The organism is Trichococcus sp. TS_SC_9, assembly GCF_056156325.1.
Map to the genome: position 1 here is coordinate 1945496 of NZ_CM149591.1, position 115343 is coordinate 2060838.

Below are 115343 nucleotides of genomic sequence, written 5' to 3' on the forward strand. Positions count from 1 at the left end.
CCGGACAATATAAGAATAATAACCAATAAGCAGAAAGAGAACAGTTCCGTAAGGCTCCATATGCGTTCTTGGCTGAGGTTATCCGATAACCAAGAAGAATCGGACAAGCAGAGCGCGATCGCATCGCTATAATCACAAAAGCCCCTGATCGAGGTCATCGATCAGGGGCTTTTCCATTAAATGCTGCTCAACACAGCATCTTTCTGAACAGACATTTTCGCTTTATTTTCTTTGATCGCTACTTGCGCGGAAGCCAAGCGTGCGATCGGCACGCGGTAAGGCGAGCAGGAAACGTAATCCAAGCCAATGCTTGAGAAGAAGGCGATGGATTCAGGGTCGCCACCGTGTTCGCCGCAGACGCCCAGCACCAAGCCTGGATTGGTTTCGCGGCCCAATTTGGCGGACAATTTGACGAGTTTGCCGATGCCCTTGACGTCCAATGAGTGGAACGGATTCGGCTTCAGTAAGCCTTTTTCTTCGTACTCCTGCAGGAACTTGCCGGCATCGTCGCGGGAGAAGCCGAAGCCCATCTGCGTCATGTCGTTCGTGCCGAAGCTGAAGAAGTCGGCCTCCATTGCGATTTCGTCGGAAGTGACGGCCGCGCGCGGGATTTCAATCATCGTTCCGATCAGGTAAGGGATGGTCACATCCTTTTCAGCGAAGACTTCCTGGATCTCCGCCACGATTTCCGCTTTGACGTAGCGCAGTTCGTCGACGTCGCAGACCAAGGGAATCATGATTTCCGGAGTAATCGTGCTGCCGCTCTCTGTGGAAGCGGCGATGGCGCCTTCGATGATGGCGCGCACCTGCATCCGGTAGATTTCCGGGTAAGTGACGGCCAAACGGCAGCCACGGTGCCCGAGCATCGGATTGACTTCATGCAAGGAATCGATGTGCGCCTCCAAGTTTGAAAGGCTGCTTCCCATCGCTTCCGCCAGGGCAACTTTGTCCGCATGCGCTGTCGGCAGGAATTCATGCAACGGAGGGTCCAACAGGCGGACGTTCATCGGGCGATCCTGCAGCAAAGCGAACATTTCCTGGAAATCCTGGCGCTGCATTTCTAATAGTTCAACCAAGTACTTTTTGCGTTCATCCAACGTGCGGGAAAGGATCATCTGACGGACAACCGGAATACGGTGCTTATGGAAGAACATGTGCTCGGTACGGCAAAGGCCGACGCCTTCCGCGCCCAAGGATAATGCCTGTTTGACATCAGTGGGGGAGTCCGCATTGGCTTTGACTTGCAGTACTTTCATTTCATTGACCCATTCCATGAAGGTGCTGAATTTGCCGCCCAAAGTCGGGTTCTGCTTGGCGATGGTGCCGGCGTAGACTCTACCGGTTGCGCCGTCGATCGAAAGCAGGTCGCCTTGATGCAGGGTCAAATCATCGATCACGACGGTTTTGTTTTCTTCATCGATGACCGCTGCCGTGCAACCGGCCACACAACATTTGCCCAAACCGCGGGCTACGACTGCCGCGTGCGAAGTCATGCCGCCGCGCGCTGTCAGGATGCCTTCCGAACTCATCATGCCGGCCAAATCTTCCGGGGATGTTTCGCGGCGGACTAGGATGACCGGCAGGCCGTCCTTTTGTGCCGCTTCGGCATCAGCAGTGGAGAAGTAGATATGGCCGGATGCCGCTCCTGGCGAAGCGCCAAGTCCGGTCGCCAATATCGTAGCTTCCTCAAGTGCTTTCGTGTCGAAAGTCGGGTGGAGCAATTTGTCCAACTGGCCGGTTTCGATGCGCATAATGGCTTCTTCTCTAGTGATCAGACCTTCGTCCGCCAAATCAACGGCCACTGCGACGGCTGCGGCTGCTGTGCGTTTCCCGTTGCGGGTCTGCAGCAGGTACAATTTGCCTTTTTCGATCGTGAACTCGATGTCCTGCATATCGGCGTAGTGGTCTTCCAGTTTTTCAGCGATGGCCTTGAATTCGTTGTAGACGGCAGGCATCACTTCTTCCAGTGTGTCGATGTTCAATGGCGTGCGGATACCGGCCACGACATCTTCGCCTTGCGCATTCATCAGGAATTCGCCGAAGAGTTTTTTCTCGCCGGTCGCCGGGTTGCGCGTGAAGGCCACACCGGTACCCGAATCGTTGCCGCGGTTTCCGAACACCATGCTTTGGACGGTGACGGCTGTGCCGAGGTTATGCGAAATATTGTGGATATCGCGGTAAAGGATAGCCCTTTCATTGTTCCATGAAGAGAAAACGGCTTGGACGGCTTGGTGCAATTGATCCAACGGTTCCTGCGGGAAAGTTTCGCCTGTTTCGCGTTGGTAGACGGCTTTGTATTGCGCGACCAGGTCGGTCAGCTCTTCCAAAGTCAGTTGGTTGTCGAACTGGTAACCGTTCTCATTTTTGACTGTGTCCAGAATCGATTCGAAATGGATGCGCGGAACGGATTTCACGACATCGGCGAACATCTGTATGAAACGACGGTAGCTGTCGAAAGCGAAGGTCGGGTTCTGAGTTTGTTCTGCTAGACCGGCGACTGAAGCATCATTCAGGCCCAAATTCAGGATCGTGTCCATCATGCCGGGCATCGAGAAGGCGGCACCGGAACGGACCGACACCAGCAACGGGTTGGCGGGGTCATGGAACGATTTCCCGACCGCGTTTTCCAGGTCGATGAGGGCGGAATCAATCTGCTGTTGGATCGCAGTCCAAAGTGTCCGTCCTTCATCGAAATAATGGATGCAGGATTCCGTCGTGATCGTGAATCCTGGAGGGATGGGCAGGCCGAGATTGGTCATCTCGGCGAGGTTGGCGCCTTTTCCTCCCAATAACATCTTTTGTTCTTTTTTGCCTTCTGAAAAACGGTAAACCCATTGCTTCGTCAAAGTCATATACATTTCCTCCTTGTGAGTGGTCTATAGTTGCTTGCGGCTGATATTCATAACATCCATGTAGTGCAGGATGTGGTCTGCGGTTTCTTCGATCGCTTTGTTCGAAACATCGATGATTTCGCAGCCAATCTGTTTCATGATCTGGTCAGCGTATTCGAGTTCCTCCAGGATGCGTTCCATGCCGGCGTAGCTGGCGGAGGGCGGCAGTCCCAGTGTTTTCAAGCGCTCTTTGCGGACTTCGTTGAGCTTTTTCGGCGAATTCACCAGGCCGATGATCCGCTCCGGGGCAATCGTGAAGATTTCTTTTGGCGGCTTCGATTCCGGAAAAAGCGGGATGTTCGCGACTTTCACGTTCTTGTTCGCCAGATAGATCGACAGCGGCGTTTTGGATGTGCGGGACACGCCGAGCAGCACGATATCTGCCTTTTCGATGCCGCGCGGATCGCGTCCGTCGTCGTATTTGACGGAAAACTCGATGGCTTCGACGCGGTTGAAATAGTCCTTGTCCAGTTTGCGGTTGATGCCCGGCTTTTCCTTGGCCGGAAGCTGGAACAGTTGCCCCAAACCGGTAAGGATCGGGCTGTAAATGTCGACTCCAATCAGGCTGGATTGTTCGATCCGCTCCTTCATGTAGTCTGCCATTTCCTTTTTCACGAAGGTGTAGAAGATCATTGCCTTCTCATCTTCGGCCGCTTTTACGCAGATTTCGTCGATTTCCTCGGTCGTCTGCACGTAGGAATATTTCTTCAGTTGGTAATTTTCCGTCTCGAATTGGAAGAGGGCGGATCGGATCACCACATCGGCTGTCTCTCCGACGGAATCGGATACTAAGTAAATCGCATTAAGGTCCATTTGCACACTTTCCTCCTAAAGGTCTTTGTTGAATATATCAAGCAACAATCTGCTGGCGGTCGATTTCGAAAATTTTCCGATGACTTCTTTTTTTCCAGTCTCTTCATACACGGAACGGGAAAGGACTGGTAAACTGTCGACGCGATGGGTAACGAGCAATTTCGTGGCATCGACAACGAACGTATCGCTGAAGACGGTATACAGATTCGGCATCTTCGTCATGACCATTCCGACCGGGATGGCATTCAGATCGGAATCGCCCAACGCGCTCTTAAGCAAGTCCTTGCGGGAAACAATCCCCAGTATTTCCCGGTTGTCTGTGACATAAAGGGAACCGCAATCCTCTAGGAAAAGCTGGATGATGGCGTCCTGGATGCTCGTTTCTTTGGTGAGGTTGACCGAGATGGCCATCACCTTTTCGACTTTTTGTTTGGCGATCTGTTCGACCAGCACGGAGTTGGTATGCTCCTCGTTGATTAGATAACCGACTTTCGGTTTGGCCTGAAGGATGCCGCTCATCGTCAGCAGCGAAAAGTCAGGGCGCAGCGTCGCCCGCGCAAATCCCAGTAGGGAGGCAATCTTTTCACCGGAAATCGGCTGTTGTTTCTTGACGATTTCGATGATTTGCTTTTGCCTATCGGTAAGTTCCATTTTTCCACCTCAATTCTTAATGTGATGTGCTAATGAGTATATAGTATGTCACATTTAAGACGTTGTCAACATAAAGTGACATCTTTTTTAGGGAATGTTTCGGGGGAGGACGATATTCTTGAATGCGAAAGGAGCATTCGATAATTTGGCCTTGGCGGTGAATAAAATACTCGAATGCCAGTGGCCTATTCGATAAATTGGCCCTGGTCCCCGAACCTACCTGCCAGTGGCTTTTGGACATTCTATCGCATCTGACAATTCGGGCGCTTTTTTTGTAACCAGATCAACACGGGTCTATGGTAAACTTATAAAGACTAAGCGAGTAAGGGTGGGGGCCGAGAATGTTTTCAGTGGGATACAACACGCAAGATATTAAGGATATTACATACAGCAAAACGACGTTCGAGAAAGGGCTGCAATTGTTTGAGAGCAGGGCAATCCGGAAATTCACATCGGAAGAGGGTGGGCGTTCCTTCTATGCAGACATCAAAGGGACGAAAATCTATGAGGTAGAGGTTTATCTTGATGAATATGGGGAAATCGAGGATTATTACTGTCCGTGTCCAGCCTTCGAAGGTTATCCTGGACCCTGTAAACATGTGGTTGCCTTCCTGCTGGAGTTACTTAATTCTTCCTCGGACTACAGAGATGAACGGAAATCCTCGAGCACAAAAGAATCGACAGGAAACGTGGCCAGCAGTGCTTCGACGAAGCTATATGATAGCGAACAGACGAGACGCTTGCTGAACGTGCTTCAATTCGAATTGCTTCAAGAAAACGATGTATTCGATAGGGTACCCATCCAGGTGGAATTTACACTGATCATGTCTAACCTTCGTTATGGGCAACGTTTCAGTCTGCAGATGCGGGTAGGGTGCGGGCAACTTTATATTGTGAAAGATTGCGAACACGTCGTCAACAGCATTTTGACGGGACAACAGGTTCCCTTTGGCAAGAAATTCACTTTTTCAGCTGACAAACATGAGTTGTCCGCTGAGGACCGTGCCGTTTTTCTTCTTTTGAAGCAAGTCAACGATTCTGCTGCAGCTTCAGGCCGTGATCGTCGGTCGAACGAGGACCGCAAAGAGATCACTTTGCCCGGGAGTATGCTGAAAGAACTATTGGAGAAGTTGTCGATGACACCTCTAGCCAGCTTCAAAACCAATCCTTATCAGACCTATGGGAAACGCATATTGCCGGAAAATTTGGTGATGGGTTCTGAAAAACTGCCGATCCATTTTGACTTGAGTGAATTAACGGATGGTGGCCTGCTTTTCGAAGAGACGACAGAGGCTGCACCCGAGAACATTTTTTTCCACGAGGCGGATATCTTTCTTATAGGCGGACGTTTTTATTATTTGACCACAAGCATAAAGGACCGCTTGAACAGCATATATGCAGCCATTTCGCAGTCCGGACATGAGGGATTGCATATCCCACCGGAAGCCGCTGGTGACTTCTTGGCGATCGCTGTTCCAGCGATGCAGAAATTTGCGAACATCTCGCTAACGGAATCCGTGCAGGCGAGCTACCAACGTTATCCTTTGCAGGCTGAACTCTATCTGGACTGGAAAATGGAAAGACTGATTTTGGAATTGTTTTTCCGCTATGGTGAAACCAAAATTGATGTCACAAAAGAAATAAAAACTGAAAAATTACTGTCGCCTGAAACAATTGTCAGGGACAGGATCGCTGAGGAAGTCTTATTGCAAAAATTCATCGAGTCAGGAAATGATGGGTTTCAATTTGAGGATTCCCTCTATTTGGAGGTCTTGGATGATATCATGTCGTTCCTGTACGAAGGTCTTGAGAAACTCGCTCCGCATTGCGAAATATTCACGACGGCGGCTGTCGAGAGCCTGCTTTACCAACCGGTCAGGCTGCCGAAAGTCGCCATCGAAGTCAACAATCAGTCTCGGTTGTTGGATGTGACCTTCAGCACCGACGAAATTAGTATGGATGACCTGAAACAGATGGTCAGGCAAATTGCGGCGAATAAGTCGTATCACCGCCTGTCCAACGGCAAGATCGTCAACTTGCACCAAAAGGAAATTAAGGAACTTACCGATGCGGTCGTGCAGTTGGATGTGCCTTTGAAGGATCTGAAAAAAGAGATGTCCTTGCCGCTCTATAAGGCTTTCGGGGTCGATTCCAATGCGGGGGTCGTTCACCAGGATGAGGATTTCATGACGCTCATCAATCGGATGGAGAAACCCGAAAAGATTGATTTCGACTTGCCTCAGGATTTGAATGCTACCTTACGTCCTTATCAGGAAACAGGCTTCAAATGGCTGAAAGGGCTTGATCATTACGGCTTCGGTGGGATTCTAGCGGACGACATGGGACTCGGAAAGACACTGCAGGTCATCAGCTTCATCGCAGGTTCTCTGGGTGAAGGAGACGGCAAACCTTATTTGGTCATCTGTCCTTCCAGCGTGCTCTATAATTGGCAAAAGGAGTTCCAGCAGTTTGCGCCCGGCATCCGGACGCAACTCATCACCGGTATGAAGAGCGAAAGAAGCGACTGCGTAACGACCGCGATCGCCGAACATATTCCGGTTTGGATCACGTCCTATCCGCTGCTGCAACGCGATGAGGATCTTTATGACGGGCTGGCATTCCGGACCGTCATCCTGGATGAAGCCCAAAGCGTCAAGAACGCCACTGCGAAAACGACGAAAGCCGCTTCCGCGCTCCAAGCCAACAACAAAATCGCGTTGAGCGGGACGCCGGTCGAAAATGCGTTGTCCGAATTGTACACCATTTTCAGCATCGCGCAGCCCGGACTTTTCGGAACGAGAGCGGATTTCAAAAAAATGGAACCGGCGCAGATAGCAAAAAAAGTCAAACCATTCATCTTGCGCAGGCTGAAGGCGGATGTACTGAAGGATCTGCCGCCGAAGATCGAATCGATTTCCTACATCGAAATGACCGAAAAACAAAAGACCGCCTATTTATCGCAGCTGCAGTTGATGCGCCAAGAAACAAAAGAAATGTTGGACGCGGATACGCTGAACGAAAACCGGATCAAAATCTTGGCAGGTATTACGCGCCTGCGCCAGATCTGTTGCGATCCGGCCTTGGTCATGCCCGATTACAAAGGCGGTTCCGGCAAATTGGACAGGCTGATGGAGTATTTGGCGGAAGCCAAGGAGAACGGTAGACGCGTCGTCTTGTTCTCCCAGTTCACGCAAATGCTGGCCATCATCCGCGAGAAACTGGATGCGGCCGGCGAGGCCTATTTCTATCTCGATGGGCAGACGCCGAATCAGGATCGACTCACCCTGACGACCCGCTTCAATGAAGGGGAGAAGAATCTCTTCCTGATTTCCCTGAAGGCCGGCGGGACGGGCTTGAACTTGACGGGCGGGGATACCGTTATTCTCTATGACTCTTGGTGGAACCCGGCCGTCGAAAGTCAGGCAACTGACCGCGTGCACCGTTTCGGACAGAAGAAGGTCGTCCAGGTCGTCCGCATGATTGCGACCGGCACGATCGAGGAACGGATCAACGAATTGCAGGAACAGAAACGCGAAATGATCGATTCAGTAATCCAGGCAGGCGGCCAATCGGTCACCTCCTTGACGAAGGAAGAATTGATGCAGCTGCTGGAAATGTAGGGCTTGCTGTAATGATTGGGCGCGGCTGCTCGCAAGCTGCGCACAAGTCAATAATATTTTGAGAAGGAAGGGGGATTTGGATGACAGTTACACCTAATCCGGAAATGGATTTTGAATTATACATGGATACAGCGGTCCTGGCTGGGCAAATCATGCTGGAAAGCAACGCGGAAACTTACCGTGTCGAGGATACGGTGACGCGCATCCTGAAGAAGACCGGGCTGCAGATGACCGAAGCGTTGGCTTTGACCACCGGACTCGTCGCCACGCTCGACAGTCCGAATATGCACGCGATTACAGTCGTCAAACGGATCACGGAACGCACGACGAACTTGAACCGAGTGTCCCGCGTCAATGCCGTTTCGCGGAATTTCGTCGAAGACAGATTGACGATTCAAGAGGCTTACGATGCGCTGCAGAACATCGACGAAATCCAATACAGCAGGCGTCAGAAAAGCTTTGCGCTGATCGGCTTTATCCAATTGTTCATCTTTTTGATGGGCGGGACTTTCTATGACTTTTTGGCGATGATTCCGGTCAGCGCCGCAGTTTCTTTTGTTTTGCACATCGCGGTCAAATGGAAGATCCGCCCGTTCATCCAGAACATGGTCTCCAGTTTTGTGATCGCCGTGTTGACGGCCATTTTGTCCGAACTATTAACCTTTCCGATACAGCCGGATACAATCATCATCAGTGCCATCATGCCCTTGTTGCCGGGTACTGTACTGACGAACGGCATCCGTGACACTTTCCGGGGGGATTACATGTCGGGAGCGGCCAAAATATTGGAGGCCTTTGTGATCGCTGTATTCATCGCAATCGGCATCGGTGCCGGTTTGATCGTCGGCGGGGAGGTGATCCGATGACCCTGTTCAATATCGTTTTGGAAATGATCGTCGCTTTCGTGGCCGTCTATTTTATCGCCATCACCTTGGAAGCTCCGAAACGGACTTTGTGCTATGGAGCATCGGGCGGGGCTTTGGGATGGGGCGTCTACCTTGTAGGACTGTCGTTTTTGGACATCGTCGGGGCCACTTTTCTGGCTAGCCTGTTCATCGCTTGGATTGCGCACCTGTTCGCGCGTCATCTGAAGACGCCGGTGACGATCTATTTCATCCCTGCCTTCATCGCTTTGGTTCCCGGAGCCGGAGTTTATCAATCGGTCTATTCCTTCATCAACAAAGAGTATGCAGTCGCGCAGCAGCATTTGGTCCTGACGCTGCAGATATCGGGTGCTATCGCGCTTGCGATCTTCATTGTGGACAGCCTTTTCGGGCTCATGGCCAGAATTAAGGCTTCAAAGCAAAAGAAAAGCCAGGCTAAATAGCCGCCTGTGACACAGAGATGTAAACTGAATTTAACGCAGCCGTATCGCAAATATGCTAAACTTGTATCATTCAGAAGGGGGCTACTACATGTCCGAGAACAATCAAAAACCGACCAGACAAGATTTACACCGAAATCATAAACGCAATAACCTGCTCGTTATATTGGGCATCATCGCCGCCGCATTTTTGGGGCTCGTGCTCCTTTATAATATTTTTTACGGGAATGACGAAGAACCATCCGTCGCGGCAGGTAATCAAACAAACTCACAAAGCATGATCATCACCGAATCGGATGATGCCAGCGAAACGTCCGATTCAGCCGAAGAATCCTCGAGTGAAGATGAAGAGGAAGACAGCGCTGATAAGGAGTCAGAAAAGGACACTGATGCGGATACGGAGGAAGTTCCATCCACCGATGACAATGTCAGCACGGCTTACACCGGCGACTGGGAACCGATTGGCACAACCCAAGCCGGGGAACATGTCACGGATTACAGCGACGGCTCCGCCGACCGCAATGAAATCAAGCAAGCAATTGCTGCAGTGACTGGCATCAGCGCCGACAACATGATCGAATGGTGGATCGGCAACGCCGGCGATCAGCAAGTGACCGCCACAGTCTCTAATACACAGAAAGAGACGATCGCACGCGTCCAGCTAAACTGGATCGACGGCGAAGGTTGGCAAGTCACGCTTGTGGAAGAACTGAACGAGATACCGAACAACTGATCAACACAGCAAGGCGCTCTTTGATAGGGCGCTTTTTTTGCGTTGCTTATTTGGAAATGTTTCTGTACGGAATACTCGTTTTGGGGTAAACTATTTCTGAATAGGAAACAGTTGAGGGGTGTCAAAAATGGAAGAAGAGAAAAAACCTTATGGAACGGTCCTGCTGAAAGCCGCAAAAATCATCGATCATTTATCCAACAGCAAGGAAGCCCAGAGTCTGGCCGCCGTCGCAGCCAGCACCGGTCTGTCCAGCCCGACAGCACTGAAGATCCTGGACACGCTGCTTTTGATCGGATATGTCGAAAAAGACGAGCAGACCAAGCGTTTTACCTTGGGCAGCGCGCTGATCCGCTACGCGAACAACCGGCTGGCGAATCTGGACATCATCAAAATCACCGATCCGTACTTGCGCAATCTGCAGGCTGGCTTGGACGAAACGGTCCATTTGGGTATTCTGGATAAGGATGAGGTCCTCTACGTCAACAAGTTGGAGACCCAGAAAGCGATAGCCAACATCAATTCCCGGATTGGCAATACCAACCATCTCTACAGTTCCGCGATGGGCAAGGCGATGCTGGCTGCCTTCAGCGACGAAGAGTTGGCAGCGTATCTGGATCGGGTCGAACTGGTTGCGGACACACCGAACACCATAACGAATCGGGATGATCTGAAGGAAGAAGTGAAAAAAGTCAAAGAAACCGGTTTTGCCACCGATGACGAAGAAAACGACCTGGATGTCATCTGCATCGGGGCAGCGCTTGTCGTCGACAACAAAATCTATGGCGCATTCAGCGTCAGCACGCCGAAGTACCGTTTCGAGCGCGAGAAGACCATCGAAAAGGTGCTGGAAACGAAAAAGAATCTGTTGGCTGAATTGAGCAGGACGAACACGTTTGGCTGACAGTTAACCAAGGACGGGCGGAATCGATAGTGATTCTGCCCGTTTTCTGTTTTGTCAGATGAAATGTGCGGAATTTCAAAATGTCAGGTGACAATTTCTTGGATAAACGTCACTAAAACAGAAATTCGCCCACATAGGTGTTGAAATAACCAAAAAGAAACCGTATAATGAAACCAAAGCATTTCCTAAAAGAAAACGATATTTCCTATTTGGAAATAACTTAAGTTTTATATCATGCATTTCAGGTCGGTTGCGTCATACCAGAAAGAATAATGTAACCGCGTTCAGTAAAAATCTATTAATATAATCGGGAGCGTGCGAGAAGATGAGTAAAATTTTGACGTTGGGCGAAATCATGTTGCGCCTGTCTACAGATCCAGGAACATTGATGACCTATTCCACAAATTTCACCGGGCATTACGGTGGCGGGGAAGCGAACGTCGGCATCAGTCTGGCGAATTTTGGCCATGAAGTGGCTTTCGCAAGCAAAGTGCCAGCCAATCCGTTGGGGGTTGCGGTCCGCAAACATCTGAAGAGTTACGGGATTTGCACGGCCTTGCTGAGGAAGGGCGGCGAACGCCTGGGCACTTACTATTTGGAAAGCGGCGTTGGGGAACGTGCGGCTTCCGTTGTCTATGACCGTGCCCATTCAAGCTTTTCAAGCATGGAAATGCTGGAATGGGATTTCGACGAATTGTTCGAGGATGTGAACCTGTTCCATATTTCCGGTGTCACTGCCGCGCTCACCAAAGATTGGGCCGCATGGTCGGTCGAGTTGGTGCGGGAAGCGAAAAGACGCGGAATAAAAGTCAGCTTCGACATCAACTACCGCGCCAAACTTTGGACGCAGGCCGAATGCGGGGCTTTCCTCCAGCAAGTATTGCCGTTGACCGACTATCTTTCTGCGGGCAAATTGGATGCCTTGTATCTGATGGGGATCCCGGAAAACACAAGCGAGCAGGAAGACGTGACCTTTTATTACGAAAAGATGGCGGGAAAATATCCGAACATCGAAGTCTTCTATTCCACAATCCGTCAGGTGCATTCCGCCAGCCATAATGTGCTGCAAGGGACGATGTGGCGCAAAGGCGAGACGACCTTCTCGAACGTGCATACGATCACACCGATTGTTGACCGGGTCGGCGGCGGGGATGCCTATGCAGCGGGGATTTTGCACGGTATCCTGTCCGGGTACACAGCTGAGCATACCGTCGATTTCGCGATCGCCGCATCCAGCATGAAGCACACAATCCATGGCGACTGCAACCAATTTTCCGCAGAAGAAGTGGAAGACTTCATGAATTCCGAGTCAGGCGCAATCAAACGATAAGAAAATGCATATCAAAAAGGCAAGCGTTCGGTCAATAAACCGAATGCTTGCCTTTTTTGTCGGCTGGGCCGTGGTGTAACTTTAATAATCAGATGAATTCGCTGTCGTATTGCTTCTCCAACTGTTTCATTTCAGTTTGACTTGCTTGGTCGAGCGTCATGAAAGCCAACAACAAGTTGAAGTCGTCGCGGGCTTCCGAATCGGTGGCATCCCAGATGAGCGTGTGCGCAGCCTCGTCCTCATCGAGGTCCTCCGATAAATCGACCATGTTGTTGCGCCATTTGATGTATGCTTCGTATTGTCCAGGTTTCATATTGTTTCCTCACTTTTCTTTATTTCATAATGTAGATCATTTCGATTTCGCGCTTTTCAAGATCGGTGCCGCGCTTCATGAAGCCGGCATTTTCGAGCGTTTCCCGTCCCCATTGGTTGCCGATCTGGATCGATGCCTGCAGCAGTGTGCAGGCAAATTGCGTATCAATCCATTTCGCAATTTCCCTTACGCTTTCGGAACCGAAACCTTTGGATTGGAAGGGCTGGCCGATCATGAACTGTGCGAGCGTCATTATCGCTGTCTTCGACTCTTTTTTGACGAACGCCAAGCCCACCAGTTCTTCTCCTGCATAGAGGGCGATTGGGAATAATTCTTGCGGTTGGACATAAGCCAATGCAAACATTTCCGCATTTGGGCGGATGTATTTGCGCTGCCAATCATCGACGCTCAGCGCAAGCGCGGCTTCCATATTATCTTGTGAAAGGTTACGTATAGTAATCATTTTTTACCCCTAGTCCATTTCGTTATTTTTGGTTTCCGTATCGAAGGTGATGAGATAAGCCTCAAGCCAATTACCGCTGCTCTTCAAGGCGAAGTAGCCCAAGGTAGCGACAATCGCAGCGGCGGTGCAGTTCACGATTAGGTCACCCATCGTATCCAATAAGGCTGACTGCCCAATCAGTGGGACACCCCCGATTGTAGCTGTCCTTTGCGTATTCTGGCCCATGACGCTGTCGGCGAAAAATTCATAAAATTCCCAAAGCACACCGATTGTAGTTGCCAAGCAGAAAGAAAAAAGCGAAGATAAAACCGGTGTGAGGTTCAATCTTTGGACGCCTCCCTCCTGCAGATTGGCGATGACGGAGAATCCGAGCACCCCAAATAAAGCAGAACTCAAGGCATGTTGGAGGGTATCCCATTCGGCAACCGTGTCATAGAACCCGCCAAGACTGCCCAACAAGAGAGCCAAATAGAGAAACACAGCATAGATAAAGGTGATTCTTTGAGGCAAGAGGATACGCGTATGTTTCCGCAGGAGCGAAGGGAAGAGCAAAGCAACAAGGCCGAAGCCGACTTGAACAAGCCGCAGGAAATGCTCTGCTTGCTTCTCAGTGCCTCTCGTTTGGATGAACCGCACAAATTCATACCCGGTGATCAGGATGAAGCTCGCAAAGATGAACAGGATAACAGCGTAACTGAATTTTTTCAGCGTTTCACGCATGGTTCTTCAGCCTTCTTTCATTTATTCAGCGCATATATCATCTACTCTCATTTTAGTCGACTTCGGCGGGATTCGCAACTTGTCAAGCCTCCCAAAGCCGCAAAAAAAGAATGCCGCGATGGCATCCTTTTTTTGTCATTCATAAATAAAACATGCGCTTATCTGTCAAATTTTTCCCGACGCTTGGTCGATTTGATGAAAAGTTGTTTAAGGGCTACGCTGTCGTCGTTCTTGAGGGCCGCCTTGATCAGGTCGAGCTGATCCTCGAACGTCTGGATGCTCTTCAGCAAATACTCTTTGTTCTCCAGGAATAGTTCGCTCCACAGCTCTTCGTTGATTTTGGCAATCCTGGTCAACTCGCGATAACTGTCGCCTGTGAATTTCTCCGTTTCCCGGTCTTCGACATCGCTGTTGACCAAAGCGACGGCGATCGCATGCGGCAACTGGCTGGTGAAAGCGATCATTTCGTCATGGTAATCGGCAGAAATACGCGTGATCCGTCCGAATCCCATTTCCATGATTAAAGCTTCCATGAAAGCAAGATTCTCCGCTTTGTTCGACGGGAGCGGCGTCAGTATATAATTCGCATTTTTGTAGACGGAACTGCTGGCGAAATCGATGCCTTTTTTCTCGCGTCCGGCCATCGGATGACCGAAGACAAAGTCGATCGAGGCAGGCAAAACCGATAGGATGTCCTCGATGAAGAATTTTTTGACGCCAGTCGCATCCGTCAGAATAGATCCCGGTTTGAAATGATCCTTATGGGTGACGATGAAATCGTGCACCAGACGGGGATAGAGCGAAAAAATCACCAAATCAGAATGCGGCAGGATCTCTTTCCCATCCTGATAGCCCTCCTTGATGATGTGCTGCGCTTTGGCTTTGTCCAGCGTCGCCTGATCGATGTCGATCCCGTAAAGATTGCGGTACCCGGCATCGTAAAGGGCCATCGCGAAGGACCCGCCGATTACGCCCAGGCCGACGATTGTGATATTCAGCTCCTTATTCAGGCGTGTCATGGGCGTTGCCTTCCTTTCTTGATCCAGAGTGGAGCGCGATGATTTCCGCAGCGAGCTCTTCCAACGGTTTATCGTTCTTGACGACGAAATCTGCAGCGTCTTGGTAAAGGCTCTCGCGTTCGGCCTTCAGCGCATAGATCCGTTCGAATCCGTCTTTCAGCAGGGGACGATGGGAAACTTCGATGTCATGCGTGATGTCTTCGACGGCGCGGTCGATGTAGTAGACTGTGCCATTCTTTTTTAAGGCCACGATATTTTCGTTGCGCTTGACGACACCACCGCCCGTGCTCACGACTGTATCCTCGAAATCGGCAATTTCTTTATAGGCAGCAGACTCGATGCTGCGGAAATAGTCCTCCCCGATTTGGAAGAGGGCGGTGATGCTTTTGCCGGTCTTCTCCTCAATGAAGGCATCCGTATCGATGAAACGGTAACCGATTATATTGCTCAATAATTTACCTAAAGTCGTCTTGCCTGCGCCAGGCAGCCCAATCAGGATGATATTTTTTCCCAAATCCTTCACCTATTCCCGTTATGATGTTATTTTTTCATAGATTTCTTGGTTCAATGTCAGTTCGAAAGGCCGTTCCAGCCAGATTTCCTGGGATTTGATGCCTTGATGCACCAACATTTCCAATCCGTTGCAGGTTTTCAGACCGGCTGTTTTTGCCAAACGGAGGAATTCTGTTTCCTGCGGGTTGTAGATCAGATCCACGGCTGCGTTGAATTGACGGATCACTTCAACTGGCACAGCGCTGAGGCCGATGTTGTCGGGGAACATGCCGAGCGGCGTCGTGTTGATGATCAGATCGCCTGAAATGTCGGCTATCTCATCATAACTCATCAATGAGATCCGAGGATCCACCGGAATATCAGTCAGGGAGCCTTTTTTCCGTGAAACGATGATAATCTTATTGATGCCGTTATCAAGCAAATACAAAACGACTGCCTTTGCGGAACCGCCGAAACCCAAAACCATGGCTATGTTGTTTTCGATTGTGATATCGTGCGAAGCCAACATGGTTCCGAATCCGTAATAATCGGTGTTAGCGCCGTACAGTTTACCGTCTTTTACCTTGATTGTGTTGACTGCACCGATGCGCGTCGCTTCCGGTGTGATTTCGTCCAAGTAAGGCATCACCGTCTGTTTGTAGGGGATTGTCACGTTGACGCCTACAAACTGAAGCACGCGGATCCCTTCAATCGCTTCTTCCAACTCTTCAGGGGGCAATTCAATATGTTTATAACCGGCATTCATACCGATCAGATCGAAAAAAGTCGAATGGATTCTTTCTGAATAACTGTGGCTCAGATGTTCGCCGAATAATCCGAAAAATTGCATCAAGTTTCACTCCTTTTAGGAAAGTGTAGATTATTGCCATGTAAATTTCAATACCCAGTTTAAATTAAAAAAAAATTAAAAAAACTATTGCAATGATTAGAACGTTTGTTATAATGATGGAAATCAGACGTTTTCATTATGAGTTCAGCTGATTAAATGATACACAAGAGAAGAGGTCATCCGATGGGTTCCACGCATACTATCAATCTTTTACAAACAAACTTTTACTTTACATACTTTACATTCTGGGGCTTCTATTTTAGCGCTGGATATTTTGTTTGGAAAAAATTGCATAGAGCGAATATGAGAAACATCAGAGGATGCGAGAAATAGATTGCAGGACGGATCGTCAGGCAACAGCATTTTTGGATAACGAAGCTTAACGCGGTGCTCATATAACATGGGCACCGCTTTTTATTTTTTTAAAAGCAAACACACACTAGGAGGAACAAGACATGATCATCATTTTGAAGAAAACGGCCAAAAAAGAGGAAATCGACGAACTGACTAAACGCTTAACGGATAAAGGGGTCATCGTGAGCCCAGTAATCGGCGAAACAATGACTATTTTGGGCTTGGTAGGGGACACTTCAAAAGTATCGATGGACACTATTCAGCAACATCATATCGTTGAACGCGTATTGAAAGTTCAGGAGCCTTACAAAAAGGCGAACCGCAAATTCCATCCCGATGATACGGTTGTCGAAATCGACGGCCAGCGCATTGGTAACGGCTACTTCGGCGTGATTGCAGGTCCTTGTTCCGTTGAAGGCGAAGAACAGATCATCAGCATCGCGCAACGCGCAAAAGCGGCAGGCGCAAACTTCCTCCGTGGTGGAGCTTTCAAACCGCGTACATCCCCATACAGTTTCCAAGGTTTGGAATTGGAAGGTTTGCGTTTGTTGAAATTGGCAAAGGAAGCGACTGGCTTGCCGATCGTAACCGAATTGATGTCCACGAAATTCGTTGACGAATTCGAGGCGGATGTAGATATGATCCAAATCGGTGCCCGTAATATGCAGAATTTTGATCTGTTGAAGGAAGTCGGCAAAACCAAGACGCCGGTTCTTTTGAAGCGTGGCTTGTCTGCAACTTACGAAGAATGGTTGATGTCGGCTGAATACATCATGTCCGAAGGGAACGAAAACGTCATACTTTGCGAACGCGGCATCCGTACATTTGAAACGGAAACACGCAACACCTTGGATATCCAGGCTGTTCCGGTAATCCATAAATTATCCCACTTGCCGATCGTCATCGATCCAAGTCACGCCGGCGGTTCTGCATACCTGGTGCCATCCATGTCCAAATCAGCAGTCATGTCCGGCGCGAACGGTCTGATGATCGAGATCCATCATGATCCCGAGAACGCATGGAGCGATGGCCAACAGTGCCTGAACCCGAATGAGTTCGATGAATTGATGGCTGTCGTAAAACAGTTGATTGCCATTGAAGGAAAGCATTTGGATGCGGTAAAATAAAGGAAGAACTTTCCTTGATAAAAAACGAAATCTGAATGAGATCTGAAAAAGGAGTGAAACAATGGCTGAATTACATGTAGGACTCGGCAAAAACAGTTATACGATCCTGATCGAAAATGGCTTGCGCCACCGTCTTCCGGAAGAAATCAAAAAAATCTACAGCGGCAAGAAGATTGCCATCATTACGGACCATAACGTCAATGCTCATTATGGGTCCCAGTTGGATGAAGGGCTGCAGGCTGCGGGGTACGAGACGCTTGTGGTGGCCTTGCCTGCCGGCGAGCAGACGAAAGATTTTCAGATGCTGCCGCAGATTTATGACCAATTGTTGGATTTCCAACTGACCCGCAGTGAATTGATCATCGCCTTGGGTGGCGGCGTCATCGGGGACCTCGCAGGCTTTGCGGCTGCCAGCTTCCTGCGCGGCGTCCCATTCATCCAGATTCCGACTTCCTTGTTGGCCCAAGTGGACAGCAGCATCGGAGGCAAGGTCGGGGTCGATCTGGCAAGAGGGAAGAATCTGGTAGGGGCTTTCTATCAACCGAAGAAAGTATTCATCGATCCGGAAATGCTGAACACGTTGTCGGACCACTTTTTCCGCGACGGTCTCGGGGAAGTCATCAAATACGGTTGCATCAAGGACGCCGCTTTCTTCAGCTTCCTGCAGACGCTGCATAGCCGCGAAGAGATGATGGCGCACATCGAAAAGATCCTCTACACCTGTTGCGACATCAAGCGCAGAGTCGTGGAGGAGGACGAAAAGGACACCGGAGAGCGGATGCTGCTGAACTTTGGACACACAATCGCCCACGCTTTGGAGACCTACACCAATTATGCGAAATATTCGCATGGTGAAGCAGTGGCAATCGGGATGGTCGCGATCACACGCCTTTCCGAGAGTAAAGGCTTCACGCAACCCGGCACGGCCGCCGCAATCGAAGCACTGGCGAAACAAGTTGGCTTGCCTACGGAACTGCATATGGAAGAAGTTGATTTGGATAGCTTGTTGGCGATCATGACGTTGGATAAAAAGAACTTGGACGATCATCTGAAAGTCATCCTGTTGAAGGAAATCGGCATCAGCTATGTTCAGGATGGAACCATCGCCTTCTTTGATGAACTGGAGAACATGTAGAGCTATACTATAGAAGAAACAAAAGAAATAAAATCGAAGAAACAAAATAGATGAAACAAACAGGAGGATTACAATGGATTTGACGATACAGCCACATAAGCTATCGGGAACAGTGACTGTCCCGCCTTCAAAAAGTTTGGCGCACCGTGCGGTCATCTGTGCAGCGCTTTCCAACGGCACCTGCAAAATCGATAATATCGCGCTTTCGGATGACATCATCGCAACTACGGAGGCCATGAAGGCATTCGGAGCAATCATCGAACAGCATGGCAGCACTTTGACGATCACCGGCGCGGGCCAATACGTTACAGAAGCAAATGCCGCTGAGAGCGCAACGACCACTGAGCACCTGATCGACTGCAATGAATCGGGGTCGACCTTGCGTTTTGTCGTTCCGATTTCGACGCTTTTCCCAGGCGCGAGCCGTTTCATCGGCAGAGGGAATCTGGGCAAACGTCCATTGACCATCTTCTACGATATTTTCGAGGAACAAGGCATCTCGTACCAACCGACTGAAGACGAACTTGATTTGGTCGTGGACGGGAACCTGAAACCGGGGCAGTTCTCATTTCCTGGGAACGTCAGCTCACAATTCATCACAGGCCTCTTGTTCACTTTGCCGTTGTTGGGCGGAGACTCACTCATCACAATCACGACGCCGCTTGAATCGATTGGCTATATCGATTTGACGTTGGATGTCATGAGCGCTTTCGGTGTCACCATCGAAAATGAAGGCCATCAACTCTTCCGAATCAAGGGCGGACAATCCTACCAAGCGACGGATTACCGCGTCGAAGGGGATTATTCCCAAGCGGCCTTCTTTCTTTGTGCAGACGCATTGGGGAATGACCTGTTGGTAGATGATCTGTCGATGGATTCCCTCCAAGGTGACCGCGCTGTCGTCTCAATTCTGGAAGCGATGGGCGTCTCCTTCGAGCAAGAGGGCAACGGCTTGATCGGCACGGCAAAAGCCGGACTGCACGGCACACTGATCGACGCGGCGCAATGCCCGGACATCATTCCGGTGGTCGCGTTGACGGCTTGCCTGAGCGAAGGCAAAACCGAAATCATCAACGCCGGCAGATTGCGCATCAAAGAATGCGATCGTCTGCAAGCTACGGCAAGCGAATTGAAGAAACTGGGCGCTGACATCGAAGAATTGCCGGAAGGTCTGTTGATCCATGGCGTCAAATCATTGAAGGGCGGAGAGACGGTATGGAGCTACAAGGACCACCGCATCGCCATGATGTTGGCGATCGCTGCGACGGTCTGCGAACAGCCGATCACGGTAACGGATGCCGAGTGCGTTTCAAAATCATATCCCAATTTTTGGGAAGACTATAAAGCAATAGGGGGCAAGATACTATGAGCGGTGTATTTGGGAATAAATTAAAGGTATCCATCTTCGGAGAATCACATGGTTCCGCAATCGGCGTCACCATCGACGGTCTGCCACCAGGCCATGAAATAGATATGGATAAGGTTCTGTTGGAAATGAAACGGAGAGCGCCGGGCCAAGGGGCTTTGACGACGCCAAGGAAAGAAAAAGATCAGCCTGAAATCTTGAGCGGCTACTTCAACGACATGACGACAGGCAGCCCGCTTGCGGCGATCATCCGCAACAGCGACACACGTTCGAAAGACTACGGTCAGATGAAGAAATTGATGCGTCCCGGCCAGGCCGATTACCCAGGCTATGTCCGTTACGACGGCTTCAACGATTACCGCGGCAGCGGCCATTTCTCCGGCCGAATCACGGCACCATTAGTGTTTGCGGGTGCAATCGCGAAGCAATTGCTTGAAAAACAAGGCATCACAATCGGCGGACACGTGAAGAGCGTAGCCACGATTCAGGATGACAGCTTCCTGAACACGGAAATCACTGCCGAAATGCTGAAAGGCTTTGCAGGAAAAGAACTGCCATTGTTGAACGAGTCGCTTGAAGAGGAAATGCGCAATCTGATCCGCGAAGCGAAAGCCAGCGGCGATTCCGTTGGTGGAACCGCAGAAATCTGCGTATTGGGTATCCCGGCAGGAGTCGGTAACCCGTTCTTTGATTCGGTTGAGTCCGTTCTGGCGCATATTCTTTTCTCCGTGCCTGCCATCAAAGGTTTGGAGTTCGGAAGTGGCTTCGGCATCGCCGAAATGCTCGGCTCGGAAGCGAATGATTCTTATTACTATGACGGCGACCAGATCAAGACCCGCACGAACCATAACGGCGGTATTTTGGGAGGCATCACGGACGGCATGCCGATCATCTATAAAGTGGCTATCAAGCCGCCAGCTTCCATCACCAAACTGCAGCAAACCATCAATATCGAGGACAAGATCGATGCGGAATTGTCGGTTGAAGGCAGACACGATCCGATCATCGTGCCGCGCGCTATTCCTGTACTGGAAGCCGTGACGGCGATCGCGATCCTGGACCTGCTGTTGGATTCCAAATTCTATAAATACGACTAGGACGGAGTGGAAGGCGAGTATGACGGATTTAGAAGACTATCGCAAAGAGTTGGATGCCCTTGATCAAGAGTTAGTGGCTCTGTTCGAAAAACGGATGCACATTTCCCAAGCCATCGGAAATTATAAGCTAGCGAACGACTTGCCCATTTTTGATGAAGGCCGTGAACAGCGTGTCGTGGAAAAGAATCTTACCCATCTGAAGAGTGAGGAGTTTGCGGTGCAGACCCATCATTTTTTGGATACGATCATGGATCTTTCGAAGGAAGTCCAAAAAGATGTCCGGGCAGCTTCGAACGATTATGAGCAGATTTTTGCGATCCACGACCCAAAACTGCCCGCGCAGATCGGTTATTTCGGGGAAACGGGTTCGTTCTGCGAAGAAGCGATGTTGGCCTATTTTAAGGAAGCGCCCCGCGATCCAAAAAACTACCATACCTTCGAATCGCTGTTCATTGGTATCCAGAATGGGGAAATCGATTACGGCGTGCTGCCAGTGGAAAATTCCTCCACTGGTGCGATTTCACAAGTGCTTGATCTGTTGTACAAATACGGCCTTTCCATCGTGGGCGAGCAATACATCAAAATCGAGCAGCATCTGATCGGCCTGGAAGGGACCTGTCTGGATCAGATCGAGGAAGTCTATTCGCATCCGCAAGGTTTCCAGCAATCCACCGATTATTTCAAGGACCACGAGCAGTGGCGTCAGATTCCGTTCCACAGCACATCCGACAGCGCGAAAATGGTGAAGGACTCCGGTGATGCGCATAAAGGGGCCATCGCCAGCAGAAGGGCCGCACAGATCCATGGACTCTCCATCTTGGCGGAGAGCATCCAGAATCAGAGCGAAAACACGACCCGTTTTATCATCGTCGGCAAGGATCTTGAGTCGAATCCGCGCTGCAACAAAGTCAGTGTGGTGTTCTCTTTGGATAATCAAGCCGGAACCTTGTTCAAGCTGCTGCGTCATTTCGCTAGGTACCATATCAACCTGATCAAAATCGAATCCCGTCCCGTCGAAGGGGAGAAATGGGAATACCTGCTGTACCTGGATTTCGAAGGCAACATCGTCGACAAAAATGTCCATGAAGCCTTGCGCTTCATCCACCGGAGCAGCGTCTATTTCCGACTGTTGGGCTGCTATAAGGCCGCAACCGAAAATAAATGAGAAAAGCCAGCAATGACCGTTTCGTGCGGTGCGTTGCTGGCTTTTGTTTTTACGATTCTTGCAGTCCGGAGCAAAAATGAGTACTATTAGGGAGAGAAAGCGTTACGGAAGGGTGAAATTTGTGAAAGCAGCAGAGAGACGAAATGAAATCATCAAATTATTGGAGGCTACGGACCAACCGGTGAACGCCACCCAACTGGCTGAACTGTTATCGGTCAGCCGTCAGGTCATCGTGGGCGATATCGCGTTGATCCGGGCCAAAGGGATTGAAATTCTGGCAACGCCGCGGGGCTATCTGTCCGCAAATGCATTCAAGAGCGACGAGAGCCTGTTCACAGGTAAAATTGCCTGTCAACATACGCAAGCCGAGACTGTGACGGAACTGAACATCATCGTGGACAATGGCGGCGAGGTTGTGGATGTCCAAGTCGAGCATCCCGTCTATGGCACGTTGACCGGTGAACTACATATCCGTTCACGCCATGATGTAATCGACTTTATGTCGAAAATCGCATCAAACGAAGCGGCGATGCTGTCTTCGCTGACAGGCGGCGTGCATCTGCATACACTTGCTTGCAAGGATGAAGAAACATTCCTGCGCATCAAAAAGGAACTGCAGGAAGTAGGCATTCTGTATTCCGGATGAAAACGCATGAAAATATGCTTGACAACTCCTGAAAAGATTATATAATATATTTACAACTGTCAAGACAGTTGTAAATATATTTGGAGGGATTGGCGAAATGAATACACGTACACAAACGAAACATATAACGATAGCTGCTCTACTTATTGCGATAGGGATTCTGATACCGATGATCTCCCCTTTGAAAATAATTCTGGAACCGGCATCCTTTACATTGGCAAGCCACGTGGCGACGATGATCGCCATGTTCCTTTCACCCGGCATCGCTGTTGCGGTTGCCTTTGGTACAGCAGTCGGCTTTATGCTTGGCGGCTTTCCGTTGGTCGTAGTCCTGCGTGCGGCGACACACATGATCTTTTCGTTTTTCGGCGCGAAATACATCCAAAAGCACCCGGATATGGCGCATGATTTCAAAAAATCATTACTTTTCAGCCTGGTCCTTGGCGTATTGCACGCGGGCTGCGAAGTCATCGTCGTGAGCCTGTTCTACTTTGCAGGAAACCTTACGGAAGCCTATTACGATAAAGGCTTGATTTCCTCCGTCATGCTGCTTGTCGGCATTGGAACAGTCATCCATAGCATGGTCGACTATTGGTTGGCCCAAATCGTCTGGAAATCGGTCGGCAAAAAAGCTTTTCCTGTACGCTCTGTATAGAACGGGACAGTAATCAAAATGAAAAGGACGCATCCCAAAATTGCGGGGTGCGTCCTTTTTCTGAGTGCGGAACAGTCGTGCTTCGATTTTTATCAACCGTTAGCCAGTAAAAATTCGCCTTTATCGCGGTCGTAGATGAAAACTTCACCGGTTTCGATGATGTAGTGCCAACCGCTGATCTTCAGCTTGCCTTCCCTCATTTTTTGGGCTATGTAAGGGAAAGTTATCAAATGCTTCAGTTGCTCCACGATGTTGCCTTGCTCCATCATCCAAGCCCGTGCTTCGGGTTCGGATTCCGGGATTTCCTTCAGGACGCGATCACGGACAGGGTGGATCAGTTCCAGCCATTTGCGGGTGTGCGGCAACTCCTCCAGTTTGCCTTCTGGATGCAGGCAAGCAGCACAGCCTCCGCAGTTGGAATGGCCACAGATGATGATGTTCTCTACGCCTAACGCGAGTACGGCATACTCGATGGCAGATGTCGTTGCCACATATTCGGTAGTCATGCGATAAGGCGGCACGATATTGGCGATGTTACGGACGATGAATAATTCGCCTGGTAACGTTCCGGTGATCATATTTGGATCGATACGCGAATCGGAACAGGAAATAAAGAGGGTATGAGGTTTCTGGGAAGCTTTCAAACCCTTGAACAGCTCACGATGAGATTCAAAATCCCCTCTTCTGAAATTGACGATTCCTTCTAATAACTTTTCCATGCGCATACCTTCTTTCTGAAATGATTATCCAAACAATAGCTGTGCAAATTGCACAAGGATCGGGATGGTGAATAAGGACAATAATGTGGTCAGGACCACGAGCCGCGCACCGTATTCGTAGTCGCCGCCGAACAGACGGCCAAGGATAGCTGTGTTCGTTGCCGCCGGCGCAACCGAAGCGATGGTCAGGACGATTTCGACCATATAGTCATCGATAGGCAACAAATAAATGATCCCAATCGATACGAGGGCAGTCACGACCAATCGGAGAAATGTGGTCCAATAAGCTTTCGGGAAAGCCAATAATTCCGAAAAATTGCTGTTGGCGATGTAGCTGCCGAGTATGATCATGGCCAGCGGCGTATTCAATGCGGCCAAGCTATCGACCGATTTCCAGAGAAAAGCAGGGACCGGCAAGCGGCTGACGTAGATGGACAAACCGATGGCAGCCCCGATCATTCCCGGATTGAGTATGGTTTGTCGCAGCGTCATCGCTTTTTTGTCGCCTGATATCAAATATTGGCCATAGGTCCACTGGGTGACGTTATTTGCCATGATGTAACCGGACATGAAAAAGACGCCCTCATAGCCCACAGTCGCAAGGACTAAGGGGATGCCAACAAAACCGGCATTCGGGAAAATCGTGGCATATTTATCGATGCGATCCTCTTTTTTCAGCAGGAAATGGACGATGAACGCCCGGATGGAAATCGTCAGAAAAGCCGCCAACGTCGCCCATAACAACAACTTCAAACGCTGCGCATCAAAATCCGCATTGAACGAGGTGATCATGGTTGCGGGCATCACGAACAAGGAGAGGATCGTCGATATTTGACGCGTCCCTTCGCTGGTGAGGACCTTCGACCGGATCAAAAAAAACCAAAGAACATGATGCTGAACATCGTCAGCAACTGTTGAAAAACGATACTAATCAAAGTGGCGCGCCACTCCTTTCATGTGCGGAAGCAAATTTTAAGTTTTTTTACTGTTCCTACATGATAACACACCACGTGATATAATTTTAAGGAAAATCTCATAAATGTCTAGTATAATGTACTGGTATGCATCATAAAAAAACAACAGCACTTGAGCTGAAGGATGGAGAATATAGATGGCTAGAGTAGAAAGTTTTGAATTGGATCATGATTTGGTGAAGGCTCCGTATATCCGCCAAGCAGGCTATGAAGTGCACGAAGCGGGGGCTATCGTCACAAAATTCGATTTGCGTTTTGTGCAACCCAACCAGGATGCGTTGCCGACGGGGGCTATGCACACGTTGGAACACCTTTTGGCGATCAATATCCGCGATTTTGTGGATGGGGTCATCGATTTGTCGCCGATGGGTTGCCGTACCGGTTTTTACATGATTTGCTGGGGTGAACATACTCCGGAAGAAATCGCTGTTGCTTTGGAAAAAGTGTTGCAGATTGTATTGGAAACGACCGTAGTTCCGGCAACGACCGCGAAGGAATGCGGAAATTACCGCGATCATTCCTTGTTCGGTGCACAAGAATACGCTAAGCAAGTGTTGGCGGCGGGCATCAGCCGTGATCCATTCACGCGTACGGTCTAGAAATTCAGGGAGGAATGACGTTATATGACGAAAGAATTGATTGTTAGGACTGGTCCGCAAGAATACGAATGCAGGGAAGAGGTCCTGTCAACTTTGCCGAAACGTTTGGAAGAACGCTTCGTAAAAAATATTTTGATCGTGCACGGAACCGTATCCTGGCAAAAAGCCCGTCCTTACCTTGAAGACCTCTACCAAGCCGGTTTTTCGATCAGCGAAGTGGCTTTTTCGGGCGAATGCAGCTATGAAGAAGTCGACCGCATCGTCGGGTTGGCCGCACAGCATAAAAGTGATGCGATCATCGGCGTCGGTGGGGGGAAAATCATGGATGCAGTGAAATATGCTGCAGCTAAAGCGGAGGGGATATTGAACGTAATGGTGCCGACATTGGCGAGCAATTGCGCGCCATGGACGCCGTTAAGCGTCATGTATACTGAGGATGGCGTGTTCATCCGCTACGATTTCCTGCAGCAACAAGCTTCGCTTTTGTTGTTGGAACCAAAATTGATCATCGATTCGCCGAAGGATTTCTTTGTGGCCGGATTGGCGGATACGCTGGCCAAATGGTACGAATCGGATGAAATCCTTTCGCTGCCTGAGCATGCCCAACAACCGATGCTGATGATGGCGCGCCAAGCTGCATACATCTGCAGACAAAGCATCCTGGACCACGCCGAGTTGGCGATCGCAAGTCTGGAAGCCGGTGAAGTGACGGAAGCTTTTGTGAAGCTGACGGAAGTCATCACTTCCATCAGCGGCATGGTCGGCGGGATGGGGGACGCTTTTGCGCGGACGACCATCGCCCATGAAATCCATGATGCCATCACCAACTTCCCGGAATCGCATCATTTCCTGCATGGGCATAAAGTTGCCTATGGAATCATGGTCCAATTGGCCTATGAAAAGAAATGGGCGGAGATCGATAATCTGATTCCGTTCTACGAACATTTGGACATTCCGAAGAGCCTCCACGATCTGCATCTGGACAGGCTAGACGCGGAAGGCATCATGGAAATCGCCCGTCTGTCGACCAAGCCGGAAGCACCGGCGCACGGACTGCCTTACGAAGTCACTGCCGAGTTGATGGCGGAAACGATCCAGGCACTCGAGGATTACATGGCGAATTTGCCGGAACTCTGATCCGAACGATTAGAGCTTGAGCAGGAACTATGCAACACTGATCGATGACCTTTCCGGTTTGGCAAAATCTGGAATAATCGGTATACTGTAAACACGAACATTTACCGATCAGAAAAAATACCCATTCTTGATAAGCGAGGGATCATCGATGAACAGTGAAGAATTAGTCTCCAGAGCAAGAGCGGCCATGCATCATGCATACAGCCCGTATTCCCATTTTCCGGTAGGAGCGGCAATCCTCTATAAGGACGGCGAAGTGATCGAAGGCGTGAACGTGGAAAATGTTTCCTTCGGCGCGACAAACTGCGCTGAGCGAACCGCCTTGTTCACCGGAGTTACGAGAGGCTACCGCAAAGAGGACGTCGCAGCCATAGCCATCGCCGGCGACACGGAAACGTTCCTCCCGCCTTGCAGCATCTGCCGCCAGGTGATGGTGGAATTGTGCGGATACGAAACGCCTGTCTACCTTTCCGATAAGCACGGAAAAATCATGGAGCTGACGATCAAAGAGTTGGTTCCCTACGCCTTTACCGATTTGGATATGTAAGAAATGCTGAACGGGTTCGTTCAGCCCTGACAGAAATTTAGGAAATCTGGCCCTGAATGAGCATCGAAGAGCGCAATGGGTCAGATTTATCTAATTTCCGAAGGGCTAACCCGTGAAGCTGGACAACTTTTTGGATGCATGAAATATTTTGCAAATATGTGAATCACCTATGGTGATGCGCTTTTTTGTTTGAATAATTCCAGAATTTTTGTAAGTAAAAAAACAATTGCGGCCCACCAATCAGAGGTGGGCCGCAGTTGTTTTTTTTGGGTTCGGAGCGGAGGCGCTCCTCTTGATGCTACATTTTCAGGAATAATACATAGGCCAATGTCATCATCAACAGCAAATGTGCGCTGATGCCGCCGAGGCAAAGGTAAAGCGTATCCCGTTTCGTTTCGTTGATCGTCTGGTAAAGGCTGGCGATGAATGTCACCAGATAGCTGGACAGATGGACCAAGAACAACAGCAGCACCGGGACCGCCATCAGGATCGGGGCGATGAGGCTGGTCACAAAGGCGGCACCCAACAGCAACAGGCCGAAAGCGTTCATTCCCGCATACTGCGTCATCCAGTTATGGAAGGCATGGCGTCTGTGCAGAAAGAATGTTTTGATGAGGTACGCCAAGAATGGGTACAGATAATAGAACGCCAGGAACAAAAGGAAACTCTTCATGAACCAAACAACTGGTTCGACCTGGAAAGTGACGGTCGGCAACAATGAAATCTGCGACAGCAGATCATATTGATTAGTCAATGCGACCGCAATCCGCGTCACCAATCCGGCTGAAAGCAGCGCCGAAAGGACGAAGGTAAAATAGCCGTAAAGGTTGTGGCTTTCTCTGCGCGATTTTCTGGTCTCTGCGGGGTCTTTCATTTTTTTCCACAAAAAACGCACGTAGCGGATGAATTTATTCTTTGCTTCATTGAAAGAGAAGGCCTGCTTTTCAGCACGCGAAGCCGCTTCAGCCGCTTCTTCCTCCTCATCAGCTGTCAGATCGACAAAATTTTCCGTATTATCTTCGAATAAAGTGGATTGATAAAATTCATCTTGTTGGATTGCGTCTGAATCGGAAACATCCGACCCGCACATCGGGCAGATCAAAGCCTCTTTCGGGATGCGATTATGGCAATAAATACATATCTTCATTGAGTTTTCTCCTTCTCACTGGTAACTAACTTCTAGAATAAGTCAGTTTGTGGGATATAGCAAGGTTATTTTTGCGACAATTTTTTTGTAAAGGAACCGATAATTCGGTATGATAAAGATAGCATAAATGAGAGGAATGATGACTTAATGAAAATGTTACACACTTGCATCCGCGTTCAGCACCTGGATAAATCGATCGCATTCTACAAAGAGGCTTTTGATTTCCAAGAAAAAAAGAAGCTGGATTACCCTGAGCACAAGTTTTCAATCGTCTATTTAGGTTTGGAAGGCGATGATTATGAGTTGGAGTTGACTTACAATTATGATCATGAACCGTATAACATCGGTGACGGTTATGGCCACATCGCTATTGGAGTTGATGAATTTGAAGCCCTTCATGACAAACAGGTGGCTGCCGGATTTAACGTGACCGACTATAAAGGTTTGCCTGATTCTTCCGTTAGATACTACTTCATCACCGATCCGGATGGCTACAAGGTTGAAGTCATCCAGAATAGATAGGGCGGACCTATGGAGAAAACGTCCAAGTACAAATTACTTTTCATCGGAGACAGCATCACGGATGTCGGCCGCAACCGCAACAATCCGGATTCACTGGGAAAAGGCTATGTGGCCATGATAGCGAAGGCTCTTGCGGAAAGAGGTGATGCCGAACACTATCAGCTGATCAATCGCGGCATCAGTGGAAACAGAATCCATGACATAGCAGAAAGATGGCACGGCGATTGTGTTTCGCTCGAACCTGATGTCGTCACTATGCTGATCGGCATCAACGATACGTGGCATAACGTCGGCGACGAGAATGTGTTCGCGACCGAAGAGGGGGCTGAGCAGTTCGAAATGCATTACCGACATTTGTTGGCTTCCTTGCGGAAAAAATCGAATGCACGGCTTATTCTGATGGAGCCGTTCGTCTTTCCGTATCCGGAAGACCGCAAAACCTGGCGGGTCGATTTGGATCCGAAACAGGAAATCGTCAAACGCCTGGCCGAGGAGTTCCATGCCGATTGGATTGGGCTGGATGCTTATCTGAATGCAATCGGTGCTGTCGAGGGATATGAAACATTATCGAATGACGGCGTCCATCCGACCAAAAAAGGGCACCGTCTTATCGCTGATGCTTGGCTGAAGCAATTTGATGAGAGCGGCCAAGAATAAGGTTTATTCAGCAGACTGTCGGCAACTGAAATAAAAGTCTTGCTTTTTCGGTTTTTGCATGATAACATGTTTTACATGCGATGAGGCGACGAGCAATCAGGTGGGTTCGCCCATTCCGCGCAAGCGGCATAGTGATTGCAAAATCAAACGGGACATACGTGCTTGCACAACCACAGGATGTGGATGTTTGATGGTGACTGCTGTGAACAGTCCCATCCATGGGTTTACCCATGCCGTATCAGAAAAAAGGGTCGGAAAGTTGAACACTTAGGTGTTTACCTTTCCGGCCCTTTCTTTTTATTTTGGGATTAATTGGGCCGTCAGCTCCGGCGAGGGGTGGTTAACAGGAGCTGATGGCCGCTGAAGACACCTCAACTCCTGCGAGGAGCGCTTCGCCGGAGCAGAGAGCACCAAAGCCGTGCCAGCTCGGGCCATAGCCGGAGCTTCGCCACAACCTGCAATTATGTAAGGGCTTTATTAGGCGCAGCGGCCGCCATGCGGTATAATCTAAGTAGGAAACTTAGGAAAGATTGGAGGCGCCTCAATTGAAAAAATTGAAATTATTGATCCTTTCCCTGCTGTCATTCTCGCTAGTGGGTTGTTCATTTTTAACGACGGAAGAAACGAGTGTTTCACAACAGGACGCTGCTGGAGTAGACAACGTGACGACGGAAATATCCAAATCGGATGGGGCAGAAGGCACGGGATTGTTGATTGGTGAAAAGGTAGTGACCACCGTCCACCTTTCCTATGAAACGTTGAAATATGATGATTCTATCGCTTACCTGAAAGAGATTGTCGGTAAATATGGAGCCTATGTAGAATACTCCTATGAATCAAGCGGAGGCGACACGATCTACACGCCTTCCTCATTGGGCCAGAATTACCGCCAAGGCAGCTACACAATCCGGATTCCGAAAGATTCCGTAACAGCCTTCCTGGATGATCTGGAAGGCGGGCTGGGAACGAAAACCAGCGAGCAGCAGGGGAATGAGGATGTAACCCAATATTATGAAGACACGGCCACCCGCATCAGCGTCCTGCAAAGCAAGGAAGCGCGCTTGTTGACGCTGCTTGAGCAAGCAGAGACGGTCGAGGAGATCCTTGCCATCGAAGACAGTCTTAGCGCGGCCATAGCAGAAAGGGAAGTACTGCAGTCGGAATTGGACAACATTGATGATCTGATCGACTATACAGCTTTGTATCTGACAGTGTCTGAGCGTTCACGCATCTCGAATAATCAAGGTGGATCGACGCCGTTCTGGGATCGCGTGAAGGAAGCGTTCATCGATTCGCTTTATGCCTTTTACTATTGGTTACAGGATGCTGCAATCTGGTTCATCTATGCACTTCCGTTCTTCGTAGCAGTCTTGTTATTGTTGCTCCTGTTGTGGGCAATCAAAAAACTGTTCGGCAAAACAATCTGGGGCAAACAAAGGGCAGAGAAGCAACTTCAGGAAAGAAAACAGATTGAAGAGCGTCGGAAAGAACGCTTTGAACGGACCCATCCAAGAAAACCCGGAGGAACGACCATCGCTTCCAAGCCGACCGTGGAACCGTCTATGAAAACAACAGGCACACCACAAACGCCGGGCCCGCCGGCAGAAAAGGCCGACCAGCCAGAATTGAAACCGAAAGATAATGAAGGGGATCCGCTCGAACCATAAGTGAAGAGTGGACGAAATCCAACGAAATAAAGACTGCATCCGGATAGCCCGAAAATCCGGATGCATCTTTTTGTGTTTTCTGCACAAAAAGATGGCTGAAATAAGTGCGTCTAAGTCGACTGGATGACTGGATTATATGGTAAAATAACAGAATAGGAGGGTAATATTATGGTAAAAAGAAAACTGTATATCATTTCATTAGATGCATTTGGTGCCAGTGACTTAGAATTTGCCAAGACGCTGCCCCATTTCCAGGAAATATTGGATAGAAGCGCACTTGTCAAAGAGGTAGAGTCGATCTATCCGTCTTTGACATATGTAGCCCATACTTCAATCGCAACAGGGATGTATCCGAACCGCCACGGCATCATCCACAATACACACCGGCAACCGGAAAGACTGTCACCAGATTGGTATTGGTATGCCAAAGAAATAAAGAAGGCCACGTTGTTTGATGTCGCCAAGAAGGCTGGTTACACAACTTGTGCTTTGCTTTGGCCGGTGACAGGGAAAAGTCCTTCCATTGACTATAACCTTGCAGAAATTTTTCCAAATCGGCCATGGCAAACTCTGGTGATGGTTTCCGCTTTTGCCTCCAGCACGAAATATGCGCTGGAGATGAACAAAAAATACAGCTCATTGCGAAACGGCATTGACCAACCGGAGTTGGATGAGTTTGTGACAGCGATTGCGGTCGACACGATCAAGACAAAACAACCGGATCTGATGGCTGTGCATCTGGTTGATCTGGACAGCATGCGTCATCATTATGGCGTCTTGAGCGACCAAGCGAAAGAAGCCATCATCCGGATGGATCGCCACCTCGGTCAGATCATCGAAGCGATGAAAGAAATGGACATCTATGAGAATACTGTGTTGGCCGTGTTGGGCGATCATTATCAGATTGATACGCATACAGTCATCCGCCCGAACCACCTGTTTTTGGATAAAGGGTGGCAGACTTTGGATCGCAAGAGGAATATCAAGGACTGGAAAGTGCTGGCAAAAGCGGCGGACGGAGCTTGCTATATTTACCGGAAAGATGTCACCATCACCAATAAAATGATCTTGGATGCGTTGAAAGGGATCGAAGGCAGGATCGAAACCATCCATTCGGCCGCAGAGGCCAGAAAAATGGGAGCGGATGAGAATTGCCTCTTCATTCTGGAAGCGAAGGCGGGTTATTATTTTGAGAGCGACGTGCTCTATCCTTTCATGGAGAGCACCGCAAAAAACCTTCCCGACCGAAGATTGCATAGCGCAACGCACGGTTTCAGTCCGAAAAAGAAAAAATATGCCACGATGCTGATGGTTTCCGGACCCGGAATCGACAGAGACGCTGTTGTCGAAAAGGGCCGGTTGATAGACGAAGGACCGACTTTCCTGCATGCAATTGGACTGAAATTTCCGGAAGCCACGGATGGAAGGGTCATTAACAAAATATTCTTGTAATCAGGAGGATTTAATCGCCGCATGATCAAAGTAGTGGGAGCTGTAATAGAAAAAGAGGGCAGCATTTTTTGTGCCAAAAGAGGTCCGGGTAAAGCGTTGGCCGGCCTATGGGAATTCCCTGGAGGTAAGCTTGAGGGAAATGAAACGGCAGAAGAAGCACTTGTCCGGGAGATGGAGGAAGAGTTTTCCTGCCGGATACGGGTCAAAGACAAACTTCTTACAATCAAGCATCCATATGATTTTGGAACCGTGGAATTGACGACGTTGCTCTGTGAATTACACGAGGGCGAACCGCGATTGTCGGAGCATACTGAAATGCGTTGGGTGAACATCTCCGAATTGCCTGAGTTGGACTGGGCGCCGGCAGATGTGCCCACAGTGGAACTGTTGGTTGGACGTTTGTAAATAACAAGTAAAAATAATCCTGAATTGTAAAAATTATGCCACAATCTTTGCAAATCGGGATTTTCTTACTATATAAATGTAAGCGTCAACATTAATTGTCGGGACAAATATTCAAATTGTGAAATGAATAACAATATATATCTGTGTATTTTCATATTCCTATTTGTAAGTGGACACTGAAAAAGTATTGTAACAGTGGGCTTAATTGAAACGGATCTCACCACAATCTAATTAAATATTCATTTTTATGAATTAAGTGGATTCTATATAGTGATATTCGTGTCTTGGTTTTGCGTAGCGTTTACAATGTTGCTTTTATGTAAAAAATCTGTTAAGGGTGAAAGATTATTACTATCAAAAAGGAAATTACGTTTCAATATATTTATCATGATTTATGGCAAAATCATCTTTAAAATGGTATTATGGATATATATTAATGAAAGGGCCTGGCATGATTAAATAAATTATTATCAGATCGTTTTGTTGCGGCAATATAATTGTGAGGGAAGTGTCTGGATGAGTGCAAAAATGAACATACTTAAAGAGTTGGAAAAAGAGATGTATTTGTTCAACATCGGGGAACATCTTGAAAGCTACCGCTTTTTAGGAAGTAAACAACGGACCGAAGATGGGGTTGAAGGCTGGCGGTTCACCGTTTGGGCGCCTAATGCAAAAAACGTTTCGTTGGTCGGAGATTTTACTGAGTGGAAACCCGTAGAAATGCAAAAAATCGGCAAAACCGGTGGCTGGTCGCTCTTTACGGAGGATGCAGCCCAAGGCGACTGTTACAAGTATTATATCGAGGATAAGAACGGCAAAAAGAAATATAAAATCGATCCTTATTCTTTTGCTTATGAAGTTCCGCCAAAAGACGCCTCTGTCGTGTTCGACATGCCCGAAAAAAAATGGAAAGACGGCAGATGGTCCGCAAACAAAAAAAGAAAATCCATCTATCAAAAACCGCTTAACATTTATGAAGTGCATTTCAGTTCTTGGAAAAAACATGATGATGGCAGCTGGTATTCCTTCAAGGATCTTGCTGAGTCGTTGATTCCATATGTGAAGGAAATGGGTTACACGCACATTGAATTCATGCCATTGATGGAACATCCGCTGGAAGCTTCTTGGGGCTATCAAATCACCGGGTACTTTGCGGTGGCTGCCCGTTACGGTAACTTGCTAGAATTAAGGGATTTCGTGGAAGAAGCGCATAAAGAAGGGGTCGGGGTCATCATGGACTGGGTTCCCGGACATTTCTGCAAAAATGACTATGCGTTAGCTAATTTCGATGGCACACCGACTTTTGAATATGCCGATCCGAATCGCGCCATCAACAACCGCTGGGGAACATTGAATTTTGACTTGGGTAAAGCGCAAGTTCACAGTTTCCTGATTTCGAATGCCATTTTCTGGCTACAAGAGTTCCATTTTGACGGAATCCGTGTCGATGCCGTTTCGAATATGCTTTATCTTGATTATGATGAAGGTCCTTGGACACCGAATGAAGACGGTGGCAATGATAACCGCCAAGGGATTGAATTCCTGAAGAAGATGAATACAAAAGTCTTCGAGCGCCAGCCGGATACTTACATGATTGCGGAAGAAAGCACTGCTTGGGCCAATGTCACGAAGCCTATCGAGATGGGCGGCTTGGGCTTCAACTATAAATGGAATATGGGCTGGATGAATGATACTTTGCGCTTCTTCGAAATGGATCCATTGTTCCGAAAAGACAATTTCAATCTGATTACCTTCTCATTCATGTATGCATTCAATGAAAACTTTATTTTGCCAATTTCCCACGATGAAGTAGTCCACGGTAAACAATCTCTGCTGGCTAAAATGCCAGGTGACCGCTATAAACAATTTGCAGGCTTACGCACGCTGCAAGCCTATATGATGGCTCACCCAGGGAAGAAATTGAACTTCATGGGTAATGAAATCGGACAATTCCTGGAATGGCGTTTCTACGACCAAATCGAATGGGGTGTCCTGAACAATGAGTTCAATCCGGAGTTCCAGCATTACATCAAAACGTTGAATCATCTATACAAAGATTCGAAAGCTTTGCATGAAGTCGATGATGCCAATACTGGTTTAGAAATTCTCGACGCTGACAACAGCTTGGAATCGGTCCTTTCCTTCATAAGAACGGGTGAAAAACCGCGCGATTTCTTGATTGTCGTGTGCAACTTCACACCTGTAGAACGTCGCAATTTCCGAGTGGGTGTTCCATATGAGGGACACTATGAAGTATTGCTGAATACGGAAATGCAGGAATTCGGTGGTACTTGGACCGAAAATCTGCCTGAAATGATCACCAGCCTCGATGGCATGAATCGCCAACCGTTCTCGGTCGAATTTACGTTACCCGCATTAGGAGTTTTGTTCATCAAACCAAAACGCGTTTTTGGTGTTAATAAATAGATCTACAGATAGTTATGATGAGAAGGAGGGGAAAGGAAGAGGCATTCTTCCTGATACTATGAAAAATCAAATGGTAGCAATGATATTAGCCGGAGGGCAAGGGACTCGGCTTGGAAAATTAACGCGCGAAACAGCCAAACCGGCCGTCCCGTTCGGCGGAAAATATCGCATAATCGATTTTGCTTTAAGTAACTGCGCTAACTCAGGCATCAATAAAGTTGGGGTAGTGACACAATATCAACCTTTAGAATTGAACGAACACATCGGCAACGGTGAGTCATGGGGACTGAACGGTGGAGATGGTGGAGCGACTATCTTGCAGCCTTATTCGAGCGCAGATGGCGAAAAGTGGTTCAAGGGTACCGCACATGCCATCTACCAAAATATGGCCTATATCGACAGATACAATCCCGAATACGTTTTGGTATTGTCCGGTGACCATATATACAAGATGGACTATTCCCACATGTTGGAATTCCATATCGCGAACAACGCCAGTTTGACCGTCGGCGTTATCCCAGTTCCAATGGAAGAAGCACCGCGCTTCGGGATCATGAATACGGATCAGACCAACCGCATCATCGAATTCGATGAAAAACCGAAAGAACCGAAAAGCAATCTGGCATCCATGGGGATCTACATCTTCAATTGGCAAGTGCTGCGTAAATATTTGGTTGAGGATCAAGCGAAGCAACGCGAAATGGAAGATTTTGGTAAAAACGTTATCCCAACCTATCTGGAAAACGGCGAAAACTGTTTTGCTTATGCATTTGATGGGTATTGGAAAGATGTCGGTACTATCGAAAGCCTTTGGGAAGCGAACATGGAATTCCTTGATCCTGATCACACGCTGAACATCAGGGATGAAGAATGGCGCATTTATTCCAAAAATCCGGTATCCCCTCCGCAATTCTTGACAGAGACATCCAATGTGACGGATTCCATGATCGTTGACGGATGCTATGTGGCCGGTGAAATCACCCATTCGATTCTTTCCCAGAATGTTCGGGTCGGCAATGGGTCAGTCGTACGTGATAGTTTGATCATGGCGAATGTAACAATCGGAGAGAATGTTACAATCGAGCATGCCATCATCGGAGAATATGCAAAAATTGCCGACAATGCGAATGTCATCGGCAAGAACGGTGAAATTGAAGTTGTAGGATATGCAGAAGTTATAGGGGGACTTAAAGATGAAGATGAATAGTATTAGTGCCATTTTAAATTTGACCGAGGACGAAACGGCGTTGAAACCATTGACGCATGTCCGCCCAATTGCTTCCTTGCCATTTGCGAGTCGTTATCGCTTGATTGACTTCAATCTTTCAAGCATCAGCCATGCTGGAATCAAATCAGTCGGCATGTTCATCGCCGGAAGCGGCCGTTCGATTTATGACCATATCCGCAGTGGTTCCGTCTGGAATCTTGAATCCGGCCTTACTGGCGGAATCTTTACCTACTCCCAACAGTTGTTGAAAGCGGTCCAGGAGAAAAATGGGGATGCTCCGGACTTTTACATGAACCACAAAGAGTTCATCACCCGTTCCAAGGGCGAATATGTCATCGTCATGGGCAGCAAAATTTTGGCTAATGTCGACATCAAAGCCATTATGCAACACCATTTGGCGAAGGAAGGCGACATCACTGTCGTGTACAAGAGCCTTCCTAAAGGCGCTTTAGAAAACAGACCGCATGAAAAAGTCTTGAAAATCGATCGTGATGAATATTTGCTGCATCTGACCGACTTACAGGATGCGCCTTCAGATATTGAACGCATTGCGATCAGCATGAACATGTATTTCATGAGAGCGGACAAGATGTTGGAATTGATCCAGCGTGCTGAATTGGAAGGCGTGCAACTTGATTCGGACAAACTGATCGAACACTACTTGCCGGAATACCAAGTCAATACGTATGAATACACAGGCTATATGGCGAATATCGACTCTATCCCGGCCTACTTCGCTGCAAACATGGAAATGTTGGAAAAGAATAAATTCTCAGCTTTGTTCCACGGCAGCCAAAGCGTTATCACGAAGGTGAAGAACGGGGCACCGACCTATTATGCTAAAGGGGCTCATGTGAAAAATGCCCAGTTCGCTACCGGGTGCTTTGTTGAAGGGACAGTCGAGGACTCCTTGATTTTCCGTAAAGTCAACATCGCTAAGGATGCCGAAGTACGCAACTCCATCATCATGCAGGGCGCACAGATCGGTGAAGGCGCAATCCTCGAATATTGTATCCTGGATAAAAATGTGACTGTCGGGGCTGGCGTGACTTTGAAAGGCACGAAAGATAATCTTGTTGTGATCGAAAAAAATAAAACACTCACTGTTTAGAAAGAAGGCTGCGCACGATGAAAATTTTATTTGCCGCAAGTGAGGCTGCTCCCTTCTTTAAAACAGGTGGTCTCGGTGATGTCGCGTACGCATTACCGAAGGAGTTAGTAAAACAAGGCGTGGATATCCGGGTAGTGCTTCCGTATTACTCGACCATGCCTGCAAAATACAAAGAAGATATCAAAGAATTGCTGCACTTCCGCGTACAAGTCGGTTGGAAAAGCATGTATTGTGGCGTGAAAACATTGGAATTGGAAGGCGTAACCTATTATTTCATCGATAATCAAGCCTATTTCAATCGTCCATCCCTCTACGGTCAAATGGATGATGCCGAAAGATTCGGGTTCTTCTCCTTGGCGATCTGTGAAATGATGGAAAAAATTGATTTCATCCCGGATGTCGTCCATGTGAATGATTGGCATACAGCCATGGTTCCGGTTCTGCTTGTGGATAAATACCATTGGGTTGAAGCGTATCAAGGCATCCGCAAAGTCATCACAATCCACAACATCCGTTTCCAAGGCGTGTACGACCCATCCATTCTGACCAGCATTTTCGGTACCGGCCTGAACATCTATCATGAAGCTGGCGTGAAGTATTATGATAACGTCAACTTCATGAAAGGCGGCATCAATTTTTCAGATGTCGTCACGACGGTAAGCCCATCTTACGCGAACGAAATCCAGACACAAGAATTCGGTGAAGGATTGGAAGGTACTCTGGGTTACAACAGTTGGAAAATCAGAGGCATCATCAACGGAATCGATTACGATGTCAATGATCCCGAAACCGATCCGAAACTGGAATTCCATTTTTCAGCCGACGATTTGACGGGTAAAGCAGACAACAAAGCGGCCCTTCAGGAGCGTTTGGGATTGGAAGTGAATCCTGACATCCCATTGATCACGAGCGTCGGACGCTTGACTGACCAAAAAGGATACCAACTTGTGCAGGAAAAGACCGAAGAATTATTGAATGCCCGAGATGTGCAGATTGCCATCCTTGGGACCGGCGAATCAGAATACGAAAACTCCTTCCGTTACTTTGCCGCCAAATACCCTGATCGCTTTGCTGCGGTCATCGATTTTGACATCACTTTGGCTCAGCAGATGTACGCAGGCGCAGATCTGTTCTTGATGCCTTCTGCATTCGAACCATGCGGCTTGTCGCAAATGATTTCCTTGCGCTACGGCACTTTGCCGATTGTGCATGAAACGGGCGGCTTGAAAGATACCGTAGTCCCTTACAATTCCTACACAGGCGAAGGCACCGGGTTCACATTCATTGATTTCAGTGGATATGCACTGCTCGGAACCATCTATCGTGCGCTCGATGTTTATGAAAATCAACCGAAAGCTTGGGCAGAAATGGTGCGCGAAGCAATGAGCAGCGATTTCAGCTGGAAAGAACCGGCCAAGGATTATCTGGACGTCTATCAGTCATTAGTCAACGAATAAGAGGAGTTGGAAACATATATGGCATTTGACGTTCAAGAGTTCAAAAAAGAATACCAAAAGAAATTCGAGGAATTATTCGCTTACGGTTATGAGGCTGGTTCGAAAACAGAGCAGTACATTGCTCTTGGTGACTTGGTCCGCGGGCTCTACTCCGAGGATTGGATCCAAACAATCATGGAGTACAACAAGAAAAAGGAAAAGCAAATCTATTACTTTTCGATGGAGTTCCTGCCCGGAAGGATGCTGAAAAGCAATCTCCTGAATATGGGTATATTGGACTGCGTCAAACAAGGCATGGATGAGCTCGGACTGGACTTGGATGAAGTAGCGCGTGCTGAAGTCGATCCGGCTTTAGGGAATGGCGGACTCGGAAGACTTGCTTCCTGCTTTATGGATTCAATCGCGTCGACCGGTCTTGCCGGAAACGGCAACGGAATCCGCTACCGTTATGGTCTTTTCAAACAAAAATTCATCAATGGCTATCAGATTGAATTGCCTGAGAATTGGCTCCGCAACCGGAACGTATGGGAAGTCAGGAAAGAGAACAAAGCCGTCATCGTCCGTTTCGGCGGAGATGTCAGCTTTACGCAGGAGGATGGGGACGGCAAATTGCGTGTGCGGCACGAAAATACCCGTGATATCCTAGCGGTTCCTTACGATACGGCCCAAGTCGGCTACAATAACGGCGTCGTCAATAACCTGCGCCTTTGGTCGGCAGAAATTCCTTACGGGGATGAGGCACGGTTTTCGACAGAAGAACAACGCGAAGAAGTCAAGCGTATCACCGAAGTACTGTATCCGGATGATTCCAACTACGAAGGACGTCTCTTGCGTGTCCAGCAGGAATACTTTTTCTCCTCTGCCGGCATCCAAAGCATCGTCCGCTATTTCAAACGACTGAAACTGGACTGGAGCCGCTTCCCGGATAAAATCGCCATCCACATCAACGATACGCACCCAACTTTGGCGATCCCTGAATTGATGCGGATCCTGTTGGATGAGGAAGGTTTGACTTGGGACCAGGCGTGGGAAATCACGAAGAAAACAGTCAGCTATACCAACCATACCATTCTTCAGGAAGCGATGGAGCGTTGGCCGGAAACGATGATTTCGGATCTATTGCCGCGTATCTACCAGATCATTCAGGAAATCAACCGTCGCCATATTGATAAAAAAACACCTTTATATGGGGAAGAATTATCCCAGCGCACTGCCATCATAGCAAATGGCCAGATCAAGATGGCCAATCTTGCCATCATCGGCAGCCATAGCGTCAATGGTGTCGCTAGGTTGCATACGGACATCCTGATGGCTGATACGCTAAATGACTTTTACGTGATGTATCCGCAAAAATTTAACAACAAAACGAACGGGATCACGCAGCGACGTTGGGTCCAGATAGCAAACGAAGGTCTGACCGCGATGCTTGATGAAACGATCGGTACGGAGTGGAAAAGCAATCCGGAAGAAATAAAAATCCTGAAGGCGCACCGTGACAATAAATTTGTCTTGGACCAGCTGGAGCAAGTCAAATTGTCAAACAAAAAACGTTTTGCGGCGTATGCGCAGCAAGAGATGGGCATCGAAATCGATCCGACTGCATTGTTCGACGTGCAGATTAAACGATTGCATGCTTATAAACGCCAATTGTTGAACGTTCTGCACATCTTGGACAGATATCTGCAACTGAAGGATAATCCCAATGCTAACCTGCAGAAACGTGTCTTCATTTTCGGTGCGAAGGCTGCACCTAGCTATTATTACGCAAAACAAATCATCAAACTGATCAATTCGATTGCTTATCTCATCAACAATGACCTGTCCATCAATGATAAGATCAAGATTGTTTTCGTTGAAAACTATGGTGTATCGTTGGCAGAGCTGATCATCCCGGCAGCCGATATCAGCGAACAGATTTCCCTTGCCGGCAAGGAAGCTTCCGGTACCAGCAACATGAAGCTGATGTCGAATGGTGCCATCACGATGGCAACATTGGACGGTGCCAATGTTGAGATCAGGGATAATGTCGGTGATGACAATATCTTCATCTTTGGCCTGAAGAGTGATGAAGTGCAAGAGTACTATCGCAATGGCATATACAATTCAAGAGACATCTATGAAAAGAATCCGCGTTTGAAACGCATCCTGAATCTGCTTATTGACGGCACAATCCCAGGTGTCGAGACTGAAGGCCGGGATATCTTCGATTCGTTGGTTATGTACAACGATGAGTATTTCCTGCTGAAGGACTTTGACGGATACTTGCACGCGCAATATGAGGCGGATGTGGCCTTTTCTGACAGAGACAGATGGAACCGCATGGCACTGATGAATATTGCAAGCTCGGGGCCGTTTTCATCGGATTACACGATTCTGCGTTACGCGGATGAAATCTGGAAGATTAAACCACAGACCTAATCGAAAGTTAACTAAATGCAAGCAAGGGCTGCCTCAAAAAAATGAGGCAACCCTTGCTTTTTTCATGAATATGAATAATCGAAATATATTCCTATTCATGTGATACTTCTGTTCACAGTCGCCCCTTTTCAAAAAAAAAAGCCCTGATTAGGGGCGACGATGTTATATGAGCGATTCGCTATTTATCGGTTTCACGTTTGAAGTAGAATTCCTGTTCTTCCGCCTCATCGTAGATGGTCAGCGTAGGGGACGTATCTTTCTTCAGAATCAGATAATAACCGAAGTGGTCGCGGAAGACCAGTTCGTTGGGTTTGGCTTCTTCAAGGGTTGCTTTTAATTTTTTGTTGTTCAGGAGAATCTCCAGATTATCAGTAATTTCGACCTTCAAGGACTGTGCGTCGTTTTTCCATGTGCCGATGTAAGGGGTGTACGATGTTGATTGGCTCTTGCCGGCATTGCGATTTGACTTGAACAAAGCAGAGCTGATGCTTGCGATTACGGATAATCCGACTACGATCCTCCAAGGATTATTTTTTTTCACTGAATTGAAACCTCCTACATTAAGTTAACTCATAGTATATTCCTTTTTTTGCAAATGGCCATAGCATTAACAATACAAATATGTTACAAATGATGTAAAGTTTGAAAAGGTAATTGCCATAGCCATGATATGATGATATTCTAAAGCATAAATGAAAATACAATTACAAAATTAAAAAAAGATTAAAGAAATCAAGTGAGGAAGTGTTCGGTTTGAAGGTTATCAAATTTGGCGGGAGTTCTCTGGCGAATGGGACTCAATTGAAAAAAGTATTGCAGATTGTGAAAGATGACGCAGACAGAAGAATCGTGGTCGTTTCAGCACCCGGAAAACGCAATGACTCGGATGAAAAAGTTACGGATCTGCTGATCAAGCTGGCCGATGAGGTACAAAATAAAGAAGATCACAAAAAAACCCTGAAGACAATCCTGAAAAGATATCAAGATATCGTCGAAGAATTGGAGATCGATCCGAGTGTCATGGACACCATTTCCAAAAACTATGAGAAACTGATCCAGTCGAAATTCTACAATGAATTGTATGCACTGGATGCGTACAAAGCAAGCGGTGAAGACAACAGCGCCATCCTCGTGGCTGCATTTTTCAATAAAGAGGGAGTCCCGGCCAGGTACGTCAACCCGAAGGATGCCGGGCTTTTGGTCTCCGATAACCCGGGAAACGCGCGCGTATTGTCGGAATCCTTCAAGAATCTGTATGCATTGCGTGACTCGAAAGAAGTCATCGTGTTCCCGGGCTTCTTCGGTTACACGAAAGATGGACAATTGCTTACCTTCTCAAGGGGAGGCTCGGACATCTCCGGCGCAATCGTCGCCAACGGTGTCAAAGCCAGCCTGTATGAAAACTTTACGGACGTTGACGCCATTTATGTGGCAAACCCTAAAATGGTCAAACATCCGAAAAAAATCAAGCAATTAACTTATCGCGAAATGCGTGAATTATCCTACAGCGGATTTTCGGTCTTCCATGATGAAGCCTTGCAGCCGGCTTTTAGCGCCGGAATTCCGGTGGTCGTCAAAAATACCAACAACCCGTCTGCTCCAGGTACGAGCATCACAAGAACAAAGCCTGAAAACAAGCAGATCGTCTCCGGTATCGCAAGTTCGACCGGTTTCATGAGCATCTACATCGGCAAATACCTGATGAACCGAGAAGTCGGTTTTGGTCGCAGAGTGTTGCAGATCTTCGAAGATTTCAACCTGAACTTCGAACATATGCCATCCGGTATCGACGATTTGTCGATCATCCTGCGTGCCAATCAGATGACGATGCAGCAGGAACAAGAGTTGTTGTACCGCTTAAAGAATGAATTGGAAGCGGACGATGTAAATGTCAAAGGCGGCATCTGCTTATTGATGATCGTCGGCGAAGGCATGGTCAATTCCGTCGGGACAGTAGCGAAAGCCTGTACCGCACTGGCTGAAGCGGACATCAACCTGGAAATGATCAACCAAGGATCGTCAGAAGTCAGCATCATGTTCGGAATCGATGAAAAGGACGAAGCTAGAGCAGTCAAAGTGCTGTACGATGCATTCTTCCCAGCAAAAAAAGACTAGATTAAATCAGAAACGGGGCTGTCTCTTAAATTAGAGGCAGCCCCGTTTTGCGCGTGGACATGGATAATTGGTCGATATTCATCTTTTTCGTCCGCCAGATACTCAAGAAGATGAATATTTTTCCGATATCCATCTTTTTGAGTACCCCAGCATCCGAAAACATGAATACATGGCCTTTATTCATGTTTTTATTCATGTTCCATCCATCACATATATATATCCGACCCAATCTAGGGTGCTTCCGTACAGCGCATGCTGAAGAATGCGAACGCATATAAATAGATAAAGCCGCCTCATAATAAAATGAGACGGCTCCGTTTTTATGTGTTCAGCTACCACCAGCATTTGGCTGATTATTTTTCGTGCGCGAGTCCGGTGCTTGAAGTTTTTCCGGTAGATTTAGTAGTGCCCTGAAAGTGGTGGGTAGGGATTTTGGCCAGCAGTCTCAGACTGTTCATGATCACCAGTATCGTGCTGCCTTCGTGTCCAACTACACCAAGCGGAAGATTGATGAGTTGAAACAGGTTGGAGATGATCAAAATGAGGATGACGCAAATCGAAAAGATGATATTTTGCATGGTAATTTTTTTCAGCTTCTTCGATAACCCATAGCAATATTCCAGTTTGTCGAGTTCGCTCTTCATCAGTACAACGTCAGCTGTTTCCATGGCGATGTCCGTTCCTTCTCCCATAGCGATGCCGATGTCGGCGTTTGCCAGGGCAGGGGCGTCGTTCACGCCGTCTCCGACCATGCCGACCAATTTGTATTTCGCCTGAAGATCTTTCAGGATGGTGGTCTTATCTTCAGGAAGACAATTCGCGCGAATTTCATCCACACCCAATTGATTGCCGATTGTCTGTCCCGTTGCTTCATTGTCGCCTGTGATCATGATTGTATGGACACCATTGGCTTTGAAAAAGGCGATCATGTCTTTTGCCTCTGATTTAGGTGTATCCAATAAAGCATAATAGGCCACGACTTTGTCATCTTGTGAAACGTAGATGACGGTCTTTCCTTCGTTCTGGAGCGCGAAAGCCTCCTTCACGAACGGCGGCTCGTTCAGTTCATCGGATACGACGAAGGTCTTTTTGCCGATTTTCCATTGGCTTCCGAATGCTTCACCGGCCAACCCGTAACCCGTAAGGTCCTGGATTGAATCCATCTGGGACTTCTCATATTCCTTCGTATCAAGATGTTGGACCAACGCGGAAGCGATCGGGTGGGTCGAAGAGTGCTCCAGCGCATAGACGACGGACATGATATGTTTTTCATCCGTACCTCTCAAGTAGATGGCTTCCGTCACTACAGGTTTGCCTTCCGTCAGCGTGCCTGTTTTGTCGAATGCGATGCAATCCATAGCTGAAAAGTTTTCAATCGCGATACCGCCTTTGAACAGGATACCGCGCTTAGCTGCATTGGAAATGGCGGAAAGGACAGCGGGAGTGGCCGAAGCCACCAATGCGCAAGGAGAGGCGACCGTCAACAGCACCATGCCGCGATAGAATGATTCATTCCAACCCCAATCCAGGAGGAAATAAAAAACGGCAATCATGACCGGCACAAAAATGAGAACGATTTTGACATAGGTGTTTTCGATGCGGTTGATGAAGCTTGCCGTCTTCGAAGGGGTCTTTTGCGCTTCTTCTACCATGCGGATGATCTTGGCGAACAGGGTATCCTTCGATTCTTTCGAGACAGTCATGGTCAGTGCTTCGCTCAAGTTGATCGTGCTCCCGAAGATATCATCGCCAACAGTCTTTTCAACAGGGACGGATTCGCCGGAAATAGCGGCTTCATCAATCAGACCTTGACCCGATGCAATCGTGCCGTCGATAGGGATGCTGGCGCCTTTAGGGACCATTAATATATCGCCGACTTTCAGATCCTTGACTGCAACGTCTTCGATTGAGCCATCCGGGTTGATGCGTTTTGCGATTTCAGGGACAATGTTCATCAATGCTGTAATCGCTTGGGTACTTTTTTCGGTCGCGTATTCCTCAAGCGAACCGGAGAGCGAGAAGATGAAGATGAGCAGCGCCCCTTCCATCCAGTAACCAATCAACGAGGCACCCACTGCGGCAAGCACCATCAGGATATCGACGTTCAAGTGTTTATTTTGAACTGTATCGATGAATCCTTCTTTTGCTTGTTTATAGCCGCCTATGATGAACGATAGGACGAAAATGATGGCTGCAGCTATATCAAAGTTTTGCCATTGCAACAAAATGCCAATAATGATGAGAATGCCACTGATCGTGGTTGCGATCATCGCTTTATTTTTGAATAAGTCTTTCATGATTTGACACTCCTTCCTTATATGCCTTCATGATAGCACTAAAGAAGTCTAGATTATAATCATTACAATCAAACGGAAATGAATCTCATTCTCAATATCCACATATCAGACACAATTTGAAGAAGCCAAAAATTGCACACAGCAATAAAATCAGAAGGGTAACGAATGATGGTAGATTATAATGATTATCAATAAGGGTTCCAGGTGTTCTGGGGGACAAAACAAAAAGCCATCCCAGAAGGATGGCCAAACTTATTTTTTAGACAAACAGGAAATAGATCAGAACGATTGCTCCAAGTACGATCCGATACCAACCGAAAGCTTTGAAGTCGTTACGTTTCAAATATCCGATCAAAAACTTGATGGCGACGATTGAAACGAGGAAAGCGGTAATCATGCCTGACAAGAGAACCGCGAATTCAAGTCCGGTAAAGCTGAAGCCGAACTTGATGATCTTCAAAAAGCTGATCCCGAACATGATCGGAATGCTCATGAAGAAGGAGAATTCAGTTGCGATGAAGCGGGAAGTGCCCAATACGATGCTCCCCAAGATGGAAGAACCGGAGCGCGATGTTCCCGGAATAATCGAGAGCGCTTGGAATAAACCGATTTGGAAAGCCTTCATATAGGTCAATTGGCTGAATTCGGTGATGCTTGGTTCGCGATCTTTATGCTTGTTTTCGATCACGATGAACAAGATCCCGTAGATGATCAGCGCCAAAGCTACAACTGTCGCGTTCAGGAGGTTTTCGTCCGCCCAATCGTTCAAGGGCAAGCCGATGACTGCTGCCGGAATACACCCGATGACTACTTTTTTCCAGATATCCCAAGTCTGTGTCTTCTCTTCCTTCGTTTTGCTTGGAGAGAAGGGATTCAGTTTGTGAAAATAAATCACGATGACTGCGAGGATGGCACCCAGCTGAATGACATAAAAGAACATCTCTTTGAATGCCTGCGAAAGATCCAATTGGATGAACTCTTCAACCAAGATCATGTGGCCCGTGCTGCTGATGGGCAACCATTCAGTGATACCCTCTACAATGCCGAGGATAATTGCTTTCAGTATTTCCATAAATTCCATATAATATCCTTTCTGTTGTGCATTTTTTTGATACTCCATCATCTAGTATAGCGAAATGAAAAAGATTAGCCAATCCTTTTCAAGGATTTTTAAGGAATGGAAGAGCGTTTTTGAATGTAAGCGGTGCAAAAAAAATTCACAATACTTGTCTGTTTATGTTAAAATGAAGTATACCAATTTTCACATAAGCGCACTTAAATAAGGAAGAGGCGATAGCATGTTTGGCTTTTTTAAGAAGGATGAAAAAAAAGGGAAATTACCGGTTGAGAAGGAAATTTTATATGCACCTGCCAATGGGATAGTGGTACCTGTTTCTGATGTTGCAGACCCAGTGTTTTCTCAAAAAATGATGGGTGACGGTTTCGCAGTCATTCCTGCAGACGGAAACATCTATTCACCAGCAAAAGGTAAAGTACTGAGCGTATTTCCGACAAAGCATGCTGTAGGCATTTTGTTAGACAGCGGCTTGGAGCTTTTGTTGCACATGGGATTGGATACGGTTGAATTAAACGGAAAACCATTCGAAATCTTCGTGAAGGAAGGCCAAGCTGTGACAGCGGACACTCTGATCGCTAAAGTCGATTTGGCGCAACTGCAAGAAGCCGGAAAAGATTCCGCGATGGTCGTCGTCATCACAAATATGGACAAAGTTAAAAACTTCAGCCTGGATGTCACCGGTGAAGCCGCTGTCAAAGCAGAAATCGGAAGCGTATTGCCGAAGGAATAATTTTATTTATCCAAAAAAGCTTCATCCGGAGATTGCCGGATGAAGCTTTTTCGTTAGGCGGAAAAGATGACTGCGAGTCGACTTTTTCAAACCGAAAATCCGTTAAGGACGTTCCAGCGAAAAAATCTCCCCTAGCTTTGTATAGTCGTTGCCGGCCAGCCTTGCGACCGGCTCCAATTTGTCGGCCAAAACATACTGTTTTTCCTGATCGAACACCGATTCATCGAAAAAGAAATCTACGACGCGCAGAATGAAAAGATCTGTAAGCACGTTGCCTTCCGTATCCGTGAGAGGAACATATTGGTGTACAGTTGTCTCCATCCGTATTTTCGCCTCTTTGATGGCAGGTACAGTGACAGTGTTGCTGGCAGTCAATGTCAAATCCGTCAGATCGATTTCGCTCTCGGTGTCAGGCAATTGAGCAGCCGTTCTATTCATCTCCTCAACCAGTTCTTCGCTGACGATATGGACGACCCCTTGTCCGGAAGCCAGCAGGTTTTTGGCAGAATCCTTACTTTTTCCGTCATTCCTTAGAATAGCTACGCTTATCAGCGGCAGCACATTCGAGGCGACGCTAAAAAAACTGAAAGGCGCAGCATTTACGATCTGTGTTTCCGGATTCTGAGTGGTAATCCAAGCAATCGGGCGGGGAATGATGCTCCCGGTCAAAAATTTGTACATCTGTTTTGTGTTGAGCTCTTCGCTATTGAAATGTTGCATGAGATCACTTCTTTCTGTTCAGGATAGTGGATTCGATCGCTTTTCGTTGTGAATGCAGGAAATCTGGGAGGGCAAATGTTTCCCCGAGTTTCTCCAAGGGTTCATCCAATGTGAAGCCCGGTTTGTCGGTTGCAAACTCGATGCGCAATCCGCTCGGCTCGCGCAGATAAAGGCTTTGGAAGTAACCGCGATCGATGAATTTTTCTACGGTAATGTTATTTCCTTTTGCCTTTTCAAGGATCTGATCGAGATCTTTGCGGTCCGGCACGCTGTAAGCAATATGGTCGATGGCTCCTCTGCCGAGGCGGGAAGGCTTCAGGCTGGCGGATTGGATCAACCAACTTTTCTCATCCGGGGAAGACCTCGGATGGGCAATATGATCTGTCAGCAGCATCCCCAGCACATCGTGGAAAAAGGCCTTGGTTTTTTCCACATCTGACACGGTATATTGAATGCCTTGGATTCCGATGATCTGGTATTCGGCGGGCACCGCGCTGTGGTTCGTCGCCTGATTGGGTGCAATCATTTCGGCTACTTCGACCAAACTGATCTGCATATCGTCAGGGTCCAGGAAGGTACATCCGGCTTCAACATGTTCAATCATACGAATGGCCCCCGTGTTAAGGCGTTTTTTCCAGAACGGCAGACTGCCTTGAGGAATCTTCAATAGCACTTCGTGGATAAAACTGTCTTCTTCGTGACGATGGCCGACTCTCGGCAACTCGAAAAAGGTCAAAATCGTACCAGGAGTTCCTTTGTAGTCCCCATAAAAAAGATGGGGATCGGTCAAGTTATCCTGATTGACCGTCTGTTTTACGAGACGCAACCCTAGGATATCTGTATAGAATGTCTTGTTCTTCTCCGCATCTTTGGTGATGGCAGTGAGATGGTGAAAACCGGTAATCATGTAAGCTCCAACCTCCGTTCAAATAATCCATAAGTCGAGTATACAGGAGAGTGACTCAGCGAGGTTACTATTCTGCTCAGCTGGTAGCTTCAGCGATTTGTGCGTTGATTGCGACGGGATACACAAAGTGAAAATAAAAATCCTCCACGTTCATCAGAACGTGAAGGGAAATTTGTTTATTTTAGTGGAACACGCATACGCACTCTGGCGCGTAGACGTCTTTTTGTAGCAATGTCAATTTGCCTGTTTCTGCATCGCGTTCGAATAAAGTCAAGTTATCGGAATCCTGATGAGCCACGATCACGAATTGGTCGCTTGGATCCAAGTTGAAGTCACGCGGGATATTTCCTTCAGTCGGTACATATTCCACCAATGACAATGTTTTACCGTCTTCGGATACCGCATAGACAACCAATGAGTCATGACCACGATTGGAAGCATAAACGAATTTGCCGTCAGCGGAAATGCGGATAGCCGCGCCGCCGTTGAAGCCGGTATGCTCTTCAGGGATAGTCGTGATGACTTGCAATAATGAGAACGTGCCTGCTGCTGCATCATAAGCCAACACTTCGACATCGCTGCTCAATTCGCCGAACAAGTAAGCCACTTTGCCGTTCGGATGGAAAACCAAGTGACGCGGGCCAGTGCCGGGAGTCGCTTTATAGCGGGCAACTTCCGTCAGTTTGCCTTCATCGGAAACTGTGTAGGTGTAGACTTCATCGGTTCCCAAATCGCATGACAGCAAGTATTTTTTGTCCGGGGAAAGCGCGCTGTAATGCACATGCGGAATGTTTTGGTTTTCATGGATGCTTGAACCTTCATGTTGCGCACGGTCAGTCATCGTGAAGGAGCCGTCAGCGTTCTCTTTGTAGACTGTCAAGTATCCGCCGTGGTAATTGGCAGTGAAAATCAATTTTTTGTCTTCGTCGAAGTAGATGTAGCAAGGCGCAGATCCTTCGGCAGAAATTTCGGCTACCTTATCATAGGTTCCGTTTTCATTTTTCTTGAAAGAAGTGATGCCGCCGCCTTCGTCCGTTTTGGAAATCGCGTACAGTGTTTCTTTGTCTGCAGATAGATCCAGGTAAGTAGGGCTGTCGACTTCCGCAATCAAGCGATAATCACGCAATTCTTTTTTATCGGTGTCCAAAATGATTTGATGAACCCCTTTGCTTTCTCTTTTCGTGTAAGAGCCAAGATATAAAACTTGTTCCATCCAAAGACCTCCTATATATTATGATAATTCCATTATAACAAATGACCTTCACAATTACAGGGGAAAAAGCTTGTAAAGCAAATAAAGTTGGTTTCAATGGCATAATCAATGGTTTGCCAAATAAACTGTGATAGAATAGAAGTTGTAAAAAGTGTCTGAAAAGGGGATATGTCAATGCAAAGCAAAGTAATTCAAATTGGAGAAAAAGCAATAGATATAAAGGAACCGATGATCATCCTGTTCGATGACAGCGCAACGGCAACATTGCAGGAGGTTTCCGTCATCCATCGTTTTTTGGAGCCGCAGGAATGGTTCGAACTGGCAGATGGGGACCAGATATTGTTTGACGACCAGGAATACCGCATATCCTATATCGGTACGCATGTCCTGAAAAATCTGCAGTCGCTCGGCCACACAACCATGATTTTCAAAAATTGGGATGACGAACGCCTGGAAACAAGCATTTATTTGACTCCTTACATTTTGCCCACAATAACGGACGGTACCACCATTACTTATAAGAAGAAAGATTGAAGGTGAGTCCAATGGAAAGAACTCCACGTAGAGGAACGAAATCCGGGAATCGATTGTCGTGGTTCGAAAAATGGTTTCTGAACAATAAGTTCGTGACTGTTCTTCTGATTACCTTATTGATTCTCCTGATCGTTTTGGTATTTTCAAAAATTTCCCATCTTTTGGGACCGGTAGGCAGCTTCTTCAGTGTCATCGGCTTTCCGCTGATAATGGCGGGCATTTTTTATTACATGTTGAATCCGTTGGTTACGCTGATGGAGAAGCGGGGCATCAAGCGATTTGCCGGGACTTGGATCGCCTTTGTGCTGGTTTTGCTGATGATGATATGGGGATTTGCGATTCTGATCCCGATCATCCGCGATCAGACAATAGGCATTGTCCGCGAATTTCCGGCTTACTGGCAGGCGCTCGAGACCATGACGATTGAATTGGTCAATTATGATTGGTTTACTTCCCTTCAGGATCAGATCAACCAAATCAATGCTGACATCTTCAACAGTGTTTCAACGAAATTGAACGAGGTCCTGTCGAATACGGTAAGTGGCTTGGGAAGCGTGGTAGGGATTTTGACGAATGCGTTTGTGGGAATCGTCACGATGCCTATAATCTTGTATTATTTGCTGAAGGAAGGGGATAAGTTGCCTCTGACTTTTCTGCAATTCTTCCCGACAAATCTGCGGGAATCAATTGGTGAACTTCTGAAGAAAATCAATACGCAGATCAGCCAATATGTCCGCGGTCAGATAACGGTCGCCTTCTTTGTCGGGCTCATGTTTGTCATAGGCTATGCCCTTATCGGAATGAAATTCGGCATCGTCTTGGGGATACTCGCAGGCTTCTTGAATATTATCCCATATATGGGTTCCTTCATTGCGATGGTGCCCGCTGTGATTGTTGCGATAGTGGATTCTCCGCTAATGTTGGCAAAAGTGCTGTTGGTTTTCTCGATTGAACAATTCATCGAGGGGCGCGTCATTTCACCGCAAGTATTAGGCAGCAATCTCGAGGTCCATCCCGTCACAATCATCTTCGTGTTGCTTACGGCAGGAAAACTGTTCGGTCTGACCGGTTTCATCTTAGGCATTCCCGGTTATGCTGTCCTTAAAGTGCTGTTCATGCATATTTTTGATTGGTACAAGGAAATTTCCGGATTGTATTTGGATGAACCAGAAATTGAAGAAGAACCGGAAGAGGATTATGTTCAAGAATAATCGAAACGAAAAGGGGTAATGTTTGATGAATAAAAAGAGATGGATTGCGGTGGCAATCGCGCTTGTGCTTTTCGTGGCATCAATCGGCTCGCAAGCTCTTTCTACCCAGTTGGCTGACCAAACGGAAGATTCGCTCGGCCAACTCACCGGTAACTTGATTCCAGGGACGGGCCTGCAGGAAAATGTTATGGAAAGTGGCGATGCCAGCAACCGGATCGCGGTTCTGCATATCGAAGGCACGATCCAATCAGGTACAGGAAGTATGCTGACGGACGGCTCCAGCTATGATCACGACCTTTTCCTGGAGCAATTGAAAGCCATCGAAGAGGATGACACGATCAAAGGGATTTTCCTGATAGTGGACAGCCCGGGTGGTGGGGTATATGAAAGTGCGGAAGCACACGATAAATTGTACCGCATTGCTGCTGAAAAGGAACTTCCGGTCTATGCTTCGATGCAAGGAACGGCCGCAAGCGGGGGCTACTACATTTCCGCTGGTGCGGACAAAATTTATGCTACTGCTGAAACGACTACCGGTTCGATCGGCGTCATCATGCAAGCAATCGAATATTCTGGCCTTCTTGAAAAATTGGGTATCGAATACAATACGATCAAGTCAGGCAGCCTCAAGGACATCGGGTCGCCGGATCGGGATATGACGGAAGAAGAGCGTGCGTTGCTTCAGGCATACGTCGATGAGGCTTATCAGCGTTTCGTCACCGTTGTATCAACGGGAAGGGATATGCCGGAAGAAGAAGTCCGCGCAGTAGCGAACGGCATGATTTATTCGGGAACCCAAGCGCAAGCGCTAGGGTTGGTGGATGAGATAGCCTACACGGATGATGCGTTGCAAGCGATGAAAGTAGCTTATGACCTCGAGGATGCAGAAGTGTTCGACTATACTTCGACACCTAGCCTGTTTTCCGATTTTTCTTGGTTGTTCGCCCAGGCGACTGCCAAACTGACTGGCCAGAACAACCAGACACTTACCGAACTGCAATTGCTACGTGACACTTTCGGGACAACCGCCGCTCCGAGATTGCTTTATCTCTACGGGGGTGAGTGATGATGGAAGAGCAAACCACTACGCATGAAGAACGCTTGGAAGAAATCCGGAAAAAGAAAGTAGCTTGGGAGGAAGCCGAGCGCTTTTCCGACCAGCAGGAACGCCCGTTTCACCGCTATCCGGATTACGTTTTCGCCGGTTTTTGGATCAGGTTCTTTGCCTACCTCGTCGATTTGCTGATTGTGCAGGCTTTGGTGGGGATTTTAATCAAGCCGATTTTCGCTTTGGCCAGCATCAGTATGCTAGGAAACGATCCCTTGACCTTGTACGGATTTCTTCAGTTGCTGATCCTTGTCGGGTATTTCATCCTGATGACGAAATATACGAACGGCCAAACAATCGGGAAAATGATTTTCGGCATCCGGGTCGTCTGCTTCAAAGAAGAAAAACTCAGTTGGCAGACCCTCTTGATCCGGGAAGGCGTCGGCCGCTATATCGGCAAAATCGTGGCTGCGATCTATCTGGTCGCTGCCTTCCAAAACAAGAAACAGCATCCGATCGATATGCTTTGCGATACCTCGGTCGTGACGGAAAACAGCATCAGGGCTTTGCAGGAGAGTTACTAGTAGCGAGAACAAATGTTGGAAAACGGTATGCGACCGGTGGTTATCGGTCGCATGCCGTTTTTGTGTTGTGCTGGGTTCGGGTGTGTTGGCCGGAGGAGAACGGGGATAATAAGTAGGATAGTGTGGAGCTCCGGTGACGCCGTCGTTTTCCGGAGAAGAGCGGAAAACTACAGCAGGTCCTCCGGCGAGCTCCTGCTCATAGGAGGACACCTATCAATCTTACCCTCTCCTCCGGGGAAGCCTGTTTTAACCGGAGGAGACGGCAGTCCGTCTATTCGTACTTGCAAATTCCACCGCTAGTGTTATACTTGTTATATAACGAACAGGAGGGTTGAATATGTTCATCGAAATTCTTCCGAACAGTGATACGCCGATCTACACGCAACTGATGTATCAGATTAAAATTGGAATCCTCAAACGGCAATGGTCATATGGGGAGGGGTTGCCGAGCGTCCGGAGCCTGGCCAGTGAATTGGGCATCAACATGCATACCGTGAATAAAGCGTATAATCTGTTGGTCGACGAAGGCGTGCTGGTAAAAAACCAGAAAGGCTATTTCGTCAGCGAACGGGCAATGATGGCTTCCAATGAGCATACGAAAGCGGCGATGCAGGATAAGCTCAAGGAAATCCTGATCGACAAACAGATTTTTGAGGTCAATGAAGAAACGTTCAACGGATGGTTGAACGAAATCAAGAAAGAGCTGGAAGGCGAGGAAAAAGCAGATGCTGATATTTAGTTGGTTCATGGTGATACTATTTTTGATTATTGGGGTCGTCAACGGCATTACGCCATATTACAGCCGGTTAAGTACACCGTTTGGAGTGACGGTTCCGACATCCCATCAGAAGGACCCCTATGTTTTGAAGCTGAAAAAAGCCTACCTATACCAAAATGTGGTCGGGAGCATTCTGCTCGCTGCGCCCATCTTTTTCTTTCTTCGCTGGGATGATCAAGAGAAAGTGGAGATGGTCTCCAGCATCTATGTGACGGTTGCGATGTTCGTTTTCATCTTCCTGTCCTTCCTTCTCTATCTGCAGAAACGGAAACAGCTCCGCAGTTGGAAAGCAACGAACGACATCAGAATTGAAACGAAAAAAGCCAAAATCGTAATCGATACCGGCTATCAAAAAGATCTGAAGGTGGTCTCCCATTCGGTCTTCGTTTCGGCGCAACTGTTCATCCTGTTGGTGACTGTGGCGGTAACGCTTTATTTTTATGACCTGATACCCGAAAGGTTCCCAGTTCACTGGAATAGCTCAAATGAGCCGGATCGGATCGTCGATAAAACGTACGTGAATGTATTCATGCTGCCGGCGATACAATTGTTGATGGTTCCGATGATGTTTTTCAGCCACTATTCCTTCATCAAATCGAAACAGAAGATTTCGCCCTATCTTTCCGACCTCTCCAGCAAGCAGAGCAAGCTGTTCCGCCAAGCCTGGTCTTATTACTTCTTAGTCGTGACGGTGCTGACGCAACTCTTGATGAGCGGCATCCATTTCTTTTCCCTGTTCTTCGCTGACAGCGGGGCCGGTTGGATCATCGGCATGACGATTCCGTTCGTGGTCGTCATAGTTGGGTACAGCGTTTATCTGACCTGGAAATACGGCCAAGGCGGCGAAAAACTGTTCCTGAACGAAGCGGGGGAACTGCCGGATGAAGTGACGGAAGCGGACGAAGAACGTTACTGGAAGTGGGGAGTATGGTATTACAACCCAGAAGATCCGTCGATATTTGTAGAAAAACGCTTCGGTATCGGAAGCACACTGAATATGGCGAGATGGCAAGCATGGGCGTTCGTCGCCGGACTGTTGGCATTTGTAGTGCTGACGATTGTGCTTTCATTCGCGATGGAATAACGATGAGCACACATCAAAACAGAGGCCAGGACATTTTGTCCTGGCCTCTGTTTTTCACTTTATTTTTCGATCTTTTTGTTGTGTTGGGCAATGGCCATATCGACGATGCGGTTTGCCAAGTGGATGTTGCGGACCAACAGAGGCCCATGGAAATAAGAACAGAAGACATTCTTATAGCGGGCGCCTTCGGTCTTATCTTCACCGTTATTACCCATGCCTTTTTCGACTTTTCCGAGCGGGCGCATGTTTTCGCCAAGGAAGGTCCGTCCATTATGGTTTTCGAATCCCTCGTAGGTCTCATTGAATTCCTCGCTGCGGATCGTGATATCGCCGATGAACCGGTTGTTGTCCTGGCTCAAAGTATAATGATCCAAGGCGCTGATGCCGGAGATTTTATTGCCGGATGCATCCATGTAATAGTGGCCCAATAATTGGTAACCACCACAGATGGCTAATACCACGCCATCGTTTTCGATATATTCCTTGATTCCTGCTGCTTTGTCCTGAATGTCTTTGGAAACGATGAACTGTTCGTAATCCTGGCCTCCTCCAAAAAAGACGAGGTCATATTTTTCGGGATCGAAAGGCTGGTCCAAACTGATGATCTCTGTTTCGAAATCGATGCCTTTTTCACGGGCACAATACTGGAGCATCAACAGATTTCCGTTGTCACCGTATGTGTTCAGTAGGTTGCCGTACAAATGGCAAATACGTAGTTGCATTTATTTCATCCTTTCCGCTATATAGCCTTGGTTCGCCAGCTCTTTACGGAGTTGCAGCACAGCGGTGTAAGTTGCCATCACATAGATTTTTTTCGTAGGAGCCTTTTTGAAAGCTTTGATGACATCGGTGATTTCCGGCAACACTTCCAGCTTTTCTTCCGGAATGCCGGCCACCTTCATGCGTAAGGTCAGCTCTTTTTGGCGGATGCCGCTGACGGTAACTTTCGGGATATCAAAATCCAAAAATTTCTCGTAGTTTCCGTCCCAGATCCAGCTGACATCGGTTCCGTCTGCCGGGCGATCATTCAGGATCGAGACGACGCTGAATGGCTCCTCTTCGTAATGCAGAAGGTCGATGACTTGATTCAGACCGACCGGATTTTTGATCAGATTCAGGATGATTTCCTTGTCGTCGACGGTGATCGTTTCTTGACGACCGAATTTTTGCTGGGCAGCCGAGAAGCCAGCTTGGATTTCTTCAGGAGTCAAGCCGAAATGCTTGCCGACGGAATAGGCAGCCAATGCATTATAGACGTTGTAGAGACCGGCAACATTCGTGTGGAACGGCTGGCCATCGATTTCAAAGGAAGAACTCTTGTGCGTTAATTTGTCCACTTTGGTGACCGCATAAGCCAATTCCGGACGTTTGAAATCACAATGGGCACAGTAGTATTTCCCAAGGTTGCTGTATGTATTGAATTTATAGCGCAAAATGTGCTGGCATTTCGGACACAGCACACCGTCCGTATTGTAATGCGCCAAGGTGTCGCCATCCGGCTCGTGATTGAAACCGAAATAGATCTGTTTGTTGACCAACTCTTTGGAGTTGAAGATGGGGCTGTCTCCATTCGCCAGGATAACCGCATCCGGTGCGAGTGCAGCGCCATCGACCATTTTTTGGTAGATTGTATAGATTTCGCCGAATCGATCCATTTGATCGCGGAAAACATTCGTGTTTACGATGACCTTTGGCTTAATGAATTTCGTCACTTTGACGAGGCTGGCTTCATCGACCTCAAGAACAGCAAAGGCTCTTTCCTTTTTTACTTTTCGTGAATAGCCTTCCAGGAATGAAGAGATGATGCCTTGCTCCATGTTGGCGCCGGTCGGATTCGTCAAAATATGCGGGAATTTTTGTTGCAGGACATGATAAGTCAACGATGTCGTCAGCGTCTTGCCATTTGTGCCGGTGATGATGACGACATCAAAATTTTCAGAAAGATGTTGCAATACGTCGGGATCCAATTTCACGGCCAGTTTGCCGGGCAGACTGGTTCCGCCTTTGGTAAATGTTTGAAGACCCCACTGGGCGATTTTGCCGATATTGATTGCTAGTGAACCGCGGATAGTCAAATAAATTCGCTCCTTACTTATGTATCTCTTGCCATCATAGCATATAACAAGGCTTTTTTCGATAGCGTTAGTATAGCAGAAATTGCCCGGATTTAATATTTTAAGATGCCTTATCGTGTCAGGAAAGGGTGTTCCGATTGCCGGATAACAGCTGATGATCGTGAATTTTATTGACTTTGGAGCCATTTCCTACTATCATTATACGGGATGTTATTCAGTTTTTTTATCATTCGCCAACCTTACGGGAGCGGGATGATGAAGGTGAGATAATAGCGGGTCGGAAGCAGGATGACACAAGGGCATCCTTTCTTTTTGCAGGAAATTCCGACCGATTTATGAAAAATAGGCAAGACGCTGTTGGAAAGGTGGACATAATGGCACAGTTATTTTTTAAATATGGGGCGATGAACAGCGGGAAATCGATTGAGATCCTGAAGGTTGCCTACAATTATGAAGAGCAGAACAAATCAGTGATGATCTTTACTAGCGCGATCGATGACCGGGATGGTGTAGGCTATGTTTCGAGTCGGATCGGATTGAAGCGCGAAGCCACTCCGATTGCGGATGATACGGATATATTTTTGGAAGTCAGCAAAAATCCGAAAAAGCCGGCCTGCATTTTGATAGATGAATCTCAATTCCTATCCAAAGCGCATGTTATCCAACTGGCACGCATCGTGGACGAATTGTCTATCCCCGTGATGGCGTTCGGATTGAAGAATGATTTCCAGAACGAATTGTTCGAAGGCTCAAAATATCTGTTGCTTTATGCGGATAAGATAGAAGAAATCAAAACCATCTGCTGGTACTGTCATAAAAAAGCGATCATGAACATGCGTGTCGTGGACGGAAAACCAGTATATGCCGGCGAACAGATCCAGATCGGCGGAAACGAATCCTATCTTCCCGTCTGCCGTAACCATTACCACCACCCGCCATTGGCCTAGAACAGATAATCAGAAACAAAAAAAGAGGAGTTTAAAATAGTTATGTATGATCAATTAGATGCATTCATTATCCGTTATGAAGAGCTTTCCGAATTATTAAGTGATCCGGAAGTCCAGGCTGACACAAAACGGTTCTTGGGATTGACCAAGGAAGAAGCAGGGCTGCGCGAGAAAGTCGCGACCTTCAATCGCTATAAAGAGGTCGAAGGAGAAATCGCCGACACAGAAGAAATGTTGTCAGAAAATTTAGATGATGACATGGCTGTTATGGCTAAAGAGGAATTGAGCGACTTAAAGAAAGAGAAGACCGATCTTGAAGAGCGCATCAGAGTTTTGTTGCTCCCTACCGATCCGAACGATGACAAAAACATCATCATGGAGATCCGCGGGGCTGCCGGCGGAGATGAGGCAGCTTTATTCGCCGGAAAGCTGTTTGGCATGTACAGCAAATTCGCTGAAAACCAAGGCTGGCGTGTTGAGGTCATGGATGCGAACATTACCGGCATCGGCGGCTACAAAGAGATCATCCTTATGATCAGCGGAAACGGTGCCTACTCCAAACTGAAATATGAGAGCGGCGCACACCGTGTCCAACGTGTCCCGGAAACAGAATCACAAGGGCGTGTGCACACCTCCACAGCCACCGTTGTCGTCTTGCCTGAAGCGGAAGATGTCGAATTGAACATCGAAGACAAAGACATCCGCACAGACATCTATCATGCCAGCGGAGCCGGCGGACAGCACGTCAACAAGACGGCATCAGCGGTCCGATTGACCCACTTACCGACCGGAATCGCCGTTGCCATGCAGGATGAACGTTCCCAGATCAAAAATCGCGAGAAAGCGATGAAAATTTTGCGCACGCGTGTGTACGACAAAATCTCTTCAGATGCACAATCAGAATACGATGCTACGCGTAAATCAGCAATCGGTACAGGCGATCGTTCCGAACGGATCCGCACCTACAACTTCCCGCAAAACCGTGTCACGGATCACCGTATCGGTTTGACCTTGCAAAAGTTGGATACGATTTTAAGCGGAAAATTGGATGAAGTCATCGATGCGTTGATCATGGCAGATCAGACGCAAAAATTGGAGTCCTTGAACAATGGGTCAATCTAAGGAGCTCACTTACCAGCAAGCATTGCAGAATGGCGCGCTTTTTTTGGAACAGAACGAAAAAAGTCCGTTGGCTGCTGAAAGGCTGCTTTTGGATCGTTTGGGTTGGACGAAAACGGATTTGTTGATGCGTTTTGCCGATCCGATAACGGATCCAGAATACAAGCAGTATTTCAGCGACATAAATGAGTACGTCGCGGGCAAACCGATCCAGTACATCGTAGGCGTCGAATGGTTCTATGGCTATCCCTTAAAAGTCACGGAAGCTACGTTGATTCCGCGTCCGGAAACCGAGGAACTTGTGCAACGGGCTTTAAAATGCCTGGAAGGGAAAGGGCCTCAGAAAGTCCTCGACATCGGGACAGGGTCCGGCGCTATAGCCATTGCGATGAAAAAGGAACGCCCGCAGGATGAAGTTACAGCCACTGATCTGTCTGAAGAAGCATTGGCCGTCGCGAAAGAGAATGCTGAGCATCTGAATGTGGACATCCGTTTTCTGCAAGGGGATCTGCTTGAACCCGTGCAGTTGGAGACCTTCGACTGCATCCTCAGCAATCCGCCTTACATCAGCGAAGATGAAATCGGCTTGATGGATCGCTCCGTTTTGGATTACGAACCGCATTCGGCCTTATTCGCTGACCACGACGGATTGGACCTATACCAAAAGATGGCGTTCACGCTTCCGTTTCATTTGAAAACAGACGGATGCCTGTTCATGGAAATCGGGTTCAGCCAAGGCGAAAAATTATTGGAACTCTACAAAAAAGCTTTCCCGGATAAAACGGTCACGATCGAAAAAGATCTGTCCGGCCTCGATCGCATGCTAATAGTCAAATAAGAAAAGCTGAACGGGTTCGTTCAGCCCTGAATGAAATTTAGGAAATTGGGCCATGCAACGTTCCCTACGGTCACCTTGTACTGGGACTCTAAGGGATGAATCCCTAAAAGTCCCATGCAACTGAGCATCGTAGAGCGCAATTGCTGGGAGACTTCCTGCGTCAGCAGGTTAGTCGAACAGTATGTCTTGGCTCGTAGAGACAAGAGGTTCCTTCATCCGTTTTCCGAAGGGCTAACCCGTGAAGCTAGCCAACTAGCTTATTAAGCATATTATGATGAGACGAGTCGCCTGTAATCCATGGGCAAAAAATGGCTGTGGGCAATTGCCCCGGCTATTTTTTTAACCTGAACAGCGCTGCTGTGTGGTCAAACATTCAGAAAGGAGCATTTATTTATTATGGAAACAAAAATATATGCCGCCTCAACGATCGATGAGGCGGCCGAACTGCTGAAAGCTGGAGAATTGATTGCCTTTCCGACAGAGACAGTTTACGGTCTGGGTGCTATCGCATCAAATGATGAAGCCGTCAAAAATGTATATAAAGTAAAAGGAAGACCCAGCGACAATCCATTGATTGTTCATGTATCCGATCGGGAGATTGCGCAATATGTAGCCCTTGTGCCGCCCACAGCAGAAGCCTTGATGAAGGCTTTTTGGCCAGGACCTTTGACTTTGATTTTCCCGATGAAAGAAGGAGTTTTTGCGCCGACCGTAACAGCAGGCCACAATACCGTTGCGCTGCGGATGCCTGCCCAAGAACAAACACTGGAATTGATCAGAAAAACCGGCTTTCCTTTGGTGGGACCGAGCGCGAACACTTCAGGCAAACCGAGCCCGACGACCGCCCAACACGTGATGCATGACCTTTCAGGGAAAATTGCAGGCATCCTTGATGGAGGAGAAACGCAGATCGGTTTGGAATCAACCGTTCTGGACTTGACCAATGCCGAAGGACCCGTCATTTTGCGCCCGGGCGCCATCACGGAAGTGCAGTTGGAGCCGATCATCGGCAAACTGGCAGGAAGTGCGCTAACTACAGATGAAGCAGAGGCTCCGAAAGCCCCAGGGATGAAATATCAACATTATGCCCCCGCGCAACCGGTCATCCTGATTGATGGAACGGCCGCTGATTGGGAAGCCATCATTGAAGTGTATCGCGGTGAAGGCAAGAAAATCGGCATTTTGGCATCTGAAGAACAACTGGCTGTGCATAAGGGTGCAGCGCTAGCTACCTATTCATTGGGATTGAAGGATGATGTGGCAGCTGCATCGCAGCGTCTCTATGCTGGATTACGGTATCTCGATGAACAGCCGGTCGATGTGATTTTGGCGGAAGCTTATGACCTTGCCGGCCTCGGGAAGGCATTCATGAATCGTCTGGAAAAAGCGGCTTCTTCAAAATATCCGAAAAAACAGGCGGAATAATCGTCTAATATCCGTCTTTAGCTTACTTTTTATATAAAATATTCAAATCCAGGAGCTTATATGTTTTATTTCTGAAAAATTATGCTATACTCAACTTACATTTTTTTATGTTTAAAATTTTGGAATAATGTGATGGAAGGGTGCAAACATGGATAAAGAATTATTTGCAGCAATTGAAAAAGAACGCGAAAGACAAGAGAACGGAATCGAGCTGATTGCTTCCGAAAACTTTGTATCTGAAGATGTTATGAGAGCGCAAGGCAGCATCTTGACCAACAAATATGCTGAAGGCTACCCAGGTCGTCGTTATTACGGTGGTTGCGAATTTATCGATATCATCGAAAACTTGGCGATCGATCGCATTAAAGCAATATTCGGTGCAGAATATGCCAACGTACAACCGCATTCCGGTTCGCAAGCAAATATGGCAGCTTACCGTGCATTAGTTCAACCCGGCGACAAAATATTGGGTATGGACCTTAGCCACGGCGGCCACTTGACGCATGGCGCATCCGTGAATTTCAGCGGTCAGACTTATGACTTCGTTGCTTACGGTGTGGAAAAAGAATCAGAAACAATCAATTATGACACCGTCAGAGAGATTGCCCTGAAAGAACAACCAAAATTGATCGTTGGCGGCGCCAGTGCTTACTCGCGCGCAATCGATTTCAAACGTTTGAGAGAAATCGCTGATGAAGTCGGCGCTTACTTCATGGTGGATATGGCTCATATCGCAGGACTTTGCGCAACAGGACATCACCAAAATCCGGTTGAATATGCCCACATTGTAACCACTACAACACATAAAACACTTCGCGGCCCGCGTGGCGGAGTCATCTTAGCCAAAGAAGAATTCGGCAAAAAGTTGAACAGCGCTGTCTTCCCAGGCATCCAAGGCGGTCCTTTAGAGCACGTCATCGCTGCTAAAGCTGTATCATTCTTTGAAGCTGCAACACCAGAGTACACGGAATATATCGGCCAGGTCATCAAAAATGCCCAAGCAATGGCTGACGTCTTCAATGCATCCGACCTGCGCGTCATCAGTGGCGGGACAGACAACCACTTATTGTTGTTGGATGTTACAAGCAGCGGCTTGAACGGAAAACAAGTAGAAAAATTGTTGGATACCGTTGAGATCACTGTCAACAAAAATACGATCCCTTTTGAAACGCTTGGCGCCAACAAAGCCAGTGGCATCCGTATCGGCACACCTGCCATCACAACAAGAGGCTTGAAGGAAGCAGAAGCACGCAAGATTGCTGAATTGATCGTGGAAACTATTCATAACCACACAGATGAAGCGAAATTGGCTGAAGTCCGTGCGGCTGTCAAAGCCATCACGCAAGCTTTCCCATTGCACAAAAAACTAGCTGCTACTGAAGCATAAATAGACCACTTAAGAGCTGCCTCCATGAGGCGGCTCTTTTCTTCACCCGGAGTAGTCCGCAACGTAGCTGATAGTAGAGTCGAGAATGGCGAACAGCCGACGACCACATTCCTCATCCCTAAAACAGGCACGACCGGGTCCGTATCACCCTTTGACAGATCTTTTGCTGTTTTCTCATTGTTTTATTTCTGGTATTTGTAGCGGTTTTCAATTACAATAGGTTGAGCAAAAATAGGAAAGTGGGGCAAAAGTATATGGGAGAATTCCATGTAATGAATCACCCGTTGATTCAACACAAATTAACAATCATCCGCGAGAAAGAGTGTGGAACAAAAGTATTCCGTGAAGTAGTAAGCGAAATCGCCATGTTGATGGCTTATGAAGTAACAAGGGACATGCCTTTGGAAGACATCGAGATCGAAACGCCATTGGTTAAAACGACTCAAAAAACGTTATCCGGTAAAAAAGTTGCCATCATTCCGATCTTGCGTGCAGGTTTGGGGATGGTCGATGGTTTCTTGGCGATGTTGCCTGCTGCAAAAGTTGGCCATATCGGCATGTACCGTGACCATGATACACTGGAACCAGTAGAATATTTTGTGAAATTACCGACGGACATCCAAGAACGTCAATTGTTCATCGTTGACCCAATGTTGGCGACAGGCGGATCAGCTATTGCAGCTATCGAAGCGTTGGAAAAGAGAGGCGCATCACCATCCTCCATGAAATTCATCTGCCTTGTGGCAGCACCTGAAGGAGTCGAAGCATTGCACGCGGCTTATCCGGATGTGGATATCTATGCAGCTTCTTTGGATGAAAGATTGGACGATAACAGCTACATCCTACCTGGATTAGGAGACGCTGGCGACCGACTATTCGGCACAAAATAAGCGTTCAAAATGGCATTGAGGCAATTGTGTCCATAATTGTCGAACAGTCAATATTATCATGAGAACGATCATCCGATTTACATAATCTTGAAAAGTGAAAATAATGGACTGAGCCAGAAAACCGATGGGTATTTCTGGCTCATTTTTTTTTGTGCAAGTTAAGTTAATTATACTTCAATCGCTTAAGGTTACAGTGCCGACGGGTTTGGAGGGTAGCATGAAAGACAATAAATTTGCTTTTATTTCCCCAGTTCGAAACACTTTTTAGTCAACCTTCGAATTTTCATAATCCTATAAGTATATTTATGTATTGAGTATCATTGATTATGAAGGCGGTATCTTTTCATCATTTTCATGAAAAGGCCGAAAATATCCTTATAATCCGTATATTTGCTTTGAATTTCGATAAAGTTGGTGTTATGATTAGCGATGTTGAACAGATGTGCAAAGAAACTTATGAAATAGCCACTTATTGTGACTAGAGTATGGGAGGTCCAGCTGAATTAGTTGTCTACTTTTACGATTGTCTTTTAATAATAATGTAGCGTGGACTAGGTTTGGCATAGCTGTTTTTTTATTTGTATTGAAAAGAGGTGAAATTATTGGAAGCTGAATCTAAAGTCATCCATTTTATGGGATTGGGTTTCAGTTTGAATATCATCATTAGCGTATTGGCGACCTGCATCATCGTTTTTTTATTTTGTTTTATTGCTACCCGGAAACTGGCGATAAGGCCAACATCCAAAAGCCAATCGGCAATTGAATATTTGGTTGATTTTATCCGGAACATGATTTCCAGCTCTCTTCACTGGAAAGTCGGGCAACAATTCCACTTGTTGGGATTCACTTTGTTCCTATTTGTATGGGTAGCCAATATGTTAGGGCTTGTGTTCATCTTGAACATCGATGGCTATTCCTATTGGAAGAGTCCTACAGCCAGTCCAGTCGTCACATTAGGCTTGGCCTTGATGGTGATTTTGCTGACGCATTACTTTGGTATTAAGGAAAATGGGTTCAAGGAATATTTCATGAACAGCTATGTTCGCCCAGTCGCACCTCTCATGCCGATCAAAATTTTGGAGGAATTCACGAACACATTGACATTGGCGTTACGTCTTTACGGAAATATTTACGCCGGTGAAATTTTGTTGGGGTTGATTGCTTCATTAGCGAATTCTTACGGCTTGTTGACTTGGGTGGTTGGGATTCCACTCCAAATGGTTTGGCAAGGATTTTCCATCTTTATCGGTTCCATCCAAGCTTTCGTCTTCACTACGTTGACTATGGTTTACCTCGCCCATAAGATCGAAGCGGAATAAACTGCTGATCCATGAGCTTAATAAGTGTGCATTATTATATATGAGAAAAAGGAGATTATTATTATGAACTTTATAGGAGCTGCTATTGCGGTTGCCGGTGCGGCCATCGGAGCATCATTAGGAAACGGAAAGGTTATTTCTACTACAATCGAAGCTATCGCAAGACAACCAGAATTGCAAAGCAAATTACAAACTTTGATGTTTATCGGTGTCGGCTTAATTGAAGCTGTTCCCATCATGGCGGTAGTTATAGCTTTCTTACTGATTTTCCAATAATAGGGACCAGAAAGACAGATAACTACAGGAGGGATGATAATGACAGCCAATCTCGTATTGGGAGAGATCACCGCTTTAGGTGATACGATTGTCACGCTGCTGTCATTTCTGATATTGATGGCTCTTATCAAAAAATTCGCATGGCAGCCTTTGATGAAGATCTTAACGGATCGGGAAGAAATGATACATGCAAATATTGATAAAGCTGCAGCAGCGCGCGAGAATGCCGAGAAGAAACAATCGGAAGTCAATGCGCAGCTGATAGAAGTCAGAACAACGGCGAGCGATATTTTGAACCGGGCTCAGGCGGAAGGCAATGAAATACAAAAGAACATCATCAAAGAAGCAAAAGAAGATGCACTACGGATTAAACAAGTGACCCAAAAAGAGCTCGAGCTCGAAAGAAAACAAGCTCTTGAAGGATTGCGCGCCGAAATCGGGGTCATATCATTGGAAATCGCTGAAAAGATCCTCGGCAAGGAAATCAATCAAGCAGACCAACAAACTTTGATCGAAGCGTTCATTGAAGGGCTGGATGATTGATATGGATAAGGACGGTAAAGCAATCGCTACTGTAGAAGCCTATGTGCAAGCCTACTATAACCGCCTGACAGACTCGAAGATTGCGGATAGACTTTATCTCGATCTATCGCAGTTGAAGGATGCCTTCAATCATGCTGACGCCACTGCGGGCGAGAAGCCAAATCTTGATTTGGCAGTGAAGTATCTCGCTCCGGAGACGCTTTTGTTTCTCGAGGGACTCCAAGATAATCTTGATAACGAAGGTATCTTGGCTTCCATCAATGCGTTCAATGCGCTGTATGAGAATAAAAAAGAGTTCGTGAATATGAAGTTGATTTCTGCGGTACCTTTAACTGCAGATCAAAAAACGCGCATCATGGACAAAATGAATAAAAGAATCGGGGAAGCGACCTTCTTTGTGACTGAAGTGGTCGATTCCACCGTGATGGGTGGCGTCCGGTTAGAGTCGGAAAACCATTATTTCGACAATACCGTCGCTACAAAGTTGAAAGAAATGAAGAGACATATCCTGAAAGATTAATAGGGTTGAAGAGGTGAATAATGTGGCTACTGAAAACGAAGATTTAAGTTCATTGATCAAAAATAGGATCAACACTTTTCAATCTGTATCAGAGTTTGAAGAAATTGGAAAAGTTACCTACATCGGTGATGGAATCGCGCGCGCGAAAGGTTTGGAGAACGTTATGTCCGGTGAATTGTTGGAGTTCTCCAACGGCTCCATCGGTATGGCCCAAAACCTGGAGATGACTGATGTCGGTATCATCATTTTTGGAGCTTATGAAAATATCCATGAGGGCGATATCGTCAAACGTACAGGCAAAATCATGGAAGTTCCGGTCGGAGATGCTTTGATCGGGCGTGTTGTGGATGCTTTAGGCAGCCCAGTGGACGGTTTAGGCAGCATCGAAACGACGGGCACAAGACCGGTTGAAAACGCAGCGCCAGGCGTCATGGATCGTCAATCCGTCAGACAACCTCTTCAGACCGGCCTTAAAGCATTGGATGCTTTGGTGCCTATCGGTCGAGGCCAACGTGAGCTGATCATCGGCGACCGCAAAACCGGTAAAACAAGCATCGCAATCGATGCTATCATCAACCAACGCGGCAAAGATGTTATCTGCATCTACGTCGCAATCGGACAAAAGGAATCTACAGTCCGTAATATGACGGAAACGTTGAAAAAATATCATGCAATGGATTATACGATTGTCGTGACTGCAAGTGCTTCGCAATCCGCGCCGATGCTTTATATCGCGCCTTATGCTGCTACAGCGATGGCAGAAGAGTTTATGCACAAAGGCAAACACGTCCTTATCGTGTACGATGATCTTTCCAAACAGGCGGCTGCTTACCGTGAAATGTCCTTGCTGTTGCGCCGTCCGCCAGGTCGCGAGGCGTATCCAGGGGATGTCTTCTACTTGCATTCCCGTCTGTTGGAACGCTCAGCAAAATTGAATGATGAATTGGGCGGCGGTTCCATCACCTCCCTGCCGATCGTTGAAACGCAAGCGGGAGATATCTCAGCTTATATTCCGACGAACGTCATCTCCATCACGGATGGTCAGATCTTCTTGGAAAGCGATTTGTTCTTCTCGGGAATCCGTCCGGCACTATCTGCCGGTCTGTCGGTTTCCCGTGTCGGCGGTTCTGCTCAAATCAAAGCTATGAAAAAAGTATCCGGCACGCTGCGTATCGATTTGGCAAGTTATCGCGAACTGGAGGCATTCACTCAGTTCGGTTCGGACTTGGATGTTTCCACACAGAAACGTCTTAGCCGCGGCCGCAGAACCGTGGAAATACTGAAGCAGGACTTGCACAAGACCTTGGATGTCGAAAAACAAGTTCTCATTCTCTATGCATTGACGCACGGATTTATCGATTCCATTCCGGTGCAGGACATCGAGCGATATGAATCTGAGCTGTTCAAATTCGTCAAAATGTCCTATCCTGAACTGTTCTCCATCATTGTGGAGACAAAAGACTTACCACCTGCGGAAGACCTGGATGAAGCGCTTAGTGCATTCGCGGGCATCTTTATTCCGCACGTCGAGTAGATTGGATAGCATGTACAGATAATATTGAGGTGATAATATGGCAGAGTCTTTAATAGACATCCGGAAACGCATTGCTTCCACAAAGAAGACAAGTCAAATAACAAGCGCCATGCAAATGGTATCTGCCTCCAAACTGATCCGCGCCGAACAAAAGGTGCGGGGATATCAGCTTTATGCAGCAAAAATACGCGAAATCGTAACACACATAGCCAGCACGCAATTATCTTTGCTTGAAGAGCATGGTCATGTGTCAGCGAACGATCAAGTTCTGGTCGATTTTCACGATATGTTGATTGAACGCCCGATCCGCAAAACAGGCTATCTGATTATTTCTTCCGATAAAGGTTTAGCCGGAGGATACAACAGTTCGATCCTGAAAGCGACAAAAGATATGCTTGCGATCGACCACGCTTCGAATGATGAATTTGTTGTGCTGTCGGTCGGTGGAGCGGTCGCTGATGATCTCAGAAAGAGCGGCATCGAAGTTGCATTCGAAATCCGGGATCTGAACGACCAGCCCAGCTTCACGGAAGTCAGTGATATCGTAGTGAAAGCCATCCAGCTTTATCGTGATGGAGCTTTTGATGAATTGTATGTTTGTTACAAACATCATATCAACGCTTTGATTTCTGAGTATCGGGCTGAAAAAATGCTGCCGTTGACGGACTTGGATTCCCATGAAGCAGTCGGTTACGAAGTCGATTATCTTTTTGAACCAAACAAAGAGGAAATTTTGGAAATTTTACTTCCGCAATATGCGGAAAGTTTGATTTACGGCGCCATTATCGACGCTAAATCATCTGAGCATGCTTCACGCATGACGGCCATGAAGAGTGCTACCGATAATGCGACCAATATGATCAACGATATGACGATTAAATACAATCGAGTGAGACAGACTGCAATCACGCAAGAAATCACCGAAATCGTCGGTGGAGCTTCTGCTCTGGAAGATTAGAAAATGGGAGGAAAAGGCATGAAAAAAGGTCATATTGTACAAGTAATCGGGCCGGTAGTCGACGTTGGCTTCCCATTGGAAGAAGGTGTCCCGGACATCCGCAATGCGCTCATTGTACACAAGGCACCCAAAGCTGGGAGTAATGAAGAAGGGGAAACCATCGTTTTGGAGGTTTCGCTTGAACTAGGGAATGGTGTTGTTCGCGCAATCGCAATGGAATCGACCGATGGCCTGCAAAGAGGCTTGACTGTCGTCGATACTGGCGCACCCATCAAGGTGCCGGTTGGGTTAGGCACGTTAGGCCGGGTGTTCAACGTGTTGGGTGAGGCAATTGATTTGAAGGGCGCTATCCCTGATGACTTCCGTCGTGAATCTATTCACAGAAAAGCACCGACTTTTGATCAGTTGAGCAGTAACTTTGAAATCCTGGAAACAGGCATCAAAGTTATCGACTTGCTGGCGCCGTACCTTAAAGGCGGAAAAATCGGTCTCTTCGGTGGAGCGGGTGTCGGTAAGACGGTACTGATCCAAGAATTGATCCATAATGTAGCTGAACAGCATGGCGGCATCTCGGTATTCACGGGTGTCGGTGAGCGTACGCGTGAAGGAAATGACCTTTACCACGAAATGCAGGAGTCAGGCGTCGGTGAAAAGACGGCCATGGTGTTCGGTCAAATGAATGAGCCACCTGGTGCACGTATGCGTGTCGCTTTGTCCGGTTTGACGATGGCGGAACATTTCCGTGATGAAGAAAAACAAGATGTCCTGTTGTTCATCGATAATATTTACCGGTTCACGCAGGCTGGTTCCGAAGTTTCCGCGCTATTGGGCCGGATGCCTTCAGCAGTAGGGTATCAACCGACATTGGCGACAGAAATGGGTCAACTTCAGGAACGTATCAGTTCCACAAAAGATGGTTCGATTACTTCTATTCAAGCAATCTATGTTCCAGCGGATGATTACACCGATCCGGCACCGGCGACAACCTTTGCCCATCTGGATGCAACGACCAACTTGGAGCGTAAATTGACTGAGCAAGGGATTTATCCCGCTGTAGATCCATTAGCTTCCTCTTCAAGTGCGTTATCTCCGGATATTGTCGGGGATGAACATTATGACGTTGCTACGAAAGTGCAACGCATACTGCAACGTTATCGTGAACTGCAGGATATCATCGCTATCCTGGGTATGGACGAATTGTCCGATTCTGAAAAAATCACTGTTAACCGCGCTAGAAGAATCCAATTCTTCCTGTCCCAAAACTTCCATGTGGCAGAAGCCTTTACAGGTGTTCCTGGATCGTATGTTCCTGTATCCGAAACCGTACGCGGCTTCAAAGGGATCGTGGAAGGTAAATACGACGGTGTTCCGGAAGAAGCTTTCCGCAACGTCGGTACGATTGAAGAAGTTCTGAATAAAGCGAAAGAATTAGGCTACCAAGGAGGGGAATGAGATGGCATATCTGCAAGTCAATGTGGTGACGCCGGATGGTATCGCCTTTCAGCATCGTGCTAAAGCGGTGACCGCCAAAACAACGGACGGCGGCATTACCATCATGCCAAACCATACCCCGATCATTGTGCCTTTGGCGATTTCCGACCTGATCGTAACGCGTGTGACCGATGAGTTGGCACAAAACCATATTGCCGTCAACGGCGGCATCATGGAAGTGCGCGACAATGTTGTCAACATCATTGCGAACAGTGCGGAACGTGAAAAGGATATCGATATCGACCGTGCCGAAGTCGCAAAAGAACGCGCCGAAAGACGAATGGTGGAGGCGCGTGACATCAAAAATGAAAAAGAATTCCAACGCGCGAAGATCTCGCTATCGAAAGCCATCAACCGTATCGGCGTTTCGAAGAACAGATCCAACTGAGAAAAAAGAGGCCAGAGATGGCCTCTTTTTTTTGAGCCAATTATTCTCTGACAATTAATTTAGTGGAGTAGATAATATGCACAAATCATTTGCGTAAATAGCCCACAATTTCATTTTGATGTGTTGTAACATATTATTATACCTTAACAGGAAAACAAATGTAAACGATTTTCTTAGTAAATTCTTTGCAGATGGTCGGACAAAAACGAGCTTCCTTGTTTTTTTTTCACAATATTTATGTTAGTATAGTTTGAGAATATGGGAGGAGTGCGTCGCTTGGACATAACGATGTTTAACGGTATAATAGTATTGCTATCCCATATGATATTCATTTTCATTTCTTTCTGGTCGATGAAAGCCATCAGATTGGAGAAATGGATAAGGAAGGGGCACATACGCGAAGCACGGGTGCTCTATTTCTTTCTGTCGATTGCTTTAGGCTACATAGTAAGTACGTTTCTGCTTGAGTTGGTGGCGACCTCGCGGAACATCAGCTACTTATTGTTCTCATGAGCTGCTGGTGGTTGCGCAACAGATTGTTGCTGTACGGGCAGTTCGGAGTTCCAGGTTTATCAAACTAGTTGCATACAAACATACAAATGAGATCACAATTGACTTTCGGAGGGATTTTTTTATGGAAAAAATAATTGTTCGCGGCGGTAACCGTCTTGAAGGAACAGTTAAAGTTGAAGGCGCAAAAAACGCAGTTTTGCCGATTTTAGCTGCTACACTATTGGCAAGCGAAGGGCAATCTGTATTGACGAACGTTCCGATACTTTCTGATGTTTTCACAATGAATAACGTTCTGAAACATCTGAATGTCGGCGTTGAATTTCAAGAAAACAACAACACCATCTTAGCGGATGCATCAAACGACATTAATTTTGAAGCACCATTTGCTTATGTCAGCAAAATGCGTGCATCGATCGTCGTAATGGGTCCGCTTTTGGCACGTCTGGGGCATGCACGCATCGCCTTGCCGGGTGGCTGTGCCATCGGAACAAGGCCTATCGACCTTCACCTGAAAGGGTTTGAAGCGATGGGTGCTGACATCAAAATCGAAAATGGTTTTGTTGAAGCAAAAGTCGACAGATTAGTCGGCGCACGCATTTACTTGGACTTCCCAAGTGTCGGTGCTACCCAGAACATCATGATGGGCGCTACTTTAGCCGAAGGAACCACTATTATCGAAAACGTCGCACGGGAACCTGAAATCGTTGATTTGGCGAATTTCTTGAACCGCATGGGCGCGAAAGTTGTCGGAGCCGGAACAGAAACAATTCGTATCGAAGGTGTTTCATCCATGAAAGCAACAGAACATTCGATCATCCCGGACCGTATCGAGGCAGGGACATTCATGATCGCGGCTGCAGTCACGAACGGAAATGTGTTCATTGAAGATGCGATTGCCGAACACAACAAACCGCTGATTTCAAAACTGAAGGAAATGCACGTTGCCTTTCAGGAAGAAGAAAATGGACTGCGCGTAATCGGACCGCGTACTTTGAAGGCGACTGACGTCAAAACGATGCCGCATCCAGGGTTCCCTACCGATATGCAAGCGCAAATGACGATTGCGCAATTGGTATCCCAAGGTACCAGCACAATGACTGAAACGGTATTCGAAAACCGCTTCATGCACTTGGAAGAGATGCGCCGTATGAACGCTGATTTTAAAGTCGAAGGGCAGACGGTCCTGATTCATGGCAATACAGACTTGCAAGGGGCAGAAGTAGCCGCAACGGATTTACGTGCGGCAGCGGCTTTGATCATCGCTGGTCTAGTTTCCAAAGGCTATACGCGCGTCACAAACCTATCGCATTTGGATCGCGGTTATTATGAATTCGATAAAAAGCTACAGGCATTAGGCGCTGACGTCGAACGTGTAACGGAAGATGAACAGAAGGCCTTCAGTGATTCAGATGTGGAAGCACTTTTTGCAAAATAAGTCGGACAACTGTCGTCCGCAAGATAGCTATCGCTAAATGATGAATGTTTGAGAGGGGAACAACGTGGCCAGAGATATAGGAATCGATTTAGGTACAGCGAACGTGCTGATTCACGTTAAAGGGAAAGGTATCGTTTTGAATGAGCCTTCCGTCGTAGCAGTAGACACAAAAACCGGAAAAGTTTTAGCAGTTGGGGAAGAAGCCTATATGATGGTCGGGCGTACGCCGGCAAACATCAGAGTGATCCGTCCGTTGAAAGGCGGCGTTATCGCAGACTTTGACATCACAGAAGCAATGTTGACCCACTTTATTGATCGCTTGAATGTAAAGGGCTTTTTGACCAAGCCGAATATTTTGATCTGTTGTCCGACGAACATCACAACAATCGAACAAAAAGCAATTATCCAAGCCGCAGAAAAGAGTGGCGGCAAGAATGTGTATCTGGAGGAAGAACCGAAAGTTGCGGCTGTCGGTGCTGGCCTTGATATTTTTCAGCCGAACGGAAATATGGTCATCGATATGGGTGGCGGAACGAGTGATATTGCAGTCTTGTCATTGGGCGGCATCGTAACGAGCAGCTCAATTAAAACGGCCGGCGATAAACTGGATGCCGACATCATGAACTTTGTAAAAAGAGAACACAAATTATTGATCGGCGAGCGGACAGCTGAAAAGATCAAAATTACAATCGGAACCGCTTTGGAGCCTGAAAAGGAAGAAAAAATGGAAATCCGTGGACGTGATATGGTGACAGGCCTTCCGCGCACCATCTACATCACTTCCAAAGAAATCTACGAAGCGATGCACGAAACCTTGGTGCTTGTCGTGGAACAAGCGAAGGAAGTATTGGAAATGACGCCTCCTGAATTGGCTGCGGACATCATCAATACCGGAATCGTACTGACAGGCGGGGGCGCATTGATCAGTGGAATCGAGAAACTCTTCTCGAGCGAGTTGAAGGTTCCTGTTTTCGCTGCGGAAAAACCTTTGGATGCTGTAGCTTTGGGAACGGGTATTCTCTTGAATAACATTGATCAAAAGAATCGCCCATCCAGTGGGATTTTCGGATTGTTGGCACGATTGATCCAAAAAACCAAAATCAAAAAAGGAAGATAGGTGATCGCTGTGAAATTTGATTTCAAACCTGTACTGTCAACGGTGATGTGGGTTTTGATTTTCATGTTGATGGCCTTCATTCTGTTCGGAGCCGGTCTGATGGTCGGGTTTGGCGTCCTCGGTGACGGCAATCCGATGCTTGTCTTCAGTAAACAGACCTGGGAACATATCTTCAATTATATCCGTTAAGGAAACAAGAAAGGCAGATCGGAACGCTTGCGTTTCCGTCTGCCTTTCTTGTTGAATTTTAGCTGCGCAGGTGCGCTGACGGTTTTTTTTATTCTTCGGCTGTCCTCCGGTGGGCGAAGCCTTCGCCGGAGGACAGGGGCAACTTGGTGAGCGAACTCCCGCGAGGATGGCCTCACAGGAGTACAATCCAGTTTTCACCGGTCTCCTCCGGCGAGCGTATGCCTCGCCTGAGCTACGAACTTGCTTCCGCTGTGGCTGAGCCCCGATTAAAGACGGTCACAGCCTGGCTACCATACTAATGCAATACACAAAAGCGAAGACAATCAGCATCATTCTGCTGATCGTCTTCGCTTTTTTCGCATAATTTTATTTCAATGATTTTGAGTTGACCATGACTTCGTCGATCAAACCGTATTCTTTGGCTTGTTGGGCTGTCATGTAGTTATCGCGGTCGGTATCGCGTTCGATGACTTCCATCGGTTGTCCTGTGCGTTCAGCCAAAATTTTATTCAGGCGTTCGCGGGTTTGCAGGATGTGACGGGCTGCGATTTCGATTTCTGTTGCTTGACCTTGTGCGCCGCCAAGCGGTTGGTGGATCATAATCTCAGCATTCGGCAATGCGAAACGTTTGCCTTTTTCACCGGCAGTCAGCAAGAAGCTGCCCATGGATGCTGCCATACCCATTGCGATGGTCTGAACGTCTGCTTTGATGAAGTTCATCGTATCGAAGATGGCCAAACCAGCAGAGACGCTACCTCCTGGAGAGTTGATGTAGATATAGATATCTTTTTCTGAATCTTGTGCATCCAGGAATAGTAATTGCGCGATGACAGAGTTCGCCGTATAATCGTCGATTGGGCCGCTCAACATGATGATGCGATCCTTCAGAAGGCGAGAGTAGATATCATACGCACGTTCACCACGGGATGATTGTTCGATTACTGTAGGGATTAAATTCATATATGTTTCCTCCTCGTTCGTTTGAATGAACAGTTTTTCTTTACATGGTTTATTTTAACTCATTGGTCAGAAAAGGTCAATTGTAATGTTTGGCCTTTAGCCTCGCGTTTTCTGATGAAATATACCTTAGTCAATCATATCGTTTCAGTCAGCAAATGTCCAAAAATAGATTTTGAAAATATGGATTGGATTCAGGGTGAAGCAAGAAGCAAATAAAAAAATCTCCGCTTCCGCTTGGGAAAGGAGATTTTTTTATTTGTTTTGAATTCAAAGTCCGCAACGTTGATGCATCAATAAAATAGTACGTCTCCTGAGGGAATCGAACCCCCATCTCAAGAACCGGAATCTTACGTGATATCCATTACACCAAGGAGACAAGCAACATCAAAAATTATAACCTATAGCGTGAAAGATAGCAAGCAGGAAATTTATATCAAATCGCACGACAGTTCTGAGGCAGACCCGGATCTACGGGACGCCCATTGATCTCCAGAATCAGCAGCCCCATTGCACTTGAAATTAGCTGCTATACATTGAAAACGATTTCAATAAAAGCTTGTGTGTGATAAAATGATTGTGAAAAGGTAAGGAGGGGTTAATGTGTCAGTTATATCAAGTATGCATATGAATAAGGAAAGCTTGGAGGAATCACTGAGACTCGTTGGATACGATAATGAAGAATTGTTCGCTTACCTTCAACAAAAAGCATTAGGTAATCCTTTAATCGAAGTGAAAATCAATAAAGAATTCGATGAACGCGCTGTAATAGAAAAATCGGTCGTGTATAAGCCAGATAAAGACGATCCGATGGACACTGTTTCCGCTATGGATCAAGTCTATGAAGAAGTGCCTGCGTTGGATACATTCTTATTGGAACAAATCTATGCAAATATGCGGGACACGCCCTTGCGCGAGTTGGTTTTATTTCTCGTGGCATTCATCAATCCAGAAGGATACGTCACCATCGACCTGAAAGAGGCCGCGGAACAGAAGGGTGTGGAACCGATCGTGATGTTGGACGCATTGACGCTGCTGCATCAATTGGATCCTCCGGGTGTCGGAGCCCGAAATCTGCAGGAATGTCTGATGCTACAGACGGAGCGTGATGAATATGCACCGGAAATTGCCTATTATATATTTGAGAATTATTTTATGGCCTTCAGTGACAAAAACTGGCAAGCCATAGCGGACGAGATGGGTGTGGACCTGTCCGACGTGAAGGCGGTATTCGAGTATGCCCAAACTTTAGATCCTACCCCGGGATCAGCATTCGGCGATGACAGTCTCTCTTTGCCCAGACCGGATCTTTATCTGCATCTCGTGGATGGGCATCTGACTGTAAAATACAATGAATTGGCTTCTCCTGTTGTTGTTTTCCAAAAAGAATATTATGAAGAGATGATGCAGCACGAAGATGAGGATGTGCAACAATTTCTGGCAGCGAAGAAAACGGAATGGGAGCAGTTGCGTTCAGCAGTTGCATTCAGAAGAGAGTTGTTGCTTGCGGTGGGAGAATTGATCTGCAGTTTGCAGAAAGGCTTTTTCCTGGATGGCAGGGAATTGGAACTAATTGATGTGACTCGATTGGCTGGGGATTTAGCGATCCCGGTCACTGTCATGCGCGAACAAATATTAGAGAAAACAATCGAAACGGACCGTGGGACATTTTTGTTGCACCAGTTATGCGGTGAATAGGCCGTGAATCGATGATAATAAATGAAAAAGATGCGAAACGCTAAACAATAACGGGACGAATATCGACCATCATCAAAAAGTTGCTGTATCAAGGTTTTCTGAAAGCGTACGACTAAAAGGCAATCGGATTATAGCTTAATCGTGATATATTGAACGAATCTATTTTGAAGGAAATCGAATTTATTTGCCAAAATGCTTGAAACGTCTAGTGTTTACTGTTAAAATAAGCAAGTAAAGACGAGGGAGATTAGACGGATGCAAAAAGTATTTGCAGCCTTATTCCATCTCTCCTGATATGAAATAAACGAGGACCGCCTAAGATTGCAGCGGGGCGAAAAGCGTCCACGTGCAAATGAAGAGGGTTGTTATGGAAGAGTCTATTTCAGTCTTGCAGCAAATAGTCCCGGACATTATGTCAGTCCTTCAAAATCGTTACCATATCATGCGTAATATCCAAATGTATGCGCCAGTCGGGAGACGCGTCCTGGCCGATAAAGTTTCCTTGTCAGAAAGGACTTTAAGGACTGAGACAGATTTTTTGCGGAAACAAGGTCTTCTTTCCAGTTCAAAGAACGGGATGGAATTGACTGAGGAAGGCGAAGACATCTTTCGTCAACTGGAAAGATTCATGCGGTTATTGCTGAATATGAATGCGAAAGAAAAGGCGTTAGCGGATTATTTGAACATTCAGTTTTGTAGGATTGTTCGTGGTGATAGTGATGAAGATGCATCCGTTCTGGATGAAATCGGAAAAACTGCCGCCAAAGAATTGCATGCGTTATTGCCGGCAGGCGAATTTATCGTTGCTGTTGCTGGCGGAAGTACAATGGCACAGGCTGCCGAACATTTTTCACCTGAATTGTCACAGAACCGGGAGTTCATTTTTGTCCCGACACGAGGCGGTTTAGGCGAATCCATGTCGATCCAAGCCAACAGTGTCAGCGATCGTATGGCGCAATTGGTCGGCGGTGAGAACATGGCACTTTTCGTTCCCGATAATTTGAGCGAAAAAGCTTATGCATCAATGAAATCCGAGCCATCGATCAAACATACTTTATCCGTCATGAAAAAGGCAAACTGCTTGTTATATAGCATCGGTAATGCTAAAGTAATGATGGAAAGACGCAGGATGTCGCATGGGTTGATTTCGTCCCTAGAAGCGCATAACGCGGTAGGTGAAGCCTTTGGTTGTTACTTCAATGAGAATGGAGAAATCGTCTATCGATTGTCCCGATTCGGGCTTCAGATTGAAGAAATCGAAAAGATCCCGTACGCAATGGCCATTGCAGGGGGAAGCACGAAAGCCAAGGCTATTAAAGCGTTCATGAAATATGCCCCGCATCAAACATGGCTGATTACGGATGAGGGCGCAGCTAATCTGATTTTAAAAGGGGTAACCCTTTAAAATAAAAATTTTGACTTATCCTAAGGAGGAAATCTCAGTATGACAGTAAAAGTTGGTATTAACGGTTTTGGACGTATTGGACGTTTAGCATTCCGCCGTATTCAAGAAGTAGAAGGAATCGAAGTTGTAGCAATCAATGACTTGACTGACGCTAAAATGTTAGCTCACTTATTGAAATATGATACAACTCAAGGCAGATTCAATGGTGATGTAGAAGTTAAAGACGGATTCTTCACTGTAAACGGAAAAGACATCAAAGTGTTATCACAACGTAACCCAGCAGATCTTCCATGGGCAGAACTTGGCGTAGAGTTCGTATTGGAATGTACTGGTTTCTTCATGAGCAAAGCAGGAGCTCAAGCTCACGTTGATGCAGGCGCTAAACGTGTTCTTTTATCTGCTCCAGCAGGCAGCGACGTTAAAACAATCGTTTATAACGTTAACCATAACGAATTAAATGCTGAAGATGTTATCGTTTCAGGCGCATCTTGCACAACTAACTGCTTGGCTCCAATGGCTAAAGTATTGAACGACGAATACGGAATCATTGAAGGCTTAATGACTACAATCCACGCTTACACTGGCGACCAAAACACTTTGGATGCTCCACATCCTAAAGGTGACTTCCGTCGTGCACGTGCTGCTGCAGCAAACATCGTTCCTAACACAACTGGTGCTGCTAAAGCTATCGGCGATGTATTGCCTGAATTGAAAGGCAAATTAGATGGAGCTGCTCAACGTGTTCCAGTTCCTACCGGTTCATTGACTGAATTAGTTACTGTATTGGAAAAAACTGTAACTGTTGAAGAAATCAATGCTGCTATGAAAGCTGCTTCTAACGAATCTTACGGCTACACTGAAGACGAAATCGTTTCAAGCGACATCGTAGGCATCAACTTCGGTTCTTTATTCGATGCTACACAAACTAAAGTAATGACAGTTGGAGACAAGCAATTAGTTAAAACTGTTTCTTGGTATGACAATGAAATGTCTTACGCTTCACAATTAGTACGTACTTTAGTAGAATTTGCTAGCTTATAAGATCAAGTCTTTCATATAATGAAAGCTGAATCGTAGAAGATAACAAAAGCGGGGAGGCAACGCGCTTCCTCGCTTTTCTTATGTAGATACACATATCAGGAGGCGACGTAATGACAAAGAAAGTTGTAACAGATTTAGATGTAGCTGGAAAAAAAGTATTGGTTCGTGCTGATTTCAATGTTCCGATGAAAGATGGAGCAATCACTAACGACAACCGTATCGTTCAAGCTCTTCCTACAATCAACTACTTGATCGAAAATAACGCAAAAGTCATCCTTTTCTCTCACTTAGGAAAAGTAAAAACTGAAGAAGACAAAGCGAAGTTGAGCTTGAAACCTGTCGCTGACCGTTTGGCTGAATTATTGGGCAAAGAAGTCACTTTCGTTCCTGAAACACGCGGCGAAGCCTTGGAAGCAGCAGTTGCAGCTTTGAAAGACGGAGATGTTTTGGTATTCGAAAACACTCGTTTCGAAGATGTTGACGGCAAAAAAGAAAGCAAAAATGATGCTGAATTGGGCAAATACTGGGCTAGCCTAGGCGACCTGTTCGTTAACGATGCATTCGGTACGGCTCACCGTGCACATGCTTCCAACGTCGGAATCGCTTCTAACCTTGAAAGCGCAGCTGGATTCTTGATGGAGAAAGAAATCAAGTTCATCGGCGGAGCTGTTGACGAGCCTGTTCGTCCATTCGTAGCTATCTTAGGCGGAGCGAAAGTAAGCGACAAAATCGGTGTTATCAAACACTTATTGAACAAAGCCGACAAAGTACTTATCGGTGGCGGTATGGCTTACACATTCATGAAAGCACAAGGCTTGGAAATCGGTAAATCCTTATTGGAAGCTGATAAAGTTGAATTGGCTAAAGAATTGTTGGAGAGCGCTGGCGACAAATTGATCTTGCCTATCGATGCTAAAATGGCTCATGAGTTCGGCAACGATGGAGAAATCACAATCGCTAAAAACGAAGCATTCCCTGCTGACCAAATGGCATTGGATATCGGACCTGCTTCCATTGAGTTGTTCACTAAAGAGCTTGAAGGCGCGAAAACTGTCGTATGGAACGGACCTATGGGTGTGTTCGAATTATCTAACTTTGCTCAAGGAACAATCGGTGTCTGCGAAGCAATCGCTAAATTAGACGATGCTGTAACAATCATCGGCGGCGGAGACTCAGCTGCAGCTGCTATGCAGTTAGGCTTTGCTGATGACTTCACGCACATCTCAACTGGTGGCGGAGCATCTTTGGAATACCTTGAAGGCAAAGAATTACCAGGTGTAGCATCAATTTCTGACAAATAAGCAACCTATCTTAAGGAGTGATTATATTGCGTAAACCGATTATTGCCGGTAACTGGAAAATGAACAAAACAGCTAAGGAAGCACAAGCATTTATCGAGGCTGTAAAAACTAAGGTTCCTGCTTTTGATAAAGTAGAAGCTGTTATTGGATCACCGGCTTTATTTTTAGAAAAAATGGTAGAAGCTACAGAGGGAACTGATTTGAAAGTTGCCGCGCAAAACTGTTACTTTGAAGAAGAGGGTGCCTTCACTGGTGAAATCAGCCCGAAAGCTTTAGGGGACTTAGGCGTCGACTACGTCATTATTGGACACTCTGAAAGACGTGAGTACTTCCACGAAACAGATGAAGATATCAATAAAAAAGCACATGCTATTCTGCGTAATGGTATGACTCCTATCGTTTGCTGTGGCGAAACGTTGGAACAACGTGAATCAGGCGTAACAAACGAGTGGGTATCAGGACAAATCACGGCTGCTTTGAAAGATTTGACTGCAGACCAAGTGGCTAACCTTGTTCTCGCTTATGAGCCAATCTGGGCAATCGGTACTGGCAAATCTTCTACTGCAAAAGATGCGAACGACACTTGCGGCGTAGTGCGCGCAACTGTTGCTACAATCTTCGGACAAGAAGTGGCTGACAAAGTCCGCGTTCAATACGGCGGCAGCGTTAAACCTGAAAACATTGCAGAATACATGGCTGAAGAACATATTGATGGCGCGTTGGTAGGTGGTGCTAGTTTAGTTCCTGATTCATTCTTAGCATTATTGGAGGCTATTAAATAATGAGTAAAACACCGGTAGCAATAATTATTTTAGACGGTTTCGGCTGGAGAAACGAAATGATGGGCAATGCGGTTAAGCTAGCAAAAAAACCGAACTTTGACCGTTATTGGAACAATTTTCCGCATGCAACGATGCTAGCTTCCGGATTTGCTGTTGGACTGCCTGAAGGTCAAATGGGTAATTCCGAAGTAGGACATACAAACATTGGTGCCGGACGAGTTGTCTACCAAAGTTTGACGAGAATCGACAAAGCCATCATCGATGGCGAATTCTTGACGAACGAAGCGCTTGTCGGTGCTTACGATCACGCCAACGATAATGATTCTGCTTTGCACCTTTTCGGTCTGCTTTCTGACGGTGGTGTGCACAGTCATATCAACCATATCATTGCTTTGATCAAGAGCGCAAAAGAAAAAGGCGTCAAAAAACTTTATCTGCATGCTTTCCTTGATGGCCGCGACGTGGATCCACACGCCGCACCAGGCTACATCGAAACAGTGGAAAAAGCGATGGAAGAAATCGGACTTGGCGAAATCGCGACTGTTTCAGGTCGTTACTACGCTATGGACCGTGACAACCGTTGGGAACGTGTGGAATTGGCGTACAATGCCATCGCACACGGCGAAGGGGAAAAATTTGAATCTGCACAGGATGTTGTTAAAGCAAGCTATGCAGATAATAAAACAGATGAATTTGTATTGCCGTCCGTCATCGTCAAAGACGGCGAACCGATCGGAACTTTGAAGGATAATGATTCCATCATCTTCTTCAACTTCCGTCCGGACCGCGCAATCCAACTCTCAAATGCCTTCACTAACGAAGAGTGGACACTATTCGACCGCAAAGAGCGCGCAACAAACGTGAAATTTGTGACGATGACTTCTTACCAAGACACTGTAATCGCGGATATCGCCTTCAAGCCTATCCCGATGACAAACGTTTTGGGTGAAGTTCTGGCGCAACACAAACTTTCGCAATTGCGTATCGCGGAAACTGAAAAATATCCACATGTAACTTTCTTCATGAATGGCGGACGTCACGAGCCTTTTGAAGGCGAAGGACGCATCCTGATCCCTTCACCGAAAGTTGCAACCTATGATTTGAAACCTGAAATGAGCGCTTATGAAGTGGCCGAAGCATTAGTGAAAGAGATCAATGACGACAAATACGACGCCATCATCCTTAACTTTGCGAACCCTGACATGGTAGGACATTCAGGTATGTTAGAACCTACAATCAAAGCAATCGAAGCAGTTGACGAAAACCTGGGAGCAGTCGTGGACGCAATCCTTGCAAAAGATGGTTATGCCATCATTTTTGCTGACCATGGTAATGCGGATACTATGTCCACTGAAGACGGACAACCGCATACTGCGCACACAACTGTACCAGTTCCAGTGATTGTAACGAAAAAAGGCGTTACGTTGCGCACAGATGGCAAACTTGCCGATGTTGCTCCAACTATGCTTGATTTATTGAACGTAGAAAAACCAGCAGAAATGACTGGCGAATCGCTGATCGTTAAAGCGTAAGCAAAACGTTTCAGCTATTGCATAAAGTACGAAAATTGTCTAAAATGATACTTGGTAAGACAAGTAATTCAGCCAACTCAAAGGAGAGAAAACCATGCCATACATTACAGATATTTTAGCTAGAGAAGTATTAGATTCACGCGGAAATCCAACTATCGAAGTTGAAGTTTACACAGAGAGCGGCGCTTTCGGACGCGGAATGGTTCCATCAGGAGCTTCTACTGGCGAACACGAAGCAATCGAATTACGTGATGGCGACAAAGCTCGTTACCTTGGAAAAGGTGTTTTGAAAGCTGTTGAAAACGTAAACGACATCATTGCTGATGCTATCTTAGGTTTCGACGTACGTGACCAATTAGCTATCGACAAAACTATGATCGACTTAGATGGCACTCCTAACAAAGAAAAATTGGGCGCAAATGCAATCTTGGCAGTATCTATCGCAGTAGCTCGCGCTGCAGCAGATTACCTGGATATTCCATTATACCAATACTTAGGCGGATTCAACGCTAAAACATTGCCAACTCCAATGATGAACATCATCAACGGCGGATCACATGCTGACAACAGCATCGACTTCCAAGAATTCATGATCATGCCAGTAGGCGCGCCTACTTTCAAAGAAGCTCTACGTATGGGTGCTGAAGTATTCCACGCGTTGGCTGCAATCTTGAAATCTAAAGGTTACTCTACTGCAGTAGGTGACGAGGGTGGATTCGCTCCTAACTTGGGTTCAAACGAAGAAGGTTTCGAAGTAATCATCGAAGCAATCGAAAAAGCTGGATATGTACCTGGTAAAGACGTTGTTCTTGCTATGGATGCTGCTTCTTCAGAATTCTACAACAAAGAAAAAGGTGTTTACGACTTAGCTGATTCAGGCGAAGGCGAAAAGACTGTCGATGAAATGATCGAATTCTACGCTGACCTATGCAAAAAATACCCAATCATCTCCATCGAAGATGGCTTAGATGAAAATGACTGGGAAGGTACTAAAAAATTAACTGAAGTTTTAGGCGACAAAGTTCAAATCGTTGGTGACGACTTGTTCGTTACAAACACTGAAAAACTTTCTAAAGCTATCGAATTAGGCGTTGCTAACTCAATCCTGATCAAAGTTAACCAAATCGGTTCATTGACTGAAACTTTTGAAGCTATCGAAATGGCTAAAAAAGCTGGGTACACTGCAGTTGTTTCTCACCGTTCAGGCGAAACAGAAGATGCTACAATCGCTGACATCGCTGTTGCAACAAACGCTGGACAAATCAAAACTGGTTCATTGAGCCGTACTGACCGTATCGCTAAATACAACCAATTGTTACGCATCGAAGATCAATTAGGCGAATTGGCTGTATACGATGGCTTGAAATCTTTCTACAACCTAAAAAACAAATAATTTTAATTGTTTAACAGAAAGGCAGCTGCTTGGAACACTGTCTTCACATAATTAACGTCTGGCAAGACCAGACGCGAGAGAAAGTCCGGCGCTTGGAACGCCGGACTTTTTTTGTGCCTTAAAGCCACAATGTTCGGTTTTGAGCCAAAAAAATTGAGTTGAGTTCCGATATATTCTTATTTTATAGGTTTGTTCCTAACATCCGCATGTAATTATTTTTGGAAAATGGGCATTTTCGCTTTCATTCGTCGCGGAATCTGCTATAATAAGATTAAATTATTATTAATAATTAATGAGGACAATTGATAAGGGGGAGACAAAAGGATGAAAAGAGCAAGAAATTTTTCCGCTGGTCCAGCAATACTACCAGAATCAGTCTTAGAGAAAGTACAGAGTGAAATGCTATCCTACAGAGATAGTGGCATGTCAGTTATGGAGATGAGTCACCGCTCCTCCTTGTTCGAAGAGATTATTTCAGACGCAGAGCAATTATTAAGGGAATTGATGAATATCCCTGAAGGCTATAAAGTCTTGTTCTTACAAGGTGGCGCAAGCCTGCAGTTCTCCATGATTCCGATGAATCTTGGAAAAGGCGGCAAAGTCGGTTATATCAACTCCGGATCATGGGCTAAGAAAGCCATCTCTGAAGCTAAAATCTTAAAAGTACCAAATATGGAAGTATTGGCTAGTTCCGAAGAGGATAATTTCACTTACATTCCTGAAATTCCGGAAACAGACGAAGCATACGATTACATCCACATCACAACAAACAACACAATCGAAGGAACGGCTTTCCAAACAATCCCTCGTTTCGTGAATGCACCTATCGTTGCCGATATGTCTTCCAACATTTTGTCCAACCGTTACGATGTCAATGACTTCGGTTTGATCTATGCTGGCGCACAAAAAAATATCGGGCCTGCAGGATTGACGATCGTGATCGTGAAAGAAGATCTGATCCAGACCGAGAATAAATTACCAAGCATGCTTGATTACCGTACACACATCAAAAATGATTCGTTATACAATACACCACCAAGCTTCTCCATCTACGTAGCTAAATTAGTCTTCGAATGGTTGAAGGATCTGGGCGGCGTAGAAGCGATGACGAAAATGAACGAAGAAAAAGCGGGCTTACTGTACCGCACAATCGAAGAATCAGACTTGTTCTCTTCCCCTGTTGCTATCAATTCCCGTTCATTGACGAATATCCCATTCGTTACGGGAAACAAAGACTTGGATGCGAAATTCGTCAAAGAAGCTACAGCATTAGGCTTCCTGAACCTGAAAGGCCACCGTTCTGTTGGTGGTATGCGCGCAAGTATTTACAATGCATTCCCTTATGAAGGCGTGAAAGAATTAACAGAATTTATGAAAGCTTTTGAAGCTAAAGAAGGGAAATTCAAATAATGTTCGAGATTAAAACTTACAATGCGATTGCTCCAGAAGGCTTAAATTTACTGAACGCAGATCAATTCATCCTTAACTCAGGCGCAAATCCTGACGGTATCATCCTGCGCAGCGAAAAACTGCATGGCATGGAATTCCCTGAAAGCCTAAAAGGCATCGCTCGTGCCGGCGCCGGCGTCAACAATGTACCGGTTGAAGAATGTTCCGAAGCAGGCGTGGTTGTCTTCAATACGCCTGGTGCGAATGCCAATGCGGTAAAAGAACTGGTTTTGGCGGCTATGATCATGGCTGCACGTCCGATCAAAGAAGGAATGGAATGGGTCCAAACATTAAGCGGTGACGATGTCGAAAAGCAAGTCGAAAAAGGCAAAAGCCAATTCGCAGGGACAGAAATCTCCGGAAAAACCTTGGGTATCATAGGCTTGGGTGCTATCGGTGCGATGTTGGCCAATGATGGATTCCGTTTAGGCATGGAAGTCATCGGTTATGACCCATATGTTTCCGTGGAAACTGCATGGAACATCAACCGTCGTGTCCAAAAAGCTGCTTCAATCGCTGAAGTATTGGCTAAAGCGGACTACATTTCCATTCACGTACCAGTCAATGCCGAAACAAAAGGTATGGTTGACGCTGCCTTCCTGGCTCAAATGAAGGATAACGCTGTTCTTTTGAATTTTGCCCGCGGCGAATTGGTCAACACGGCTGATATGCTGGCAGCATTGAAAGAAAAGAGCATCCGCAAATACGTAACGGATTTTGCCGACGAAGCTTTGCTTCACAATGATGCTATCATTGTATTGCCTCACTTGGGAGCTTCTACAGAGGAAGCTGAAGTGAACTGCGCAATCATGGCAGCTCAAACATTGAAATACTTCCTGGAAACAGGGAATATCGTCAATTCCGTGAACTTCCCGTCAATCGACATCGCGATGCAATCACCCATCCGTTTGACGATCATCAACAAGAACATCCCGAACATGGTCGGCCAGATTTCTTCCGGCTTGGCTAAGTACTTCATCAACATCGAAGATATCCTGAATCGCAGCCGTGGCAACTATGCCTACACTGTCATCGATATCGCCGAAACAGATCAAGCAATTCTGGATGAAGTCGTTGAAAATTTCAAAACAATCGATGGCATCGTAAACGTCCGCATCATCAGAAGATAAGAGAGTGTGATGATTCGCGGGAGGGGATGAGCACTAAGAGGACTAACCCAAAGAGGACGCTTTTTGTCCTTGTGGGTTAGTCAGCATAGGCGGAATCCCCTGCGAATCAGAACACGTTTCAACAGTGCGATACCTCAATAAAAAGCACGGCAAAAGCGTTCGGACTGTCCCCTCCAGTGGAGGGGAGCGGGTCCGGGCGCTTTTCTTTTCTGAAATTGCTAGCAAAACCCTATAGTTTGTGCTAAAGTTAGTAGTAGAAAATTATTATAGGGAGGTCCATCCTTTGTCATTATACGATGTACTATTAACGGCCCTTTTGGTTGTTTCTGTGCTGTTGATCATTGTTGTGCTGATGCAGCCATCAAAAACAAATGCAGCCAGCACACTTACAGGTGGAGCGGAGCAATTATTCGGCAAACAAAAAGCAAGAGGCTTTGAAGCGGTTTTGCGTCAGATCACAGTCGTTTTGGGAGCACTTTTCATCTTGATTGCCCTGGCTTTAACCTATCTATCCTCAAATTAACTATTGTAGGCAGAAACCACATTACCGGGTTCTGCTTTTTTTTCGCCTGAAAAGTATGCTGAACAAAACCATGGGTGCTACTTATGTCTTGCTAAAAAATTTCGACTGCAAATATCTGATATATTAGGAAAAAAGCTGTAAATACAGTAAAATGAAGATGAACGAGTTGGGAGGAATATTATGAAAGCAATCAATTTACCAGAACCCTTTTTCTTCGAAGCTGGCCCGCGCGCCATTCTTTTGCTGCATGCCTATACCGGCAGTGCAAATGATGTGCGTTTGTTGGGACGCTTTTTGGAACGGAACGGGTATACTGTATACGCACCGAATTTTACGGGACATGCGACCGGCCGTTTTGAAGATATCCTCGATTTGGGCAACCCGGCTATTTGGTTCGCTGATGTGATGCGCGCAAAAAAAGAACTGATGGAAAAGGGCTACGATCAGCTTGCCGTATTCGGGTTGTCAATGGGCGGCGTCATGGCGACAAGGGCTATCGAAACAGGCGGATTCATCGGCGGGGGTTCCTTCAATTCACCGATCATCAGTTTTGGGGAATCGCGGGTGCCAATCAGTTTTATGCATTTCGCCAAGATGTCTAAAAAGAAACTGGGCATGGCAAATCTGGAAATCGAGCATGAATTGGCGCTAATGAAGCCAAAATTGAATGCCCAGCTTGCCCAATTTGATGAGTTTACAGAACTGATAAACGCGAATCTGTCCGATATCGCCGTTCCCTATTACATCGCGCAATCCGGCAAGGATGAAATGATCAGCGCCGACTGCGGAAAATTGTTGGCGGATCGCCTCGTGGACGCTGACGTGGATTATCATTTCTTCCCGGAAGCAACGCACGTCATCACCGTTGGGAAAGACAGAAACGTATTTGAAGAAACAGTATTGGCATTTTTGAACCGACTAAATTGGAATGAGGGATAAGTATGAGAAAGATAGATCAGATCCAAATTGACGTTCTAGCCTATTTTCAGGAGCATGCCGCAAAGAGCATGACCTTGAAGGAAGTAAGTGAAGCGTTAGGCTACACGGAATCCGAAGAATTCAAGGCATTGGTCAAAGTCTTTGCACAGTTGGAGGAAAGAGGCATCCTGTTGCTGAACAAGACCGGGCAGTTCCGTCTTAAGGTCCAAGGCGCCACTTTGACAGGTACTTTCCGCAGCAATGATCGCGGCTTCGGTTTTGTGACGGTCGATCCGAACGAGAGTGACCTCTTTGTCCCGCGCGGCAAAACAGGCAGCGCGATGGACGGCGATACGGTCGAGTTGAAGATCACCCGCGAGGCGGAGCCTTGGAATGACAAAGGAGTCGAAGCCGAGGTAACGGCTGTTCTGACGCGCAAATCAAATCAGGTGGTCGGCGAATTTGTTCCTTACGATTCCGATCGCCGTGAAGAGACCGGCTTTTTGGGATTTGTTGTTCCGCGGGATACGAAAATAAACAGTATCGTTGTCTACATCAAACCAGAAGGCATCCATCCTGTTGAAGGCAGTGTCTGTCTGGTGGAAATCACCAGCTATCCGACACCGCAGAATCCGGTCAAGATGGAAGGGTTGGTCACGAAAGAAATCGGCCATAAGGATGCACCAGGCGTTGATATCCTGGCAATCCTTTACAAGTTCGGTATCCCTTCGGAATTCCCGGAAGATGTTTTGGCCCAGGCTGAAAGCATTCCATTAGAGATTCCAGCTGAGGCGTTGGAAGGCAGACGGGATCTGCGTTCGGAACAAATCGTCACGATTGATGGGGCCGATGCCAAAGACTTGGATGATGCGATTTCCTTGAAGAGACTCGAAAATGGCAATTATCTGTTGGGCGTGCACATCGCGGATGTTTCCTATTATGTGACGGAGAATTCCCCGATCGATCGCGAAGCCTATGAGCGCGGCACCAGTGTCTATTTGACGGACCGTGTCGTGCCAATGTTGCCTCAAAAATTATCCAACGGCATCTGTTCCTTGTTGCCGCATGAAGACCGTTTGACGATGTCTTGTGAAATGGAATTGGATGCGGATGGGGAAGTTGTCGCCTATGATATTTTCCCGAGCATCATCGAGTCGAAACAGCGGATGACCTATTCTGATGTCAATGCGATTTTGACGGACCACGACAAGAAGTTGCGCGAAAAATACAGCGATTTTGTGTCGATGTTCGAAGAAATGGGCATCCTGCATGAGATTCTCCTGAAGAAACGCCAAAAACGCGGCGCCATCGATTTCGAATCGGATGAAGCGAAAATCATCGTGGACGAAAATGGCCATCCGTTGGACATCTATGTGACGGATCGCGGTGTCGGCGAGCGCCTCATCGAATCCTTCATGTTGAGCGCGAATGAAACGATCGCCCATCATTTCACGAAGGCGAATCTGCCTTTCATCTACCGGATCCACGATCAACCGGACCCGACCAAAATGATGCGCTTCCTGGAATTCGTGACGACATTCGGCATTCTCGTTAGCGGTACGCATGAAAACGTCAAACCGAAGCAACTGCAGGCCGTTTTGGCGAAAGTCAAGGACGAACCATACGAAGCTGTTGTTTCAACCACGCTTTTGCGCAGCATGCAGCAAGCGAAATATGATGCTGTACCAGTCGGCCACTATGGCTTGGCTGCGAAGGATTATACCCATTTCACTTCACCAATCAGAAGATATCCCGATTTGATCGTCCACCGCTTGATCCGCACGTATGGAAAAGGCATTGTTGAGCCTAAAGTGGTTGAGAAATGGAAAGGGCAATTGCCTGATATCGCCGTTCAGAGTTCGCAGATGGAACGCCGCTCGGTTGACGCGGAACGCGAAACCGAATCGCTCAAGAAGGCAGAGTTCATGATGGACAAAGTCGGTCAAGAGTTCGAAGGCGTCATCAGCTCCGTAACGAAATTCGGCATCTTTGTACAGTTGCCTAACACGGTTGAAGGCCTTGTGCATATCTCGAAAATGACAGAAGATTATTTCAACTACATCGAAAGCCACCTGCTTTTGATGGGCGAACGGACCGGCGTCATTTACCGTATCGGCCAAAAAGTCAAAATCAAAGTAGAAAAATCGGATCCAATCACGCGCGAAATCGACTTTTCGCTTGTCATCGACAAGGAAAAGACCCAGACCCAGAGCGACTTGGATCTGGTCAAACAGATCCGTGCAAAGATTCCGAAGAGCAAAAAACGGAATCCTCGGCAATCTGATCGCGACAGTGGGCCGCGCAAAAAGACCGAAAAAGGAAAAGAGCCGTTCTATTCCCATTCAAGCAAGAAAACCAAAGGGAAAAAAGAAAGAGGCAAAAAGAAGTAAGCTAACGAAATGAAGGTGCCGGACTATGCCAAAAGGCGAAGGAAAAGTTTTAGCGCAGAACAGAAAAGCCAGCCATGATTACATCATCCTCGACACGATAGAAGCCGGGATGGTGCTGACGGGAACGGAAATCAAATCCGTCCGCAAAGCGAAAATCAACCTGAAGGACGGCTACGCAAGCATCCGGAACGGGGAAGTATTCCTGCAGAATGTGCACATCAGCCCATTCGAACAAGGCAATATTTTCAACCACGATCCACTGCGCACAAGGAAATTGTTGCTGCACAAAAAGCAAATCAAGTACCTGATCGAGGAGACGAAGACGACCGGCGTGACGCTGGTGCCGTTGCGGGTCTATCTCAAGAATGGTGTCGCAAAAGTGCTCATCGGACTCGCAAAAGGGAAGAAGAGCTACGACAAGCGTGACGCATTGAAACAAAAGGATATGAAGCGCGAAATCGACAGAGCGATGAAAGAAAGATAAGCATAGATTTGCATAATGAACGCGTCCGCATTCCTGATGGAGTGCAGGCGCGTTTTTTTGCGGTTTTGGCGTCTTTATGGCGGTAGGATAACGTCAGCTCCGGCGAATCCGCCCTTCACAGGAGGAGAGCGGCGGAACCCAGATTCAACTCCGACGAGGCAGTCTTCGCAGGAGGAGAGCGGCGGAATCCACATTCAACTCCAACGAGGCAACCCTCGCCGGAGTTGGCAACCAGAACGGAGCTGGCTTAATCCAAAGAAACCACCTCGGAAAGGTACACAGTCGAAGTTGTGACCAATTGTGTAATTTTTGCATCTTGTCTATCATTTTTTTTTAATTCAAGCTATGATAGAAGTAATCATCTTGTCACGAATAAATAAAGATAATCCTGTAAGCAACGTTTGCCTTGCGGGGTTCCGTTCTAAGTGAAATGACAAAAGTAGGGGTGTAATTGTAATGATAACGAAAGACAAGTATCTTCGATTGCTGGCAAAAGAATATCCGACAGCAGCAAAAACTGTAACCGAAATCATCAACTTGGAAGCCATCATGAACTTGCCGAAAGCAACCGAGCACTTCATCAGCGACTTGCATGGGGAATACGACGCCGTGCAGCATGTACTCAGGAATGGATCCGGGAATGTCAAAGAAAAAATCCGGGAAATTTTCCAAGGGAGACTGAGCACCCGTGAGATGAATCAGCTTGCGACGATCGTCTACTACCCGGAAGACAAAATCGATCTGATCGTGGACAGTCTGGACTCCGAAGAGGAAATCAATGAATTTTACTCCTTGACCTTGCTGCGCATCACGGAACTATGCGCGTTCACTGTTTCGAAATACACGCGCTCGAAAGTCAGAAAGGCGATCCCGGCCGACTATGCCTACATCATCGAGGAGCTGCTTTTCAAAGACACGATCATGACGAACAAAGAGGATTATTACGAAAAGATCATCAAGACCGTTATTTCCCTGGATCGCGCTACGGAGCTCATTTCTGCCATTTCGCATGTCATCCAGCGGCTGGTGGTCGATCACCTGCATGTTGTCGGGGACATTTACGACAGAGGCCCCTTCCCGGGGAAAATCATCGATACCTTCATGGATGGCCACGAGTTGGATATCCAATGGGGTAACCATGATGTCCTCTGGATGGGCGCAGCGAGCGGGTCAGCCGCCTGTATGGCCAATGTCATCCGCATCTCTGCCCGCTACAACAACCTTGAAATTATCGAGGATGCTTATGGGATCTCTTTGCGTCCGCTGATCACGTTCGCGGAAATGGTATACAAAGAGGACCGCTATGAAACATTCATGCCGAAAATCAACACCGAGGATGAAAGTAAAATCTTCCCGGAAGAAATCCGTCAGATCGCCAAAATGAATCAAGCCATTTCGATTATCCAGTTCAAACTAGAAGGGGAAATCATCAAACGCCACCCTGAATTCGACATGGCCGATCGGATGGTTCTGGAATTTATCGACTACGAAAAAGGAACCGTGCAGTTGGACGGGAAGGAATATCCGGTCCTGTGCGACTATTTCCCGACAGTCGATCCAGCCGATCCGTACCGCTTGACCGAAGAGGAGATACTGGTTGTCGAAAGGCTCCGGACCGGATTCCTGAATTCGGAAAGGCTACAGAAACATGTCCAGTTCCTTTTCAGCAAAGGCAGCATGTATTTGAGCTACAATGACAATCTGTTGTTCCACGGCTGCGTGCCGCTGAATCCGGACGGCAGCTTCATGGAGATGGCAATCGCCAACGTCAAGTACAGCGGCAAAGCTCTCTTGGACAAATACGAAGAAGTGTTGCGCAGAGGGTACCTGAACCGCGAGTCAACCAAACACAACATCCGCAGCCTGGACCTGATTTGGTATTTGTGGGAAGGAAAAGCTTCGTCCTTGTTCGGGAAAGATAAGATGACGACTTTCGAGCGCCTTTACGTCGCCGATAAAGAAACCCACGTCGAGAAGAAAAACCTGTATTACGAGCAACGCGACAATGTGGAACTGTCCTATAAAATATTGAAGGAATTCGGGCTGGATCCAAAGAAGGGCCATATCATCAATGGCCACACGCCTGTAAAAGAAAAGATCGGCGAGAATCCGTTGAAGGCGGACGGCAAACTGATCGTCATCGACGGTGGCTTCTCGAAAGCCTACCAGAATACGACAGGGCTTGCCGGCTATACGCTGCTGTACAACTCATTCGGGATGCAGCTGGTTTCGCATCAGCCGTTCACTTCCCGTCAGGATGCTATCGAAAACGAAAAGGATATCGTTTCGACCCGACGCATCGTCGACAAGGAATTGGAGCGCAAAACAGTAAGGCAGACGGATGTCGGCAAGAAGCTGACCCAACAAGTCATCGACCTGCAGCAGCTGCTGCGCGCCTATAAATCCGGTGAAATCGTCGAAGATTTGCTCAGCGACAAATAGTTGTATGAAAATAGATGCAATCAGCCGCCGGAATTGTTAAGATAAGAGAAGGAAAGCAAGTATCCTAATGCGAAAGTAGCTTGAGAGAGGCGGGTTAACCTTGAAAAAGGGAGTAACGTTTTATTTTATGCGACACGGAGAAACTTATCTTAATAAATACAATCGGATGCAAGGCTGGTCCGACACACCATTGACGCCCAGAGGCAGACGCGATGTCATGAGAAGCGGAGCAGGCTTGGGCGATGTCAAATTTGATGCGGTCTACTGCAGCGACTTGAGACGGACCTTTGAAACTGCACAGATCATTTTAAAAGAAAACCAGCATGCCGATCACTTGAAAGTAGTAGCGATGCCCGAATTCAGGGAGATATTCTTTGGCTCTTTTGAAGGACTGGATGCGAGTGAAACCTGGGGAAACCTGAATAAATTCCTGGGAAGCGCGAATGGTGAGCCGAATTATGATGCCCACCGCTCGGTCATCGAAGAGCTGAACGGATTGAAAGAAATGGATCCTTACCACGAAGCAGAAGATTACATGACTTTCTGGCTGCGCGTCGAACGCGGCTTGATCAAACTGATCAGCGAGCACCGCGATTCCGAAAGAAACATTCTGATTGTTTCCCACGGGATGACGATCCGGAACATGATCCATGCCGTCATTCCTGATTTCTCGATTGACCGCCATCTGGATAATGCCAGCATTTCGGTTGTCCGCTATGAGGATGGCTTCTATCACTTGGATCTTTACAACGGCACCGACCATTTTGTCGATGACTTCACACCTGGCGATGAGCAGGAGCCGGAAGTCCATAAAGTGACACCTGCCGATAAAGTCGAGGAAGATGTCAAATAAATATTACACAGTACCCTTGGAACAAAATCCTTTGTTTCCAAGGGTTTTTCTGTATTTTAGAGTCAGGAACAATTAAAAATCACATCTTTTTTTCATTTTTTGGAAATATCAATTGAAAATTCCGTTCGGATAGTCTAAAATTAACGTAATCCACAATACTGTACGGGATACAGCGTGGCTAGAACGTCTTTAAATTAGCACAGAGAGGCTAACAAGGCATGTGAAACGATTAATGTAAACAACCGTTGAAACACGCCCAATAATAGGTGTGTTTTTTTTACATTTTCCTATTTTTCATGCAAGTGAGGTACGTACCTTGTCAATCAGAAATCAGGAGGAACAACATGAAACAACGTAGATTTTTAGTTTTAGAAGATGGCAGCTGCTATCCAGGATATGCTTTCGGATCAGAAAAGGATGCAATCGGAGAGATCGTATTCAACACAGGGATGACAGGTTACCAAGAAACTTTGTCAGATCCTTCCTACACAGGCCAAATCATCACTTTCACGTATCCGTTGATCGGCAACTACGGCATCAACATAGACGATTATGAAGGTGTGCTTCCGGGCTTGAAAGGGATGGTCGTGCATGAAGTGGCGGAACATCCAAGCAACTTCCGCTCCACCAAAACATTGGATGAAGCTTTGAAGGACTTTGATGTACCAGGAATCTACGGCGTGGACACACGCAGCATCACCAAAAAAATCCGTAACGCCGGCGTTATGCGCGGTACAATGGTAAAAAATGCGGACAACTTGGATGCGATTGTTGCATCATTGAAAGCCTACGAATTGCCGGTTGACGAAATCCAATTGAATTCAACAAAAGAAATCAAAAAATTTGCGGGTGAAGGCCCACGCGTTGTCTTGCTTGACTTCGGCTTCAAAGACAATATCCTTGCAGAATTATTGAAAAGAGGCTGCGAAGTCATTCTGGCTCCTTGGAACACAAGCGCAGACGAAATTTTAGCTTTCAACCCGGACGGCATCATGTTAAGCAACGGACCTGGAGATCCCACATCGGTTCCGGAAGCGATCGAAACGATCAAGCAATTGATTGCGCAGGAAAATCTGCCGATGTTCGGTATTTGCCTAGGCCACCAGTTGATCTCATTAGCCGGTGGTGCGACAACCTACAAAATGAAATTCGGTCACCGCGGCGCAAATCATCCGGTAAAAGATCTTGCAACCGGAAAAATCAGCCTGACGAGCCAAAATCATGGCTATGCCGTGAATGAAGACAGCCTGAGCCAAACCGACTTGGTCGCAACTCACCGCGCCCTGAATGACGGCACGAACGAAGGCGTCAAACACAAAACCAAACCGGTCTTTTCGGTTCAATACCATCCGGAAGCAGCTCCGGGACCGCACGATGCAAATTACTTGTTCGATCATTTTGTAGATATTATGAAAGCAGTCCAAGGAGGAAAACAACATGCCTAAACGTACCGACATTCAATCCATTTTAGTAATCGGCTCAGGCCCCATCATCATCGGCCAAGCCGCTGAATTTGACTATGCCGGAACGCAAGCATGCTTGGCTTTAAGAGAAGAAGGATACAAAGTCATTTTGGTCAACTCCAACCCTGCTACAATCATGACGGACGTTGAAATCGCTGATAAAGTCTACATGGAGCCACTAACTGTAGAGTTCATCACGAACATCATCCGCAAAGAGCGCCCGGATGCCCTCTTGCCGACCTTAGGCGGCCAAACCGGTTTGAACATGGCTGTAGAATTGGATAAAGCAGGCGTATTGGAAGAATTCAATGTCGAATTGTTGGGAACAAAATTGAGTTCCATCCAACAAGCCGAAGACCGTGATTTGTTCCGTCAATTGATGGCGGAATTGAATCAACCGGTTCCTGAGAGCGACATCGTCCATAATGTGGACGAAGCACTTCGCTTCGCTGCCGAAATTGGCTATCCCCTGATTGTCCGTCCGGCCTTCACAATGGGCGGCACCGGCGGCGGCATCTGTCACAATGAAGCTGACCTACGCGAAATCGTCGCCAACGGCTTGCGCTACTCACCAGTGACGCAATGTTTGTTGGAGAAATCGATCGCCGGCTTCAAGGAAATCGAGTACGAAGTGATGCGCGACAGCAACGACAACGCCATTGTTGTCTGCAACATGGAAAACATCGATCCGGTCGGCGTCCACACAGGCGATTCCATCGTCGTGGCGCCTTCCCAAACCTTATCCGATAAAGAATACCAAATGCTGCGTGATGTCTCCCTGCAGATCATCCGCGCCCTGAAAATCGAAGGCGGCTGCAATGTCCAGCTGGCATTGGATCCGTACTCGTTTGACTACTACATCATCGAAGTGAACCCGCGCGTCAGCCGTTCTTCGGCTTTGGCGAGTAAAGCGACCGGCTACCCGATTGCGAAGATGGCAGCGAAAATCGCTGTCGGCCTGACTTTGGATGAAATGAAAAACCCGGTCACCGGTACATCCTATGCGGCTTTTGAACCGGCTTTGGACTATATCGTATCCAAAATCCCGCGTTTCCCGTTCGATAAATTTGAAAAGGGCGATCGCACCCTCGGCACACAGATGAAAGCCACCGGCGAAGTCATGGCCATGGGCCATACATTCGAGGAATCGATGCTGAAAGCCGTCCGTTCTTTGGAATACGGCGTCAATCATCTGGCATTGCCGAAAGACCAAGGCCAGACCGTTACGATGGCAGAAATCGAACAGAACATCCGAGTCGCTTGCGACGAACGTCTTTTCTATCTGGGAGAAGCATTGCGCCGCGGCGTGACACCGGAAACGATCCACGAATGGAGCGAAATCGACTACTTCTTCCTTTACAAATTCAAGCACATCATCGACTTGGAGAAGGAAGTGGCGGCAGCCGAACCAAAAGACCTCGAGATCCTGCGCGAAGCGAAGAAATACGGCTTCAGCGACGAAATCATCGCGGAATTATGGGGCCTGGCTTCAGAAGACATCTACGCGTTGCGCAAAGCCAACGGCATCGTCCCTGTCTTCAAAATGGTGGATACGTGTGCAGGCGAATTCGAATCCTTCACACCGTACTTCTACAGCACGTATGAGATGGAACAGGAATCGTTCCCGAGTGACCGCGAAAAAGTCATCGTCTTGGGCTCCGGTCCAATCCGTATCGGCCAAGGGGTCGAGTTCGACTACGCAACCGTGCACGCTGTCTGGGCAATCCAGGAAGCCGGCTATGAAGCGATCGTCGTCAACAACAACCCAGAAACCGTTTCGACGGACTTCTCGATCTCCGACAAGCTGTATTTCGAACCATTGACTGAAGAAGACGTGATGGCCATCATCGACTTGGAACAACCGTTGGGTGTTGTTGTGCAGTTCGGTGGCCAAACGGCCATCAACCTGGCCGACAAATTGGTGAAACACGGCGTTAAGATCCTGGGCACGAGCCTGGAAGATCTGGACCGCGCCGAAGACCGCAAACTGTTCGAACAGTTGTTGCGCGACTTGGATATCCCGCAAGCACCCGGCAAGACGGCCGTGACCGTTGAAGAAGCGGTCGCAGTTGCCAACGAAATCGGTTATCCGGTCTTGGTGCGTCCGTCCTACGTATTGGGCGGCCGGGCGATGCAGATCGTCTACAACCAAGCCGACCTTGAGAAATACATGCGCGAAGCGGTCGTGGCCAGTCCGGAACGTCCGGTCCTCGTCGATCATTACCTGATCGGACAAGAATTGGAAGTCGATGCGATCTGCGATGGCGAAACCGTCCTGATCCCGGGCATCATGGAACACATCGAACGTGCCGGAGTCCACTCGGGCGACTCGATCGCTGTTTACCCACCGCAAAACCTGTCACCTGAATTGATCCAGACGATCGAAGATTACACGATCCGCGTGGCGCAAGGTTTGAACACCATCGGTTTGGTGAACATCCAGTTCGTCATCAGCGAAGGCGTTGTCTACATCATCGAAGTGAATCCGCGCGCGAGCCGGACGATTCCGTTCCTGAGCAAGGTAACCGGCATTCCGATGGCGAAGTTGGCCACAAAAGGGATACTAGGACTGAAACTGAAGGATATGGGTTACAAGACAGGTCTGGTTCCGTCGAAATCGGGCGTATACGTGAAAATGCCAGTCTTCAGTTTCAGCAAACTGAAGAAAGTCGACACGGTTCTGGGACCGGAAATGAAGTCCACCGGAGAAATCATCGGTAAAGATGTCAACTTGCCGAAAGCTTTGTATAAAGGCTTTATCGCATCCGGCGTGAATGTGCCTGACTATGGTACAGCTTTGATGACGGTATCGGATAAAGACAAAGAAGAAATCATCCCATTGGCGAAACGCTTGATTTCGTTAGGCTACCACATCGTTGCTACGACAGGTACCGGCAAAGCGTTGGAAGCAGAAGGAATCAAAGTCGACGTCATTGAGAAAATCAATGAAAACAGCAACGACATTCTTGACGCCATCCGCGACGGCCGCATCAACCTGGTCGTCAATACGATGACGGAAGGCAAAACGAGCGAGACCGACGGATTCCTGATCCGCCGTGAAGCAGTCGAAAACAACATCCCATGTTTGACCTCGTTGGATACAGCAGAAGCGTTGCTGCAAGCGATGGAAACCATCCATTTCCAATTGGAAGACATGAGTAAATAAGCGATCAAATCAGTAAGCGGAAAAGAGAAGGGGGTGCCTCGTTGGGGCAGCCGCTTCTCTTTTCTTTTGTTTATTTGTGTCGGTCGTTAGGCCAGGAGGGTAACATAAACAACCGAGACAAGACGAATGTGTCAACCGTTAGCTCGACCCGGATACAGGAAAAGTCAAGACAAAGTGATTGTGTCGACTGTTCGACGCAGGGTGTGACTCAAACAGTCGAGACATGGCGCGGATGTCGGTCGATAGACCAGAATGGTAACCTAAACAGTCGAGACCTTAGCTCGATAAGCTAGAGGCCGCTCCCGCCCTAAAGCCAACCAACCTGCTGAACGACAAAAAAACACCCCACAGAATGTCGAATGAATCGCTTCATATCGGTATTTCTGTGGGGTGTCGCTTCATACTAGTGTAGTATGGAGACGACGGGAGTCGAACCCGTGTCCAAGCATATCGGCACTTTCAAGTCTACGCTCATAGTTAAACTATTGGAATTCGCCTTGAACTAGCCGTTTAACAGGCATTATTGTTGGCTAATCTGATTGTTCTCTTCTGATTCCTCCAGATGGAAGGTCACAGCGTATCCCACATCATTGAGACCCTGATCTGAGTACATGGGCGATACCAGGAGGATCTTAGCTAGCTACAATTAAGCAGCGAAAGCTAAAGTGTTGTTTTGTGTTTTGTCAGTTGTTTTAACTGTAACGTTTTAGCGTAGACGTAACCTACGGAGCGCATCAAAAGCTCGACCTATACCTGTCGAATCCGTAACGTCCCCGTAATGGGAATGCACAGAGTTATCTTGCATTTCATATTATACGGCATCCATTCCAAAAAGCAAGGATTATGCACAAAATATTTTGGCAGTGTGCCGCAAACTAAAAAGAATCTCAAAGCTGTGCCGACCCGGAGCGAAGGGGTTTTGGATCTTAATGTGTATCATATCGGTTTTTCTGAAAGGGCTATCCTTTGAAATGCGCAATCACTTTCAGTACACTGTAAGTAAGTGACAAGCACCACCATTAAGAAAGGATGGATAGAAATGAGACAAAGAAAAATGTTGATGAGTTTTTTCAGTCTATCGGCTATTGTATTATTGGCCGCTTGTTCAACGGACACGAGCACGGAGGAAGTCTCTGTCGGATCAGAAAGTATTTCGATGGGGAGCATGGTTGCGGAGTCTTCCGACAGCAGTTCAGAAGGCATGGGGGATATGGTCCACGACGATTCGGGTGTAATTCCGGAAGGATTGATGGAAGCTGAAAATCCTACTTATAAAGTTGGTGATTCCGTCATCATGCAGGCAGGGCATATGGAAGGAATGGACGGTGCAAAAGCCACAATCGTTGGAGCCTTCGACACGATTGTTTACGAAGTTTCTTATGACCCAACCAATGGAGATCCAAGAGTGGAGAACCACCAATGGGTTATCCAAGAAGAAATCATGGATGCCGGTACCGAGCCGTTCACCGTCGGCAGTGAAGTGATGCTGGATGCTGAGCACACGGAAGGCATGAATGGCGCGACCGCCATCATCGAAGCTGCTGAAACGACTACAGTCTATATGGTGGATTATACAGATACGGTCACTGGGAAAACGATTAATAACCACAAGTGGGTGTCCGAGATGGAACTTGAGCCGATTGAAGAGCCCTAACAGCAGATCGAGCATACAGAAGTATTCCTGTACGCTAGAAAGGACTGGTCACTATGAAATTCGGCATGCGCAAACTTAGCCTGAAACGTTCATTTAAGGCTAGGACAACCGGAAAGGTGAAGCGGGCGATCAAGCGGAAAACAAATCCGTTCTACGGTGAAAAAGGCATGGGCCTGATCCGGGATGCCAAAAGGACTGCCTATAACCGAATATACAAAAAAGCCACGTTCTCGATTCGGGATTTGTTCAAGAAAAGAAAATAAGTCAATAAGAATGAAGACCGCCTCCTTACTGGGAGCGCGGTTATTTTTTTGTCGGAAAAAGCAGCATCAATTTGAACTCATCCGGTATTCATGCGGCGTCATATCATAGGCTTTTTTGAATTTCTGGTAAAAGAAAGTGACGTTTCTGTAACCGATCTGTTCGCTGATGGTTTCGATTGGGGTGTCGGTGTTCTTCAGAAGGATGCAGGCGTTGTTGAGACGCAGCTCCTGTACCAGCGCGACATAGGTCTTTCCGGTCTGGCTCTTGATGAATCGGCTCAGATAACTTGGATTGAACTTGAAAGTATCGGCAATTTGCTGCAGGCTACAGTCCTGATAATTCTTTTCGATGAAGAGCAGAATGTCGCCGATGTAGGAATGATCCGCCTTGCGATGTTCGCTGGATTGTTTCTGCTGGAAAGCCTTCAGTAGCTCGGAAAAGAGGATGATCATGTAGGCGTCGGTCACATCTTTTGAATAGGATGACGGTTCATAGTAATTGACGAGCATCCCCTCGATGGCATCGATCAAGAATTCGCTGTTTGTTGTGTTGAAAAGAAGGTAGCGGTCATGCTTCTGTGTTTGGGAGAGGGCGTTGACGGCAAACTGAGTGATGATGCTGTTTGAGGCCAGCCGGCTCAGCATGTGGGTAGAGAAGTACTCCTTCCTCATCAAGAAGTTGATCAAAATATCGTTTTCGCCCGTAGCTAGGATCCGATGGCAAACGCCGGTGTCCAGGATGCAAAAATCCCCCTCTTTTAATGAAATTTCTGTCCCATCGATTATAATATCTATATTGCCTGAATAGACATAGTTCATTTCAATGAAATCATGGACGTGGAGAGGCGTATAGGAGTAGCGTGCATGTTTCAGTATCAATAGCTGACTGCCTTCGATAAAACCGGCGCGTTCTTTCTGTCGCTCTTCGGCACTTTTTAGGATTTTTTCAAACGTATAACGGTATACGCGTTCAGCATCCTCGTTCAGATAGGAATCAAAATTTTCGAAGAAGTCCGATGGCGGACCGTCTGCATTCTGAAGATAAAGTTTCTCTGTCACTGTATGGGTGAATAGTTTTTCGCGAATCTGTGCTTTATCCATGGAATCTCCTTCAGGTAAGAAATGGTCAATCATCTCGTAAGAATATGATATTAATAAATTACGGTCTATCCGTTAAGATGTACTTGTTAGCGATACCATAATGATAATCCGGATGATAAATTTAGTCAATATGATTCGTCTGACATTGTTCTTTGCACAGAAGTATCAAATATAGGAGGAAAATTCATGAATACTGAAAAAATGTCCCTCAGCGACAAGATTCAAAACACAGTTGGACCTTTCGCCACCAAGGTGAACAATAACATTTACCTGACTTCCGTCAGAGATGCCATGCTGGCATACATGCCCTTTACTTTTATCGCTTCGATCTTTTTGATCATCGCCTTTTTCCCTATTACCCAGGTTACTGACTTTATAACGATGATTTTAGGCACAGAAAATGCATTTGTGTGGCAATCGAAATTATTATACGTGAACAGTGCAACCTTGGCGGTAGGCGGCTTGATTGTCGTCATTTCCATGGCGAAATCTTTGGCGGATAAGCTGGAAACCAACGTGCTGCAATGCATCATTACCGCTGTCGTTTCCTTCCTTTTGCTGACGCCGCTGGATAACATCGAAGGCGTCGATTTTCTGAACATCACAAAAATCAGCGCACAATCGATGTTCCTGTCCATCTTGGTCGGCATGTTCAGCACCATCATCTACAAAAAAATTGAAGAAAGAGGAATCAAAATCAAACTGCCTGAATCAGTACCACCTGCAGTTGCCGGACCATTCGAATCGGTCATCCCTTCCTTCATCGTCGTGACTATCTTCTTCATCATCCGCTTGGTCATCGAGTTGTTACTGAAGAGTGACGCTTTGACATTGATCAACGGCACATTAGGAAAACCATTGACTTACCTAGGCGGCTCAATCGGTGGCTTGGTCGTCGTCAAAATTTTTGAACAATTCCTGTGGTTTTTCGGCCTGCACGGCGGCTCGATCATCCAAGCCGTAATGGATCCCATCCACCAAGTTTTGGAAGATCAGAACAAAGTTGCATCGTTGGCAGGCGCCATTCCTCCGAACATCATCAGCATGAGCTTCCGTAATCATTTCGCATCGATCGGTGTCGTTGGTGCCGTCATCGCGATCCTGATCGTAGCCAAGAGCAGACAGTACAAAGAAGTCGGCAAAATCTCAAGCGTCCCTTACATGTTCAATATCGGCGAACCAGCATTGTTCGGTATCCCGTTGATGCTGAATTTCTTGTACTTCATCCCGTTCATCTTCTCGAATGCCATTTCGACTATCGTCGCTTATTTCGTCTTCGCGATGGGACTTGTGCCGCTTCCGACAGGATTGGCGCAGATTCCATGGACAACGCCACCAATCATCAGCGGCTATTTCGTCACCGGCAGCATCAGAGGTTCACTCCTTCAGATTGCCCTGATCGCAATCACGACAGTTGTTTGGATTCCTTTCGTTCGGATGGCCGACAAGCAACTGTACAAAGAGGAAAAAGAAATGGACAGCACAGGTTCGGATTCGGTTATCCAGGAAGCTGAAGGAATCCGTTAAATGACTGCAACGGATCAGCTGACGATAAACGGGAGGGTCCAACCTTTGAGCGTCAGCTTGGGTCAGGCCAGCTGGATCACGCGGTTGGACAATCCGCTTGAAAAAGAAGCAGATTTTTTGAATGAACGGCCCAACATCATCCTGGAAAAGGAATTCGATGTCTCCGATGAAATTGAGGAGGCTGCAATCGATATCTGCGGCTTGGGGTATTACACCTTGTACGTGAACGGGCATCGTATGGGCGATTCCTACCTGAACAACGATGTGACGAATTACGACAAAACAGTCTATTACGACACCTATGACATCAGAAAAATTTTGAAGCAGGGCAGCAACAAGCTGTCGGTGGAATTGGCGAACGGTTGGTACAATGCAGCTCCCATCACCATTTTGGGAAAATACAATGTGCGCAAGCAGCTCGCTGTCGGAAAACCTTGCCTGATCAGTCAACTGACGATCACGACTGCTGCAAATGAAAAAATCGTGATCAACTCGGATTCGAGCTGGGAAAGCAAACAAGGCAACTATCTGTTCAATAATCTGTACATCGGGGAAGTCGTGACGGATGCTGGTCCGGAGGCAGCCACAATACAGAAGACGGTAAAAATAGCTGGACCGGCTGGCAGCTTGACGCCCAGTTTCATCCCCAAAATCAAGAGGCAGAAGCATTACCTGCCTGCCTTGGTGGCGAACCATTATGCAAATGGAGGCATCCTGATCGATTTCGGGACAATCCTATCCGGTCATTTCCTTTGCGACATCGTCGCCGATTTTATGGGACAGGTCACGTTCCTGTACGCCGAGGAACTGAACGCTGACGGAACCATTAGTTTTGATTCCAGCATCAGCGGAACCTACGGCGTGACGGATGAAGAGCACGGCATAAATTCGGGTGACCCGATCATCCAGAAGGATGTCATCAAAAAAACTGAAAAAGAGATTTACCGTTTTGAAAATCAGTACTGTTACCACTCCTTCCGCTATGTGCTGGTGAAGGCAGATCCGCAAACAGATTTGGTGGAGAAGCTGATTTCGAACATCCAGGCTTACAGCGTGTACACAGACCTCGCGTCAGTGAGCCGGTTCGGATCGACTTCAGAAGAGTTGAATCGTCTGTGGGAAGCAGCACGGAACACCCGCTTGAACAACATCCATTCCTACTTCGAGGACTGCACAAGGGAACGTTTCGGCTATGGAGGCGATATCGTGTCATTGGTGGATTCCCATCTTTACAGCCACGATATGCATAACCTTTTGAAGAAAGTCTTTATGGATTTCGCTTATGATCAGACACCGGAAGGCGGCATTCCGCAGACAGCCCCTTACGTCGGCATCATGACGAACGGGACTTCCAACGGGGCGGGTTCCTTGGGCTGGCAATTGGTTTTCCCTGTGCTTGCTGCAAGAATCGAGCAGCATTACCAGGATACCGCCTTTGTGCACGAGCATCTGCCTGAATTGGTTAAGCATTTGAATTATCTGCTGGCTTTCGATTTCGACTATATCCGTTACTGTTGCCTCGGCGACTGGGGATCTGTCGATGCCGGCGTCCTGAATAAGCGCATCGTCTCGCCGGATCAGGAGTTCTGTTCGGCCAGCATGTATCTGATCCTTTTGGAGGAGTACAAAGAGTTGTTTGCAGCGCATGAAGTTTCTGAAACGCTGATGGAAACTTTGGAATTGCGCATACTGGAAGCAAGAAGCAGAATTATCGCTCTTTTCCGAAACGAGGACGGCAGTTTTGCCTCTGGGACGCAATCGAGCATTATTTTCGCCTTGAAAGGGCGTCTCTTCAGGGATGACGAGGAACAACGTGCCCTTGAAGCGAAATTGGTCCAGCGCATCCACGATGATGCCGGCGTTTTCCGGTTCGGCATTTTCGGAATGTCGTGGGCTTACACCATACTTTCCGATGTCGGCGAAGACGATTTGATCTACAATTGGCTGTCCCGCCGCCGGGAACCGAATTATCTGAGCATGTTGGCAAACGGTAATCAGACATTGAGTGAATATTTCCCTGTGAAGAACGGAACGAACACGGTGCAAGGATCCTTGAACCACGCGATGTTTTCTTCCTATTCGGTTTGGATGATGGAAAAGCTGGTAGGCATTTCACTCAAAAAAGATTACAGCATCCAATTGGCTCCTTACTTCGCAAAGGATCTAACCGAAGTAAATGGTTCACTCCTCACTGCGAAAGGGGAAATCGAAGCGCAGTGGGAGCGGCTTGATGACAATGGAATCGTATACAGCGTGTCGCTTCCGGAATCGTTGGACTACGATCTTCGTTTAGAGGATACGTATCAAATCATCAACAAAAACATTACAGCCTTGGGAGGGGAACGCCTGACAATCAGGCTGACGCTCCTCCAGACGGCTGATGCTGTAGAAGCAATCGGATGGGGAAATGCATGAGCCTAACCTGTTCCGCTTTGCTTGAATGACCATTTCAAAATAATGGAGGCAAAATAATGAATATCAAAAAAATCGGACAAGCGGCCGTGCTGATGGCTGTGTTGAACCTCGGCGCCTGCGCGTCTCCATCCGAAACGGCGGAATCAGCCGCAAGTTCGCCGGAAACAGGCATCGCCTTGGAAGAGACGGCAACGGATGAAGCGTCACAATTGCATTACTTTGCCTATGATGCCATGAAGGATGGCTACGTAAGCGCACGCTCGGATGTATTGATGCCGACCTTCTATATTTACGCCGGCCAAAAGACCGAAGCGGAAGCAGAAGAACTATTGGACGAAATCGGACTGTTGCCGGATGTCCAGGAATGGGCAGGGCAAGCCTACGTGATCAATCCTCTGAATGAGGGTGGGTATCAAGCGGAGGATGCGGAAGCTTTCATCAAACTGTTGGCGAAAGCGCCAGTGAAGAACGTCAAAGTGATCGCGCTGGATGAAGGTGCGACTTTCGTAAACAACTTTATGGGGGAGGAAAGTTATTCGATCGCAGGGATGATGCTGTACGGCGGTGAGGTAGATGCGGCCAGCACATCGACGACCCCCGTTCCTGTATACCTCAGCAATTCCGAAGAAGCTGTAACGGATTTCTACACTTCAGCGAATGCAGCCGAGGAACAGCTGACAGAGGACGATCTGACCGTTTACCGCAATCAGGATAATGAGTTCCAGCAAGTCGTCGTGAATGCGGAAGAAGAGACCGTGCAGGAAGCCTATGCCAATGCCTGGGAGCGTGTCTTCTCGAAAAATTACCGGATGCATAACGAACTGACGGAATTTTACATGGCTGACGTCAGCAAATATACAGATCCTTACCCGTTTGTTGCGGTTCCGAATTTTGAGGAACTGGGCATCACCTACAATCAGATGATAGCCGAACCCGTCAAGGGGGAAGGCGCGTATTCTTGGTACGAATACATCCCTGAAGCAGCAGTGGAGCAGGAGGATAACACAGTGCCGTTGATTGTAACTCTTCACGGCTTTGCGAACGATCCGAGACTGCAGGGAGACACCAGCGGTTGGACTGAGTTGGCTGCTGAAGAAAATCTGATCGTCGTTTCGCCTGAATGGCAAGACAAAGAAGTGAATTTTGGCGGCATCGAAGGCTTGGGAGAAGAAGGCGTGCTTAATCTGATCGAGGATCTGAAAGTAAAATATCCGCAGATCGATCCTTCGCGGATTTATCTGACCGGTTTGTCGGCAGGCGGATCCAAAGCAACCTTGATGGGCGTCAAATATCCGGGTGTTTTCGCAGCGGTGGCGGCCGTTTCCTCCCCGGGTGTAGACAAGCAAGAGCTGAGCGCAATCGCGGAAACCTATGCAGGTCCCGAAGTGCCGTATCTCTACATCTGCGGCGATCACGATAATTTCCAGATGATCCCTGTGGACGGTTCCGGACAATTCGGTACCCCCGGCATTTTCCAGAATGACCCGAATGTCGATATGTTCCCGTTCATCCAAGCTTATCAAAAAATCAACCAGCTGGATGTAACTCCGCAATACGACATGTCGTTGAATGAATTCTACGGCGTGGCGTTGGATAATCAGGAATGGACGGCACTCGGCGACAAGCAAATGCTGGTCGGAACAGCCTCTAATGCAAACGGCGTGGTCATGAAATTAGCTGCCGTTAAAGACTTGGCGCATTGGAATTACAAGCCGGAAGCCACATTTATCTGGGATTTCTTCCAGAGTTATCAGAGAAATACCGAGAATGGTGAACTGATCATCGACAGCTCTGAAGAATGATCGACTGAAATACCACTATCAGTGATGATAATTGAAAACCAATAGGGAAACCTTTGAAGGATGAGTTGAAGATGCACTCCCTTCAAAGGTTTTTGTCATATTTAAATGAAAATAATCGAATATATTGCTGCTTCAGACATAAAATTCTGTATATATTTTGAAAAGAAGGGTATAATGAAAGCGTTACCTGATCAATGCGGAAGTAACATTACCTTATCCGATCGTTCAGGCTTACAACGACATAGGAGGCGGTTGCGATGACAATGAAGAAATTCCAAGTGGAGCTACCCGAAGACATGCTTGAAAAAATGAGAAAAGGGTATGCCGCTAAAAGAAGACAGGGCGGATACGATGTAAAAGATATCAGCGATGAAGACTTGGCTGAATATTTCATGAGTATGGGCTTAAATTATGTCGATAGAAAAATATCCGAAATTCTTGATAAAGAAAAAAAATAAAGAAAAAGAGAGAAGCAATCCCGCAAAGGTTGCTTCTCTTTATTTAATTTGTAGTCACAAGAAAAGAGGATAGGGCTTGCACAACCCAAAAATCCATGGTACAATGACTTTAACATTTTGTGAAGCGCAGAAAAGAATTGTTTCAAAACATTCCGATTCGTAACGTTAGCAACAATGTATCATAAAGTGCAAAACGCACGAGGAGGATTTTCAATTATGGAACAAGGTACAGTAAAATGGTTTAACGCAGAAAAAGGTTTTGGTTTTATCGAACGCGAAAACGGAGACGATGTATTCGTACATTTCTCAGCTATCCAATCTGAAGGTTTCAAATCTTTAGAAGAAGGACAAGCAGTAACTTTCAGCGTCGAAGAAGGTAACCGTGGACCTCAAGCAACAAACGTTACTAAAGCTTAATTCAAATTAAACTTATAGGAACCTGATCTTCGGATCAGGTTCTTTTTTTGACGAAAAATTGTAGAATGGCGCACGGAAAAAAAAGAATTGTATCAGTATTGCGAATTTATTTGCCATTTCGATTTGCATTATTGAATAAAGCATGATACAATGAATTTAACATTTTGTTGGGTTAGAGAAACGAATTGCATTACGAAAATTCCGATCCGTAGCGTTAGCAACAATGTATGATATATGTGCAATAGCACGAGGAGGATTTTCAATTATGGAACAAGGTACAGTAAAATGGTTTAACGCAGACAAAGGTTTTGGCTTCATCGAACGCGAAAACGGAGACGATGTATTCGTACATTTCTCAGCTATCCAATCTGAAGGTTTCAAATCTTTAGAAGAAGGACAAGCAGTAACTTTCAGCGTCGAAGAAGGTAACCGTGGACCTCAAGCAACAAACGTAAACAAAGCTTAATTCAAAATTAAACTTATAGGAACCTGGTCTTTGGATCAGGTTCTTTTTTTTCGGTATTTTTCGTCATCCCAGCTCCGGTTGGACAGCTTTTATTGGAGCAGCAACGATAATCAGGTATCGGATCTCCGGTCTAGCTGCGTTGGCCAGAGATTCGAACCCATTCAGCCAGCTCTCCTCCGATGAAGCAACTCCTCAGCGGAGCAACGCATACAAAAAAGCATCCAGAATTCAAAATCTGAATGCTTTTTTGTGTTCCATCAATATTTCTTCTTGGGATGGCGGTCTACGACTTCCGGATATTTTGAAAGAATCGCTTCGCCTTCCGGAGTGATGCGGTATCCCCTCAGCGCGAACTGTGATGCCAGTTGTTCTTCGCTCAATTCCTCTTTCGCGAGCTCCATCAACTCCGGTTTCTTCATTTTGGAATAGCCAGCCACTTCGTAATATTTCAGAATGGCTTTCAGGCTGGCTGCGTTCAAGTGATCCAGTGAATCGGTTGCCGAGAGCTCCACCGCATAGCCTTTTTCAATCACCTTATCCAACGCTTGAGGGCCATTGATGCCGTAGTTGTATTCGAAATATTTCGGATAACCGCTCTCGTTCGTGAACGTACCGAATTGGATGCGCCACAACAGGATCAGATGCCCCGGCAGGATATCTTCCTCGAAACGGATCATGTTGCGTTTGGGTACGAGCTGTTCCGAACCTATCCGGACGGCGTTCAGCCAACCCACCTTATCGCGTTTTTTGGAAATGTAAGGCACTTCCGGATAATCCTGATAAAGCGCGAAAATATCCTGCACCGTTTGATTCTGCAAGTCCAAGTGGCTGTTTTGTTTTTCAATGTTGTTTGTGTTCATAGAAATCCTCCTGACTAATTCTGGGAATGACTTTTCGACCTTATTTATACAGACATTATAACATCCTTTCTGTTTGGACGAAGAATCATACACATCGACCAAATGACGATTGGGTTAATATAAGAAAGTTGTAAAAAGACAGCATCTGCAAAATCGTATTAATTGGAATGCGTTTTGTGTTGCTATATACTGAAATTACGAATGGCACACAAAATAGAGGTGTATGAACATGGAAGAAAGAACTAATCAAATCAAGATGCGGAAACCGGAACTGGTTTTCTATGCGGGTTCGACATTGTTGGAAGGGCCGCACTGGGATGCGGAGAACAGCTTGCTTTATTGCGTTTCGATCGAAAACACCATGATCTACGCCATCGACCCGGAAACAGGTGAGGTGCAGACCTACTTGACCGATGGACCGGTCGGTTGCGCAGTGCTCGATCAGGAGGGGATGATTCTGGAAGCCGAAAGGAGCGGTATTTTCCGGATCGATACTCGGACGAAGGAGAAGCAACTGGTGGCCGAGGCTCACAACGACAAACGGATGCGTTACAACGACGGGAAGTTGGATCCGAAAGGCCGTCTGTTTGTCGGGACGATGGGCTATGATGATACCTATGAAGGGGAAGCCGCTTTGTACGCCATCGAAAAGGACGGGACGGTCCGCACGGTTTTGGATGGCCTCACGTTGGCCAACGGTATGGGCTGGTCACCGGATGGAAAGACGCTCTATTTCATCGACACGCCGACCAAAAAAGTTGGCCGTTATGCTTATGACACAAAAACGGGTGAAGCGAGTTTCGAGAAATATGTGGTCGAGATCACCGACGGCAGCAATCCGGACGGCATGTGCGTTGACACGGAAGGTATGATCTGGGTGGCGCAATACGGTGGCGGCAAAGTCTGCAGATGGGACCCGGAGACCGGCAAAAAGCTTGAGGAAATCCTGATGCCGGTGAAGAATGCGACGTCCTGCTGTCTGGGCGGCAAGGATCTGGAGTATCTCTACATCACGACCGCGAAGGACGGCGAAACGGAAGAGGAACTGGCGGGTGGGTTGTTCCGCGTCAAGCTGGGTTAAAAGGCTCTTCCAACTGAAATCAGTAAATTGTATGAGGAAAATATTTATCAGGCTATTGTGAAAGTGTAAGAGGATTCCAAAATAAGAAAGGCGATGATTATTATGGTGAAAAAGATCGGATTCTTAGTTGGTAGCTTGCGGAAAGAGGCTTACAGTAAAAAAGTAGCTGCAGCATTTTCAAAATTATTCCCGGACAGATACGAGGTTTCCTTCATTGAAATCGGCCAATTGCCATTGTACAACCAGGATTTCGATGAAGTGGAAGGAATGCTTCCTGAAGCCTATACTCCGTTCCGTGAAGAAATCAAGAGCTGTGATGCATTCGTGCTAATAACTCCGGAATACAACCGATCCTATCCGGCTGTGTTGAAGAATGCCTTGGATGTTGGTTCCCGTCCTTATGAAGCTAACTTGTGGGATGGCAAGCCCGCTGCTGTCATCAGTAATTCTCCAGGAGTGATAGGTGCTTTTGGTGCGAATCATCACTTAAGACAAGTGCTTGTATTTCTGAATATGGTTCCGCTGCAGCAACCCGAAGCTTACATCGGAAATGTCGATACGATATTTAATGAAGACGGATCCGTAAAGGAAGAGAAGGATACGAAATTTTTCCAATCGATTGTGGATGCCTTTGTTCAATTAGTTGAAAGCACAAAACAATCGAAATAAATAATTGTAGAATAATGCCTTTCCTAACGACAATAAGTCAGGAGGGGCATTTTTTTACGTCTGGACACCAACCGCAAGACACATATTTAAATCACGGATGTCCCAAAACCTACACCAAGGAACGTATCCAAATTTTTTCATCTTTTGACCTTCTCCCTCTGCTATAATGAAAGCAAACATATATCACCAAGAAAAGGACAAACATATGGACAAACATACAACGCAACCTTCTTTGTTGGACAGACTGAAAGCACATGCGGTGTCCGACAGCATCCCCATGCACATGCCGGGGCATAAGCGGAACACTGCGCTGCTCGGCACAGATCTGCCTTACAACATCGACATCACGGAGATAGACGGATTCGACAATCTGCACGGCGCGAGCGGTATCCTCAATGAATATATGGAAGAAATCACAGACTTCTACGGCACAAAGCGCTCATTCTACCTCGTGAACGGCAGCACCTGCGGCATACTGGCGGGAATCCGCGCTGCGACGAGGCGAGGCGGCAAGATTGCGATCGCACGGAATTGCCACAAATCCGTGTATCATGCGATCGAGCTTTTTGGATTGGAGGCCGTCTATCTGATGCCAGAAATGGATGAAGCATTCGGTATCCACGGCGGCATCTCGCCGGCAAGCATCGCGGATACGCTAAAAAAGCATCCGGATGCGCAGCTGGTCGTTTTGACTTCGCCGACGTACGAAGGGGTAGTCAGCGACATCGCGGCGATTGCCGATAACTGTCATGCGCAAGGGATTCCGTTGATGGTCGACGAGGCGCACGGCTCACATTTCAATTATTCGGAACATTTTCCAACCAGTGCAACCGCATTCGGCGCGGACATCGTGATCCAGAGTCTGCACAAGACTTTGCCTTCGTTGACGATGACGTCATTGGCCCATCTGAATGGTGATCTGATCAGCTCGGAAGAAATGGCCCGGCAACTCGCCATCTTCGAAAGCAGCTCACCGTCCTATGTGCTGATGGCTTCGATCGACCGCTGTTTCCGTTTGCTGCGAGATGAAGGGGAGCAGCTATTCGAAAACTACAATCAAAGGTTAACCGACTTCTCGGAAAAAATGGAACAGCTCCAGCATCTCAAGGTGCTGTGCCACGGAAAAGACAGACTTGACGCTCACAAAACATTTTTCGACTTCGACCGAGGCAAAATCCTGATTGCGGCGCAAGGAACTGGATTGACCGGACAGAAACTTTCCGAAATGTTGCGGAGCGAATACCATATCGAAATGGAGATGGCTTACGGCGATCATGCATTGGCGATGACCAGCGTCTGCGATACAGATGCCGCTATGGCAGCTTTTGCTGATGCGCTGTTGGCCATCGACGGCACGCTCGGCTCTGAGGCTAGCGAGCACACCTCGAATGACGTAACTTTAATTTTCGCATTACCCGAAAAGCAATGCGAAATCTGGCAGGCCTTGGAATCAGAAAAAGCTGTGTGTCCGTTGGATCAAGCTGTAGGGCAAACAGCGGCCGAATCCGTCTGGGCTTATCCGCCAGGCATCCCTTTGCTGGTGCCTGGTGAACGGATCAATGACGGGTTTATCCGCCAAATCCATTCGCTATTGGAAAAGGGGACAAAGGTCTACAGCGATGTGGATGGGCTTCCGAAAAATATCCGAATTATGAAGCAAGAAATCCTTGCTCACTAACTTACATTTTGATAGTTATTGGATGAATCACGATTTTTATAAAAACGGTCACTATGCTGATAGGTCGGTAGATTGACGGACTAACAATTTGTTGGTAAAATAATTCACAAAGGAAGCATTTTTCTGTCAAGCAATATGCTTCCTTAACCTATTTCAGAGGAGATGTCGTTATGAAAAGAATCGTAACATTAAGCACCCGCAACCTGAAGGATACTGCCAAACACGGCGGCTGCGGAGCATGCCAAACATCTTGCCAATCCGCATGCAAAACTTCTTGCGGAATCGCTAACCAAAGCTGTGTGAACCCTAGACAAGCAGCGAAGTAAAAAAGAGTCCGCCTGACTGATTTCAGTTGGGCGGCAATTTTATGGACAAAAAAGGAGTTTGAAACCGAAATGATTCATCAATATAAACTGAACGGATACAATATCGTAATGGATACCTACAGCGGTGCCGTCCATGTCGTGGACGACCTTGCCTTCGACATCATCGCGCTGTACGAAGCAACGCCGGTCGAAGAGATTGTTACGATGATGCTGGCACAATATGCGAACGACCCTGAAATCAACGAAATGGAGATCCGCGATACGCTGTCGGATGTCGAAGAATTGAAGGCCAACGGGGAATTGT

The 115343-nt window shown here is 47.0% G+C and carries 105 protein-coding genes, 1 tRNA gene, 1 other RNA gene and 1 pseudogene (1 of these 108 cut by a window edge); 82 read left to right on the plus strand and 26 right to left on the minus strand.

Annotated elements, in window-relative coordinates; translation table 11 throughout:
• Positions 1-176: 176 nt before the first annotated feature.
• Genes ppdK through AC0J5I_RS09410 form a run of 3 tightly spaced genes read right to left on the minus strand, consistent with a single transcriptional unit; the run spans position 177 to position 4355 of the window.
• Positions 177-2846, minus strand: coding sequence for a pyruvate, phosphate dikinase (gene ppdK, locus AC0J5I_RS09400; RefSeq protein WP_475305654.1), 2670 nt, complete (start codon positions 2844-2846; stop codon positions 177-179).
• 30 nt (positions 2847-2876) lie between these two features.
• On the minus strand, positions 2877-3704 hold the full coding sequence (locus tag AC0J5I_RS09405; protein ID WP_475299568.1) for a pyruvate, water dikinase regulatory protein: 828 nt from the start codon (positions 3702-3704) through the stop codon (positions 2877-2879).
• A gap of 15 nt (positions 3705-3719) precedes the next feature.
• On the minus strand, positions 3720-4355 hold the full coding sequence (locus AC0J5I_RS09410) for a CBS domain-containing protein (RefSeq protein ID WP_475299569.1): 636 nt from the start codon (positions 4353-4355) through the stop codon (positions 3720-3722).
• Between the two features lie 341 nt (positions 4356-4696).
• Here AC0J5I_RS09410 and AC0J5I_RS09415 point away from each other — a divergent pair, with 341 nt between their 5' ends.
• The 6 genes from AC0J5I_RS09415 (at position 4697) to AC0J5I_RS09440 (ending at position 12263) form a co-directional block, all read left to right on the plus strand.
• Positions 4697-7975, plus strand: coding sequence for an SNF2-related protein (locus AC0J5I_RS09415; protein ID WP_475299570.1), 3279 nt, complete (start codon positions 4697-4699; stop codon positions 7973-7975).
• 80 nt (positions 7976-8055) lie between these two features.
• Entirely contained in the window at positions 8056-8841 is a 786-nt protein-coding gene (locus AC0J5I_RS09420; RefSeq protein WP_475299571.1) for a threonine/serine exporter family protein, read from the plus strand.
• The gene (locus tag AC0J5I_RS09425; protein ID WP_475299572.1) at positions 8838-9302 is read left to right on the plus strand and encodes a threonine/serine exporter family protein; all 465 of its coding nucleotides are present in this window, start codon (positions 8838-8840) and stop codon (positions 9300-9302) included. Before AC0J5I_RS09420 ends, AC0J5I_RS09425 begins: the two co-directional genes overlap by 4 nt.
• 88 nt (positions 9303-9390) lie before the next feature.
• Positions 9391-10032 (plus strand): YrrS family protein, encoded by a 642-nt coding sequence (locus tag AC0J5I_RS09430; protein ID WP_475299573.1) that lies wholly within the window; start codon positions 9391-9393, stop codon positions 10030-10032.
• A gap of 127 nt (positions 10033-10159) precedes the next feature.
• Positions 10160-10933 carry an IclR family transcriptional regulator gene (locus tag AC0J5I_RS09435; RefSeq protein ID WP_475299574.1) on the plus strand — a complete coding sequence of 258 codons (774 nt, stop codon included), beginning with the start codon at positions 10160-10162 and terminating at the stop codon, positions 10931-10933.
• Between the two features lie 325 nt (positions 10934-11258).
• Positions 11259-12263: a PfkB family carbohydrate kinase gene (locus tag AC0J5I_RS09440; protein WP_475299575.1), complete on the plus strand. Its 1005-nt coding sequence runs from the start codon at positions 11259-11261 to the stop codon at positions 12261-12263.
• Between the two features lie 88 nt (positions 12264-12351).
• Here AC0J5I_RS09440 and AC0J5I_RS09445 read toward each other — a convergent pair whose 3' ends face one another.
• The 6 genes from AC0J5I_RS09445 to aroE all read right to left on the minus strand — a co-directional run bounded on the left by AC0J5I_RS09445 (position 12352) and on the right by aroE (position 16120).
• Positions 12352-12576: a hypothetical protein gene (locus AC0J5I_RS09445; protein ID WP_475299576.1), complete on the minus strand. Its 225-nt coding sequence runs from the start codon at positions 12574-12576 to the stop codon at positions 12352-12354.
• Between the two features lie 19 nt (positions 12577-12595).
• Positions 12596-13039 (minus strand): GNAT family N-acetyltransferase, encoded by a 444-nt coding sequence (locus AC0J5I_RS09450; RefSeq protein ID WP_475299577.1) that lies wholly within the window; start codon positions 13037-13039, stop codon positions 12596-12598.
• A gap of 9 nt (positions 13040-13048) precedes the next feature.
• Positions 13049-13759, minus strand: coding sequence for a DUF2238 domain-containing protein (locus AC0J5I_RS09455; RefSeq protein WP_475299578.1), 711 nt, complete (start codon positions 13757-13759; stop codon positions 13049-13051).
• Positions 13760-13917: 158 nt separating this feature from the next.
• Complete coding sequence (locus AC0J5I_RS09460) at positions 13918-14778, minus strand: prephenate dehydrogenase (RefSeq protein WP_475299579.1); 861 nt, start codon at positions 14776-14778, stop codon at positions 13918-13920.
• Positions 14762-15292, minus strand: coding sequence for a shikimate kinase (locus tag AC0J5I_RS09465; protein WP_475299580.1), 531 nt, complete (start codon positions 15290-15292; stop codon positions 14762-14764). Before AC0J5I_RS09465 ends, AC0J5I_RS09460 begins: the two co-directional genes overlap by 17 nt.
• A gap of 18 nt (positions 15293-15310) precedes the next feature.
• Entirely contained in the window at positions 15311-16120 is an 810-nt protein-coding gene (gene aroE / locus AC0J5I_RS09470; RefSeq protein WP_475299581.1) for a shikimate dehydrogenase, read from the minus strand.
• A gap of 455 nt (positions 16121-16575) precedes the next feature.
• Between aroE and aroF the strand changes: the two genes are divergently transcribed.
• The 7 genes from aroF (at position 16576) to AC0J5I_RS09505 (ending at position 23665) form a co-directional block, all read left to right on the plus strand.
• A complete protein-coding gene (gene aroF / locus AC0J5I_RS09475) occupies positions 16576-17601 on the plus strand; it encodes a 3-deoxy-7-phosphoheptulonate synthase (RefSeq protein ID WP_475299582.1) in 1026 nt (341 codons plus the stop codon).
• A 61-nt stretch (positions 17602-17662) separates the two neighbouring features.
• A complete protein-coding gene (gene aroB / locus AC0J5I_RS09480; RefSeq protein ID WP_475299583.1) occupies positions 17663-18736 on the plus strand; it encodes a 3-dehydroquinate synthase in 1074 nt (357 codons plus the stop codon).
• A 73-nt stretch (positions 18737-18809) separates the two neighbouring features.
• Positions 18810-20105 (plus strand): 3-phosphoshikimate 1-carboxyvinyltransferase, encoded by a 1296-nt coding sequence (gene aroA / locus AC0J5I_RS09485; RefSeq protein ID WP_475299584.1) that lies wholly within the window; start codon positions 18810-18812, stop codon positions 20103-20105.
• On the plus strand, positions 20102-21199 hold the full coding sequence (aroC, locus tag AC0J5I_RS09490; protein ID WP_475299585.1) for a chorismate synthase: 1098 nt from the start codon (positions 20102-20104) through the stop codon (positions 21197-21199). Before aroA ends, aroC begins: the two co-directional genes overlap by 4 nt.
• A gap of 19 nt (positions 21200-21218) precedes the next feature.
• Positions 21219-22364: a prephenate dehydratase gene (pheA, locus tag AC0J5I_RS09495; RefSeq protein WP_475299586.1), complete on the plus strand. Its 1146-nt coding sequence runs from the start codon at positions 21219-21221 to the stop codon at positions 22362-22364.
• A gap of 121 nt (positions 22365-22485) precedes the next feature.
• Entirely contained in the window at positions 22486-23010 is a 525-nt protein-coding gene (locus AC0J5I_RS09500; RefSeq protein WP_475299587.1) for a 3H domain-containing protein, read from the plus strand.
• A gap of 97 nt (positions 23011-23107) precedes the next feature.
• On the plus strand, positions 23108-23665 hold the full coding sequence (locus AC0J5I_RS09505) for a hypothetical protein (protein ID WP_475299588.1): 558 nt from the start codon (positions 23108-23110) through the stop codon (positions 23663-23665).
• A gap of 92 nt (positions 23666-23757) precedes the next feature.
• Here the strand turns inward: AC0J5I_RS09505 and AC0J5I_RS09510 are convergent, their stop codons facing one another.
• Positions 23758-24384 (minus strand): carbonic anhydrase, encoded by a 627-nt coding sequence (locus AC0J5I_RS09510; RefSeq protein WP_475299589.1) that lies wholly within the window; start codon positions 24382-24384, stop codon positions 23758-23760.
• 24 nt (positions 24385-24408) lie between these two features.
• Positions 24409-25257, minus strand: coding sequence for an AEC family transporter (locus AC0J5I_RS09515; protein ID WP_475299590.1), 849 nt, complete (start codon positions 25255-25257; stop codon positions 24409-24411).
• A gap of 238 nt (positions 25258-25495) precedes the next feature.
• Here AC0J5I_RS09515 and AC0J5I_RS09520 point away from each other — a divergent pair, with 238 nt between their 5' ends.
• The 3 genes from AC0J5I_RS09520 to AC0J5I_RS09530 all read left to right on the plus strand — a co-directional run bounded on the left by AC0J5I_RS09520 (position 25496) and on the right by AC0J5I_RS09530 (position 27641).
• Positions 25496-25957, plus strand: a complete 462-nt coding sequence (locus tag AC0J5I_RS09520) for an S-ribosylhomocysteine lyase (protein WP_475299591.1) — start codon at positions 25496-25498, stop codon at positions 25955-25957.
• A 24-nt stretch (positions 25958-25981) separates the two neighbouring features.
• Entirely contained in the window at positions 25982-27094 is a 1113-nt protein-coding gene (locus AC0J5I_RS09525) for an iron-containing alcohol dehydrogenase family protein (RefSeq protein ID WP_475299592.1), read from the plus strand.
• A 148-nt stretch (positions 27095-27242) separates the two neighbouring features.
• Positions 27243-27641, plus strand: a complete 399-nt coding sequence (locus AC0J5I_RS09530) for a cytidine deaminase (protein WP_475299593.1) — start codon at positions 27243-27245, stop codon at positions 27639-27641.
• 298 nt (positions 27642-27939) lie between these two features.
• Here the strand turns inward: AC0J5I_RS09530 and AC0J5I_RS09535 are convergent, their stop codons facing one another.
• Positions 27940-28788, minus strand: a complete 849-nt coding sequence (locus tag AC0J5I_RS09535) for a hypothetical protein (protein ID WP_475299594.1) — start codon at positions 28786-28788, stop codon at positions 27940-27942.
• Positions 28789-28935: 147 nt separating this feature from the next.
• Here AC0J5I_RS09535 and gloA point away from each other — a divergent pair, with 147 nt between their 5' ends.
• The 10 genes from gloA to AC0J5I_RS09585 all read left to right on the plus strand — a co-directional run bounded on the left by gloA (position 28936) and on the right by AC0J5I_RS09585 (position 42132).
• The gene (gene gloA, locus AC0J5I_RS09540) at positions 28936-29310 is read left to right on the plus strand and encodes a lactoylglutathione lyase (protein ID WP_272162109.1); all 375 of its coding nucleotides are present in this window, start codon (positions 28936-28938) and stop codon (positions 29308-29310) included.
• 9 nt (positions 29311-29319) lie between these two features.
• Positions 29320-29967 (plus strand): SGNH/GDSL hydrolase family protein, encoded by a 648-nt coding sequence (locus tag AC0J5I_RS09545; RefSeq protein ID WP_475299595.1) that lies wholly within the window; start codon positions 29320-29322, stop codon positions 29965-29967.
• Positions 29968-30512: 545 nt separating this feature from the next.
• Positions 30513-31634, plus strand: coding sequence for a DUF4349 domain-containing protein (locus AC0J5I_RS09550; protein WP_475299596.1), 1122 nt, complete (start codon positions 30513-30515; stop codon positions 31632-31634).
• Positions 31635-31802: 168 nt separating this feature from the next.
• Entirely contained in the window at positions 31803-33086 is a 1284-nt protein-coding gene (locus AC0J5I_RS09555; RefSeq protein ID WP_475299597.1) for an alkaline phosphatase family protein, read from the plus strand.
• 21 nt (positions 33087-33107) lie between these two features.
• Positions 33108-33491 (plus strand): (deoxy)nucleoside triphosphate pyrophosphohydrolase, encoded by a 384-nt coding sequence (locus AC0J5I_RS09560; RefSeq protein ID WP_475299598.1) that lies wholly within the window; start codon positions 33108-33110, stop codon positions 33489-33491.
• Between the two features lie 516 nt (positions 33492-34007).
• On the plus strand, positions 34008-35918 hold the full coding sequence (gene glgB / locus AC0J5I_RS09565; protein WP_475299599.1) for a 1,4-alpha-glucan branching protein GlgB: 1911 nt from the start codon (positions 34008-34010) through the stop codon (positions 35916-35918).
• Between the two features lie 58 nt (positions 35919-35976).
• Complete coding sequence (locus AC0J5I_RS09570) at positions 35977-37125, plus strand: glucose-1-phosphate adenylyltransferase (RefSeq protein ID WP_475299600.1); 1149 nt, start codon at positions 35977-35979, stop codon at positions 37123-37125.
• Positions 37112-38257, plus strand: a complete 1146-nt coding sequence (gene glgD / locus AC0J5I_RS09575) for a glucose-1-phosphate adenylyltransferase subunit GlgD (protein WP_475299601.1) — start codon at positions 37112-37114, stop codon at positions 38255-38257. Before AC0J5I_RS09570 ends, glgD begins: the two co-directional genes overlap by 14 nt.
• Before the next feature lie 17 nt (positions 38258-38274).
• Complete coding sequence (gene glgA / locus AC0J5I_RS09580; protein WP_475299602.1) at positions 38275-39714, plus strand: glycogen synthase GlgA; 1440 nt, start codon at positions 38275-38277, stop codon at positions 39712-39714.
• An 18-nt stretch (positions 39715-39732) separates the two neighbouring features.
• Entirely contained in the window at positions 39733-42132 is a 2400-nt protein-coding gene (locus tag AC0J5I_RS09585; RefSeq protein ID WP_475299603.1) for a glycogen/starch/alpha-glucan phosphorylase, read from the plus strand.
• 178 nt (positions 42133-42310) lie between these two features.
• Here AC0J5I_RS09585 and AC0J5I_RS09590 read toward each other — a convergent pair whose 3' ends face one another.
• Complete coding sequence (locus tag AC0J5I_RS09590; RefSeq protein ID WP_168173136.1) at positions 42311-42673, minus strand: DUF4828 domain-containing protein; 363 nt, start codon at positions 42671-42673, stop codon at positions 42311-42313.
• A gap of 212 nt (positions 42674-42885) precedes the next feature.
• Here AC0J5I_RS09590 and AC0J5I_RS09595 point away from each other — a divergent pair, with 212 nt between their 5' ends.
• Positions 42886-44247: an aspartate kinase gene (locus tag AC0J5I_RS09595; protein ID WP_475299604.1), complete on the plus strand. Its 1362-nt coding sequence runs from the start codon at positions 42886-42888 to the stop codon at positions 44245-44247.
• A gap of 25 nt (positions 44248-44272) precedes the next feature.
• Here AC0J5I_RS09595 and AC0J5I_RS09600 read toward each other — a convergent pair whose 3' ends face one another.
• From AC0J5I_RS09600 to AC0J5I_RS09610, 3 genes are all read right to left on the minus strand, one after another.
• Positions 44273-44443, minus strand: a complete 171-nt coding sequence (locus tag AC0J5I_RS09600) for a hypothetical protein (protein ID WP_475299605.1) — start codon at positions 44441-44443, stop codon at positions 44273-44275.
• Positions 44444-44600: 157 nt separating this feature from the next.
• Positions 44601-46544, minus strand: coding sequence for a heavy metal translocating P-type ATPase (locus tag AC0J5I_RS09605; protein WP_475299606.1), 1944 nt, complete (start codon positions 46542-46544; stop codon positions 44601-44603).
• Between the two features lie 259 nt (positions 46545-46803).
• On the minus strand, positions 46804-47625 hold the full coding sequence (locus AC0J5I_RS09610) for an undecaprenyl-diphosphate phosphatase (protein WP_475299607.1): 822 nt from the start codon (positions 47623-47625) through the stop codon (positions 46804-46806).
• Between the two features lie 217 nt (positions 47626-47842).
• On the opposite strand from AC0J5I_RS09610, the gene AC0J5I_RS09615 reads away from it, so the two are divergent.
• Positions 47843-48352 (plus strand): PTS sugar transporter subunit IIA, encoded by a 510-nt coding sequence (locus AC0J5I_RS09615; RefSeq protein ID WP_475299608.1) that lies wholly within the window; start codon positions 47843-47845, stop codon positions 48350-48352.
• 102 nt (positions 48353-48454) lie between these two features.
• Here AC0J5I_RS09615 and AC0J5I_RS09620 read toward each other — a convergent pair whose 3' ends face one another.
• From AC0J5I_RS09620 to AC0J5I_RS09630, 3 genes are all read right to left on the minus strand, one after another.
• A complete protein-coding gene (locus AC0J5I_RS09620; protein WP_475299609.1) occupies positions 48455-49072 on the minus strand; it encodes a flavin reductase family protein in 618 nt (205 codons plus the stop codon).
• Between the two features lie 4 nt (positions 49073-49076).
• Positions 49077-49979: a VOC family protein gene (locus tag AC0J5I_RS09625; protein ID WP_475299610.1), complete on the minus strand. Its 903-nt coding sequence runs from the start codon at positions 49977-49979 to the stop codon at positions 49077-49079.
• 181 nt (positions 49980-50160) lie between these two features.
• Positions 50161-51192, minus strand: coding sequence for a lactonase family protein (locus tag AC0J5I_RS09630; protein ID WP_475299611.1), 1032 nt, complete (start codon positions 51190-51192; stop codon positions 50161-50163).
• Between the two features lie 174 nt (positions 51193-51366).
• Here AC0J5I_RS09630 and AC0J5I_RS09635 point away from each other — a divergent pair, with 174 nt between their 5' ends.
• The 6 genes from AC0J5I_RS09635 to AC0J5I_RS09660 all read left to right on the plus strand — a co-directional run bounded on the left by AC0J5I_RS09635 (position 51367) and on the right by AC0J5I_RS09660 (position 56431).
• Positions 51367-51726: a PTS glucitol/sorbitol transporter subunit IIA gene (locus AC0J5I_RS09635; protein ID WP_475299612.1), complete on the plus strand. Its 360-nt coding sequence runs from the start codon at positions 51367-51369 to the stop codon at positions 51724-51726.
• Between the two features lie 11 nt (positions 51727-51737).
• Positions 51738-52937, plus strand: coding sequence for an AI-2E family transporter (locus AC0J5I_RS09640; protein ID WP_475299613.1), 1200 nt, complete (start codon positions 51738-51740; stop codon positions 52935-52937).
• 25 nt (positions 52938-52962) lie between these two features.
• On the plus strand, positions 52963-54003 hold the full coding sequence (sppA, locus tag AC0J5I_RS09645) for a signal peptide peptidase SppA (protein ID WP_475299614.1): 1041 nt from the start codon (positions 52963-52965) through the stop codon (positions 54001-54003).
• Entirely contained in the window at positions 54003-54569 is a 567-nt protein-coding gene (locus tag AC0J5I_RS09650; RefSeq protein ID WP_475299615.1) for an RDD family protein, read from the plus strand. Before sppA ends, AC0J5I_RS09650 begins: the two co-directional genes overlap by 1 nt.
• Before the next feature lie 337 nt (positions 54570-54906).
• Positions 54907-55308, plus strand: a complete 402-nt coding sequence (locus AC0J5I_RS09655; RefSeq protein WP_475299616.1) for a GntR family transcriptional regulator — start codon at positions 54907-54909, stop codon at positions 55306-55308.
• Positions 55295-56431: a DUF1648 domain-containing protein gene (locus AC0J5I_RS09660; RefSeq protein WP_475299617.1), complete on the plus strand. Its 1137-nt coding sequence runs from the start codon at positions 55295-55297 to the stop codon at positions 56429-56431. The genes AC0J5I_RS09655 and AC0J5I_RS09660 overlap by 14 nt, the downstream gene beginning before the upstream one ends.
• Before the next feature lie 59 nt (positions 56432-56490).
• On the opposite strand, the gene AC0J5I_RS09665 is transcribed toward AC0J5I_RS09660, so the two are convergent.
• On the minus strand, positions 56491-57153 hold the full coding sequence (locus AC0J5I_RS09665) for a type 1 glutamine amidotransferase (RefSeq protein WP_475299618.1): 663 nt from the start codon (positions 57151-57153) through the stop codon (positions 56491-56493).
• Complete coding sequence (locus AC0J5I_RS09670) at positions 57154-58506, minus strand: MurT ligase domain-containing protein (RefSeq protein WP_475299619.1); 1353 nt, start codon at positions 58504-58506, stop codon at positions 57154-57156.
• A 374-nt stretch (positions 58507-58880) separates the two neighbouring features.
• Here AC0J5I_RS09670 and AC0J5I_RS09675 point away from each other — a divergent pair, with 374 nt between their 5' ends.
• From AC0J5I_RS09675 to AC0J5I_RS09760, 18 genes and pseudogenes are all read left to right on the plus strand, one after another.
• Entirely contained in the window at positions 58881-59453 is a 573-nt protein-coding gene (locus tag AC0J5I_RS09675) for a thymidine kinase (protein WP_475299620.1), read from the plus strand.
• 42 nt (positions 59454-59495) lie between these two features.
• Positions 59496-60575, plus strand: coding sequence for a peptide chain release factor 1 (gene prfA / locus AC0J5I_RS09680; RefSeq protein ID WP_475299621.1), 1080 nt, complete (start codon positions 59496-59498; stop codon positions 60573-60575).
• Positions 60562-61410 (plus strand): peptide chain release factor N(5)-glutamine methyltransferase, encoded by an 849-nt coding sequence (prmC, locus tag AC0J5I_RS09685; RefSeq protein WP_475299622.1) that lies wholly within the window; start codon positions 60562-60564, stop codon positions 61408-61410. The genes prfA and prmC overlap by 14 nt, the downstream gene beginning before the upstream one ends.
• A gap of 396 nt (positions 61411-61806) precedes the next feature.
• A complete protein-coding gene (locus AC0J5I_RS09690; protein ID WP_475299623.1) occupies positions 61807-62835 on the plus strand; it encodes an L-threonylcarbamoyladenylate synthase in 1029 nt (342 codons plus the stop codon).
• A gap of 148 nt (positions 62836-62983) precedes the next feature.
• A complete protein-coding gene (gene glyA / locus AC0J5I_RS09695; protein ID WP_475299624.1) occupies positions 62984-64222 on the plus strand; it encodes a serine hydroxymethyltransferase in 1239 nt (412 codons plus the stop codon).
• A gap of 254 nt (positions 64223-64476) precedes the next feature.
• Positions 64477-65112 (plus strand): uracil phosphoribosyltransferase, encoded by a 636-nt coding sequence (gene upp, locus AC0J5I_RS09700; protein ID WP_475299625.1) that lies wholly within the window; start codon positions 64477-64479, stop codon positions 65110-65112.
• 602 nt (positions 65113-65714) lie between these two features.
• Positions 65715-66431, plus strand: a complete 717-nt coding sequence (atpB, locus tag AC0J5I_RS09705; RefSeq protein ID WP_475299626.1) for a F0F1 ATP synthase subunit A — start codon at positions 65715-65717, stop codon at positions 66429-66431.
• Positions 66432-66494: 63 nt separating this feature from the next.
• A complete protein-coding gene (atpE, locus tag AC0J5I_RS09710) occupies positions 66495-66707 on the plus strand; it encodes a F0F1 ATP synthase subunit C (RefSeq protein ID WP_086627433.1) in 213 nt (70 codons plus the stop codon).
• Between the two features lie 39 nt (positions 66708-66746).
• Entirely contained in the window at positions 66747-67250 is a 504-nt protein-coding gene (gene atpF / locus AC0J5I_RS09715) for a F0F1 ATP synthase subunit B (RefSeq protein WP_475299627.1), read from the plus strand.
• Entirely contained in the window at positions 67243-67770 is a 528-nt protein-coding gene (locus AC0J5I_RS09720; protein WP_475299628.1) for a F0F1 ATP synthase subunit delta, read from the plus strand. The genes atpF and AC0J5I_RS09720 overlap by 8 nt, the downstream gene beginning before the upstream one ends.
• Positions 67771-67792: 22 nt before the next feature.
• On the plus strand, positions 67793-69304 hold the full coding sequence (gene atpA, locus AC0J5I_RS09725) for a F0F1 ATP synthase subunit alpha (RefSeq protein WP_475299629.1): 1512 nt from the start codon (positions 67793-67795) through the stop codon (positions 69302-69304).
• Positions 69305-69341: 37 nt separating this feature from the next.
• A complete protein-coding gene (locus AC0J5I_RS09730; RefSeq protein WP_475299630.1) occupies positions 69342-70262 on the plus strand; it encodes a F0F1 ATP synthase subunit gamma in 921 nt (306 codons plus the stop codon).
• Between the two features lie 18 nt (positions 70263-70280).
• Complete coding sequence (atpD, locus tag AC0J5I_RS09735; RefSeq protein WP_475299631.1) at positions 70281-71714, plus strand: F0F1 ATP synthase subunit beta; 1434 nt, start codon at positions 70281-70283, stop codon at positions 71712-71714.
• 1 nt (position 71715) lies between these two features.
• The gene (locus AC0J5I_RS09740) at positions 71716-72141 is read left to right on the plus strand and encodes a F0F1 ATP synthase subunit epsilon (protein WP_475299632.1); all 426 of its coding nucleotides are present in this window, start codon (positions 71716-71718) and stop codon (positions 72139-72141) included.
• 288 nt (positions 72142-72429) lie between these two features.
• Positions 72430-72654, plus strand: a complete 225-nt coding sequence (locus AC0J5I_RS09745; protein ID WP_475305656.1) for a DUF1146 family protein — start codon at positions 72430-72432, stop codon at positions 72652-72654.
• Positions 72655-72775: 121 nt separating this feature from the next.
• Positions 72776-74089 (plus strand): UDP-N-acetylglucosamine 1-carboxyvinyltransferase, encoded by a 1314-nt coding sequence (gene murA / locus AC0J5I_RS09750; protein WP_475299633.1) that lies wholly within the window; start codon positions 72776-72778, stop codon positions 74087-74089.
• A 64-nt stretch (positions 74090-74153) separates the two neighbouring features.
• Positions 74154-75125: pseudogene (gene mreB / locus AC0J5I_RS09755) on the plus strand (rod shape-determining protein MreB); the annotation flags it as partial.
• An 81-nt stretch (positions 75126-75206) separates the two neighbouring features.
• On the plus strand, positions 75207-75395 hold the full coding sequence (locus AC0J5I_RS09760; protein WP_475299634.1) for a DNA-directed RNA polymerase subunit beta: 189 nt from the start codon (positions 75207-75209) through the stop codon (positions 75393-75395).
• A gap of 366 nt (positions 75396-75761) precedes the next feature.
• Here AC0J5I_RS09760 and clpP read toward each other — a convergent pair whose 3' ends face one another.
• Complete coding sequence (gene clpP / locus AC0J5I_RS09765) at positions 75762-76382, minus strand: ATP-dependent Clp endopeptidase proteolytic subunit ClpP (protein WP_424199350.1); 621 nt, start codon at positions 76380-76382, stop codon at positions 75762-75764.
• Positions 76383-76659: 277 nt separating this feature from the next.
• A tRNA-Arg gene (locus AC0J5I_RS09770) sits at positions 76660-76731 on the minus strand.
• A 224-nt stretch (positions 76732-76955) separates the two neighbouring features.
• Here AC0J5I_RS09770 and AC0J5I_RS09775 point away from each other — a divergent pair.
• The 17 genes from AC0J5I_RS09775 to carB all read left to right on the plus strand — a co-directional run bounded on the left by AC0J5I_RS09775 (position 76956) and on the right by carB (position 100322).
• Positions 76956-78050, plus strand: coding sequence for an RNA polymerase factor sigma-54 (locus tag AC0J5I_RS09775; RefSeq protein WP_475299635.1), 1095 nt, complete (start codon positions 76956-76958; stop codon positions 78048-78050).
• 367 nt (positions 78051-78417) lie between these two features.
• Positions 78418-79455: a sugar-binding transcriptional regulator gene (locus tag AC0J5I_RS09780; protein WP_475299636.1), complete on the plus strand. Its 1038-nt coding sequence runs from the start codon at positions 78418-78420 to the stop codon at positions 79453-79455.
• A 39-nt stretch (positions 79456-79494) separates the two neighbouring features.
• Entirely contained in the window at positions 79495-80496 is a 1002-nt protein-coding gene (gap, locus tag AC0J5I_RS09785) for a type I glyceraldehyde-3-phosphate dehydrogenase (protein ID WP_475299637.1), read from the plus strand.
• Between the two features lie 110 nt (positions 80497-80606).
• A complete protein-coding gene (locus AC0J5I_RS09790) occupies positions 80607-81797 on the plus strand; it encodes a phosphoglycerate kinase (RefSeq protein ID WP_475299638.1) in 1191 nt (396 codons plus the stop codon).
• A 26-nt stretch (positions 81798-81823) separates the two neighbouring features.
• On the plus strand, positions 81824-82579 hold the full coding sequence (gene tpiA / locus AC0J5I_RS09795) for a triose-phosphate isomerase (protein WP_108032125.1): 756 nt from the start codon (positions 81824-81826) through the stop codon (positions 82577-82579).
• Positions 82579-84111 (plus strand): 2,3-bisphosphoglycerate-independent phosphoglycerate mutase, encoded by a 1533-nt coding sequence (gene gpmI / locus AC0J5I_RS09800; protein ID WP_475299639.1) that lies wholly within the window; start codon positions 82579-82581, stop codon positions 84109-84111. Before tpiA ends, gpmI begins: the two co-directional genes overlap by 1 nt.
• Before the next feature lie 94 nt (positions 84112-84205).
• A complete protein-coding gene (eno, locus tag AC0J5I_RS09805) occupies positions 84206-85504 on the plus strand; it encodes a phosphopyruvate hydratase (RefSeq protein WP_106450750.1) in 1299 nt (432 codons plus the stop codon).
• Positions 85505-85828: 324 nt separating this feature from the next.
• Positions 85829-86914 (plus strand): 3-phosphoserine/phosphohydroxythreonine transaminase, encoded by a 1086-nt coding sequence (serC, locus tag AC0J5I_RS09810; RefSeq protein WP_475299640.1) that lies wholly within the window; start codon positions 85829-85831, stop codon positions 86912-86914.
• The gene (locus tag AC0J5I_RS09815; protein WP_475299641.1) at positions 86914-88083 is read left to right on the plus strand and encodes a phosphoglycerate dehydrogenase; all 1170 of its coding nucleotides are present in this window, start codon (positions 86914-86916) and stop codon (positions 88081-88083) included. The genes serC and AC0J5I_RS09815 overlap by 1 nt, the downstream gene beginning before the upstream one ends.
• Positions 88084-88366: 283 nt before the next feature.
• Positions 88367-88606 carry a preprotein translocase subunit SecG gene (secG, locus tag AC0J5I_RS09820; protein WP_068561081.1) on the plus strand — a complete coding sequence of 80 codons (240 nt, stop codon included), beginning with the start codon at positions 88367-88369 and terminating at the stop codon, positions 88604-88606.
• Between the two features lie 180 nt (positions 88607-88786).
• The gene (locus AC0J5I_RS09825; RefSeq protein WP_475299642.1) at positions 88787-89545 is read left to right on the plus strand and encodes an alpha/beta hydrolase; all 759 of its coding nucleotides are present in this window, start codon (positions 88787-88789) and stop codon (positions 89543-89545) included.
• 2 nt (positions 89546-89547) lie between these two features.
• A complete protein-coding gene (gene rnr / locus AC0J5I_RS09830) occupies positions 89548-91914 on the plus strand; it encodes a ribonuclease R (protein ID WP_475299643.1) in 2367 nt (788 codons plus the stop codon).
• A 25-nt stretch (positions 91915-91939) separates the two neighbouring features.
• Positions 91940-92398, plus strand: a complete 459-nt coding sequence (gene smpB, locus AC0J5I_RS09835) for an SsrA-binding protein SmpB (RefSeq protein WP_086627473.1) — start codon at positions 91940-91942, stop codon at positions 92396-92398.
• 456 nt (positions 92399-92854) lie between these two features.
• Entirely contained in the window at positions 92855-94840 is a 1986-nt protein-coding gene (locus AC0J5I_RS09840) for a fructose-bisphosphatase class III (RefSeq protein ID WP_475299644.1), read from the plus strand.
• A 127-nt stretch (positions 94841-94967) separates the two neighbouring features.
• Positions 94968-95693: a histidine phosphatase family protein gene (locus tag AC0J5I_RS09845; RefSeq protein WP_475299645.1), complete on the plus strand. Its 726-nt coding sequence runs from the start codon at positions 94968-94970 to the stop codon at positions 95691-95693.
• Positions 95694-96037: 344 nt separating this feature from the next.
• Positions 96038-97138: a glutamine-hydrolyzing carbamoyl-phosphate synthase small subunit gene (gene carA, locus AC0J5I_RS09850; RefSeq protein ID WP_475299646.1), complete on the plus strand. Its 1101-nt coding sequence runs from the start codon at positions 96038-96040 to the stop codon at positions 97136-97138.
• Complete coding sequence (gene carB, locus AC0J5I_RS09855) at positions 97131-100322, plus strand: carbamoyl-phosphate synthase large subunit (protein ID WP_475299647.1); 3192 nt, start codon at positions 97131-97133, stop codon at positions 100320-100322. The genes carA and carB overlap by 8 nt, the downstream gene beginning before the upstream one ends.
• A gap of 411 nt (positions 100323-100733) precedes the next feature.
• Here the strand turns inward: carB and ssrA are convergent.
• Positions 100734-101097, minus strand: a transfer-messenger RNA (tmRNA) gene (gene ssrA / locus AC0J5I_RS09860).
• A gap of 264 nt (positions 101098-101361) precedes the next feature.
• On the opposite strand from ssrA, the gene AC0J5I_RS09865 reads away from it, so the two are divergent.
• Together AC0J5I_RS09865 and AC0J5I_RS09870 are read left to right on the plus strand one after the other, a co-directional pair.
• Positions 101362-101976: a YdhK family protein gene (locus AC0J5I_RS09865; RefSeq protein WP_475299648.1), complete on the plus strand. Its 615-nt coding sequence runs from the start codon at positions 101362-101364 to the stop codon at positions 101974-101976.
• Positions 101977-102029: 53 nt separating this feature from the next.
• On the plus strand, positions 102030-102239 hold the full coding sequence (locus AC0J5I_RS09870) for a hypothetical protein (RefSeq protein ID WP_475299649.1): 210 nt from the start codon (positions 102030-102032) through the stop codon (positions 102237-102239).
• A 66-nt stretch (positions 102240-102305) separates the two neighbouring features.
• Here AC0J5I_RS09870 and AC0J5I_RS09875 read toward each other — a convergent pair whose 3' ends face one another.
• A complete protein-coding gene (locus AC0J5I_RS09875) occupies positions 102306-103340 on the minus strand; it encodes an AraC family transcriptional regulator (RefSeq protein ID WP_475299650.1) in 1035 nt (344 codons plus the stop codon).
• 186 nt (positions 103341-103526) lie between these two features.
• Between AC0J5I_RS09875 and AC0J5I_RS09880 the strand changes: the two genes are divergently transcribed.
• From AC0J5I_RS09880 to AC0J5I_RS09905, 6 genes are all read left to right on the plus strand, one after another.
• On the plus strand, positions 103527-104867 hold the full coding sequence (locus AC0J5I_RS09880) for a PTS sugar transporter subunit IIC (RefSeq protein WP_475299651.1): 1341 nt from the start codon (positions 103527-103529) through the stop codon (positions 104865-104867).
• Entirely contained in the window at positions 104868-107282 is a 2415-nt protein-coding gene (locus AC0J5I_RS09885; RefSeq protein WP_475299652.1) for an alpha-L-rhamnosidase-related protein, read from the plus strand.
• Between the two features lie 56 nt (positions 107283-107338).
• Positions 107339-109084, plus strand: a complete 1746-nt coding sequence (locus tag AC0J5I_RS09890; RefSeq protein ID WP_475299653.1) for a CE1 family esterase — start codon at positions 107339-107341, stop codon at positions 109082-109084.
• Between the two features lie 257 nt (positions 109085-109341).
• A complete protein-coding gene (locus AC0J5I_RS09895; RefSeq protein WP_424199080.1) occupies positions 109342-109542 on the plus strand; it encodes a hypothetical protein in 201 nt (66 codons plus the stop codon).
• 216 nt (positions 109543-109758) lie between these two features.
• Positions 109759-109959: a cold-shock protein gene (locus AC0J5I_RS09900; protein WP_086629031.1), complete on the plus strand. Its 201-nt coding sequence runs from the start codon at positions 109759-109761 to the stop codon at positions 109957-109959.
• Between the two features lie 265 nt (positions 109960-110224).
• A complete protein-coding gene (locus tag AC0J5I_RS09905; RefSeq protein WP_086629034.1) occupies positions 110225-110425 on the plus strand; it encodes a cold-shock protein in 201 nt (66 codons plus the stop codon).
• Between the two features lie 257 nt (positions 110426-110682).
• Here AC0J5I_RS09905 and AC0J5I_RS09910 read toward each other — a convergent pair whose 3' ends face one another.
• Positions 110683-111285 (minus strand): hypothetical protein, encoded by a 603-nt coding sequence (locus tag AC0J5I_RS09910; protein WP_475299654.1) that lies wholly within the window; start codon positions 111283-111285, stop codon positions 110683-110685.
• A 229-nt stretch (positions 111286-111514) separates the two neighbouring features.
• On the opposite strand from AC0J5I_RS09910, the gene AC0J5I_RS09915 reads away from it, so the two are divergent.
• The 5 genes from AC0J5I_RS09915 to scfB all read left to right on the plus strand — a co-directional run.
• Entirely contained in the window at positions 111515-112366 is an 852-nt protein-coding gene (locus tag AC0J5I_RS09915; RefSeq protein ID WP_475299655.1) for an SMP-30/gluconolactonase/LRE family protein, read from the plus strand.
• A 102-nt stretch (positions 112367-112468) separates the two neighbouring features.
• The gene (locus AC0J5I_RS09920; protein WP_475299656.1) at positions 112469-113035 is read left to right on the plus strand and encodes an NADPH-dependent FMN reductase; all 567 of its coding nucleotides are present in this window, start codon (positions 112469-112471) and stop codon (positions 113033-113035) included.
• A 205-nt stretch (positions 113036-113240) separates the two neighbouring features.
• Positions 113241-114713: an aminotransferase class I/II-fold pyridoxal phosphate-dependent enzyme gene (locus AC0J5I_RS09925; RefSeq protein WP_475299657.1), complete on the plus strand. Its 1473-nt coding sequence runs from the start codon at positions 113241-113243 to the stop codon at positions 114711-114713.
• 170 nt (positions 114714-114883) lie between these two features.
• Positions 114884-115039 carry a six-cysteine ranthipeptide SCIFF gene (scfA, locus tag AC0J5I_RS09930; protein WP_084253821.1) on the plus strand — a complete coding sequence of 52 codons (156 nt, stop codon included), beginning with the start codon at positions 114884-114886 and terminating at the stop codon, positions 115037-115039.
• A 69-nt stretch (positions 115040-115108) separates the two neighbouring features.
• On the plus strand, positions 115109-115343 hold the 5' end (the start) of the coding sequence (gene scfB / locus AC0J5I_RS09935; protein WP_475299658.1) for a thioether cross-link-forming SCIFF peptide maturase. 1169 nt of this gene lie beyond the right edge of the window; only the first 235 of its 1404 coding nucleotides appear in the window; it begins with the start codon at positions 115109-115111; its stop codon lies off the right edge, out of view.

Bases quoted from the DNA above. Each gene is read 5' to 3' on its own strand.
- AC0J5I_RS09730 (WP_475299630.1), top strand. From the start codon at position 69,342: ATGGCAGAGTCTTTAATAGACATCCGGAAACGCATTGCTTCCACAAAG.
- prmC (WP_475299622.1), top strand. From the start codon at position 60,562: ATGGGTCAATCTAAGGAGCTCACTTACCAGCAAGCATTGCAGAATGGC.
- AC0J5I_RS09625 (WP_475299610.1), bottom strand. From the start codon at position 49,979: ATGATTACCGGTTTTCACCATCTCACTGCCATCACCAAAGATGCGGAG.
- glyA (WP_475299624.1), top strand. From the start codon at position 62,984: ATGGATAAAGAATTATTTGCAGCAATTGAAAAAGAACGCGAAAGACAA.
- atpD (WP_475299631.1), top strand. From the start codon at position 70,281: ATGAAAAAAGGTCATATTGTACAAGTAATCGGGCCGGTAGTCGACGTT.
- AC0J5I_RS09885 (WP_475299652.1), top strand. From the start codon at position 104,868: ATGACTGCAACGGATCAGCTGACGATAAACGGGAGGGTCCAACCTTTG.
- AC0J5I_RS09560 (WP_475299598.1), top strand. From the start codon at position 33,108: ATGATCAAAGTAGTGGGAGCTGTAATAGAAAAAGAGGGCAGCATTTTT.
- AC0J5I_RS09615 (WP_475299608.1), top strand. From the start codon at position 47,843: ATGTTTGGCTTTTTTAAGAAGGATGAAAAAAAAGGGAAATTACCGGTT.
- prfA (WP_475299621.1), top strand. From the start codon at position 59,496: ATGTATGATCAATTAGATGCATTCATTATCCGTTATGAAGAGCTTTCC.
- AC0J5I_RS09875 (WP_475299650.1), bottom strand. From the start codon at position 103,340: ATGGATAAAGCACAGATTCGCGAAAAACTATTCACCCATACAGTGACA.
- AC0J5I_RS09410 (WP_475299569.1), bottom strand. From the start codon at position 4,355: ATGGAACTTACCGATAGGCAAAAGCAAATCATCGAAATCGTCAAGAAA.
- AC0J5I_RS09630 (WP_475299611.1), bottom strand. From the start codon at position 51,192: ATGGAACAAGTTTTATATCTTGGCTCTTACACGAAAAGAGAAAGCAAA.
- aroF (WP_475299582.1), top strand. From the start codon at position 16,576: ATGATCATCATTTTGAAGAAAACGGCCAAAAAAGAGGAAATCGACGAA.
- gloA (WP_272162109.1), top strand. From the start codon at position 28,936: ATGAAAATGTTACACACTTGCATCCGCGTTCAGCACCTGGATAAATCG.
- AC0J5I_RS09845 (WP_475299645.1), top strand. From the start codon at position 94,968: ATGCGACACGGAGAAACTTATCTTAATAAATACAATCGGATGCAAGGC.
- AC0J5I_RS09430 (WP_475299573.1), top strand. From the start codon at position 9,391: ATGTCCGAGAACAATCAAAAACCGACCAGACAAGATTTACACCGAAAT.
- AC0J5I_RS09905 (WP_086629034.1), top strand. From the start codon at position 110,225: ATGGAACAAGGTACAGTAAAATGGTTTAACGCAGACAAAGGTTTTGGC.
- AC0J5I_RS09455 (WP_475299578.1), bottom strand. From the start codon at position 13,759: ATGCGTGAAACGCTGAAAAAATTCAGTTACGCTGTTATCCTGTTCATC.
- AC0J5I_RS09915 (WP_475299655.1), top strand. From the start codon at position 111,515: ATGGAAGAAAGAACTAATCAAATCAAGATGCGGAAACCGGAACTGGTT.
- sppA (WP_475299614.1), top strand. From the start codon at position 52,963: ATGAATAAAAAGAGATGGATTGCGGTGGCAATCGCGCTTGTGCTTTTC.
- AC0J5I_RS09415 (WP_475299570.1), top strand. From the start codon at position 4,697: ATGTTTTCAGTGGGATACAACACGCAAGATATTAAGGATATTACATAC.
- AC0J5I_RS09555 (WP_475299597.1), top strand. From the start codon at position 31,803: ATGGTAAAAAGAAAACTGTATATCATTTCATTAGATGCATTTGGTGCC.
- gpmI (WP_475299639.1), top strand. From the start codon at position 82,579: ATGAGTAAAACACCGGTAGCAATAATTATTTTAGACGGTTTCGGCTGG.
- serC (WP_475299640.1), top strand. From the start codon at position 85,829: ATGAAAAGAGCAAGAAATTTTTCCGCTGGTCCAGCAATACTACCAGAA.
- gap (WP_475299637.1), top strand. From the start codon at position 79,495: ATGACAGTAAAAGTTGGTATTAACGGTTTTGGACGTATTGGACGTTTA.
- AC0J5I_RS09585 (WP_475299603.1), top strand. From the start codon at position 39,733: ATGGCATTTGACGTTCAAGAGTTCAAAAAAGAATACCAAAAGAAATTC.
- AC0J5I_RS09745 (WP_475305656.1), top strand. From the start codon at position 72,430: ATGTTTAACGGTATAATAGTATTGCTATCCCATATGATATTCATTTTC.
- AC0J5I_RS09665 (WP_475299618.1), bottom strand. From the start codon at position 57,153: ATGCAACTACGTATTTGCCATTTGTACGGCAACCTACTGAACACATAC.
- AC0J5I_RS09900 (WP_086629031.1), top strand. From the start codon at position 109,759: ATGGAACAAGGTACAGTAAAATGGTTTAACGCAGAAAAAGGTTTTGGT.
- AC0J5I_RS09610 (WP_475299607.1), bottom strand. From the start codon at position 47,625: ATGGAATTTATGGAAATACTGAAAGCAATTATCCTCGGCATTGTAGAG.
- pheA (WP_475299586.1), top strand. From the start codon at position 21,219: ATGACGGATTTAGAAGACTATCGCAAAGAGTTGGATGCCCTTGATCAA.
- AC0J5I_RS09600 (WP_475299605.1), bottom strand. From the start codon at position 44,443: ATGAATAAAAACATGAATAAAGGCCATGTATTCATGTTTTCGGATGCT.
- AC0J5I_RS09520 (WP_475299591.1), top strand. From the start codon at position 25,496: ATGGCTAGAGTAGAAAGTTTTGAATTGGATCATGATTTGGTGAAGGCT.
- AC0J5I_RS09570 (WP_475299600.1), top strand. From the start codon at position 35,977: ATGAAAAATCAAATGGTAGCAATGATATTAGCCGGAGGGCAAGGGACT.
- AC0J5I_RS09920 (WP_475299656.1), top strand. From the start codon at position 112,469: ATGGTGAAAAAGATCGGATTCTTAGTTGGTAGCTTGCGGAAAGAGGCT.
- AC0J5I_RS09650 (WP_475299615.1), top strand. From the start codon at position 54,003: ATGATGGAAGAGCAAACCACTACGCATGAAGAACGCTTGGAAGAAATC.
- aroB (WP_475299583.1), top strand. From the start codon at position 17,663: ATGGCTGAATTACATGTAGGACTCGGCAAAAACAGTTATACGATCCTG.
- AC0J5I_RS09545 (WP_475299595.1), top strand. From the start codon at position 29,320: ATGGAGAAAACGTCCAAGTACAAATTACTTTTCATCGGAGACAGCATC.
- AC0J5I_RS09530 (WP_475299593.1), top strand. From the start codon at position 27,243: ATGAACAGTGAAGAATTAGTCTCCAGAGCAAGAGCGGCCATGCATCAT.
- glgA (WP_475299602.1), top strand. From the start codon at position 38,275: ATGAAAATTTTATTTGCCGCAAGTGAGGCTGCTCCCTTCTTTAAAACA.
- AC0J5I_RS09445 (WP_475299576.1), bottom strand. From the start codon at position 12,576: ATGAAACCTGGACAATACGAAGCATACATCAAATGGCGCAACAACATG.
- AC0J5I_RS09675 (WP_475299620.1), top strand. From the start codon at position 58,881: ATGGCACAGTTATTTTTTAAATATGGGGCGATGAACAGCGGGAAATCG.
- upp (WP_475299625.1), top strand. From the start codon at position 64,477: ATGGGAGAATTCCATGTAATGAATCACCCGTTGATTCAACACAAATTA.
- atpF (WP_475299627.1), top strand. From the start codon at position 66,747: ATGACAGCCAATCTCGTATTGGGAGAGATCACCGCTTTAGGTGATACG.
- AC0J5I_RS09620 (WP_475299609.1), bottom strand. From the start codon at position 49,072: ATGCAACATTTCAATAGCGAAGAGCTCAACACAAAACAGATGTACAAA.
- murA (WP_475299633.1), top strand. From the start codon at position 72,776: ATGGAAAAAATAATTGTTCGCGGCGGTAACCGTCTTGAAGGAACAGTT.
- glgB (WP_475299599.1), top strand. From the start codon at position 34,008: ATGAGTGCAAAAATGAACATACTTAAAGAGTTGGAAAAAGAGATGTAT.
- AC0J5I_RS09425 (WP_475299572.1), top strand. From the start codon at position 8,838: ATGACCCTGTTCAATATCGTTTTGGAAATGATCGTCGCTTTCGTGGCC.
- aroA (WP_475299584.1), top strand. From the start codon at position 18,810: ATGGATTTGACGATACAGCCACATAAGCTATCGGGAACAGTGACTGTC.
- AC0J5I_RS09890 (WP_475299653.1), top strand. From the start codon at position 107,339: ATGAATATCAAAAAAATCGGACAAGCGGCCGTGCTGATGGCTGTGTTG.
- AC0J5I_RS09655 (WP_475299616.1), top strand. From the start codon at position 54,907: ATGTTCATCGAAATTCTTCCGAACAGTGATACGCCGATCTACACGCAA.
- AC0J5I_RS09450 (WP_475299577.1), bottom strand. From the start codon at position 13,039: ATGATTACTATACGTAACCTTTCACAAGATAATATGGAAGCCGCGCTT.
- AC0J5I_RS09640 (WP_475299613.1), top strand. From the start codon at position 51,738: ATGGAAAGAACTCCACGTAGAGGAACGAAATCCGGGAATCGATTGTCG.
- aroC (WP_475299585.1), top strand. From the start codon at position 20,102: ATGAGCGGTGTATTTGGGAATAAATTAAAGGTATCCATCTTCGGAGAA.
- AC0J5I_RS09825 (WP_475299642.1), top strand. From the start codon at position 88,787: ATGAAAGCAATCAATTTACCAGAACCCTTTTTCTTCGAAGCTGGCCCG.
- eno (WP_106450750.1), top strand. From the start codon at position 84,206: ATGCCATACATTACAGATATTTTAGCTAGAGAAGTATTAGATTCACGC.
- AC0J5I_RS09460 (WP_475299579.1), bottom strand. From the start codon at position 14,778: ATGACACGCCTGAATAAGGAGCTGAATATCACAATCGTCGGCCTGGGC.
- aroE (WP_475299581.1), bottom strand. From the start codon at position 16,120: ATGCAATTTTTCGGATTATTCGGCGAACATCTGAGCCACAGTTATTCA.
- AC0J5I_RS09660 (WP_475299617.1), top strand. From the start codon at position 55,295: ATGCTGATATTTAGTTGGTTCATGGTGATACTATTTTTGATTATTGGG.
- carB (WP_475299647.1), top strand. From the start codon at position 97,131: ATGCCTAAACGTACCGACATTCAATCCATTTTAGTAATCGGCTCAGGC.
- AC0J5I_RS09635 (WP_475299612.1), top strand. From the start codon at position 51,367: ATGCAAAGCAAAGTAATTCAAATTGGAGAAAAAGCAATAGATATAAAG.
- AC0J5I_RS09535 (WP_475299594.1), bottom strand. From the start codon at position 28,788: ATGAAGATATGTATTTATTGCCATAATCGCATCCCGAAAGAGGCTTTG.
- AC0J5I_RS09405 (WP_475299568.1), bottom strand. From the start codon at position 3,704: ATGGACCTTAATGCGATTTACTTAGTATCCGATTCCGTCGGAGAGACA.
- AC0J5I_RS09880 (WP_475299651.1), top strand. From the start codon at position 103,527: ATGAATACTGAAAAAATGTCCCTCAGCGACAAGATTCAAAACACAGTT.
- AC0J5I_RS09525 (WP_475299592.1), top strand. From the start codon at position 25,982: ATGACGAAAGAATTGATTGTTAGGACTGGTCCGCAAGAATACGAATGC.
- rnr (WP_475299643.1), top strand. From the start codon at position 89,548: ATGAGAAAGATAGATCAGATCCAAATTGACGTTCTAGCCTATTTTCAG.
- AC0J5I_RS09840 (WP_475299644.1), top strand. From the start codon at position 92,855: ATGATAACGAAAGACAAGTATCTTCGATTGCTGGCAAAAGAATATCCG.
- AC0J5I_RS09440 (WP_475299575.1), top strand. From the start codon at position 11,259: ATGAGTAAAATTTTGACGTTGGGCGAAATCATGTTGCGCCTGTCTACA.
- AC0J5I_RS09510 (WP_475299589.1), bottom strand. From the start codon at position 24,384: ATGGAAAAGTTATTAGAAGGAATCGTCAATTTCAGAAGAGGGGATTTT.
- AC0J5I_RS09870 (WP_475299649.1), top strand. From the start codon at position 102,030: ATGAAATTCGGCATGCGCAAACTTAGCCTGAAACGTTCATTTAAGGCT.
- AC0J5I_RS09925 (WP_475299657.1), top strand. From the start codon at position 113,241: ATGGACAAACATACAACGCAACCTTCTTTGTTGGACAGACTGAAAGCA.
- AC0J5I_RS09435 (WP_475299574.1), top strand. From the start codon at position 10,160: ATGGAAGAAGAGAAAAAACCTTATGGAACGGTCCTGCTGAAAGCCGCA.
- atpE (WP_086627433.1), top strand. From the start codon at position 66,495: ATGAACTTTATAGGAGCTGCTATTGCGGTTGCCGGTGCGGCCATCGGA.
- AC0J5I_RS09740 (WP_475299632.1), top strand. From the start codon at position 71,716: ATGGCATATCTGCAAGTCAATGTGGTGACGCCGGATGGTATCGCCTTT.
- carA (WP_475299646.1), top strand. From the start codon at position 96,038: ATGAAACAACGTAGATTTTTAGTTTTAGAAGATGGCAGCTGCTATCCA.
- AC0J5I_RS09895 (WP_424199080.1), top strand. From the start codon at position 109,342: ATGACAATGAAGAAATTCCAAGTGGAGCTACCCGAAGACATGCTTGAA.
- glgD (WP_475299601.1), top strand. From the start codon at position 37,112: ATGAAGATGAATAGTATTAGTGCCATTTTAAATTTGACCGAGGACGAA.
- AC0J5I_RS09815 (WP_475299641.1), top strand. From the start codon at position 86,914: ATGTTCGAGATTAAAACTTACAATGCGATTGCTCCAGAAGGCTTAAAT.
- scfA (WP_084253821.1), top strand. From the start codon at position 114,884: ATGAAAAGAATCGTAACATTAAGCACCCGCAACCTGAAGGATACTGCC.
- AC0J5I_RS09865 (WP_475299648.1), top strand. From the start codon at position 101,362: ATGAGACAAAGAAAAATGTTGATGAGTTTTTTCAGTCTATCGGCTATT.
- AC0J5I_RS09505 (WP_475299588.1), top strand. From the start codon at position 23,108: ATGAATACACGTACACAAACGAAACATATAACGATAGCTGCTCTACTT.
- smpB (WP_086627473.1), top strand. From the start codon at position 91,940: ATGCCAAAAGGCGAAGGAAAAGTTTTAGCGCAGAACAGAAAAGCCAGC.
- AC0J5I_RS09690 (WP_475299623.1), top strand. From the start codon at position 61,807: ATGGAAACAAAAATATATGCCGCCTCAACGATCGATGAGGCGGCCGAA.
- AC0J5I_RS09605 (WP_475299606.1), bottom strand. From the start codon at position 46,544: ATGAAAGACTTATTCAAAAATAAAGCGATGATCGCAACCACGATCAGT.
- AC0J5I_RS09910 (WP_475299654.1), bottom strand. From the start codon at position 111,285: ATGAACACAAACAACATTGAAAAACAAAACAGCCACTTGGACTTGCAG.
- AC0J5I_RS09790 (WP_475299638.1), top strand. From the start codon at position 80,607: ATGACAAAGAAAGTTGTAACAGATTTAGATGTAGCTGGAAAAAAAGTA.
- AC0J5I_RS09780 (WP_475299636.1), top strand. From the start codon at position 78,418: ATGGAAGAGTCTATTTCAGTCTTGCAGCAAATAGTCCCGGACATTATG.
- AC0J5I_RS09420 (WP_475299571.1), top strand. From the start codon at position 8,056: ATGACAGTTACACCTAATCCGGAAATGGATTTTGAATTATACATGGAT.
- AC0J5I_RS09720 (WP_475299628.1), top strand. From the start codon at position 67,243: ATGATTGATATGGATAAGGACGGTAAAGCAATCGCTACTGTAGAAGCC.